This is a genomic window from Enterococcus sp. AZ080 (assembly GCF_051714945.1).
In the GTDB taxonomy this organism is placed as follows: Bacteria; Bacillota; Bacilli; order Lactobacillales; family Enterococcaceae; genus Enterococcus_B; species Enterococcus_B pernyi.
On the sequence record NZ_JBIOSV010000001.1, the window covers coordinates 2,842,843 to 2,945,575 of the forward strand.

Annotated in this window: 78 protein-coding genes, 10 tRNA genes, 3 rRNA genes and 1 other annotated feature (1 of these 92 cut by a window edge); of the genes, 19 read left to right on the forward strand and 72 right to left on the reverse strand. The window is 39.5% G+C overall.

What is annotated here, in order from left to right; genetic code table 11:
* The 6 genes from xylB to xylA all read right to left on the reverse strand — a co-directional run.
* Nucleotides 1-1,373, reverse strand: partial view of a xylulokinase gene (xylB, locus tag IGK01_RS13460; RefSeq protein ID WP_438840821.1) — the 5' portion only. Its footprint begins 163 nt before the window's first position; the window shows 1,373 of its 1,536 coding nt (coding positions 1-1,373); the start codon lies at nucleotides 1,371-1,373; its stop codon lies beyond the left edge, outside the window.
* A gap of 41 nt (nucleotides 1,374-1,414) precedes the next feature.
* Nucleotides 1,415-2,464, reverse strand: coding sequence for a sugar ABC transporter substrate-binding protein (locus tag IGK01_RS13465; RefSeq protein ID WP_224434318.1), 1,050 nt, complete (start codon nucleotides 2,462-2,464; stop codon nucleotides 1,415-1,417).
* A 25-nt stretch (nucleotides 2,465-2,489) separates the two neighbouring features.
* A complete protein-coding gene (locus tag IGK01_RS13470) occupies nucleotides 2,490-3,455 on the reverse strand; it encodes an ABC transporter permease (RefSeq protein ID WP_023520548.1) in 966 nt (321 codons plus the stop codon).
* Between the two features lie 41 nt (nucleotides 3,456-3,496).
* On the reverse strand, nucleotides 3,497-5,008 hold the full coding sequence (locus IGK01_RS13475) for a sugar ABC transporter ATP-binding protein (RefSeq protein WP_023520549.1): 1,512 nt from the start codon (nucleotides 5,006-5,008) through the stop codon (nucleotides 3,497-3,499).
* Between the two features lie 40 nt (nucleotides 5,009-5,048).
* Nucleotides 5,049-6,665: a glycoside hydrolase family 43 protein gene (locus IGK01_RS13480; protein WP_409173664.1), complete on the reverse strand. Its 1,617-nt coding sequence runs from the start codon at nucleotides 6,663-6,665 to the stop codon at nucleotides 5,049-5,051.
* Nucleotides 6,666-6,768: 103 nt separating this feature from the next.
* Nucleotides 6,769-8,076 (reverse strand): xylose isomerase, encoded by a 1,308-nt coding sequence (xylA, locus tag IGK01_RS13485; protein WP_438840822.1) that lies wholly within the window; start codon nucleotides 8,074-8,076, stop codon nucleotides 6,769-6,771.
* A 258-nt stretch (nucleotides 8,077-8,334) separates the two neighbouring features.
* Here xylA and IGK01_RS13490 point away from each other — a divergent pair, with 258 nt between their 5' ends.
* The gene (locus IGK01_RS13490; protein WP_010734020.1) at nucleotides 8,335-9,486 is read left to right on the forward strand and encodes an ROK family transcriptional regulator; all 1,152 of its coding nucleotides are present in this window, start codon (nucleotides 8,335-8,337) and stop codon (nucleotides 9,484-9,486) included.
* A 126-nt stretch (nucleotides 9,487-9,612) separates the two neighbouring features.
* On the opposite strand, the gene tkt is transcribed toward IGK01_RS13490, so the two are convergent.
* The 11 genes from tkt to rplM all read right to left on the reverse strand — a co-directional run bounded on the left by tkt (nucleotide 9,613) and on the right by rplM (nucleotide 19,008).
* A complete protein-coding gene (gene tkt, locus IGK01_RS13495; protein ID WP_023520552.1) occupies nucleotides 9,613-11,607 on the reverse strand; it encodes a transketolase in 1,995 nt (664 codons plus the stop codon).
* 149 nt (nucleotides 11,608-11,756) lie between these two features.
* The gene (alsE, locus tag IGK01_RS13500) at nucleotides 11,757-12,446 is read right to left on the reverse strand and encodes a D-allulose 6-phosphate 3-epimerase (protein ID WP_010734017.1); all 690 of its coding nucleotides are present in this window, start codon (nucleotides 12,444-12,446) and stop codon (nucleotides 11,757-11,759) included.
* The gene (fsa, locus tag IGK01_RS13505) at nucleotides 12,447-13,100 is read right to left on the reverse strand and encodes a fructose-6-phosphate aldolase (protein WP_023520553.1); all 654 of its coding nucleotides are present in this window, start codon (nucleotides 13,098-13,100) and stop codon (nucleotides 12,447-12,449) included.
* 31 nt (nucleotides 13,101-13,131) lie between these two features.
* Nucleotides 13,132-14,232 (reverse strand): PTS fructose transporter subunit IIC, encoded by a 1,101-nt coding sequence (locus IGK01_RS13510; RefSeq protein ID WP_010734015.1) that lies wholly within the window; start codon nucleotides 14,230-14,232, stop codon nucleotides 13,132-13,134.
* 24 nt (nucleotides 14,233-14,256) lie between these two features.
* Nucleotides 14,257-14,571, reverse strand: coding sequence for a PTS fructose transporter subunit IIB (locus IGK01_RS13515; RefSeq protein ID WP_010734014.1), 315 nt, complete (start codon nucleotides 14,569-14,571; stop codon nucleotides 14,257-14,259).
* Between the two features lie 20 nt (nucleotides 14,572-14,591).
* Complete coding sequence (locus IGK01_RS13520; protein WP_010734013.1) at nucleotides 14,592-15,041, reverse strand: fructose PTS transporter subunit IIA; 450 nt, start codon at nucleotides 15,039-15,041, stop codon at nucleotides 14,592-14,594.
* A gap of 15 nt (nucleotides 15,042-15,056) precedes the next feature.
* Entirely contained in the window at nucleotides 15,057-15,368 is a 312-nt protein-coding gene (locus tag IGK01_RS13525) for a PTS fructose transporter subunit IIB (protein ID WP_010734012.1), read from the reverse strand.
* 30 nt (nucleotides 15,369-15,398) lie between these two features.
* Entirely contained in the window at nucleotides 15,399-15,809 is a 411-nt protein-coding gene (locus tag IGK01_RS13530; RefSeq protein WP_010734011.1) for a PTS sugar transporter subunit IIA, read from the reverse strand.
* Nucleotides 15,799-17,283 carry a BglG family transcription antiterminator gene (locus tag IGK01_RS13535; RefSeq protein WP_023520554.1) on the reverse strand — a complete coding sequence of 495 codons (1,485 nt, stop codon included), beginning with the start codon at nucleotides 17,281-17,283 and terminating at the stop codon, nucleotides 15,799-15,801. Before IGK01_RS13535 ends, IGK01_RS13530 begins: the two co-directional genes overlap by 11 nt.
* An 888-nt stretch (nucleotides 17,284-18,171) precedes the next feature.
* Entirely contained in the window at nucleotides 18,172-18,564 is a 393-nt protein-coding gene (gene rpsI / locus IGK01_RS13540; protein ID WP_010733940.1) for a 30S ribosomal protein S9, read from the reverse strand.
* 15 nt (nucleotides 18,565-18,579) lie between these two features.
* On the reverse strand, nucleotides 18,580-19,008 hold the full coding sequence (rplM, locus tag IGK01_RS13545) for a 50S ribosomal protein L13 (protein WP_153830627.1): 429 nt from the start codon (nucleotides 19,006-19,008) through the stop codon (nucleotides 18,580-18,582).
* A 377-nt stretch (nucleotides 19,009-19,385) separates the two neighbouring features.
* On the opposite strand from rplM, the gene IGK01_RS13550 reads away from it, so the two are divergent.
* From IGK01_RS13550 to IGK01_RS13560, 3 genes are all read left to right on the forward strand, one after another.
* The gene (locus tag IGK01_RS13550) at nucleotides 19,386-20,597 is read left to right on the forward strand and encodes an argininosuccinate synthase (protein WP_023520555.1); all 1,212 of its coding nucleotides are present in this window, start codon (nucleotides 19,386-19,388) and stop codon (nucleotides 20,595-20,597) included.
* Nucleotides 20,598-20,698: 101 nt separating this feature from the next.
* Nucleotides 20,699-22,084, forward strand: a complete 1,386-nt coding sequence (argH, locus tag IGK01_RS13555) for an argininosuccinate lyase (protein ID WP_010733937.1) — start codon at nucleotides 20,699-20,701, stop codon at nucleotides 22,082-22,084.
* A gap of 159 nt (nucleotides 22,085-22,243) precedes the next feature.
* The gene (locus tag IGK01_RS13560; RefSeq protein WP_153830612.1) at nucleotides 22,244-23,218 is read left to right on the forward strand and encodes a hypothetical protein; all 975 of its coding nucleotides are present in this window, start codon (nucleotides 22,244-22,246) and stop codon (nucleotides 23,216-23,218) included.
* A gap of 18 nt (nucleotides 23,219-23,236) precedes the next feature.
* Here IGK01_RS13560 and IGK01_RS13565 read toward each other — a convergent pair whose 3' ends face one another.
* From IGK01_RS13565 to IGK01_RS13575, 3 genes are all read right to left on the reverse strand, one after another.
* Nucleotides 23,237-25,273, reverse strand: coding sequence for an EndoU domain-containing protein (locus IGK01_RS13565; RefSeq protein ID WP_438840823.1), 2,037 nt, complete (start codon nucleotides 25,271-25,273; stop codon nucleotides 23,237-23,239).
* A 202-nt stretch (nucleotides 25,274-25,475) separates the two neighbouring features.
* Complete coding sequence (locus IGK01_RS13570) at nucleotides 25,476-25,943, reverse strand: Dps family protein (RefSeq protein WP_224434370.1); 468 nt, start codon at nucleotides 25,941-25,943, stop codon at nucleotides 25,476-25,478.
* Nucleotides 25,944-26,109: 166 nt separating this feature from the next.
* Nucleotides 26,110-27,663: a gluconokinase gene (locus IGK01_RS13575; protein ID WP_438840843.1), complete on the reverse strand. Its 1,554-nt coding sequence runs from the start codon at nucleotides 27,661-27,663 to the stop codon at nucleotides 26,110-26,112.
* Between the two features lie 56 nt (nucleotides 27,664-27,719).
* On the opposite strand from IGK01_RS13575, the gene IGK01_RS13580 reads away from it, so the two are divergent.
* A complete protein-coding gene (locus IGK01_RS13580) occupies nucleotides 27,720-28,394 on the forward strand; it encodes a prepilin peptidase (RefSeq protein WP_153830614.1) in 675 nt (224 codons plus the stop codon).
* A gap of 89 nt (nucleotides 28,395-28,483) precedes the next feature.
* On the opposite strand, the gene msrA is transcribed toward IGK01_RS13580, so the two are convergent.
* The 3 genes from msrA to rpoB all read right to left on the reverse strand — a co-directional run bounded on the left by msrA (nucleotide 28,484) and on the right by rpoB (nucleotide 36,647).
* Nucleotides 28,484-29,008 carry a peptide-methionine (S)-S-oxide reductase MsrA gene (msrA, locus tag IGK01_RS13585; protein ID WP_010733927.1) on the reverse strand — a complete coding sequence of 175 codons (525 nt, stop codon included), beginning with the start codon at nucleotides 29,006-29,008 and terminating at the stop codon, nucleotides 28,484-28,486.
* A gap of 287 nt (nucleotides 29,009-29,295) precedes the next feature.
* Nucleotides 29,296-32,949 (reverse strand): DNA-directed RNA polymerase subunit beta', encoded by a 3,654-nt coding sequence (gene rpoC, locus IGK01_RS13590; protein WP_023520562.1) that lies wholly within the window; start codon nucleotides 32,947-32,949, stop codon nucleotides 29,296-29,298.
* Between the two features lie 80 nt (nucleotides 32,950-33,029).
* Nucleotides 33,030-36,647, reverse strand: coding sequence for a DNA-directed RNA polymerase subunit beta (rpoB, locus tag IGK01_RS13595; protein WP_010733925.1), 3,618 nt, complete (start codon nucleotides 36,645-36,647; stop codon nucleotides 33,030-33,032).
* Between the two features lie 478 nt (nucleotides 36,648-37,125).
* Between rpoB and IGK01_RS13600 the strand changes: the two genes are divergently transcribed.
* Nucleotides 37,126-38,109 carry a biotin--[acetyl-CoA-carboxylase] ligase gene (locus IGK01_RS13600; RefSeq protein WP_062805956.1) on the forward strand — a complete coding sequence of 328 codons (984 nt, stop codon included), beginning with the start codon at nucleotides 37,126-37,128 and terminating at the stop codon, nucleotides 38,107-38,109.
* A 706-nt stretch (nucleotides 38,110-38,815) separates the two neighbouring features.
* Here the strand turns inward: IGK01_RS13600 and IGK01_RS13605 are convergent.
* Complete coding sequence (locus tag IGK01_RS13605) at nucleotides 38,816-39,049, reverse strand: hypothetical protein (protein WP_019722524.1); 234 nt, start codon at nucleotides 39,047-39,049, stop codon at nucleotides 38,816-38,818.
* A gap of 303 nt (nucleotides 39,050-39,352) precedes the next feature.
* On the opposite strand from IGK01_RS13605, the gene IGK01_RS13610 reads away from it, so the two are divergent.
* The 4 genes from IGK01_RS13610 to IGK01_RS13625 all read left to right on the forward strand — a co-directional run bounded on the left by IGK01_RS13610 (nucleotide 39,353) and on the right by IGK01_RS13625 (nucleotide 42,866).
* On the forward strand, nucleotides 39,353-40,036 hold the full coding sequence (locus IGK01_RS13610) for a hypothetical protein (protein WP_409173668.1): 684 nt from the start codon (nucleotides 39,353-39,355) through the stop codon (nucleotides 40,034-40,036).
* A 964-nt stretch (nucleotides 40,037-41,000) separates the two neighbouring features.
* Nucleotides 41,001-41,396: a hypothetical protein gene (locus IGK01_RS13615; RefSeq protein ID WP_438840824.1), complete on the forward strand. Its 396-nt coding sequence runs from the start codon at nucleotides 41,001-41,003 to the stop codon at nucleotides 41,394-41,396.
* A 251-nt stretch (nucleotides 41,397-41,647) separates the two neighbouring features.
* Nucleotides 41,648-41,872: a hypothetical protein gene (locus IGK01_RS13620; protein WP_438840825.1), complete on the forward strand. Its 225-nt coding sequence runs from the start codon at nucleotides 41,648-41,650 to the stop codon at nucleotides 41,870-41,872.
* A 226-nt stretch (nucleotides 41,873-42,098) separates the two neighbouring features.
* Nucleotides 42,099-42,866: a hypothetical protein gene (locus IGK01_RS13625; protein ID WP_438840826.1), complete on the forward strand. Its 768-nt coding sequence runs from the start codon at nucleotides 42,099-42,101 to the stop codon at nucleotides 42,864-42,866.
* A 627-nt stretch (nucleotides 42,867-43,493) separates the two neighbouring features.
* Here IGK01_RS13625 and IGK01_RS13630 read toward each other — a convergent pair.
* The 4 genes from IGK01_RS13630 to IGK01_RS13645 all read right to left on the reverse strand — a co-directional run bounded on the left by IGK01_RS13630 (nucleotide 43,494) and on the right by IGK01_RS13645 (nucleotide 47,669).
* The gene (locus tag IGK01_RS13630; RefSeq protein ID WP_066026509.1) at nucleotides 43,494-44,483 is read right to left on the reverse strand and encodes a polyprenyl synthetase family protein; all 990 of its coding nucleotides are present in this window, start codon (nucleotides 44,481-44,483) and stop codon (nucleotides 43,494-43,496) included.
* 22 nt (nucleotides 44,484-44,505) lie between these two features.
* Nucleotides 44,506-45,072 carry a Gx transporter family protein gene (locus IGK01_RS13635; RefSeq protein ID WP_438748900.1) on the reverse strand — a complete coding sequence of 189 codons (567 nt, stop codon included), beginning with the start codon at nucleotides 45,070-45,072 and terminating at the stop codon, nucleotides 44,506-44,508.
* 12 nt (nucleotides 45,073-45,084) lie between these two features.
* Complete coding sequence (locus IGK01_RS13640; protein WP_409173670.1) at nucleotides 45,085-45,495, reverse strand: NusG domain II-containing protein; 411 nt, start codon at nucleotides 45,493-45,495, stop codon at nucleotides 45,085-45,087.
* 242 nt (nucleotides 45,496-45,737) lie between these two features.
* Nucleotides 45,738-47,669, reverse strand: a complete 1,932-nt coding sequence (locus IGK01_RS13645) for an NAD(P)/FAD-dependent oxidoreductase (protein ID WP_438840827.1) — start codon at nucleotides 47,667-47,669, stop codon at nucleotides 45,738-45,740.
* A 305-nt stretch (nucleotides 47,670-47,974) separates the two neighbouring features.
* Here IGK01_RS13645 and pplA point away from each other — a divergent pair, with 305 nt between their 5' ends.
* The 3 genes from pplA (at nucleotide 47,975) to menA (ending at nucleotide 51,206) form a co-directional block, all read left to right on the forward strand.
* Nucleotides 47,975-48,913: an extracellular electron transfer flavoprotein PplA gene (gene pplA, locus IGK01_RS13650; protein WP_224434376.1), complete on the forward strand. Its 939-nt coding sequence runs from the start codon at nucleotides 47,975-47,977 to the stop codon at nucleotides 48,911-48,913.
* 229 nt (nucleotides 48,914-49,142) lie between these two features.
* On the forward strand, nucleotides 49,143-50,240 hold the full coding sequence (locus tag IGK01_RS13655) for an FAD:protein FMN transferase (protein WP_010733914.1): 1,098 nt from the start codon (nucleotides 49,143-49,145) through the stop codon (nucleotides 50,238-50,240).
* A 12-nt stretch (nucleotides 50,241-50,252) separates the two neighbouring features.
* Nucleotides 50,253-51,206, forward strand: coding sequence for a 1,4-dihydroxy-2-naphthoate polyprenyltransferase (gene menA, locus IGK01_RS13660; protein WP_010733913.1), 954 nt, complete (start codon nucleotides 50,253-50,255; stop codon nucleotides 51,204-51,206).
* A 186-nt stretch (nucleotides 51,207-51,392) separates the two neighbouring features.
* On the opposite strand, the gene IGK01_RS13665 is transcribed toward menA, so the two are convergent.
* The 10 genes from IGK01_RS13665 to IGK01_RS13710 all read right to left on the reverse strand — a co-directional run bounded on the left by IGK01_RS13665 (nucleotide 51,393) and on the right by IGK01_RS13710 (nucleotide 66,825).
* A complete protein-coding gene (locus IGK01_RS13665) occupies nucleotides 51,393-51,998 on the reverse strand; it encodes a hypothetical protein (RefSeq protein WP_023520571.1) in 606 nt (201 codons plus the stop codon).
* Entirely contained in the window at nucleotides 51,999-52,934 is a 936-nt protein-coding gene (locus IGK01_RS13670) for a hypothetical protein (protein ID WP_010733911.1), read from the reverse strand. It abuts the gene before it with no gap.
* A gap of 59 nt (nucleotides 52,935-52,993) precedes the next feature.
* Entirely contained in the window at nucleotides 52,994-56,083 is a 3,090-nt protein-coding gene (locus tag IGK01_RS13675; RefSeq protein WP_438840828.1) for a lysozyme family protein, read from the reverse strand.
* Between the two features lie 33 nt (nucleotides 56,084-56,116).
* Nucleotides 56,117-58,459 (reverse strand): VirB4-like conjugal transfer ATPase, CD1110 family, encoded by a 2,343-nt coding sequence (locus IGK01_RS13680; protein ID WP_023520573.1) that lies wholly within the window; start codon nucleotides 58,457-58,459, stop codon nucleotides 56,117-56,119.
* Nucleotides 58,456-58,806, reverse strand: coding sequence for a PrgI family protein (locus IGK01_RS13685; protein WP_096081861.1), 351 nt, complete (start codon nucleotides 58,804-58,806; stop codon nucleotides 58,456-58,458). Before IGK01_RS13685 ends, IGK01_RS13680 begins: the two co-directional genes overlap by 4 nt.
* A gap of 9 nt (nucleotides 58,807-58,815) precedes the next feature.
* Nucleotides 58,816-59,640: a hypothetical protein gene (locus IGK01_RS13690; RefSeq protein ID WP_023520575.1), complete on the reverse strand. Its 825-nt coding sequence runs from the start codon at nucleotides 59,638-59,640 to the stop codon at nucleotides 58,816-58,818.
* A gap of 34 nt (nucleotides 59,641-59,674) precedes the next feature.
* Nucleotides 59,675-59,902, reverse strand: a complete 228-nt coding sequence (locus tag IGK01_RS13695) for a hypothetical protein (protein WP_023520576.1) — start codon at nucleotides 59,900-59,902, stop codon at nucleotides 59,675-59,677.
* Between the two features lie 412 nt (nucleotides 59,903-60,314).
* On the reverse strand, nucleotides 60,315-62,012 hold the full coding sequence (locus tag IGK01_RS13700) for a VirD4-like conjugal transfer protein, CD1115 family (RefSeq protein ID WP_137073100.1): 1,698 nt from the start codon (nucleotides 62,010-62,012) through the stop codon (nucleotides 60,315-60,317).
* A gap of 53 nt (nucleotides 62,013-62,065) precedes the next feature.
* On the reverse strand, nucleotides 62,066-64,876 hold the full coding sequence (locus IGK01_RS13705; protein WP_438840829.1) for a hypothetical protein: 2,811 nt from the start codon (nucleotides 64,874-64,876) through the stop codon (nucleotides 62,066-62,068).
* Nucleotides 64,877-65,403: 527 nt separating this feature from the next.
* A complete protein-coding gene (locus IGK01_RS13710; protein ID WP_023520580.1) occupies nucleotides 65,404-66,825 on the reverse strand; it encodes a helix-turn-helix domain-containing protein in 1,422 nt (473 codons plus the stop codon).
* 394 nt (nucleotides 66,826-67,219) lie between these two features.
* Between IGK01_RS13710 and IGK01_RS13715 the strand changes: the two genes are divergently transcribed.
* On the forward strand, nucleotides 67,220-68,650 hold the full coding sequence (locus IGK01_RS13715) for a helix-turn-helix domain-containing protein (protein WP_438840830.1): 1,431 nt from the start codon (nucleotides 67,220-67,222) through the stop codon (nucleotides 68,648-68,650).
* Nucleotides 68,651-68,732: 82 nt separating this feature from the next.
* On the opposite strand, the gene gor is transcribed toward IGK01_RS13715, so the two are convergent.
* The 18 genes from gor to IGK01_RS13805 form a co-directional block, all read right to left on the reverse strand.
* Nucleotides 68,733-70,079, reverse strand: a complete 1,347-nt coding sequence (gene gor / locus IGK01_RS13720; RefSeq protein WP_010733905.1) for a glutathione-disulfide reductase — start codon at nucleotides 70,077-70,079, stop codon at nucleotides 68,733-68,735.
* A 145-nt stretch (nucleotides 70,080-70,224) separates the two neighbouring features.
* Nucleotides 70,225-71,466, reverse strand: coding sequence for a peptidase U32 family protein (locus IGK01_RS13725; protein ID WP_023520582.1), 1,242 nt, complete (start codon nucleotides 71,464-71,466; stop codon nucleotides 70,225-70,227).
* Nucleotides 71,467-71,484: 18 nt separating this feature from the next.
* The gene (locus IGK01_RS13730) at nucleotides 71,485-72,408 is read right to left on the reverse strand and encodes a peptidase U32 family protein (RefSeq protein ID WP_023520583.1); all 924 of its coding nucleotides are present in this window, start codon (nucleotides 72,406-72,408) and stop codon (nucleotides 71,485-71,487) included.
* Nucleotides 72,409-72,646: 238 nt separating this feature from the next.
* Entirely contained in the window at nucleotides 72,647-75,121 is a 2,475-nt protein-coding gene (locus IGK01_RS13735; protein WP_438748908.1) for an ATP-dependent Clp protease ATP-binding subunit, read from the reverse strand.
* Nucleotides 75,122-75,128: 7 nt separating this feature from the next.
* Nucleotides 75,129-75,596 carry a CtsR family transcriptional regulator gene (locus IGK01_RS13740; protein ID WP_010733901.1) on the reverse strand — a complete coding sequence of 156 codons (468 nt, stop codon included), beginning with the start codon at nucleotides 75,594-75,596 and terminating at the stop codon, nucleotides 75,129-75,131.
* Nucleotides 75,597-75,762: 166 nt separating this feature from the next.
* Nucleotides 75,763-75,836: transfer RNA gene (locus IGK01_RS13745), tRNA-Arg, on the reverse strand.
* A gap of 63 nt (nucleotides 75,837-75,899) precedes the next feature.
* Nucleotides 75,900-75,973, reverse strand: a tRNA-Pro gene (locus IGK01_RS13750).
* A 17-nt stretch (nucleotides 75,974-75,990) separates the two neighbouring features.
* Nucleotides 75,991-76,064, reverse strand: a tRNA-Arg gene (locus tag IGK01_RS13755).
* Between the two features lie 10 nt (nucleotides 76,065-76,074).
* Nucleotides 76,075-76,160 (reverse strand) — tRNA-Leu (locus tag IGK01_RS13760).
* A 17-nt stretch (nucleotides 76,161-76,177) separates the two neighbouring features.
* Nucleotides 76,178-76,249 (reverse strand) — tRNA-Gly (locus tag IGK01_RS13765).
* A gap of 10 nt (nucleotides 76,250-76,259) precedes the next feature.
* A tRNA-Thr gene (locus tag IGK01_RS13770) sits at nucleotides 76,260-76,332 on the reverse strand.
* 26 nt (nucleotides 76,333-76,358) lie between these two features.
* A tRNA-Leu gene (locus IGK01_RS13775) sits at nucleotides 76,359-76,440 on the reverse strand.
* Nucleotides 76,441-76,447: 7 nt separating this feature from the next.
* Nucleotides 76,448-76,520, reverse strand: a tRNA-Lys gene (locus IGK01_RS13780).
* Between the two features lie 3 nt (nucleotides 76,521-76,523).
* Nucleotides 76,524-76,596, reverse strand: a tRNA-Val gene (locus tag IGK01_RS13785).
* 12 nt (nucleotides 76,597-76,608) lie between these two features.
* A 5S ribosomal RNA gene (gene rrf, locus IGK01_RS13790) occupies nucleotides 76,609-76,724 on the reverse strand.
* 89 nt (nucleotides 76,725-76,813) lie between these two features.
* A 23S ribosomal RNA gene (locus tag IGK01_RS13795) occupies nucleotides 76,814-79,728 on the reverse strand.
* A gap of 181 nt (nucleotides 79,729-79,909) precedes the next feature.
* A tRNA-Ala gene (locus IGK01_RS13800) sits at nucleotides 79,910-79,982 on the reverse strand.
* A 77-nt stretch (nucleotides 79,983-80,059) separates the two neighbouring features.
* Nucleotides 80,060-81,620 (reverse strand): 16S ribosomal RNA (locus tag IGK01_RS13805).
* The 16S, 23S and 5S rRNA genes sit together here with 10 tRNA genes alongside, the layout of an rRNA operon.
* An 883-nt stretch (nucleotides 81,621-82,503) precedes the next feature.
* On the opposite strand from IGK01_RS13805, the gene IGK01_RS13810 reads away from it, so the two are divergent.
* From IGK01_RS13810 to serS, 3 genes are all read left to right on the forward strand, one after another.
* Nucleotides 82,504-83,193 carry a response regulator transcription factor gene (locus IGK01_RS13810; RefSeq protein ID WP_010734587.1) on the forward strand — a complete coding sequence of 230 codons (690 nt, stop codon included), beginning with the start codon at nucleotides 82,504-82,506 and terminating at the stop codon, nucleotides 83,191-83,193.
* Nucleotides 83,180-84,385 carry a sensor histidine kinase gene (locus IGK01_RS13815; RefSeq protein ID WP_023520586.1) on the forward strand — a complete coding sequence of 402 codons (1,206 nt, stop codon included), beginning with the start codon at nucleotides 83,180-83,182 and terminating at the stop codon, nucleotides 84,383-84,385. Before IGK01_RS13810 ends, IGK01_RS13815 begins: the two co-directional genes overlap by 14 nt.
* Nucleotides 84,386-84,417: 32 nt before the next feature.
* Nucleotides 84,418-84,623 (forward strand) — a binding site (T-box leader).
* A 51-nt stretch (nucleotides 84,624-84,674) separates the two neighbouring features.
* The gene (gene serS, locus IGK01_RS13820; RefSeq protein ID WP_010734585.1) at nucleotides 84,675-85,946 is read left to right on the forward strand and encodes a serine--tRNA ligase; all 1,272 of its coding nucleotides are present in this window, start codon (nucleotides 84,675-84,677) and stop codon (nucleotides 85,944-85,946) included.
* Between the two features lie 69 nt (nucleotides 85,947-86,015).
* Here serS and guaB read toward each other — a convergent pair whose 3' ends face one another.
* The 10 genes from guaB to IGK01_RS13870 form a co-directional block, all read right to left on the reverse strand.
* Nucleotides 86,016-87,500: an IMP dehydrogenase gene (gene guaB, locus IGK01_RS13825; protein ID WP_010734584.1), complete on the reverse strand. Its 1,485-nt coding sequence runs from the start codon at nucleotides 87,498-87,500 to the stop codon at nucleotides 86,016-86,018.
* 276 nt (nucleotides 87,501-87,776) lie between these two features.
* Nucleotides 87,777-88,109: a hypothetical protein gene (locus tag IGK01_RS13830; RefSeq protein WP_023520588.1), complete on the reverse strand. Its 333-nt coding sequence runs from the start codon at nucleotides 88,107-88,109 to the stop codon at nucleotides 87,777-87,779.
* A gap of 250 nt (nucleotides 88,110-88,359) precedes the next feature.
* Entirely contained in the window at nucleotides 88,360-89,055 is a 696-nt protein-coding gene (locus tag IGK01_RS13835; RefSeq protein WP_010734582.1) for a DUF1129 domain-containing protein, read from the reverse strand.
* An 80-nt stretch (nucleotides 89,056-89,135) separates the two neighbouring features.
* Nucleotides 89,136-90,236: a redox-regulated ATPase YchF gene (ychF, locus tag IGK01_RS13840; protein ID WP_010734581.1), complete on the reverse strand. Its 1,101-nt coding sequence runs from the start codon at nucleotides 90,234-90,236 to the stop codon at nucleotides 89,136-89,138.
* 8 nt (nucleotides 90,237-90,244) lie between these two features.
* Nucleotides 90,245-90,436, reverse strand: coding sequence for a DUF951 domain-containing protein (locus tag IGK01_RS13845; RefSeq protein ID WP_010734580.1), 192 nt, complete (start codon nucleotides 90,434-90,436; stop codon nucleotides 90,245-90,247).
* Nucleotides 90,437-90,454: 18 nt separating this feature from the next.
* A complete protein-coding gene (locus IGK01_RS13850; RefSeq protein WP_010734579.1) occupies nucleotides 90,455-91,345 on the reverse strand; it encodes a ParB/RepB/Spo0J family partition protein in 891 nt (296 codons plus the stop codon).
* Nucleotides 91,332-92,099, reverse strand: coding sequence for a ParA family protein (locus IGK01_RS13855; RefSeq protein ID WP_438840831.1), 768 nt, complete (start codon nucleotides 92,097-92,099; stop codon nucleotides 91,332-91,334). The genes IGK01_RS13850 and IGK01_RS13855 overlap by 14 nt, the downstream gene beginning before the upstream one ends.
* 11 nt (nucleotides 92,100-92,110) lie before the next feature.
* Nucleotides 92,111-92,824, reverse strand: a complete 714-nt coding sequence (gene rsmG, locus IGK01_RS13860) for a 16S rRNA (guanine(527)-N(7))-methyltransferase RsmG (RefSeq protein ID WP_010734577.1) — start codon at nucleotides 92,822-92,824, stop codon at nucleotides 92,111-92,113.
* Between the two features lie 286 nt (nucleotides 92,825-93,110).
* Nucleotides 93,111-94,454: a triacylglycerol lipase gene (locus tag IGK01_RS13865; protein ID WP_438840832.1), complete on the reverse strand. Its 1,344-nt coding sequence runs from the start codon at nucleotides 94,452-94,454 to the stop codon at nucleotides 93,111-93,113.
* A complete protein-coding gene (locus IGK01_RS13870) occupies nucleotides 94,454-94,972 on the reverse strand; it encodes a hypothetical protein (RefSeq protein ID WP_023520590.1) in 519 nt (172 codons plus the stop codon). Before IGK01_RS13870 ends, IGK01_RS13865 begins: the two co-directional genes overlap by 1 nt.
* Nucleotides 94,973-95,324: 352 nt before the next feature.
* On the opposite strand from IGK01_RS13870, the gene IGK01_RS13875 reads away from it, so the two are divergent.
* On the forward strand, nucleotides 95,325-95,777 hold the full coding sequence (locus IGK01_RS13875; protein WP_226076015.1) for a VanZ family protein: 453 nt from the start codon (nucleotides 95,325-95,327) through the stop codon (nucleotides 95,775-95,777).
* Nucleotides 95,778-95,856: 79 nt separating this feature from the next.
* Here the strand turns inward: IGK01_RS13875 and mnmG are convergent, their stop codons facing one another.
* Nucleotides 95,857-97,758, reverse strand: coding sequence for a tRNA uridine-5-carboxymethylaminomethyl(34) synthesis enzyme MnmG (gene mnmG, locus IGK01_RS13880; RefSeq protein WP_137073068.1), 1,902 nt, complete (start codon nucleotides 97,756-97,758; stop codon nucleotides 95,857-95,859).
* 14 nt (nucleotides 97,759-97,772) lie between these two features.
* Nucleotides 97,773-99,170, reverse strand: coding sequence for a tRNA uridine-5-carboxymethylaminomethyl(34) synthesis GTPase MnmE (gene mnmE, locus IGK01_RS13885; protein WP_010734568.1), 1,398 nt, complete (start codon nucleotides 99,168-99,170; stop codon nucleotides 97,773-97,775).
* A 339-nt stretch (nucleotides 99,171-99,509) separates the two neighbouring features.
* On the opposite strand from mnmE, the gene IGK01_RS13890 reads away from it, so the two are divergent.
* Nucleotides 99,510-99,848 carry a heavy metal-binding domain-containing protein gene (locus tag IGK01_RS13890; protein ID WP_010734567.1) on the forward strand — a complete coding sequence of 113 codons (339 nt, stop codon included), beginning with the start codon at nucleotides 99,510-99,512 and terminating at the stop codon, nucleotides 99,846-99,848.
* A gap of 160 nt (nucleotides 99,849-100,008) precedes the next feature.
* Here the strand turns inward: IGK01_RS13890 and jag are convergent, their stop codons facing one another.
* From jag to rpmH, 4 genes are all read right to left on the reverse strand, one after another.
* Complete coding sequence (gene jag, locus IGK01_RS13895) at nucleotides 100,009-100,752, reverse strand: RNA-binding cell elongation regulator Jag/EloR (RefSeq protein WP_062805932.1); 744 nt, start codon at nucleotides 100,750-100,752, stop codon at nucleotides 100,009-100,011.
* A 14-nt stretch (nucleotides 100,753-100,766) separates the two neighbouring features.
* A complete protein-coding gene (locus tag IGK01_RS13900) occupies nucleotides 100,767-101,588 on the reverse strand; it encodes a YidC/Oxa1 family membrane protein insertase (RefSeq protein WP_010734565.1) in 822 nt (273 codons plus the stop codon).
* The gene (gene rnpA, locus IGK01_RS13905) at nucleotides 101,585-101,941 is read right to left on the reverse strand and encodes a ribonuclease P protein component (RefSeq protein ID WP_010734564.1); all 357 of its coding nucleotides are present in this window, start codon (nucleotides 101,939-101,941) and stop codon (nucleotides 101,585-101,587) included. The genes IGK01_RS13900 and rnpA overlap by 4 nt, the downstream gene beginning before the upstream one ends.
* A 118-nt stretch (nucleotides 101,942-102,059) precedes the next feature.
* Entirely contained in the window at nucleotides 102,060-102,194 is a 135-nt protein-coding gene (gene rpmH, locus IGK01_RS13910; RefSeq protein ID WP_002293121.1) for a 50S ribosomal protein L34, read from the reverse strand.
* Nucleotides 102,195-102,733 lie beyond the last annotated feature (539 nt).

The following is a 102,733-nucleotide window of genomic DNA, read 5'->3' on the forward strand; positions in this document are numbered from 1 at the left end:
CAGCCTACTGCTGCTAACATAGCGGCGCCAAGCCCAGGTCCTTGTTCGGTGGTTAAAGTAACGATCGGTCGATTGAAAATGTCCGCTTGCATTTGGAGCCACGTCTGATTTTTTGCGCCGCCACCGACTGATACGATTGTTTCGATTTTTTGTTGGGTCATCTCTTCCATGATCGCTTGGGAGTCCTTTAGAGAGAAGGTAACCCCTTCTAGCACGCTACGGGTAAAATGTTTCAATTCGTGTTGCGTATCTATCCCAATAAAGCTTCCTCTGATTTGACTATCACTGTAAGGCGTCCGTTCCCCTACGATATAAGGAGTGAACAATAAGCCATTACTGCCTGCATCAACACTTCCGATTTCTGATAGCAACTCGCTGAAGGAACGATTAGGAGCAAAGCGCTGTTTGAACCAACTCAAGCTGTCGCCAGCTGCTAAGGTCACACCCATGGAATACGCGGCACCTGAGGCATGATGGAAGAGATGGAGCTTCCCTTGATAGTCTCTATCCACATTTTTTTCGTAACGAAGGAATACTCCACTTGTGCCGATGGAACATAATCCAAGACCTTCTTCTAAAATACCAGCGCCAACAGCGCCACAGGCATTGTCGGCACCGCCTGCAATCACTTTGACTGGCTTGGTAAAGCCGTATCTTTCTTTTAATTCCTCTTTCAATGTCCCCACCACGTCAGTAGAAGCCACTAAAGGAGGTAAGATGGCTGGATCGATCCCAAATTCTTCTAAGATTTCTTCATCCCACTGCTTCGTTTCTTGATCCAGCAGTAGTGTGCCAGCCGCATCTGACTCGTCCATATGATACGAACCAGTCAACCAGAATCGTAAATAATCTTTCGGTAATTGAATGTGTTTGACCTTTTCCCAACTCGCTGGTTCGTGTTCTTGGACCCATAAGATTTTCGGTAGTGTAAATCCTTCTAACGCTTTGTTTTTCGTGTGCTGTAACAACTTATCCCCCATTATTTCAGTGATTCGTTGACATTGTGGTGTCGTACGAACATCATTCCATAAAATAGCTGGTCTTACAACTTGATCGGCTTCATCCAAAAAAACTAAGCTGTGCATCTGTCCAGAAAAACTGATGCCTGCCAATTCATCTTTAAGATCAGTCACTTTCCCTAATAATTCTTTCAATATTTGATCTGCTGCTTTGAGCCAATCCGCCGGTTGTTGCTCGCTATACCCCATCTGTGGATTGCTCATAGGGTAAGAAGCAACTGCTTCTGCCACTAACTTTCCTTTTCGATCAAACACTAGGCCCTTCAAGGCACTTGTTCCTAGATCTAAACCTAATACATACATGAATCGTTCCCCTTTCCGACAAAAACAAGCGAAAGAAACAGTCCGTTCCATCAAGACACCACCTGTTCCTTTCCACTGATTACATACGCTTTTTATTCTGTTTCTTCTGTACTTTCTACTGAAGAATCTTCTACTGAGTCTGTTTTCACTTTACTTTTTTCTTTTCCATACTCTTCTAACTCTTCAGCTAACACATAGTTGACATCGATCGGAATTGTTGCGTCAATTGTTTCACCGTCGATTGCTTTCACTAAATTCTCGATCACTTGATAGCCGATTTGGTACGCATCTTGGTCAACGATCGCTGTGATTCGTTCGTCCGCTACTCCGCTTAACCAAGTGTCCGTATAATCAAATCCATAATGAAACACCTGTCCTGCTTTTCCTTGAGATTCTAATGCACTCATCACACCGACATTCGGCCCTTCTGAACCTAATGAAAAGACAGTGACTAAGTCTCTATTCGCCGCAATGTAGCCTTCTAATTGTTTTTTAGATTCTGATGGTTGATCATTGTCTTGGATCGTCGCTAAAAACTTAAAGTTCTCAGCATCTTTTCCATAGATCTCTGCAAAACCTTCTTTCAGTCCTTTTTCACGATCGATCATAGTTGGTTGTGCGACGTCCACACAAACGATGGCGATCGAACCACCGGTAATGCCTTTTGCCTTCATTTCTTCAGCCGCACGTAACCCTAATTCTTTTCCAGCTGAGACATTGTCTGTACCGACGTAAGCTGTCCGATCTTCAGGATTTTCTAAATCGGCATCAAAGGTGATGACTGGAATATTTTTATCCATGGCTGCTTTGATTGGATCAACGAACGCTTTTTTCTCAATCGGTGCAATGGCGATTCCTGCTACGTTTTTGGCAACTGCTTCTCTGATAAAGCCGATATGTTTCTCTTTCTTACTTGGTTCAGCAGAAGGAGATGTTTTCGTGACCAATGTATAGCCCAATTCTTGTGCCGCATCCTCTGCTCCTTTTTTCATGGGGTTCCAATAAGCCCCGGTGTCTACGATTGGAATGAAATACAAGGTCTTTTCGCTATCTGCATCTGCAGAATCACTCGTACTACATCCTGTACCAACTAATAATAACGCAACGAACATACTGATGACCCAAAATGATTTTTTTAACATGGTCTTTTCACTCCTTAGATTATAATTATGACTGACGACTTGCTCGACGTTTCAAATAATCAATGATGATTGCTAAAATAATGACTAGACCGGTCACTGTATCTTGTAAAAATGAATTTACCCCCATCAATGTCAAGCCATTTTTAAATACTTGTAAGGTTAAGATACCTGCTACCGCTCCGCCAATCGTGCCGATTCCACCGCTAAATGATGTACCACCCATGATAGCTGCCGCCATTGCGAACAAGTCTAAGCCATTCGCATCTTTGGAAGCGCCACCATTTAAATTCGAAACAATCAACAAACCAGCGATGGCTGCTAACATTCCTTCAATCATAAACATCTTGATAATATGTTTATCCGTATCGATACCGGATAGTCTGGCTGCTTCTTGATTTGACCCTACCACATAGGTATATCTTCCCAAACGCGTATTTTTCATTATAAAAGCAAATACAATGATGATAATTAAAAAAATCAAGGCATTGCTTTTGAACATATCCGTACCAATCGGCGTTTTCGCTAAGCGATTGAACCACTCGTTTTCGGAACCGATAAATTGTTCGTCCGTGAAAAAACCGAGCATCCCTTTGATGACATAACTTGTTCCTAACGTTAAAATAAACGAAGGCAAATCAAATTTCTTGATCAACAAAGCGTTCACCGCGCCTAACATTGCCCCTGTCAATAATGCCAGAAGCACAACGACTGGCGCAGGCATTCCTTGATTTGCCGCATATAAACCGAGCATTCCTGATGCCATTCCGACATAACCAATTGATAGATCCACATAGCCGCAAATCAAAATCATCGCATAAGCAACAGTTAAAATGCCTACCGGTGGAATTTGTTGGAAGAAATTTTCAATATTGAATGTGCTCAAAAAATTCGCATTTGCAATTGAAAAATATAGGACTAAAGCAATTAACACTAAATAAACAGAGTAGTTCATAAAAAGTGACTTGATCGTTAACTTGTTTCGTTTTTCCATCGTTCTCTCCTTTGTTTACATATCCTCTAACTGAAGAATCGTTAATGCTCATTAAGCGTAGCATAGGTCATAATCAATTCTTGCGCCTCATCTTTTCTGTCCTGATACTCAGCGACGACGACTTCTCCTGTAATCTCACCTTCCCGAAAAACATGGATTCGATCGCAGATCCCTAATAATTCAGGGATTTCCGAAGAGACGATCAAAATCGTTTTCCCTTGGCGTGCCAACTCATTGATGATCGTATAGATTTCTGATTTTGCCCCCACATCAATACCTTTTGTCGGTTCATCAAAAATATATACTTGATTTGTTGTATTCAACCATTTTGCTAAAACGACTTTTTGCTGATTCCCACCAGAGAGACTGGCAACTGGACGCGCAATATCGCTGATCTTGATCTTCACGTCTTGTACAAACTGATGAGCCGTTTGATTAAGTGATTCATGTTTTAATACAAATCCACCTAGATTCGTTATCGTGATATTGTCTTGGATCGAAAGACCAAGAAACAAGCCTTGGTGTTTACGGTCTTCCGTTAGTAGTCCAATTCCTTGACGAATCGCATCCACCGGTGACTTGATCACTACCGGCTGGTTCGCCAATTTGATTTCACCAGATTTTGCTCGATCTGCACCGAAAATCAATCGCATCGTTTCGGTTCGACCACTTCCTACTAACCCCGCAAAGCCCAATACTTCCCCTCGTCTTGCCTGGAAGCTAACATTTTTCACCCGCCCAAAAGAATCAGAAAGATTCAAAACTTGTAAGTAAGTTTCTCCTAATTGGGTAGGTTGTTTCGGATACAGATCGTTGATTTCTCGCCCAACTAAGCGAGCGATGATTGCTTCTTCAGACAAGTTTTTCACTTCATCGGTCAAGATATATTCCCCGTCGCGCATGATCGTGATTCGTTCACCTAATTCAAAGATCTCTTTCATCCGATGGGAGATGTAAATACTGGATACACCTTTTTCCTTCAATCTGCGAATGATAATAAACAAAACTTCGACATCTTTTTCAGACAAAGAAGTCGTTGGCTCATCAAAAATGATCACTTTGGCGTTCAAACTAAGCGCTCTGGCAATTTCAACTAATTGTTTATTGGCAGTAGACAACGAAGCAACCAGTGTAGTAGGAGAAATCGCAGATCCTACTAGATTCAGCCATTGTTGCGTGTCTTCATATAATTTTTTGAAGTCAACAATTCCTAACGCCTTATTTTTATAGGGCAAACGACCAATAAAAATATTTTCTGCCACAGACAAATCTTCTGCTAGATTCAACTCTTGATGAACAAAGGCAATCCCTAATTCTTGTGCGAAGTCAGGAGTCATTTTAGGGATTTCTTTCCCTTCAAATATGATTTCTCCTTCGTCCTTATCGATCAATCCAGCAAGAATGTTCATTAAAGTAGACTTACCGGCTCCGTTTTCTCCCATAAAAGCATGGATCTCGCCTTTATTTATCTCAAGTCTTGCTTTTTTCAAGACGTGGACAGGGCCAAAACTTTTTTCAATATTAGACATTGAAAATAAACGTTCTTTTTCCATGAAAGATCTCCCCTCTTACTCCTGAAGCGACCACACTGTCCTATTCACTTTGCTTTTCCCGATAATCAAAATAATCAAAAACAGCTGGTAAATCATATCCTGAGTAATCGATGTTGACCATTCCCACAAATGCACCCGTAAAAAATCCACCATGGGTTTGGTTGACATATTCATCGGATAGTACTTTTGCGTCTAACTGGATCGCTAATTCGATCCATGTTTTTCCGTCAAACGAATAAGCATATGTGTAAGTTTCTCTTCTGACGATCGTTTTGAAATAAACAATTGTTACATCCTCTGGAATTGGAATGACCTGTTCCTGCAAATAACTTTTGAATACGCCTTGATTATTCTCAGTGAGTTCAATGACACGACCTTTTTCTTCGTGCCAAGTAACTTGGATCATCGACCAATGTTGCGAATTGTAATAATTCGTCAGCCCTGCCATTTGCTGGAAGGTCGTTGGCGAATAGCTCAATGCAGTTTCCGCTTCAAACTCAAATGCTTGCCAACGTCTAGCAACTAGGGAGTTTCCATGTGTATTGGCTAAACTTCCGGCACCTCGTAATGTCAGCTTTCCCTCTTTCAAGATGCCGATGTCCTTCGTAAAAGGGACACGTACTGTTTGAAATTGTGGTGGCAGTTCGCTTTGTTCGAAGTTAGTCCTTTCTGGCAGTTTTTCATAAGGGTGAGGTGTCACTCCTTTAGGTGCTTCCACCTCCATGCTCCCTTGCTTTCCACCAACGATTTCTGGCCACAATTCTTTAGACCATGTCACCTTTTGGATCGCTGTTTCTCTGCCTAATGTACACCAGCCACGAGGATCATGGATGGATTCATTTTTGTGATGCCACGGTCGACCAGTCAAATGGGCAAAATACCATTCGCCTTCTGGTGTATCGACTAATGCACCATGCCCGCATTTTTGCAACGGATTTTCTGGAGAATCATAGGCAGTTAAAAAGGTCTCTGCTTGGCTTTCAAAAGCTCCTTCTAAAGTTTTTGACCGTGCCACCACTTCTTGGTGCGTATAGACGGTACCACCTTCTGCACAAAACAAATAATAATAACCAAATAACTTATACAGATGTGGGCCTTCCACTAATTTCACGTCAGTTCCTTTCCAAATGATCTTACCTGTTTCCGGAAGTAGACGTTGCTCTTCTACTGAATATTCGGTGCATTTGATCCCGTTAAATGGATGATGGTATTCGCGATGATCCCATTCCATTTGAACTAGGTATTTGCGGCCATCGTCATCATGGAAAAGAGAAGCATCGAAGCCGACACCGTTCAACCGGATCGGTTGACTCCATGGACCAGTGATCTCTTCTGCAGTAGTCAAATAATTTGTACAATCTTTGAACGCTCCATTGACCACTTTGACATCGGTATAAACTAACCAAAATTTCCCATCCGCATAAGAGAGATCGGGCGCCCAAATCCCTCCTGAATCTTCATTGCCCTTCATATCCAACATCTCGACAGAAGCCAATGGACGTGCCACTAAACGCCAATCCATCAAGTCCTGCGACTCATAGATCTGAACGCCTGGAAACCATTCAAACGTTGAGTTGGCAATGTAATATGTTTCTCCCACACGCACAATAGACGGATCAGCATGAAAACCTGTTAATACTGGATTTTTAATTTTCATCGTACACCTCACTCTATTTTTTTAGGAGAATCCCTTTCAACCATCCAAAGGAGTCAGTGACATCTATCCTTAGCTAACTGAATGAGACTCTCCATAAGTTGGATTAAACTAAATAATCATTCAAACAAGATTTGACATATTCGATATGGCTTGATTCCAGCTCGATATCTTTCAACTTCAATGCATAGTGAGCCAAACTTTCCAAATCTTCCTTGTCGTTGACAATGGATTCCCCAATGCCTTCTTGGAACGTAGCATAGCGTTTCTCTTTTAAGGTATCGAAGAAGCAATCCTCTTTTAATTTCGCAGCTGCCTTCAGCCCTCTAGCAAAGGTATCCATCCCTGCGATATGCGCTAAGAATAGATCTTCCATGGCAAAACTGGAACGACGGACTTTCGAATCAAAATTGATTCCTCCTGGTGCGATACCGCCATTTTCTAAGACACCATACATGGCCAATGTGACATCATAGACGTTCGTTGGAAACTCATCAGTATCCCAGCCAAGCAACACATCCCCTTGATTCGCATCTAGGGAACCTAACGCGTTGTTGATCCGTGCTACTTCGATCTCATGTTCAAACGTATGCCCAGCTAACGTTGCATGATTAGCCTCTAGATTCAGTTTGAATTTCTCTTGTAAACCATATTTTTGAATAAATTGTAAAGCCGTTGCGGCATCAAAATCATATTGATGTTTACTTGGTTCCATTGGTTTTGGTTCAATCAAGAATTGTGGCGTATGACCGATTTTTTCACTATACGCGATCGCCATTTTGAACAAACGTGCAATATTATCTTGTTCAAACGCCATATCCGTATTCAACAACGTTTCATACCCTTCACGACCACCCCAGAATACATAATTTTGACCGTTGAGTTTTTTTGAGATGTCTAAGCCTTTTTTGACTTGAGCAGCAGCATAGGCAAAGACATCCGCATGATTCGTTGAAGCTGCACCATTCACGTAGCGTGGGTGGCTGAACATATTTGCAGTATTCCAAAGTAGTTTGATTCCCGTACGCTCCATCTGTTCCTTGATCAAATCGGTGATTTCATCTAAGTTTGCATAGAATTCTTCTAAACTATCCCCTTCAGGCGCGATATCGACATCATGGAAACAAAAATATTCGACACCTAATTTTTCTAAAATCTCAAAAAAGGCCGCTACTCGATTTTTTGCGGTTTCCATTTCAGACGCACCTAGCCACGTTCTTTGATTGACTGGTGAGCCGAATGGATCACTGCCATCTTGTGTCATGGTATGCCAGTAAGCAACAGCAAATCGTAAATGCTCCTTCATCGTTTGACCGGCAACTACCTCTTCTGGATTAAAATGGCGAAAAGCAAAGGGATTGGTTGTCGTTGTACCTTCATATTGGATTTTTTCTATTTGTGGAAAATAGCTCATAACATATTCCTCCTAATTTATTCATTCTATATTAGTTAGTTTATCTAACAAACTAACTTAACAAGCATATAGTATACGCTTTCATAATTATAGTCAAGTTATTTTTTTATTATTATCAAAGCATTTATATTCGAATGAAGTTAATTTATTTACTTTACAAAACGAAATAGCTATAGATAAATAACTAGAAAAATAATGAGATTACCAGTATACTTTAGAACGTATCCTCATTACATAATGAATAGGAAGTGATTTACTTTGAAAAATCCAACGTATACTCGACGGAGCCCAAATGAGTCTCTCTGTTTAGAATTGATTATGAATCAACCCGCTCTTTCTCGTGCAGAGCTTTCAGCCATAACTGGACTAACCAAAGCAACTGTGTCCTCTATTGTGAAAAAATTGATCGATGATCAACTAGTCATCGAGACCGGCATTGGAGAATCTAGTAATGTCGGTGGACGTAAACCGATCATTCTTCAATATAATGGAAAAGCTGGCCTCTCTATTTCTATTGACATCGGCTATAATTACATCCATGCTCTCCTTACTTATCTAGATGGGGAAGAGATCCAACATATCCAAAAAAAGCCAATCACATTAGATGAGGAAGCCATCCATCTGTATCTTTCAGAAATCTTCACGTTATTTGAACAACATCTTCCGACGACAGAATATGGAATTATTGGGGTAGCAATTGCCGTTCATGGCCCTGTCTACCATGGTGAGCCGATTTTTGGCCCACATTACAATTTCGATCACATTCCTTTTCGCAAAATAGCTGAAAAACTGAGAGACTATCCTGTCTATTTGGAAAATGAAGCAAATCTGGCAGCTTTAGGTGAGTATAGCTTTACCTCAGATTCGGAAAATCTTGTCAGTATCAATATGCACAGCGGCATTGGTGCAGGAATCGTCAAAAATGGGAATTTAGAGGTTGGTGCCCATGGTTTTGCTGGTGAAATCGGTCATCAGATCATCGTGATGGACGGTAAGGAATGTCGCTGTGGCAACCGAGGTTGTTTGGAGATGTACGCTGCCAACAAAGTTTGCTACGATCGGTTTGCTCAGAAAAAAAACCTAGACTATGTCAATGGCATCATCCTTAGAGAATACTACCAAAACCAAGATCGTGATGCGCGACAAGTCGTAGAAGAAAATATCAACTACTTGACGATCGGTATCAACAACTTGATCGCCCATTATGACCCATCGATCATTATTTTGAATAGCTCACTTTATCGCGAAATACCTGATATGATCGAACAATTAAAAGGGAATCTGCACAATCATTTTTCGAATCAATTAGTCGTCCGCAACAGCTCTTTGAACGAAAAAGCGACACTTCTAGGAGGATTGGTCTTAAATCTCCAACACTTTTTAGAAATCAAACACCTGAAATTAAAATAATCATGAATCAATAAAAAAATCTGCCAAACCGGAAAACATTGAATTCCAGTTTGGCAGATTTTATCTAAATAAAGTACGTGTATCTTTAACTTGAAATTTTAAATAGTAAAAGAACAAAAATACCTTCTACAATTGATCAAACACTTCAACAACATGTTCCACTGTAAACTGATAATTTTGGATGATCGTTTCCCCAGGTGCGCTCGCACCGAAACGATCAATCGCAATGATTGCCCCTGCTGTTCCCGTATAGCGCTCCCAGCCAAATGAAGCAGCCATTTCGATAGAAACACGCTTCGTCACTGCTTTTGGCAAGACACTTTCTTGATATTCTGCAGATTGTTGTTCAAACAAATCAAAACTTGGCATAGAAACCACTGAGACATCTTTTCCTTGTTCCGCTAATACTTTTTGCGCTTTGACCGCTAGATTTACTTCTGAACCTGTCGCGATCAAGATTCCTTCTGGTTGTTCCCCTTTAGCTGGAGACAAGACATAGGCACCTTTTTTAACCATATCATCCGCCACTTCTTTTGTTGTTGGAAGAACTGGTAGATTTTGACGACTCAAGACTAAGATCGTTGGTGTATCTGTCGATTCCATCGCAACTTTCCACGCCGCACGAGTTTCGTTCCCGTCCGCCGGACGTAAGACATGGACACCTGGCATACTTCTAACCGAAGCCAATTGTTCCACTGGCTCGTGCGTCGGGCCATCTTCACCAACTGCCACAGAGTCATGGGTCAAGACGAAAATAACTGGCGTGTTTTGGATCGCTGCTAAACGCACAGCTGGTCGCAAGTAATCGACAAAGACAAAGAATGTTCCCCCATAGATCCGAGTACCACCATGCAATTGGATCCCGTTCATCGCTGATGCCATCGCAAACTCACGAACACCAAACCAAATATTGCGGCCTTCATAGTGTTCAGGCGTGAAATCTTTGTCTGCTGTCACCATCGTATTGTTTGATCCAGATAGATCGGCAGAACCACCCCAGAAGCTTGGGATCGCTTTTGATAATTCTTGAATAACTTCTTTACTTGAGACACGACTCGCTTGGCTTTCACCTTCGTCGTACGTTGGAAGTTCGGCATCCCAATTCTCTGGTAACTTCCCAGCAAAAGCATCTTCGAATTGTTGCGCTAATTCTGGATACGCTGCTTTGTATGCTGCGAACATCTCACGCCAAGCATTTTCAGCTTTTTCGCCTTCTTCAACCATCGTTTGACGGAAGCGTTCCGCCACTTCTTCTGGTACGGTAAAGTCAGGGTATTCCCAACCATAGATCTCTTTGGCTTTTTGAATGCCTTCTAAGCCAAGTGGTGCGCCGTGAACCGCAGAAGTTCCTTGGTTTGGTGCACCAAATCCGATGACCGTTTTCACTTCGATCAATGTCGGTTTGTCTGTTTCGGCTTTCGCTTCTTCAATTGCTTTTGAGATAGCTTCCAAATCATTGCCGTCTTTGACCAAGATATGTTGCCAACCATAAGCTTCATAGCGTGCGCCAACATTTTCAGTGAAGGCTTTTGAGGTTGGTCCATCTAAAGAAATATCGTTTGAATCGTATAAAACGATTAATTTTCCTAATTTCATATGTCCAGCCATCGAACTTGCTTCTTGAGACACACCTTCCATCAGGTCGCCATCGCCACATAACGCATAGGTATAATGATCAACGACGTTGAATTGATCTTTGTTGTAGGTCGCTGCTAGATGCGCTTCTGCCATTGCCATCCCCACAGCCATTGCGATCCCTTGTCCTAACGGACCAGTCGTTGCTTCGACGCCGTCCGTATGGTTGACCTCAGGGTGTCCTGGTGTTTTTGACTCCCATTGACGGAATTGTTTCAAGTCATCAATCGTCACTTGGTACCCTGCTAAGTGCAACAAGCTGTACAACATCGCTGAACCATGTCCCGCAGATAAGACAAAACGGTCACGGTCTGCCCAGTTTTTAGAAGTTTTCGGATTCACTTTCAAGTGTTTCGTCCAAAGGGCATAAGCCATTGGCGCGGCACCCATTGGTAACCCCGGATGTCCTGAATTTGCTTTTTGTACTGCATCGACACTCAATGTACGGATCGTATTCACACCAAGCTGATCTACTTTATCAAACAATATAATTCCTCCTTATTCGTTCCTATAAAATAATACCTATTCTTTAATTTTCACTTTGAAAATAAGACAGAAGAATCAAAAATGAATGAGGCATTCTCGATTTTCCTGTCTTATTACTCGATGGTGACCGGCTTTCTTACGACCTTCTCTTACCCGATCGTTTTCCCAGTCATTTCTTCATAATCGGTTTTCATGATTTCCCATGACTTTTCGATTTTTTCATCTAAACCAAACAAGCCACTGCGACCGACGATATAAATATCTGGTCCTGCTGCATCGATTCGTTTGAAGGATTTACGGTTGGAAGAGCCGTCCATTTCAATCACATAGTGATACCCTTTTTCTTCGCGTAGTTCGCGTAAAGCAACGATCTTATCCAGTGTACTTTCAATAAACCGTTGTCCAGCAAATCCTGGATCGATCGTCATGATCGTGATTTTATCGACCAATTCGATGTATGGGAAGATGGCTTCGATCGGTGTTTCTGGGTTCAAAACGACGCCAGCTTTTAACCCTGCGTCATGGATTTGATCGATCAAACGAAAAGCTAAACCATCTAATAATTCGGCGTGCATACAGATCCATTCACACTTTTGCTCGATTAATTGATTCACCCAAAAACTTTGATCTTTAACCATTAAGTGCGCAGACATCGGTAGATTACTGATTTTACGTACCTCATCAATGAACCATGGAGATAATGTGATATTTGGTACATAATGACCATCCATGATATCGATATGGTAAGAATCGACATGATCATTTAAAAATTCGATTTGTTCTTTGAACTTATCCAAGTCCATCGTCATCAATGAAGGTGAAAATTCCACTTTTCCCATTTATTTGTTCCCTCCTTGAAAGCTTTCCCAGTCCGCCATGAATTGCGCAATCCCTTTATCTGTCAATGGATGGCTCCACAACGTTTGGTACAATGATGGCGGTACAGTGGCAATGTGTGCGCCAACTAAACTCGCTTTTTCCACATGTTCCGAATTACGGACACTTGCTGCAATGATTTCTGTAGAAAACCCGTAAGTATCTAGTACTTCACGTAGTTTTGCGACAAGCTCGATCCCGCTCGTTCCGGTATCATCTAATCGACCTAAAAATGGTGAAATAAATGTCGCACCTGCTTTTGCTGCTAGTAACCCTTGCGCCACAGAGAAAATCAATGTGACATTGGTCTTGATCCCCAATTTAGATAATTCGTTCGTCGCTTTCAATCCTTCTTCTGTCATAGGGATCTTGATCACGATGTTTTCCGCCCATTGGACGATCTCTTTCGCTTCTGCGACCATGCCGTCTGCTTCCAAACTAGTCACTTCTGCTGAGACAGGTCCGTCAACGATCGAACAGATTTCTTTGATGACTTTTTCAAACACGCGTCCTTCTTTGGCAATGATCGTCGGATTGGTTGTCACCCCATCGATTAAACCTAGCGCATTGATTGTTTTGATTGCTGTTACATCTGCTGTATCTAGAAAAAATTTCATCGATTTTGCCCCTCTTTTTTACGCACTTATTTTAAAAAATCTGAATATCATCTAAACTGATATCTTCTTCCTCTTTCTCTACTACTAAGTCCATTTCTTCTTCCGGCACGTTCTTTTTGATCACAGCTAAAACGACGGCTGTTACTAAGACGTTCACTAAGATTGCGATCACACCTGCCCATGGTCGAGACATCGTTGGGATCATCAAGACACCACCGAAAGGAACCGTTGCATCCGCACCTAAGATCATCGTTGTTGCACCACCAGCAAATCCACCGATTGCTGTTGCGACTACGCCACGTACGATATCATTCATAACTAAAGGAATCACACCTTCAACAATATTGATGACACCCATTGGTACGGCTGATTTCAATGTCTCTACTTCCACTTTTGTATAGATATTCTTGCGGAACATTTTGGCGATAAAATAAGCTAAACCAAAGCCGATCGGTGTGGCTGTATTGACTAATTGCAGTGCGGTAATCGGGCCATTCAACCCTTCCGCTTGCATCGTCAACACAAAGGCAAATACGGTTTTGTTGATTGGACCACCGTAGTCGATCCCACTTAATAAGCCAATCACACCACCAAAAATCAATAAGGAAGAATTGCCTAATCCATCTAAGAAATTCGTTAATAATAGCGTTAATGCTGCGATTGGCGCGCCAATGATATACACCATGACTAAGCCACCAACAATTGAAGCAATAAATGGAATAATCAATGTTGGCATCAATCCTTTTGCCCATTTTGGTACTTTGACATGTTTTAAAATACCTAAAACAAGATAACCTGCTAAGTAACCACCTAAAATCCCCCCAATAAAACCAGCACCAATTGCATTTGCTGTTAAACCAATAATGAAACCTGGTGCGATCCCTGGTTTAGCTGCAATGGAATAAGAAATCCCAGTAGCGATCACAACTGGTAATAATCCTAAACCAGCGCCACCCATCGTTGCTAACGCATCCCAAATCGAAAACTCACCTTGTACAAGTGTTCCTTGACTTGTTCCGCCAAAGGCCATGCCGATTGCAATCAGGAATCCGGCACCACATACGATTGGAATCAAATATGAAATCGCTGTCAATAAATGTCCTTTTAAATTTAACTTTTTAATTGCCTCCATTTTTTGTCTCCCCCATTCTGGTAATTATTGTTGCACGACTACTTCTTCTACTTTTTCAATCAACTTACTCGGTGATTTTACAGCAACTTCTGTCGGTACTTGGACGATTCGTTTTCCTTCAAAACGTTCACGACCACTGATTTTGACATCTACAGCTAAAATCACGACATCTGCTTGACTGATTTGCTCTGCTGTCAATTCATTTTCGATCCCGATCGTTCCTTGTGTTTCCACATGGATCTCATGCCCGGCCTTTTTTGCGGCATTCTCCAACTTTTCTTGCGCAATGTACGTATGAGCGATCCCCACCGTACATGCTGCTACTCCAACGATTTTCATTTTTTCTTCCTCCTCACTCTCTATCCAAATGCAGCGACTACTTCATCGATTTCTCTTGCAGCAATCAAACGTTCCACCACTTCATCATTTCCTAACTTACGGGCAAATAAGGACAACAATTTCAAATGTTTTTGCGCACCTTCCGTATCGTCTCCGACTGCAAACAAGATGATGCCTTTCACACCCTTACCGTCTAATGTCTCCCAAGGAATTTCATTTTCAGTCACCCCAATCGCCACACCGACCTTCTTCACATACGCACTTTTTCCATGTGGAATAGCGATATAATTACCGATCCCTGTTTGACCTTGCGCTTCTCGCAAATAAATATCTTTCACAAACGCTTCGACATCCGTAATGTATTCTTGTTCATACAAGCGATTGGCTAATTCATATAAGACCGCATCTTTCGTTTTTCCGTTTAAGTTCGTTTTGATGATTGTTGGATCAATGATTTCTTTGATCTCCATTTTCCTCACTCCTCATTAGTTACTGACAACTTCCATTGCTTTTTCGATTAATTTGTTTGGTGATTTTACCGCGATCTCTGTTGGTACTTGGATGATTTTCTTTCCTTCGAAACGTTCCCGTCCACTGATCTTGACATCCACTGCTAGAATCACGATATCCGCTTGGTCGATGGCTTCTTGTGGCAATTCATTTTCAGTCCCGATCGTTCCTTGGGTTTCGACATGGATCTCATGACCCGCTTTTTTTGCTGCATTCTCTAATTTTTCTTGTGCGATATACGTATGGGCGATTCCCACTGTACATGCTGCTACTCCAACGATTTTCATTATTGGTTCCTCCAATTTTTGATAGTATTTTTATCGTTCTGTAAAATTACCAGCTTTCAATTCATCTAGATAGTCAGGATCAGCCAGTTGTCGCATAAAATCAGCAAGCTGTCGTTTGACTGCTAGTGTTTCATTTTCTGCTAGTAAGACAACGATGAGCAATTCCACTTTTGAGATTCGTTCCGACCATTCAGTAATTGGCTGTTGGGGACGAATCACCCAGACCTGTGTTTTGGCTAGTGCTGGATGTTCAAGATGAGGCAAAATTACGCCTTCCTCAATTTGGATATCTCCTGCCTCTTCTCGCTCAAACAATGCCTGTTGGATCGCTTGTGCCTTTTCTTTTGAGGTAGGAAAGACTTGTTGACTGATCCATTCATAAGTCGCTACTTTGGAAGCCAGTGACATCTGATCGAATAGTTCCACGAAATTATCTATCATGATAAATATCCTCGATTTTCTGTTGGATTCTTGACTGGTCATCAGCGGTCAACATCGCACTAACGATCAAAGATTGAACAGGAAATGCTTCTTTCAGGCCAACTGTTGTTAAAATCAACTCGATTCCTGGCGTCTTCTCTAACACTGATTGGTAATTTTTCGTACTGATCACATCTACGATTTCTAATTCCGGAAATTTTTTGGCTAACTTCACCTTCAATAATTCAGAAGTTCCCACGCCAGTTGTACACATGATCAGTGTTTGGATCGGAAATTGGTGCGTCTCAATGATTCGTGCAAAATACAAGGTGATAAACCCAATCTCATCAGACGTGATCGTTGGAAGCTGAAACGTTTGACTCACCTGTTTTGATACTTCAGCAACCGTATTAAAAATCGTTTCATACGTTAATTGGATTTGATCCAACAAACTATTTTTCACTCTGATTTGATGGCGCAACCGATTGACCAAAGGTTTGATATGATTAGCAAGATCTGTAAAAATCATCTCGCTTGCTACATTGAGATTTAGCTTCTCACCAACTTGATGCAAGTAATAAGAAGTAATCTCAATCACTTCTTCTGTGAACGTTTGGGTCTTCGTTTGACTATTATCCGTTCTGGAAGAAAGCAAATATTGATAAAGATAGTAGATCTCACTTACTGGTAATTTCGTTTTCAAATATACTTCCACTTGGCGGATCACTTCGATGGCAATATCACGAATCAAGGATTCATTATCTAAAACCTGTAATTGTTCCATCGTTAATTTTTCTCCAGTGGCTTGATAATTCGTTTTTCTTGCGCGACGTACCGCAATGTATAGATGGGAGAAAATATTGATATTGTATGGGTAAGGAATCGTGCCATTGAGTTTTTTTTCAATCAGCTTGATCTGTTCGATGACAAAATTCGCATCGTAACGATTAAACGAAAATTCGTCCGATAAAGCGATTTCATCAATATCGAAAATATTCAATCGTTGAATCAACTCAGTGATCGCTCGACGGATATTCTCTTCCTTGCCTTCGATGGCTAATGTCCGATTTTTGCGGATCAATTGCAGATCATACGCTGAAATCCGTTCCGCAATGATTTTTTCATCATTCGCAATCGCTGAATCACCAACATAATAGGTTTGATACAAATCAATGACTTTTAGTGCTTTAGGCGAGGATAATAATAATTCTTCCATCACATTATTTTGCCGCTCTGACGGTAGGACTTCCACAGAAGACACAATTGTTTGATTCGTCTGTGCAATATATTTTTCATAATCCAGTTTGTACCCCCGACCCTTTTCAGACAAAATCAGTGGCCCATTTGGAAACTCGTCATTCATTTTTTTAACCAAGCGGTAGACCGTCTTGGTAGAGGTACTCATTAACTCTGCCAACACTTCAGCAGTAACATAATCTCTTTGCTTTGATAAAAGAAGCGTTAATTTATTCCCTCGATCCATTTGACTAGTCATAGCTCTATCCCCCCTGTATCTTTATCATAAGCGATTATTTTTATTCTGCTTCACTACATAATGTCCCTTGCAGCGGACAAAATGTATTCGGTTACACAAGGTTGTGAGAAAGCTGGGCAACTCCGAGTATTAAGAAATAATTTGAGAAAATAGCTTCTCCTATTTTTTCAAATTTTGGCTTAATATCGTAGGAGTTAGCTTTCGAACACCGTTTATCTAGGTTGTGAAAGAAGCGGTCAGCACTGAGTAATAAGACAGAAAAATCGAAAATGGCTTTTTCGTTTTTGATTTTTTTGGCTTATTATTGAAGTATTACCTCTTGAAAACCGCTTATCTAGGTTGTGAGAAAAGCGTTTTGACCTGAGTAGTAAGATGGGAAATCAGAAAATAGCTTTTCATATTTTTTGATTTTTCAGCTTAATGTTGAAGGTCAGCTTTTTTAACAACCAAATAGTTACATTTTTCGAAGCTAAAGATAACTATATGAAAACATAACATTTTAGCCATTATTTTTAAAGCGAACATCAAAAAAATCCTTTTAAAATGTTTTTGACCAAAGAGTTCATTCCATTGATTTACTCGTGATTTCAACATGAATCACTTGAACAACCTAGTAGATTTAAAATAACTAACAACATTAAATAAGATAACTTATCCTATTCATTATTTACAAATAAGTAAAACAAGCGAGCAAACAAATCACGTAATGTCTCTACTATCGGATATTTGAACTCACCAAATTTATTTAAATAAGCGTCAAAAAAAGACGCTTCGCAAACTGAATTGCGAAACGCCCTGATTGTTTCAATTGAATGGTACTCGATTTCTTTAAAAATCTCCGTCCCATACTGTATTCGTAAGCGAATAAATTCGCAACGACTCCAGCAATTAACGTTTTGAGAATTGTGAAGCTTTACGAGCTTTCTTAAGACCTGGTTTTTTACGTTCAACCATACGTGCGTCACGTGTAAGTAACCCAGCGCGTTTAAGAGCTAAACGGAAGTCAGGATCAACTTCTAGCAATGCACGAGCGATTCCGTGACGGATAGCTCCTGATTGTCCAGCGTAGCCTCCACCGTTTACGTTAACAAATACGTCATATGCGCCTTTTGTTTCAGTAACGCCGAAAGGTTGATTGATAACTTCACGCAAGTCAGCATGTGGAATGTATTCTTCAACATCTTTTTTGTTGATAGTAATTTTACCAGTTCCTGGTACTAAGCGTACGCGAGCAACTGCATTTTTACGACGGCCTGTGCCGATATATTGAACTTGTGCCAATGAAATTCCCTCCTATTAGATTAAGTTTGTGATGTCTAAAACTTCTGGTTGTTGTGCTGCATGTGGATGTTCTGCTCCACCGTATACATTCAATTTTGTAAATTGTTTGCGGCCTAAAGTATTTTTAGGTAGCATGCCTTTTACAGAAGTTTCGATCAAACGACGAGAATTTTTAGCACGCAATTCACCAGCTGAGATTGATTTCAATCCTCCTGGGTAGTTGCTGTGACGGTAATAAATTTTATCAGTCGCTTTTTTACCTGTTAATTTCACTTTATCTGCATTGATAACAATGACGAAATCGCCAGTATCCAAATGAGGGGTGAAAGTTGGTTTATTTTTTCCACGTAGTACAGATGCAACAACTGTTGAAAGACGTCCCAATGGAACATCAGTTGCGTCTACTACATACCATTTACGTTCTACTTCGCCTGGTTTGGCCATATATGTTGTACGCACGTTAGTTTCCTCCAATTTAAGTTCTGATGTTTGACATACACTTCGAGTTTCCGGGGCTCTTTGTGGGGCAAACAATACCATTTAACATATTACCTGCAAATACCGATAATGTCAACGTTTTTCTATACTTTTGAAAAATTAAATTTCTTTTTCATTTTTATCTTTTCATCGTTTTAGTTTCTTTTAGACTAAGAAATTCGTTCTGTATAAAAAGTTGTGCATTTACATTATTTTTGAATATTATTTTCATTTTATTTATTTTTATGTATATTTATTTAATTTATTGATTGCTTTTTTATTTTTATGGTGTTATCATTTGAAACATCTATTTTGAAAACACTTAAAAATAAAGGGGCGATTTTATGAAAGAAAAAATTATATTGGCTTACTCAGGTGGATTAGATACCTCTGTGGCAATCAAATGGTTGGCAAAAGATTATGAGGTGATTGCTTGTTGCCTAGATATCGGTGAAGGCAAAGATACAGCTTTTATTAAAGAAAAAGCACTTCAAGTTGGTGCAATTGCGTCTTATGCCATCGATGCCAAAGAGGAATTTGCTCAAGAATTTGCATTGATCGCGCTACAAGGTCATACGTTTTACGAGCAGTCTTACCCACTGGTTTCTGCGCTTTCTCGCCCCTTGATCGCAAAAAAATTAGTGGAATTAGCTCGAAAAACTGGTGCAACGACGATTGCTCATGGCTGTACAGGAAAAGGCAATGACCAAGTTCGTTTTGAAGTAGCAATCAATGCCTTGGCACCTGAAATGAAAATCATTGCACCGGTTCGTCAATGGCAATGGTCTCGGGAAGAAGAAATCGCCTATGCGAAAGAAAATGATGTGCCGATCCCAGCAGATTTGGAGAATCCATATTCTATCGACCAAAACTTGTGGGGACGTGCTTGTGAGTGTGGTGTGTTAGAGGACCCTTGGGCGACTCCGCCAGCAGGTGCTTATGATATTACGACAGCCTTGGAGTATACACCTGATCAGCCGGATATCATTGAACTCACTTTTGAACAAGGCGTTCCAGTTGCTTTGAATCAAGAAAGTTTACCTTTATCCGAATTGATCTTGTCTTTGAATCAATTAGCCGGCAAGCATGGAATCGGACGGATCGATCATGTGGAGAATCGTCTGGTAGGGATCAAATCGCGGGAAGTGTATGAATGCCCTGGAGCGATCACTTTGATGCAGGCACACAAAGAGCTGGAAGATTTGACCTTCGTTCGTGAATTAGCACATTTCAAACCAATGATCGAGCAACAGTTGAGCCAAATGATTTACGATGGTCTCTGGTTCAATCCATTGACCGATGCGTTGATCTCTTTCTTGAAAGCAACACAGACTGCGGTCAATGGGACTGTCCGTGTCAAACTATTCAAAGGAAATGTCATCGTTGAAGGACGTAAATCGGCCAATAGTCTATATAACGAAGAACTAGCAACGTATACTTCAGCGGATACCTTCGATCAACAAGCTGCTGTCGGTTTTATCAAGCTTTGGGGTCTACCATCGAAAGTCTATGCGGAAGTTCAAACGCAACAACAAACAGCCGTAGGATCAGAGTAGCGAGTAAAGCAATCAAAAGAAAAGTAAGGTAAAAGCTGAGTGCGAACTCAAACAGGACCTTTTACCTGCTTTTCTTTCATTCAAAACATAGGAGGAATCACATGGATAAACTTTGGGGTGGACGGTTTCAAGGAAAAAGTGAACAATGGATCGATGCATTCGGTGCTTCGATCTCCTTTGATCAAAAATTAGCTCAACAAGATATTTTAGGTAGTCTCGCCCATGTGAAAATGTTGGCCCATACTGGGATTTTGTCCGAGGAAGAAGCGCAACAGATCATCGCTGGTTTGGAAAAACTGCAAACACGCTTAACGAATGGCACTTTGCATTTTTCGGTGGAAAATGAAGACATCCACTTGAATATTGAAAAATGCCTGCATGAGGAAATCGGACCTGTTGCCGGGAAACTACATACTGCTCGTAGCCGTAATGACCAAGTCGCAACAGACATGCACTTGTATCTAAAAGATACGGTACTTGAACTGATTGAAAAGCTTCATTCGTTACGTCAAACGTTCGTGGAAAAAGCAGCAGAGCATACGGCTACGATCATGCCAGGATATACTCATCTGCAACACGCCCAACCGATTTCCTTTGGCCATCATCTCTTAGCGTACTATCAGATGTTTACTCGTGACCATGAACGCTTCACAGAAAGCCTGAAACGAATCGATATTTCCCCTTTAGGCAGTGCCGCATTGGCAGGTACGACGTTTCCGATTGATCGTTCCTTTGCTGCAAATGAATTAGGCTTTTCTGCTGTTTATGCAAACAGTTTAGACGCCGTTAGTGACCGTGATTTTATTCTGGAGTTTTTAAGTAATGCTTCATTATTGATGATGCACTTGTCCCGTTTTTGTGAAGAAATCATTTTTTGGTGTAGTTACGAATGTCAATACATTGAACTTTCGGATACTTTTTCAACAGGCAGTTCGATCATGCCTCAAAAGAAAAATCCAGATATGGCGGAATTGATACGTGGAAAAACTGGTCGAGTATATGGTAATTTATTTGGTTTACTCACGTTGATGAAAGGTTTGCCTTTAGCTTATAACAAAGATTTCCAAGAAGATAAAGAAGGCATGTTCGATACGAGTGAAACGATTTTAGCTAGTCTCTCGATCATGGAAGGTATGGTCAAAACCATGGAAGTGAACAAAGCCCGAATGTATGCAGCCACGCAAAAAGATTTCTCCAATGCGACTGAGTTAGCCGATTACTTGGCTGCAAAGGGCATCCCCTTCCGTCAAGCACATGAGATTGTCGGTAAACTCGTCTTACATTGTACACAGCAAGGTTGCTCGTTACAAGACCTCCCACTAACAGAATTCCAAGCAATCAGCCCGCTGATCGAATCTGATCTTTACGATACCTTACTTCCAGAAACTGCCGTGAAACGTCGCAATTCATTAGGTGGTACAGGTTTTGACCAAGTAGAAATACAGATTGAGCAAGCACTTCATCAGTTGAAAATAGACAAGAACTAAAAGAACATCTTGAGACAATGTTTCCACACGTTGTCTCAAGACGTTCTTTTTTGTAGTTTACATTTTTCAAAAATATGCAAAAAAAGTTCAATCTTTCAAGAATAAACATGTCATACTTTAGTTTAAAAAACTTTTTAAAACAGAAAGGAAAAAACGATTATGACCTTCTTCCCCTTTGTCGATCCCAATCGTCGACCACAAGCCAAGATTCGAAAAATGACAGAAGAACTCACACAAAAATTTCAAGCAATCGATCCAGATTTGACTTTGATACATAATGATAACTTTATTGATTATGGTCCAGAGGTCTTTCCAAAGCTATCGAAAATTTATTGGGACCCTCGTGTGCCAGATCATCCAATGGAACATTTTGTGTATTCGGAGTATCGGTTGAAATATCAATTTTATACGCTCTATTGTTTTACACCTTATGGCGAACAAATTGATGAACATTACGGAAAAGTAAATCATTCGGATCGAAAAACGCTACAAGCAATTGACGATTTGATATTAACTGTTATTCACACTTATCAAGCAAAAAACTTATCTTACTGGAAGGATTTATTTCCAGAAGAACAATTCCAACAAACAATCGCATCTCATTATCAAAGAACTTCACAGATGATCGGTGAAGGTAAAAAAAGTAGTCGACTAATCACATTCACTGACCCCAAGCATCGACCTTTGGCTGCTGTAGAAAAGAATACGAATTTTCTAGAAACTCAGCTAAATCAATTAGATTCTCGATTAACTGTGACTCATGATGATTCATTTATTGATTTCGGCCCAAAAGATGGACATTTTCTTGCGGAATGTCCATATGATCCTGAAGAAGACGACCCAGACGATGATAGACTGGGTTTATCGGATGAAGAATATGTCATTTGTTATGAAAACACTCCTCTATTTGGGATTTCCCCATATGGATTGAGCTTTGGATATCACGGAGATTTTTTTAATGGGGGGATTCCGATGATAGACTACCTAGGAATAAGAAAGACTCACAATGAAACTATTTTAAAAATTATTTACACGTATAAACTTTATAATATGTATTATTGGCGTGAACAGTATACGCCAGAAGATTTCCAAATAAAATCTAAAAAGTTCAAAAAAGATTGGTCCTTAAGTTAATTCAGGACTAATCTTTTTCTATTCAACTGGATAGGCTGTTACAACAGTGACCTTTCCATTTGCTTTAACATTTACGCTGACATTTATACTAAAAACTCCACCAGTTTCTTTCCCAATGAGGTCTTGTCGTCCAGGTACATCTGTAACTTTCTCCTCAATTATACGTTCGACTTCACTCGTAATTTTCTCTGCATTCCAATTATCAGGAAATACGGTAGTCTTCGCACCCTTAAAATTTGTTCCATAACTCACTTTAGCCTCAAAAGGTTTTCCTTCCACCACTATCCCAGTTGGTTCATAAACTACTCCACTGTCTGGACTATAAAAATCAGGATGGCGCGAATGAGCTCCTGATATAATCAATCTCCCATCTCTCCCCGGTCTTACCTCTCCTGCCACATGACGCAAGGCTTTACGGTTATAGTATTCAGTGGTTGGTAACTTCTCTACTAAAGCTTCATTTGGACAGCCTTTGGTGATTAGAGCCTTTTCCGCTTCCAATACGCGAGCGGCTTCGGCTTCTTCGACTTCAATCGTTGTTAGGATGACTTCATCGGATTTGACGGTCCGTAAGACAGAAATCATTTCTGGCCATGGTAAGCACATGGCGATGAGTAAGACGTCCATTGGTTCGGGCTTCAATTGGGACTGCTTGATGACCCAGTCGGTATTTTCGTAATTTGGTAAGTGCTTCAATACACTGCCACCGACTTCAGAAATCGCTGCAATAGTGGTGTCATCTAAACTCTTTGGCAAAGAATTCGTGCGTTCTTCATCAAACAAGCCATCGGCTAACGCATAGTAGTAGCAATAGACACCGAAAAAGCTTTGCACCTTGCGGATCGTATAGATGACTTCTTGGTTAAAGCCGATGTCGATTTGGTCTAAGGGAACAATTTCTTGCGTTCCCCGATACACAAACTCACCTTCTCGATCAATGACAACTTCTTTGTCATTGGCTTTCGCTGCGATCCGGAATAGATTGATCTGAAACGTATCAGGTAATTGATCAATCAGCGCATCCCGCTCATCGATCATCTGACGTGTGATTTCTTTTCCGATGTCATTGACAGAATCAACATCTGTTGGGGCTACTGCCCCAAATTGGACGGACGAGTATTCTTTGACCACTTCCAGAGCTTGTTCAGGTGTGGCGATTTCTGCTAAAAATGTGTCGAAATCCGTTTCTAAAGGAATCGTGATGCCCCGAATATCATATTGCGTGTATAGTTCTTGGCGATGATCATAGGCGGTATAGCTCATGGTCACATTGACATAGGGTGTTCCTGGACCATTATATGGAGAAAAATTGATTTGTTTCAGGGCGCCGATCCGTGGAGGTAATTTTTCATTTCCCGGTAAGTATTCATTCAGTGAAGTATCTGGATAAACTAATAGACTTTGATCATTCGTGTCTTTAGGAACGAACAATCCGCTCATACCGTCTGTGCCGGTTCGCATCTCATATCCAGATAGTTCTGGTGTTGTTTGTATGTATTCAAGGAACTGGTTTTGGACCGTAATCCAGCTAGCCAACTCGATTTTGGTGGTCGGATAAATCTCAACGGGGTCTTCTGGAGCATCAATGGCATCACCGAGCAAGCTGATCGACTGCCTTAGGATACTTGTCGAAGTCAAACGGTACAATTGGCTGACAGCTGTCTCTTTGGTTGATTCTTTTAAGTAGGGTCGGGTAAATTCAGCAAAGGCGGTAGCTTGGATGATCGGTGCAATTTTTGAACGGGCAAATCGGGTACTGAGGGGTAACGTACTTGGCCCTTCCATCACGTCTAAATAATCCGCTAGAACTAAATTATCAAATACGTTATGTTCGGCAGTCAGGGTATCCGTAAATCCTCGGAGTTTTGCCCATTCGTTCCATGTTTTTTCATCTTTTGCTGGCGAAGTGCCACTTAAATCAATCGCAACAGCCGGACGCGAGGTTGCTTCTTTGAAGGAGCGATCACTCGCAAAGGCTAAGAGTGTCGGTTGGAAAACCGACGACAACAACATTACAACCATCAACAACGAGAACCATTTCTTTTTCACTTTCATTTTTCCACTCCTTTTCTTTTTTATTGACACCGAGAGTATATCGCAAAAAAAGAAAGCGCTTAATTAAAAGTGAAAATTCTCATGAAACGACTTTTTCTAAAATAAGAATAAGAAATTCTAATTGTTATTAAACAAAAAAAGACATCCCCATTCCAGCACATTGTCTGCAAATGGGGTGTCTTTATGGTTGTGATGAAATTGATTATGCGTCGATTCCTGGTGCTTTACCTAGATGTGCTTGTATCATCCAGATGCGTTTTTCTGTTGCTGCTTTAAATTCAATAAACATATCTTGCGTAGGATCGTCGCCTTCTTCACCAGCAGCGTCAATTCCTTTTTGGAAAAGATCTGCTAAGTAGCGGTAACCAGCTACTAGTGTTTCTAAACGTTCTTCCATCGGGCGATCCCAACGACCAACTTCATCAGGGATTTTTGTGTTGTCTGCAAATTCACGTAATGTTGAATAAGGTGAACCATCTAATGTGATCAAACGTTCTGAGATTTCATCTAATTGTTCATTCAAGTCGTCCATGAAGCTGTCCATCATTGGATGCAATGTCAAAAATCCAGGACCTCTCATATACCAATGTGTTTGGTGGACGATCACCGACATTTGGCTTAAATCTGCTACTAATTGATTCAATACTTCTTTTGTTTGTTGAAATTTCATGTAATTCTGCCTCCTCGCATTTGCCTATATTAAAATCATAGTAAACTTTGAGGGAAAAGTACACTAAAATCTTTTAGATGAGAACGATTTTCATCCCCAGAGTAATGCTTTTTTTAAATAGCAAAAAATCCGCCAACCAAATAGAAAATATAACTAATGTCATCATTTACGATTCGCCTTCTTCATCTATCATCTCTATTGATAGAGTCTCTCGTAGTTCCGCAAATAACTGAGAATAGCGGCTTAATTCTTGTTGTGTCGAAACAAATAAAGGATATATTTTGTTGTACATGCGGCTGGCTTTTTTCTGAACAGCCACTTGTTGTGCTAATTCAATATATGCGGAAGCTTCACCTAATGTTTCGATTCTGCCTTGGCTCTGCCAACCTAATATGACTGCCCCTAACGCTGAGGCTTCTTTAACTTTTGGAAAACGGATAGGTTGTCCCAATACATCTGCCATGATCTGCCGAAATAACACTGATTGAGCAAAGCCACCAGTTGCACGTAACTCAATCACTTGATCGGGTGGACAGATACCTCGCAAAATTCGTTTGAGATTAAAACAAACCCCTTCCAGGACCGCTCGCATCATGTCTTTTTCCGTATGCCATCGTTGTAGACCAATAAAACTTCCAAATGCCTCCGCATCCCACAAAGGTGCTCGTTCCCCCAATAAATACGGTTGAAAAATCAGTCCATTAGCGCCAGGCGGGACAAAAGCGATTTCCGAAAGGACTGCTTGATACGGATCTTCTCCTTGTTCCTTAGCTCGTTGAACGACATCTTGCATCAATGTATGGACCGCCCAATCAAAGATCCCTGCGCCATTACTGGTTGCTCCTCCGATGACCCAGTGTGTTTGATCCAAAACATAACAGAAGGTTTCCATTGTTGGATGGAGCTTTGGGCGATTCGAAATAAATCGTAATGCGCCACTGGTACCGACAGTCAGCGCTGCCGTCGTCTCGCCAAATGCACCTAAGCCTAAATTGGATAATGGCCCATCGGCTCCACCTAAAATAAATGGGATTTCTTGATCAAAATGAAATCTCGTACGGGCTTGTTCTGTTAATTTCGTGAACTGGGTAGTCGCAGGTGCTACTCTCGGTAATTGCTCTTCTTGTATCCCTAACTCTTCAAGAATAGGCTCTGACCATTGGAAACGGTGGATATCAAAGTACCCTGTGCCAGAAGCAGTACTATAATCACTGACTAATTCAGCAAACAGCTCATAAAAAAGATAGTCTTTGATCCCTACAAAATAAGCCGCTTGCTCAAATAAATCAGGAAACTCGTTTTTCAACCAATTGATTTTGATCAATGGTGTCATTGGATGGATCGGCGTACCCGTCCGTTCATAGATCACTCGACCTTTTTCAGTTGCTTTTAATTTTTCTGCTTCATTGACGGCACGAGTGTCTGCCCAAGTAAACATACGCGTCAAAGGCTTTTTGTTTTCATCTAATAAAATCAAGCTGTGCATGGCTGTTGAAAATGAGATGAATTGGATTGTCTGTGCGGGTAACTGTTGGATCACTTCATTGATGACCGTATACACTGCATGGACGATCAATTCCTGATCTTGTTCAGCCATGCCTTGAATTTCTTGGATCAGCGGGTAATGAAAGTAGGCTGTAGCTACTTCTTCTGCTTGTTCATTGAATGCAACTGCTTTCGTTTGCGTAGTGCCGATATCGACCCCGACTGCAATCATTATTTTTTCCACCTCTCTTCTCCTTTTTTGCGTATCTTAATCAAAAGGAGGTTGGTCTGATGTTTCTTTATTTTATCATTGGTTGTTGCTTTGGTTCTTTTTTGTGCTTAGTCGCACAACGCGTTCCTCAAGACCTTTCTATTATTTCCCCTCGTTCACATTGTGTCAACTGTCACCAAACATTGCGTTGGTATGAGTTGATTCCATTACTTTCGATTGTCATGCAACGATTTCGTTGCCGCTCTTGTCAGACCAAACTTTCACCCATGTATCCACTGGCAGAGTTGATCAGCGGTACGCTATTTATGTATGCAGGATGCTATTCGCCAGATACAGTTCATTTGATTTGGCTATTCACTGCTTTTTTATTTTCGTTGATGGATATTTTTTACCTTGCGATCGACACTCGCATCCTCTATTTCTCATGGACTTTCTTATGGGCCTACTGGGTGCTGACTGAGCAGTTTCACTTAGAAACCAGCTTAGTGTTCGGCTTGATCAGTTACGGTTTGCTGCGTTATGGGCAAGCTTATTTAGGCGCAGGCGATACGTTACTCTTACTTAGTTGGAGTGGTGGGTTAGCCTCCACACATTTTCTCATGCTTATGTTTATCGCAAGTTGTCTTGGTTTAAGTTATTTTTGTATCACTGCTTTATTCCATAAGAAAAGAAAGCATCTCCCTTTCGTTCCTTTTCTGAGTATTGCCTTATGGTTGGTCCTCTATTTCCGATAGCACAAAAAAGAAGAAGCATCTAGAACAAAATGTCCGACCTTCCTCTTTTCTTATTACTTAAAATTCATATTTTCTAGTAACTTATACTGCTAGTCTTTCCAGTTTTTTCTAAGGAATCCCGCCCGACCAGAGCCTTCACGATACAACTGATAATGGATCTTGTTTTTCTTGTAGTAATCTTGATGATACTCCTCTGCGGGATAAAAGGTCGTACGAGGTTCGATCTTTGTGACGATCGGTTGATCGAAACGGCCACTTGCTTGTAACTGTTGTTTTGAGTTTTCTGCGGCTTCACGTTCTGCTTCATCACTATAATAAATGACCGGACGATAAGAGTCCCCACGATCAGCAAACTGCCCTAAAGCATCTGTCGGATCGGTCTGTTGCCAATAAATCTCGACCAATTGTGCATAGGTGATGATTTCAGGATCATATTCGATTTCTACCGCTTCCGTATGACCTGTTGTTCCAGTCGTCACTTGTTCGTAGGTTGGATTTGGTACATGTCCTCCAGTATAACCGGAAGTAACGGAGAGGATACCTGGTTGTGTTTCAAACGGTTTGACCATACACCAAAAACAGCCACCTGCAAATACAGCTTTTTTCACTGCCATTTCTTATCAGCTCCTTTGATTTTATCATACTCGTTTTCATTGAAATAAATAGTAATATGCTTATTTTACCCCCTACCGGTATTTTTAGCCTATTTTTATTGTTTTTCTTTTAATATTTGAAAACTTGTGGATAAATTTTGGTACACATAATAATTATCCCCTGTGGATATCTATTACCATTTCTTTTATCCACAGTTACCTTTTACTTCCTTGATTCTAGTTTATCCACAAAAAAAAGGTCAAGTCCCTCAAACAGGAACTTGACCTTCTTTATGTGAACTCATGGTTTATCGTGTTTGTTCATTCATTGCATCTTCGGCAGCCATTTGTGCTTCGATGTCAGAAATACTATACACGTTTTCACTTGCAACGCCAACTTCTTTTGGTTCCATGTTGCGGTAACGTGGCATACCAGTACCAGCTGGAATGATCTTACCGATGATAACATTTTCTTTCAAACCAAGAAGTGGATCTTTTTTGCCTCGGATCGCAGCATCAGTCAAGACACGAGTTGTTTCTTGGAAGGATGCAGCTGATAAGAAGCTGTTTGTTTCTAATGATGCTTTTGTGATACCTAGCAAGACTGGACGAGATGTCGCAGGAACGCCACCAGCAACTAACGTATTGTAGTTTTGGTCTTTGAAGTCTGCGATATCTAACAGTGTACCTGGCAAGATTTCTGTATCGCCTGGGTCCATGACGCGCACTTTACGAAGCATTTGGCGAACCATTACTTCGATATGTTTGTCGCCGATTTCTACCCCTTGCATACGGTAAACGCGTTGTACTTCACGTAATAGATAGTTTTCAACAGATAGAACGTCACGTACTTGCAACAATTGTTTCGGATCGATTGATCCTTCTGTCAATGGTGCACCACGATGGATCATATCGCCTTCAGCGACTTTCATACGTGCAGTATAAGGCACTGTATACGTACGTGTATCTGTTTTCCCTTTGATTGTTACTTCTTTGGTACGTGTAGCAGGATCTTCAGAGATATCGATGACATCCCCTGTTACTTCAGTAATCACTGCTTGCCCTTTCGGATTACGTGCTTCAAAGATTTCTTGGACACGAGGAAGACCTTGAGTGATATCATCTCCGGCAACCCCACCCGTATGGAACGTACGCATTGTTAACTGAGTACCTGGTTCACCGATTGATTGAGCGGCGATCGTACCAACTGCTTCTCCGACTTCAACGTCAGAACCAGTTGCCAAGTTACGTCCGTAACAATGTTTGCAGACACCATGTTTTGTGTTACATGTGAAGACAGAACGGATCGTTACAGTTTCAACACCTGCATCAACGATTTGTTTTGCGACATCTTCAGAGATCAATTGATTTCCGGCAATGATCATTTCGTTGGTTTCAGGATGACGAACTTCTTTACGTGTGTAACGTCCAATCAAACGATCTTCAAGAGATTCGATGATTTCATTTCCTTCACGGATTGCTTGGATCTCAAGACCGCGGTCAGTGCCACAATCTTCTTCACGAATGATGACATCTTGGGCAACGTCAACTAAACGACGTGTCAAGTAACCAGAATCGGCTGTCTTCAAGGCTGTATCGGTCATTCCTTTACGAGCCCCGTGAGTTGAGATAAACATTTCCAAGACAGAAAGTCCTTCGCGGAAGTTCGAAATGATCGGCAATTCCATGATACGTCCATTCGGTGCGGCCATCAATCCACGCATACCAGCAAGCTGAGTAAAGTTGGAGATGTTACCACGGGCACCAGAATCTGACATCATGAAGATTGGGTTTTTCGCTTCCAAACCTTCCATCAGTTTTTGTTGGATGCTGTCTTTCGCAGCGTTCCAAACAGCGATTACTCGTTCATAACGCTCGTCATCAGTGATCAATCCACGACGGAATTGCTTCGTGATCGACTCTACTTGTTTATGTGCTTCGTCAATGATCACTTGTTTTTCATTCAAGACACTGATGTCGGCGATCCCTACAGTGATACCTGCATGTGTTGAATGTTTGTATCCTAAGTCTTTCATACGGTCAAGCATCTTAGATGTTTCAGTTACTTTGAAACGTTTGAAGACTTCGGCGATGATGTTTCCTAAGTTTTTCTTCTTGAATGGTAAAACTAGTTCTTGTTCTTTGATGTGAGCAGGAATATCTGTTCCAGCTTCAACAAAGTATTTGTCCGGTGTTTGGACAGTCAAGTTGAAGTCAGTTGGCTCATTCAAGTAAGGGAATTCTGGTGGCATGATCTCGTTAAAGATGATCTTACCGACAGTCGTGATCATCGTGCGTTCTTTTTGCCATTCTGTAAATGGTTTGTCCCCTAATGTCGTTGGGTTCACACCAATACGTGAATGTAAATGAACGTAGCCATTACGCCATGCGATGACTGCTTCGTTTTGGTCTCTAAAGACCATTCCTTCGCCTTCACGACCTTCTTCTTCCATTGTTAGGTAGTAGTTTCCTAAAACCATATCCTGAGAAGGTGTAACAACTGGTTTACCATCTTTTGGATTCAAGATGTTTTGAGCAGCTAACATCAGCATACGTGCTTCTGCTTGTGCTTCTTCGTTCAACGGTACGTGAACGGCCATTTGGTCTCCATCGAAATCGGCATTATAAGCTTCACATACCAATGGATGCAAACGGATCGCACGACCTTGGACAAGAACTGGTTCAAATGCTTGGATACCTAATCTGTGAAGCGTAGGTGCCCGGTTCAATAGAACTGGATGTTCTTTGATGACGTCTTCTAAGACATCCCAAACTTCATCTTCTTGACGTTCGATTTTGCGTTTCGCATTTTTGATGTTTGAAGCAAGTTCACGTTGAACTAATTCGCGCATCACGAATGGTTTGAACAATTCGATCGCCATTTCTTTTGGTAATCCACATTGGTACATTTTCAAGAAAGGACCTACGACGATAACTGAACGACCAGAGTAGTCGACACGTTTACCAAGTAAGTTTTGACGGAAACGACCTTGTTTCCCTTTCAACATATGAGAAAGAGATTTCAATGGGCGGTTACCTGGTCCTGTGACAGGACGGCCACGACGACCGTTATCGATCAACGCATCTACCGCTTCTTGTAACATCCGTTTTTCATTTTGAACGATGATTCCTGGTGCATTCAAGTCTAACAAACGTTTCAAACGATTGTTACGGTTGATCACACGACGATATAGATCGTTCAAGTCACTTGTTGCAAAACGTCCACCTTCTAATTGGACCATTGGTCGTAGATCTGGTGGGATGACAGGGATAACGTCCATGACCATCCAGCTTGGTTCATTGCCAGAAGCACGGAATGCTTCTAAAATGTCCAAACGACGGATCGCGCGTGTACGTTTTTGTCCTTGTGCAGATTTCAACTCTTCTTTCAATTCAGCCGCTTCGCCATCCAAATCAACGTTATCAAGTAATTGTTTGATTGCTTCCGCGCCCATTGCTGCTTGGAATTCTTGGCCATATTGTTCACGTTTTTCGCGGTATTCGCGTTCAGTCAACAATTGTTTTTTCTCTAAGCTTGTGTTTCCTGGTTCAATAACAACATATGAGGCAAAGTAAATGATTTCTTCTAATGCGCGTGGGCTCATGTCTAATACAAGACCCATACGAGAAGGAATACCTTTGAAATACCAGATATGTGAAACAGGTGCTGCTAATTCGATATGACCCATACGTTCACGACGAACTTTTGAACGAGTCACTTCCACACCACAGCGATCACAAACGATTCCTTTATAACGGATACGTTTGTATTTTCCGCAGGCACATTCCCAGTCTTTTGTAGGACCAAAAATCCGCTCACAGAACAACCCTTCGCGCTCAGGTTTTAAGGTACGATAGTTAATCGTCTCAGGTTTTTTTACTTCACCGTAAGACCAGCTTCTGATTTTTTCGGGAGAAGCCAAACCTATTTGCATACTTTCGAATTTATTTACATCGATCAAAAGGGGTTCCCTCCATTTCGTTTAATGGCAAAACCGTAAGGCGGCTGATCTTCGACCGCCTCACAGTATCTCAGACCGGATTAGTCTAAATTATCTTCTGCGGTTTCAAAGTTTTGGATGATATCTTGTCTTTCATCTTCGACTTGTTCAGCAGCTTGTTTTTCTAGTTCTTTTGCTGTTTGTTGTTCAGCGAATTTTGTCAAAGCATCCACTGTGATCAAATCATCGTCTTCGTCATCCATGTCGCGAAGTTCGATCTCGCTGTCTTGGATATCTAGGACACGCATGTCTAATCCTAGTGATTGTAATTCTTTGACTAATACGCGGAAGGATTCAGGTACACCTGGTTTTGGAATTGGTTCACCTTTGACGATTGCTTCGTATGTTTTCACACGTCCGACTACGTCATCTGATTTGTATGTCAAGATTTCTTGTAAGGTATAAGCCGCACCGTATGCTTCCAGTGCCCAAACTTCCATTTCCCCAAAACGTTGTCCACCAAATTGCGCTTTACCACCTAATGGTTGTTGCGTAACTAGTGAGTAAGGTCCAATTGAACGTGCATGTAACTTATCGTCAACCATGTGAGCAAGTTTGATCATGTACATCACACCGACAGACACACGTCCGTCAAATGGTTCACCTGTACGTCCGTCATAAAGAACAGTTTTCGCATCGCTAGCCATACCAGCTTCACGAACTGTTTCCCATACGTCTTCATCACTTGCACCATCAAATACTGGTGTTGCTACGTGGATGCCTAATTGACGCGCAGCCATCCCTAAATGCAATTCCAATACTTGTCCGATGTTCATACGTGATGGTACCCCTAGTGGGTTCAACATGATGTCGATCGGTGTTCCATCAGGTAAGAATGGCATATCTTCTTCCGGCATAATACGGGAAACAACCCCTTTATTACCGTGACGTCCGGCCATTTTATCCCCTTCATGAATTTTACGTTTTTGAACGATATACACACGAACTAACATGTTGACACCTGGTGATAATTCATCGCCAGCTTCACGAGTAAAGATCTTCACATCGTGAACGATCCCGCCTCCACCATGCGGTACACGTAGAGAAGTATCACGTACTTCACGTGCTTTTTCACCGAAGATCGCATGCAATAAACGTTCTTCTGCTGAAAGTTCAGTTACCCCTTTTGGTGTTACTTTACCGACTAATAGGTCACCGTCTTGGACTTCCGCCCCAATACGAATGATCCCCATTTCGTCTAAGTCTTTCAATGCGTCTTCACCGACGTTCGGGATTTCGCGAGTGATTTCTTCAGGTCCTAATTTTGTATCACGAGCTTCTGATTCATATTCTTCAATATGGATCGATGTGTACACATCGTCTTTGACAAGACGACGACTCATGATGATCGCATCTTCGTAGTTGTATCCTTCCCAAGTCATGAAACCGACTAAGACGTTTTGTCCTAGAGCCATTTCACCTTGTTCCATTGATGGGCCGTCTGCCAAGGTATCCCCTTTTTCGACTTTCTCACCTAAATGAACGATTGGGCGTTGGTTGTAACTTGTTCCAGAGTTTGAACGACGGAATTTTGTTACTGAATATTTGTCTAATGCGCCATTGTCACGACGTACGCGGATCTCAGAAGCATCAACAAATTCAACTACACCATCGTGTTTACATAGTAACGCAGCTCCTGAGTCATGAGCTGATTTATATTCCATACCAGTACCAACCCAAGGTGCTTGTGGATTGATCAATGGCACTGCTTGACGCTGCATGTTGGCACCCATCAAGGCACGGTTGGAGTCATCGTTTTCCAAGAAAGGAATACATGCTGTCGCTACCGCAACTACTTGTTTCGGTGAAACGTCCATATAATCGACTTTATCGATCGATACTTCTAAGTTTTCACTTTGGGCACGAGCCATGACGATTTCTTCAGCAAATGTACCGTCATCATTCAACTTACTGTTTGCTTGGGCAACGATATAATGGTCCTCGATGTCTGCTGTCAAGTAATCGATTTGTTCTGTCACACGGCCAGTTTCACGATCAACACGACGATACGGCGTTTCGATAAAACCAAATTTGTTTACTTTCGCGTAACTAGATAAACTATTGATCAACCCGATATTTGGTCCCTCAGGCGTTTCGATCGGACACATACGGCCATAGTGGGAGTAGTGAACGTCACGTACTTCATAGCCGGCACGGTCACGAGTCAAACCACCAGGTCCTAAGGCAGAAAGACGACGTTTGTGTGTCAATTCGCCCAATGGATTTGTTTGGTCCATGAACTGAGACAATTGTGAAGAACCAAAGAATTCTTTGATACTTGCGACAACTGGACGGATGTTGATCAATTGTTGTGGTGTCAATGTTTCTGTATCTTGGATCGACATTCTTTCACGTACAACACGTTCCATACGTGCTAATCCGATACGGAATTGATTTTGTAAAAGTTCTCCGACAGAACGGATACGACGATTTCCTAAGTGGTCGATATCGTCCACGTTGCCGATGCCTTCCATCAAGTTCAAGAAGTAGCTCATTGAAGCAACGATATCCGCTGGACGAACAGTTTTCACTGTTGTGTCTGGGTAGCCGTTACCGATCACGTTGACTTCACGTTCTGGGTCTTTTGGTGAAAAGACTTTGATAACTTGGACAGTCATTGGATCAGTGACTACGCCATCTTCTGTTGGGTAGTAAGTCACTGAGTTCAAACCATTGTCGATGAACGGTGCTAATGTTTCCATCACTTGATGGGTCAAAGCTGTTCCTTTTTCAACAATGATCTCGCCTGTTTCAGGATCAACCAACGTTTCAGCTAACGTTAAGTTCAATAGACGTGTTTTCAAGTCTAATTTTTTGTTTACTTTGTAACGACCAACATTTGCTAAGTCGTAACGTTTTGGATCAAAGAAGCGGGCATTCAGCAAGTTACGTGAACTATCTGCTGTTTTTGGTTCGCCTGGGCGAAGACGCTCGTAGATATCTTTTAATCCTTCTTCTGTTCTAGAATCACTTGCATTTTTGTGTAAATCTTTTTCAATCGTGTTACGTAATGTTTCACTATCCCCAAAGATTTCAAAAATCGTGTCATCTGAACCGAAACCTAATGCACGAACTAACACAGTCAATGGAATCTTACGTGTGCGGTCGATACGTACATAAGAGATGTCTTTTGCATCAGTTTCCATTTCTAACCATGCACCACGGTTAGGGATCACAGTGGAACCGAATCCTTCTTTACCGTTTTTGTCTACTTTCCCATGGAAGTAAACACCTGGTGAACGGACTAATTGGGAAACGATAACACGTTCCGCACCGTTGATGATGAATGTACCTTGCTCTGTCATCAATGGGAAATCACCGAAGAATACTTCTTGAGCTTTGATTTCGCCTGTTTCACGGTTTGTTAAACGTAAAGTCACATGTAATGGTGCAGAGTAATTTGCGTCATGTGCGCGTGCTTCTGCTACTGTGTACTTTGGTTCTTTCAATTCATAATCTACAAATTCCAAAGAAAGATTGCCATTGAAGTCATCGATTGGCAAAATATCTTCAAACATTTCTCTTAGTCCTTCATCCAAGAACCATTGGTACGAGTCTGTTTGAATTTCGATCAAATTTGGTAATTCCAACACTTCACTGATTCGTGCGAAACTTCTACGTTCGCGATGTTTTCCGTATTTTACTACGTGTCCAGCCAAGCTCTTCACCCCTCTAAAATGTCATTCAAAAAGACTACCCGATCAATTGTTACAATAATATTAAAAATATTATATTTAGGTAACAACAGACATTTTTTGCGGCTTTTAGGCAAAAAAAAACCAAAAATAGAACGTTCTCTTGAGTACTTGCCTACGTGAGCTTCTACTTTTGTTTCCTTATATTAAAGCCGAAACGGACAATATTTCGTTTCTGCCTTCGCTTCATCAGATAGTTTTTGCAACTTCATATAATACACTGTTTAAACGTAAAAGTCAACACTTCCTGGCGTTTCCTGTAAATTTTCGTAATTGTTTCTTAATCTTTCTTTTTTGTTCCAATTTCGTCCATTCCTAATTGAGTGACTCTTCCTCACAAAATCTTTTCGTCTTTATAGCGACTCAAACAAAAAGTATGACGCGCTGTCCTCATTCGATCGTAAATCTGCTAATATATAAATAGTAGAAAGGAGCTTGATCGATGACGACAAAAGCCAAGGTACTACACCTTTTAAAAAATACTCCGACATTTCTATCCGGTGAAAAAATCGCCCAACAACTGAATGTCTCCCGAACGAGTATTTGGAAAGCCATCAAAGAATTAGAAAAAGAAGGTTTTCGCTTTGAACATCAAGCGAAAGGGTATCGTTATCTCCCCTCCGATGTATTGGATCCTGTAGAGATTTCCCAAGCATTATCTTCTTTTGACGTTCAAGTGAACGTTTTATCACAATCGGAATCGACGATGAAAGATGCTAAATCGGCATCTAATATGGATACTACGAAACCTAGTTTATTTATCGCGGATACACAAGAACAAGCCCATGGACGTTTTGGACGTTCCTTTTTCGCTCAACCAAGTCAAGGAATCTACATGAGCTTATTATTGCATCCACAAAAGCATTTTGAGGAATTGCCACAATATACGTTGATTGCTGCCAGTGCATGTGTCAAAGCGATTCAAGAAACGACAGGAAAACATGCCATGATCAAATGGGTCAACGATATCTACCTTGAAGGGAAAAAGGTATGTGGAATTTTATCTGAAGCGGTAAGCGATATGGAAAGTGGTGAAATTCGTTCGGTGATTATTGGTGTGGGCTTGAATTTTTCGATCCCTCACACGCAATTTCCTGATGAGATCCAGCAAAAAGCGACCTCCTTGTTTCCTGATGGTGAAGCATCGATGACTAGAAATCAATTGATCTGCGCGATTTGGAAACATTTCTTTAGGTATTTAGCCGACCATTCGCACACCTATTTTGATCTTTACACAGAACGGTCATTTGTCCTAGGTAAGTCTGTCAGCTTTACCCGACAAGGAAAATCTTATCAAGGAATTGCCCAGGCAATCGGTCCAAAAGGAGAACTGATCGTAGATACGCCAAACCAGCGCTTCCAACTACTCTCTGGTGAAGTCAGCTTAACAGAAATCGATGGGCTACCATCAGCAAAAAGAGGCTAGTTCGTTTCCTAGCCTCTTTTTTATCAATGGTGGGTTTGTCATGCTCGCTTTATTTTTCATAAGCTTGATGTCACGAGAAAACATGCAAGCTTCTTTACGATGTACTATATTTTTCTACTATGTGCTTGATTCTATGTTTGAGGTACTACATTATGTGTTTTATTTTACTTTTGAGTCTACATCTAATTTCTATGTTTGTTCTATGTTTGTTCTATGTTTTAGTTCTATGTTCGATATCCTTTTTTAATAGGATAGTACTATGTGCTATTGTCAGTAGCAGTAGAACAATCAAACTACTGCCTGTCAATACTAACGGACACCTGATAACATTTGCCTACGCTTTTATCTAGATGCGCTGTCGCAATCTGTGATGCACGTCGTCAAGCAACTGAGACCGAGCAACTATTTTTCCCCGAAATAGTTTTCGGCAATCAAGTGATGTTCTATGTGTGTTGTTTCCTCTATTTACTACTTCTAAGTCATTTATAAGCTTATCTATTGAAGACCAACGATTGCTTTCTCCACTTCTTCCTATACAGAACCCTCTTCCATTTAACGCCCCCTTTTTTGTTTTGCTGTCGTTCTGTTTGTATCATAACGCATAAAAAAATGATTGAATTCTTTTGTATTGAATTACAACATTTTTTATTTCCACATTAGATTCAGCGATCTCTTACTGGGTCATCCCAGCCTCAATGGACTATTTTCAAATTTTGCAAAATTGTAATTGATTCGCTTTAGAAGAAGAAAAATATTCGATCTTCAAGTTGAATTTTTTTACAATCAAACAGCGGATCAAAAATTTATCTGCCGCAGACAAAGGTTGCTGATACTCTTCTTCAATATCACGAAATGAAAAATTTCTTTTCTTCTCACTTAGTTTTGTTACGATCTCAATCACCGTTAATTGCGTTAATTCTGATGTATATTGTTTTCTCACAGCTGCTCTCCTTTATTCATAGCGTTCTTTAATCCAGAATATAGCATGGAATTTTTCTTGCTGGGAACAATTTTTTTCCAAAAACAAAAAAAGATTGTTTTAAATAAACAAAACAATCCATTTGAGTGATTTAATCCATAACATGAACGAAAGTCACCTCTGCTCTGCAAATCAATCCAAAATAACACCTTTTAGAAAAGATCAATACTAAAAATTTACACATTATAGAAATAATCGGTACATACCACGAGTTGAAAAATGATATTTTTTTTATATATTAATAAAGATAATTAAGGAGAAACAATGGAGAAACCTAAAAAAAATATAGAGGTGACAAGATTTTTAAATACAGCCATCAGAGATGGTGTTCTAAATCCACAAGCAATCGGTCAAGAAAGCTTATCTCGCTTGAGATTACACATATTGATCAAAGAACAATCGTTAACTATAAATTTAAAAGCACCGAATCTTTCTGACAACGTTTTTCAGAGAATCAGTAGACAATTAGATGTTGTAAAAAAATTCTCACAACAAACAGCATCGATCACAGCTGAAAATATCCAGTTATCTGCTAAACAAATTGACCAGAAAATTGAGCGTTTAACCGAAAAAGACAGAGAGTTAAATGAACAAATCAGGGAAATTAAAAGTGAAGTAAAAAAACTTTCTAGCAGAACAGCCAATCCGGATGAATATAACAAGGCAACAACCAAACTCAATAACGCAAATAAAGAACTAAGTAATAATCGAAATAACATCTACAGTCATCGCGCAATGAAGCTTGTCCTAAAAGAACAAGAACGCCAGCAAACGAAAAGTGTTCGCCGAGAATCTGTCGATCAGTCGCCGAGACGACAATCCGTTTCTCAAGTAACATCTGAACCTCGTCAGTCTGTCGCACAAAAGCTTTCTACGCCTCGGCAATCACTCGTACAGCAACAGGAAAAACGAACAGAAAAAATCGATAACCTAACAGAAAGATCATAAATACAGAGAAAACAATACAGGCGCTTGCAAAAGAAAGAGATGGTCTCGTTAGCAACCCTAACGTAAAAGAAGAATTCGCTATATATACTGAAGGCATCCAACTTCATCGAAAACAAGCAGACAATCTTTACCGTCAACTGGAGACGATTGATTCAAAGACTGCAACGAAGTTAGAAACAAAATTTGCTGATTCCCCTTATGGCAAAGTCGCGTGTCCATTAACACCTAAAGAAATCTCTGCAATCAAAGTAGCAAAGGCCAATGAAAAGTTCAATCAATCTTACCGCAACTTATCTCCTGAACCTAAAATGAACAAAAAGCTAAGAATAGACACAGGTAAAACCCTCTCATAGAAAGAGAGAACAGCCGAACATAAGAAGTTTATTCAAGAAACTAAAAAAATGTGCAGAAAATTGAGGCCAAATTGCAAAAGTACCACAAACGCAAAAAATATTTTCGGTCTGATTGCGAATGCTTTCAGAGAAAAAAATCCAAAGTTTAAAGGAAAAAAAACTGATTTGATAAACAAATTCGAACAACCGCAAAAAAAAACCACAAAAAGGTATCCTAAAACCAACATTTAAAGAACAAGTAACTGACGCTCATAATAAAAAAGAACCATAAATGAAAAATCAAAAACTGCGTGGAGATCGAACACAATCACCGAGTTTTAGCAGATCATGATCATCGCCCACACAGATAAAGATTTTCTAGCTAAAGTGGTTCAACAAATCCATATATTTAGTTATTTTATATACTTTATTTCATTACAAAAAGAGACATAAAATTATAATGAAAAAGCTCTGCCATTCGATCAGTCCACCTGCTTCAATTTCAATTTTACAACGTTTTATTATCTCATCATTTATATCAAAAATTTTCCTTAATAGAAATTATTGACACTAATTAGCAATAAAAAGATGTTATGTTTATTTATATATAACAATAAGAGAAGGAGATAGATATGGCTAAGAACAAGCAATATAAACCCAAATTAAACAATGAGGGGAAAACAACGATCACTCACCTCTCGAATCAAATTATCGACTCTGAGAATATGATCGAAAAATTCAAGGCACAACGAAAGGAGCTTGGAGATTCTTCAAAATCTTCAAAAAAATATCAGGAACTGACAGATGCTATCAAAAATCATAGGAAAAGAATTCATGTTTTATATAGAAGAATCGAAAATATTTCACCCGCACATGCGGATAGATTGGAAAAATACATAGATAACCATTTCACTCAAGACAAAAGCGTCACGAAGAGCAATGAAAAAATCATGAATGAACCAATCTATGAAACCATTCCTGAAGTTAGGAAAAAAGGAAGGAAGAGATCGATGTCCCAATCACATTAAAAAGGGCTCGATCAAAAGAAGAAATTCAGTCGGCTGTTAAATCTGCTAATGTTAGATTCAACGAATCTCATAAAAATATATCTTCAAAGTCATATGATAAAAGAGAGAAAACAATCGAAATCAAAAAAAAACCAATTAAGGATACTAGGAGTCAAAAACTTACGCTAGATAAAGCTGAGAAAAAGTTGCATCAAACGGAAAAAAAACTAGCTACTTTCCAAAAAAGAAAGAAGAGGTTAGTTGGCAGAATCATGAATTTATTTGGTCGGAAAAATAACGAAAAATTAATGAACCAAAAAAAATTATTGATTGATCAAATTAAAATTATAAACGGAGAGCCTGTTAAAGGAATTCTGAAACCGTCATTGACCGAGAAGTTAGCTAACGCACAGGAACAGGTCAAAGTGAACGCCCAAGAAAAAGCAAATCCAACACTGAACAATCGACCAAAAACTAATCCTGCTCTTTCAAAGTAAAACAACTTCACACTAAAAAAAATAATCTAGGATATTGATCAAAAAATGATCAATATCCTTTTTCTGCTATCAAACAAGCTTTCCTCCTCGTTGCTTTCTCGCTCGTATTTCAAGAGCAACAAATGCTTACACTAATTTTCCTTACTTAGAAATTATCGATATCAAACACGAAGATTAAAATGCTATTTTTGTTTATGTAACAAAGATGAGAGATGAGGAACTAATTATGGATAATCGTAAAGAAAATATTATGTCAGTAGAAAAGATGAAACAGCGTTCTAGGAAATTAAGTAAGCATCTACCAAAAAGTCCTGCTACAGAAATCAAACAACTGACAAAAAGCCTGATGAATACAGTAGCTAGAATCCAAGAGCTAAAGGAAAAAAGAGAACAGCTTAGTGATCATTCCACATCTTCAAAAAAATATAGGGAACTAACAGCTGGCATCAAAAATAATGAAAAAAGAGCGCAAGAATTACTTGATAAAATCGACAAGTTGTCGCCAAAACAAGTAGATAAACTTGTCGAACGATACACAGACTCTGCTGAACCGATCTACGAAACAATTCCTAGTGATACTAAAAGGAATGAAAAAGATGCGCCACTCCCTGAAATACGTGACCGAACAAAAAAAGAAGTGGTAAATGCTGTTAAGGAAGCGAATCGTAAGTTCAATGAAACACATAAAGATATCTCTAAAGAACCTTATGCAAATCGACAGCCAAAAATAAAGTTTGATGCAAAAACATTGGTAAATGGAATGGATAAAGAGGAGCCTTCCCAAAAACGCGATCACACAGACAAAGAAGTTGGGAAGGCTAATCATAAGGTGCAGACCCAATCATTACAAAAAAAGATTTCACCTGAGACTCAGAAATTTACATTGAAAGATAGGATCAATCATGCACATCGCCAAACAGAAAACAATCATCTAAAACAAGATAGCCACTCGCGAAACAATCGACCACAAACTAGCCCGAGCCTTGGAAGATAAAAAATAAAAAAACCAGTGATTTCCTTATCAGTCAGGACTGCATAAGGCTTTCACTGGTTTTTATTGACTCATTTATTCTTGTCATTCAGCGACATTTCCCCCAAAATGTTAACGATACTGATTGTCAGAATAAACAAAAAAATGAATGTTTTAACTACTTGTTTTGTCCATGGTTCACTCAATATTATGTATTATTTCTTATGTGCTTTGATTTCCCTCCTTTATTCTTCCTCCGTCACTTTATGTACTTACGTCCATAAATAAAACGATGTAAGCCCCTGTTCGATAAACGACCCATGTCCATTCTATTGATGGTTCATGTTTTTAAGAGCAACAAACTACTGATACGTATGGAACTACTAAATGGAAATCAGTCACCATGCGATACCTATTATTTAGCATACCTCTTTCTTTCAGAAGGTGCAAAACCACTTTTTCTGTGCAAAGAAAAAAATGAGCCTGGGACATTAGTGACCTTGCATCTCCTAGAACCGAATAAACGGTGTTCCAGAAGCAACCCCTTCAGAAATAAGCGTGAAACCCCAAAAATTTGAAGAACAATTTTCTGGGTTTCACGCTTATTTCTCGGAGCTGAACACTTCTGTCACAACCACATTTTTATATAACTTAGTCTGCCCGTCTTAGGATCAATGACGTCAAAGTCTCTAATGTTTCTTTTGTTTGTACCGAGGTATTTGGCAATTTTTTGATTTCTTTTAATGCTTGTTTCGTATAGGATTCTGCCAACTTCTGGGCGCTTTCGACCCCTTGTGCCTCAATAACTAATTGTTGAACCTTCTCAGCTTCTGCTTGTGTCATTTGTTTTTCTTTGGACAAATATTCAAGTAATTCTGCTTTTTTGTCTGTTTGTAACGCATAGATCAAAGGTAAAGAATACACCCCTTGACGAATGTCTTCCAATACAGGCTTGCCGATGTCTTCGCTCTGTTTTGTATAATCTAAAATGTCATCAATGATTTGAAACGCCATACCGATCGCTAACCCGATATCCCCAGCTTTTTTTGCAAAACGTTCGCTTGTGCCACTTTCGTATGCACCTACAAAACAACTCAGTTGAAAAAGTTCAGCGGTTTTACCAGAAATATTCTGTAAGTATTCTTCAACCGTCAACTGGGTATTGTATCTATCATCCATTTGCCCGAGCTCGCCATTCAATACTTTTTCCATACTTCTTGCATTTAATTGCATACTCTTTAAGGAAGAAGTATATTCGGACAAGAGTTTAAAACAACAAACAAATAAATAATCTCCGGCATAAACAGCGACACTATTGCCAAAACGGCTACGTAAGTTTGGCTGTCCTCTGCGTAAGTCAGCTTCATCAACGATATCATCATGGATCAACGTCGCAATGTGTAGCATCTCAATAGATGCTGCCAACGAAATGGCTTTATCGCGATCTTGCTCCGGGCCAAATTGAGCAAATAATAGTTGATACGCCGGACGCAGTAACTTCCCACCTGCATGAATCGTTTCTTTTATCGCTTCTTCTACTGGTTTGTTTTTCAGCCGAACAACACTTTCCATTTTTTTTAGTGTTTGGTTCAATTCCACTTGGATCGTTGGATAGTCCACCCACATTTGATGTAACTTCATAAAAAAACTCCTTGTATAACGCTTATTTTTTCAGAAATACCGATTGCCATTGACTATTGGTCTGTCGATCATAGTCTGCTTGGAAACGCTGAAGTGTTCTCACATGTTTCAGCAGATAATTAGCAGCTATCCCTATGGCCAATCCTGATAGAATACCTAGGAATGACAAAATCGGTAAGTAGAGCATGACTGTCCATGATTGAGCGATAAATGACGCGGTCAATAACTGACCGACATTATGCATAAATCCACCTGTCGCGCTGATGCCAATAATGCTAACCCTTTTAGGACCCAGTTTTTTGACTATCAACATCCCTACATAACTCAACAACGCACCACTCATACTATAAAGAAACGTCGAAATCGTGCCGCCTAATAACGTGGTCAAAAATAAACGCAACCAAAGTAATAAGAAGCTATCTCGTTTTTTCATTGTAAAAATTGCCACAATCGTAATCAAATTAGCCAATCCTAGTTTTGCACCTGGCGCAAAAGCGAAAGGATAAGGAATCATATTTTCCAATAAACCGATGATCACACCTTGGGCAACTAATAAAGATATATAGATCATTTTTTGTAATTTACTCATGACGTGAACCGTCTAATAAATCAGACTGTCTTCCCCACTCCCGTCTGTTGATCGCACTTCGATCACTAATTTGTGAGGCAAACAAACGATTGTTTCACCATTATTCGTTGCCCATCCTCGGCGAACGCAAATCTGGTCGTCGCAGTCTGCTTCTTTGATCCGAATTCGTTCCCCATCGATCTCGATCACGTTTTTTTCGCCATGATCATCTTCGTATAAATAGGTATAAGCTTTGGTTTCAGTTACCAACGGAAACGTTTTGATTTCTGTTCCATCGACTCGTAGCACTGCTTCTTTATTTGGTGTTGCATCCACTTGTTGATAACTAAAGATGACAACCGGCAAGAATGAGAGCATGACTAACAAAAGAATAATGATGATATCCCAAGGTTTTAATAAACTTTTTTGAATAAATTCTTTCAAGTACTCACTCCCTTTTTCTCCTCGTTTGATTGCTCCAATTTTACCATGAATAACGAAGGTTGTGAATGAGAGGCACAACACAGCTAATTCAAGGATTTGAGCGATTCATCATCTTTATACGAACCTATTTAAGAAAAAGATGAGCTTGGAATGTTTGCACACCCCAAGCTCCTCCTTATTTCTTCTCATATCATGATTTTAGTTGCTAAAATCATTTGGATTATTTGAATTGTTAACTTTCTCTATTCGCCGTAACGTGCCTTTGGTTTCCCGTACCACCAATTACCGAGTGTTTTCTGTAACCAAGGAATCACCCAACGATCCAAACCGATCGCACGACCTGAACCATTCATCAAGGCAAACGCCACAAAGATGAACCAGATGTTTACCCAGTAGAACATACCAGAAATACAGAATGTGATAACTAAAACAATCGTTGTTGCACTACATAACCAAGTGAATAAACCGGCAATCAATGCTAACGCTAACGCGATTTCAAAGAAGACCATGAATTTTTGGAAGAACATCGCTACATCGTTATTTGGCATGATGACTTGCATGATGCTGTTGAACCAGTCTGGTGATTTATCGATCACTGCCATTGGTTCTTCACCATATGCGTAGCTCAAGCCAAAATGTGCCGCTTGTGTTGCTGCTTCTCCAGTTGTTACACCTGCACCGCTCGCAGCTGTTGTTGCATCACCTGCTGCTGAAGCACCACTTGCTACATCTGCTACATTGTATTCCCAAGTCCAAGGGAACACACTGTTACCAGTAAACCATGAACCTTCACCAAACCAAGTACTTGGTTTTAATACTTCACCGTTACCAATCATTTTCTTAGAAGCTTCAACTAACCAAACAAGACCGTAGAAGATTCGTAATGGGACGCTCCATAAAACATTGCCGTAACGAGAAGAATGTCCACGAGTCACATTGCGATCATCTTTGATATGGAAGAATTCGTGCATCATATATTGGAACATATAATAACCTGAACGGATATCAAAGAAATATTTCAAGTTGACGATATGCTTCATGATAATTGCTAAAAAGCCACTTAAATGGATCTTGTCAAATAAGTTCGCTACACCCCATTTGGCGCCGACAGAAACCATAAATCCTTGGTAGTTCCCTTTAAATTTATGTTTCTCGCCACCTTTGATCGAAGCCACGATATTCGCTGCAGCTGTATGACCGGTTTGTTCTGCGGCTTGAACGATTTGTGGTGTTGGTGTATTAGGGAATTCTTCGTAATACACTAAATCACCAATGATGTAGATATTTTGTTCTTCATAGCCTTTTGCTTGCATATATTCGTTTGCTACTAAACGTTGGCCACGTGCAGTCTCTAATCCGAAATCAGCCGCATCGGTTGTTCCTTTAACACCTGCTGTCCAAATCAAGGTATGCGTAGGCACTTCACGACCGTCTTTTAATTTGATATGGTCAGGAGCGACTTCAACGATTGGCGCATTCAACAATAGCTCAACATTCTTTTTGTTTAAATAACGTTCTGCTTTGGCTGCATCATTACGATCCAACATATTCAAAATCGTTGGCATTGCTTCAACAACCATTAGTGTAATCTCATTTGCATCTAGTTTGTAGTCTTTGGCTAAACGATCTTTCCAATCCACTAACTCACCGATCATTTCGATTCCCGTAAATCCAGAACCACATACAACAAACGTTAACATTGCCTTACGCAATTTTTCGTCTGGTTCTAATGCTGCTTTTTCGACTGTTTTCTCAATGTGCTTACGGATCTTAACGGAATCTTCAAATGACCAAAGAGTAAAGCCATTTTCTTTAACACCCGGTGTACCAAAATCATTTGGTTCACCACCTATACCTAAAATCAATTGATCGAATGGATAAGCGCCTAATTTGGTTTTGACGATTTTTTTCTCTTTGTCGATACCAATTACTGTATCAGTCACTAGATCTACATTTTTTTGTCTTGCAAATAATCGTTGTAAATCGTACTGGATCGCCTCTGGTTCCACACGTCCGCCTGCAACTTCGTGAAGTTCTGTCATCATCGTGTGGTACGAATGACGATCAATCAATGTGATTGTTACGTCTTCTTTTTTCAGTTTCTTCGCTAAGTGTTTTGTAGCTGAAACACCCGCATAACCAGCACCCACAACGACAATATTTTGCTTTGTCATTGAATATCCGCTCCTTATTTTTCATCTATATAAATTATTAATAGTTGATCGTTTTTTCAATTTGATAATGATTACACAATCTTTATACATTATATAGATGTTTTGTATATTTGTCTAACACCTTTTTATGTTTTTTTTATTACAATAAAAACGCCTGTTTTTCACGAAATTTCCAGAAAGAAAACGCTCAATTAAATCACTGTCGTTATTTTTGTAAAACGGTTGACTTATTGATGATATCCATTAGAATGTATAATGAATCACAAGGAATTTGTGGACAAAAAATGAAATGGCGGGGTTAAAAAATGAAGAAAAATCGGTTTGTTACGGGGGTTGCTGTATTAGCATTCTCAACATTGATGCTAGGAGCTTGTGGATCAGATAACAATGATAGTTCAAGTAGTACATCTTCTTCTACTTCTACTGCACAATCTTCTACAACAGAAACTAGTACAACAGAATCAACTAAAGAAATCGTTGCTGGTGGAGAATTACAAGACGGTACATACAAGTTAGAAGAAAAAAACTACTCTAATGGTTACCGTTCAGTTTTTGAAATGGTCGTAAAAGACGGCAAGATCACTGAGTCTAATTATGACAATGTGAACGAAGATGGCAAATCTAAAATGGATGATGCTGAATACAACGAAAACATGAAAGCAAAAGCTGGTACAAATCCAGAAACATTCATTCCTGAATTAAATGAACAGTTGCTAAGCGCACAAAGCGCAAGTGGTGTAGAAGTTGTGACTGGTGCGACACATTCATCAGAAAGTTTCCAAAACTACGCACAACAATTGATCCAAGCGGCTCAAGCGGGTAACACTGAAACGATCGAAATCGATAATGGTGCAGAACTTAAAGACGGCACATACAAGTTAGAAGAGAAAAACTATTCAAATGGCTATCGTGTGCAATTTGAATTGACAGTTGCAGATGGCAAAGTCACTGAATCAAACTTTGATTACATCGATGCAGATGGCAAATCAAAACAAGATGATACAGAGTACAACGAAAAGATGAAAGAAAAATCTGGTACTGACCCTCAAACTTACATCCCAGAATTAAACGATGAACTTGTTTCAGCAATGGGCGAAGAAGATGGTTCTCCAGCAGATGTAGAAGTAGTAACTGGCGCAACTCACAGTGCACATTCATTCATCATGTATGCACAACAATTAGTCAATGCTGCTGAAAAAGGCGATACACAAACAATTGAAGTCGATAACATTGTGACAAAATAAACTTTGTCTAACAGAAGGCTCATCTGCCTTTACGATAATCCTTTTGGAGATGTGGCAACTGTCACATCTCTTTTTCTGTGCTATCCCTGCAAACGCCATATCCCCCGAAAAAAAGATGTTCATTCCTGCCAGATTATATTAGAATACAAAGCATGAACTTACTTTTGATTTCGCTTAGAGATTTCTCTTTATGCGGAACATGAAATAGATAAAAAGAAATGAGGAATAGATGTTGAAGAAACGATTACTTCCTTTTGTCTTGCTCTTGTGCCTACTGACCATTGCGGGTTGCAGCACAGACCAAACAACTGAAGGAAAACAAGAGAACAACACTTCACTGCTTTCTGACCCTTACACAGACGAACAATTTTTGCTTGGTACTTACGTTCGTATCCGTATCTACGATGAAGGGAAAGAAGACGTATTAAAACCTGCTTTTGACCGAGTCAAAGAGTTAGGCGATAAAATCACGATCAATCAAAGCGGCTCCGAAGTTGATGAAATCAATCAACAAGCAGGAATCAAACCAGTCAAAGTATCTGACGATGTGTACCGTTTATTAAAACGTGCGTATGAGTACAGCGAGGACTCTCATGGAGGCTTTGATATGGCAATCGGTCCAATCACACAATTATGGCGTATCGGCTTTGACGATGCACGTAAACCATCACAAGCAGAAATCGATGAAGCATTGAAGTTAGTGGATTATCATAAAGTCCAATTCAATGATGAAGAAAAGACTGTTTACTTGCAAGAAAAAGGCATGATCCTTGACCTAGGTGCCATTGCGAAAGGATTCATCACTGATGAAGTCGTCAAAGTCTTGAAAGACCATGATGTAACGACGGCGATCGTCGATCTAGGTGGGAATGTCTATGTTCTTGGACACAGTCCTAGAGGAGAAGATCAAGATTGGACAGTCGGTATCCAAGATCCGAATCTTGCCCGTGGAACGATCCTCGGCTCGATCAAAGAACGAAATAAAACATTGGTCACATCTGGAATCTATGAGCGCTACTTGGAAGTTGATGGCGTGAAATATCATCACTTGTTCGACCCTAAAACCGGCTATCCTTTTGACAACGACATCGCTGGTGTCACGATCATCACCGATCAATCCATTGATGGAGACGGACTATCTACTGCGGTCTTCGCCATGGGTGTCAAAGATGGCTTGGCGTACATCGAGGATAAACTGAATGATGGAACTGAGGCGATTTTTGTGACAAAAGATGATAAGGTCTATGTGACAGATCCAATCAAAGACACTTTCAAACTCGCTGAAGATTCAAAATATACTATGGGCGATCGTTCTGAATTAAACTAAGGAGTAACTGATATGACACTAAAAATCTTTTTAGAAGTAGTTGAACTACGTACGAAGGTCGCTAGTGTATTTCCTTTTGCGATAGGGGTTTTATTCTCTATCGCTTTTTTTCACGAAATACAGTGGCTGAACACTTTACTGTTTTTTATTGGTATGCTTGTCTTTGACTTAGCAACTACCGCAATCAATAACTATATGGATTATGAAAAAGCACATTCGGAAATTTATAAATACGAAGAGAACGTCATTGGACGGACTGGTATTTCACCAAAACTCGTACGAAACATGATTTTAGGGATGATTGCTTTTGTCTTAGTCATCGGTATATTACTGACATTGCGGACTGGTTGGTTATTGTTGCTGATGGGGATGATTTGTTGTTTTATTGGGATTTTTTATACTTTTGGTCCTATCCCTTTATCACGTATGCCATTAGGAGAGATTTTCAGCGGTTTTACCATGGGTTTAGGGATCTTTACGATGGTCATCTATATCAACACTCATCGCAGCGATCTATTTGATTTAACCCTGTCTTTAGCAACTGGCACCTTCAATTTATCTGGCAATATCTGGGCTGTAGCCGCCATCTTTCTGGCAGCACTCCCACTTGTTTTTACGATAGCCAATATTATGTTAGCGAATAATTTACGCGATTTGGAGCGAGATATTGAAAATCATCGGTACACGTTAGTTTTCTACATTGGTCGTCCCATCGGTATCATGCTTTTTCAACTTTTGATGTATGCGTGCTATCTGATTCTTTTAATAGGTCTGATCAGTGGTATTTTTCAATGGCCGATCCTTCTGGCTTTCTTGACTTTACCAAAAATATATCTTAATCTTCAGCTATTCAAAGAGAGTCTGCCGCAGCCTATCAGTTTTAGCTATTCAATCAAAAATATGATTTTGTTCAACAGTAGTTATGCACTTGGTTTATTCGCAACGATTCTTCTCAATCAACTATAGACATAAAAGTGTCTGGGACATTAGTCCTCTTGTACCACCTAAAACCGAATAAACGGCGAGAACAGAAGTAACCTCATCGGAAATAAGGCGCCATCCACAAAAATTTGAAAAACAATTTTCGTGGATGGCGCCTTATTTCTCGAGACTGAACACTTCTTTCCCGACCTCTTTCTCTAGATCTACAGACTATCTCGTTGGTAATGGTGTACCTTTTGCTAGTGGATTTCTTGTCAATCCCTGAGTTCTTAATGCATCATTGTGTAGTTTTGCTTGTCTATTCGCTCTATTCGTCATTGCGGATAGTCTTGGCTTTCCATCTGGAGTGCCGCCTTTTTCAGCTGAATTACTTCTAGATAGTAAGGGCTTTTCAGCTGAACTTCGTCCATGGGACATTGAGGCAGTCCCCTGTTCTCTGGTCAGATGGTCTCTACTGATAACAAGTTTCCGCTTAATAGAGTTCCAGGCTTTAGATAAAGTTCCCATATCTTTTGACTCTTTATCTATTAACTTTTCTCTTCTATCTGCACGATTTTGCTGATACGTTCTGTATTTTTGTCTCAAGAAATGCCAAGCTCTGGCTAGAATCCCTTTTTCTTTTAGATCTTTACTTTTTGGATTTTCTCGTGCTTCTTTACGTTTTTGTCGAAATACCTGAACTTTTCGATATACTTTCATTCCTAATTGAACAACTTTTTTTATGAATCTATAGAGCCAAATTGGTCCTCTTTGAAAGATTCTTTTAAAAATATTTTCGAGCTTATCGATTTCTGGATCTTTATCTACGTTATTCATTTAGGTCACATCTCTTTCTGTTATAATAACTGTATTGCCCTCTTCATCTGTGGTTTCTTGTGTTCTTGAGGTGTCTGAACGACTCGTCCCATCTTGTGTCATTTGTACAGATTCATACGGCTTTTCAAATAGAGTGTTCCATTGGAAGCTTCCTTCATTTCCAAGCAGCCTGTATTGATTCGCTTCTTCAGTGATTCTAAAAGTGATTGTTTTTTGTAGATTCCCACTGTCTGTTCGATTGACGACAAAGTTGGCACCTTCATGATCGGTATCAAATGAAACAATTCGATACTCAAATGTTACTTCTTCATCTGATCTTCCTTCTTCAATTTTTTTCTGAGTAAATTTGTCTTCTCCAAACTCTAATGTAAAGGAACGACTATTGTTCGTATTTTCCCATGTTCCTTGCATCAAGATATCCATCCACATTTGTGAAACCGCTCGTTGTGCGGCTTCAACCTGCTCAGAAATTTCTGCTTCTAACTGGGCTTTTACTTCTTCTGTAGGATAAAGATACACATCTTCCCCATCATCTTCTCGATATAAGATCGTGTTTCCCATCTTAGTTTGTAAGGCAAATTCTTTGGTTTGCTTCTTATCGTTTTCTAAAACTACCTGACCACTTGTATTTAAATAATAGGTCCCTGACTCAAACCAATCACTGGAGACTTTATAGGTTCCATCAGTTGCTAATACGATTTCTGTATCATCTGGTAGATTAGAATACCAGGTGCCACTGTAGATCGTTGCGTTAAAACGATCTCTTGACTCTGTTGTTGCTTGTTCTTCTGTCGTTGAGTCTGTTGATTTACCTGTATTTTCTTGTGCAGTATTCATTAATGAATACCCTACGAGTCCAGCAACCACAGCAACAAACAATCCAAGTCCGATAATTATTTTTTTACCTGACTCTGTTTCTAAAAAATTTTTTAACATACTTCCTCCTTTCAAGATATCCTCTAAACCATCTGTCAATTATTTTCAGTGTTATCTTCTTATGGCAGGCCATATCCTGAAATAACATTACTTCCAATGGCGTAAGTTCTTCTTCTTACTAGATTGTCAGAGTTACCTTCGATGACCTGAATAATATTTCCGCCAGAATATTCAACGATTCCTACATGATCTTTTCCTGTTCTTCCACCAGTCCAGTCAAAAAATACAAGATCACCAGATTGAGGAACATAATTTTCATCATATGTTTTGAACTTATCATTCGCCTCAAACCATTCTTTCATATCAAGAACATTGGCTGTATTCAATACTCGTCCTTGTTCCAAGTATCCCGCTTCATTCGCTATCCACGAAACAAATACAGCTGACCACTCCATTCGATTGTTGAATCCAGCCCATCGCCAATACTTCTCACCATTCGGGTTACCAAGTTCTCTTCTAGCAAGCTCAGCTAATCTGCCTGTATCTGCCATGATATTTCTTGTGACCATGGCGGTATAAAACATATTGCCAAAGATGTATCGCCAGTTATAGCCCAATCCTTGCGCGACGATATGATTGAACGGAATGGTTTGATTATTACTTTTCATTTGCGCATACAAGCGCGCATCTTCAAAGGAATAAGGCGCATTTCGTTTGATCAGATCATCAAGATACGCTTCGCCATAATTATAGGCTTGAACCGCTGCCAGACCATTCAGATTATTGCTTTGTGCTTTTTTGAGCAGATAAGCAAAATATTCGACGCCTTTTTCAATCGATTCCTCTGGCGTAGTGATTCGGTCTGGAGATGATAGTGCCAGTTGCGCATTCATGATATCTGGCTGAATGGCTTCATTTCCACCAGATTCTACCCATATCATGGATAAAATGGCATTAGTAAATGCTTCAATGCCATGTTTGCTCGTTTGTTCCGCAACTCTGTTTTGCCATTTAGTAACTGCTAATGGGGGATTGATCAGATTCCCATGTAACCCGCCACCATTACGCATATAGGCTAAGTTGGTATCCGTACTAAAGACTAAATTATTGATGTAGATCGCTGGATAAACATCAGGATCTTTATGCCAGAAGCGATATTCTTTCATTGCAACTAATAAATTCCCATCAAACTGATTTCTTGTATAGCCAATCAAATCACCTGCTTCTAAGGTTCTGCCTGGCCTCACTACTGGATCAATATTGACATAATACGCATAATATAGACCTGTATCCGTTTCTATTGCTGTCGTTACAGGCGCTGAACCATCTGTATGACCAGCCTGATAACTATAGTTGATACTTTCCACTGTTTCAAAGGTGGTGGCATAAACAGGTGTTCCAGGTTCTGCTTCCAAAGCGATTTCGTAATGTTGGGTATTGGGATTACGTCGACGATAGCCAAAATTATCCACCACGTTTGCGTAGTTCATCTTACCAAATGGATTAGCCATGAAAATTTTATCTTCAAAGCGATCTTTCTCCATGATTGGGTAATATTTATCTACTTCATCTTCATCAAAAGCAATGACTCGTCCATAGTAATCATCATCCCTTGAATAACGCCTAGCCACATAGACTCCTACTTCAGGATCCGAGTCAAACATTTCACCAATTGTTTGGACATTGATTTTGACGGTAGCAACATTTTTTTTCTCACGTTTTACTTCTGTATGCTCTTCACCTGTTTCTTTATCCACCGTTATCACAACAGTTTCAACTTCTTTGTCTTTTTCAATGACGGTCGTGTAGTTGTAGACCATGTCATGTAATGCATGGATTTCATCTTTTACAGTGAATACTTTGATAGGTTCAGGTGATAATGGGTGTGGTGCGTCATGAAAAACAGCATATGTGTTATCCCTCGATGACCATGGAATCCAGACACCTGTTTTTTCAGCCACTCTTTTTCGATAGGTAACAATGGCAGTATTATCGATATCATAATCTTCAAACTTTGCATTTAAGTAGTAGATATAGTTATCTCCATTGGATACATACATAAATTGCTCTGGATCAGATTCTATCCCGTTTACTTCAAAATAGACCTCATCATGCTCTGGATCATCAACTAGTCGATTGTACGTATCATATACCTCTTTGTTTTTATAAGTATCTAACCACGTGACATAGTTGTATGCTTCGGTAATCATCATCGACTCTGTTTTTACGACAAATAAACTTAAAATCGTTGTCCAAAAAGAAACGAAGATCGAAATGATCGCAATGACCACTGCAACAATCAAGATGATTACGATCAATTTCAATAAGATAGGTAACTTTAGAATAATAAGCATGGTGATAAGCATACCAACTAAATTCAAATTACCCTCTTCATCTCGCCCAACCTTATCGATAATTAAGTCTTTGATTTTATTTTTAAAAGGATTTTTAGGCGAAATTTGATCTTTCAACATATTATCTAATTTGGCCCGCATATTCCTTTTAGCTGCTACCTTCTTTTTTCCTTCTTTTCGCTTATTGTTTCTTTTCTTTTTTTCAAGCTGTTCATTTTTAGAAAGATGCAAAGCTCTTTTTTGATTTTTATGACGTAAATTTGTTGTGTTAGTGCTAATTTTTTCTTGTTGTCCTTGTTGCTTTTCTAGTTTTACTTTACTGATATATCCTTTGTAAGTGTTACTTTTTTTTCGTTGGTTACGAATTTTTTCCTGACGGTTTTTTCTATTCAAAAATACTTGAGTATTCGTTTTTTCGTTTTTTTGTTCTGTGTCGTTATTAGTCACAGGAGCAGAAGCGATGGTTGTATCGACTTTATTAGGGCGCATCATTAAATCATGTTGCTGTTGCTTTAGTTCATCTCTTCGACTTTCTCGAATTCTTTGTCGTCGACTAATGCTCTGAGTGTTGACCGGTTGGCTTTTATTCGTGCTATCTAAAAGTTCCTGATTCACATTATTTTTATCGTTTTTGCTTTGTTTTCTCTGAAAAATTATTTGCTGGGATTTTCTTTTGATACGAGGATTGTTCCCCTTCAATAACTTCAACAGTTTTTTTCTTCGAGAAGTACTGATAGAATTATCTTTTTTTAAAGATAGTTTGCTACTTCTTACTACCATTTTTTTATTATTTGTACTAGTAGTTGTAGCATTCTTACCTGCCCTGTTCTTGTCTAAAATTTTTGAATCAGCCACTTTCCTGTTTCCTTTCCCGTATCCGTATACCTATCAAGTTTCTCCAGGTTTTGTTGACATCATCTTATAGAGCTGTGTATCTTTAGGGAAATGATCATAAAAGGGCAACGTTGTATCCCCAAACACCATAAGACCATACCCTTCTGGAGAGTTCACTACGTATTTTTCTTGTTCTTCTGAAATATCAAACAGTCTAACTAACTGTGTACGGTCTGATTTTGCTTGATTCAACATCATGATAAAATCGCTATTTGATAACATCCGTCGAGCTAAATCCGACAATAGTAAGGTTTCAACGTTCTGGGTAATGCCAGTCGGGATCGCTCCCCATTTTCGTGCACGACTCCACAGCTCAAAGAAGTAATTCTCAGAATATTCATTCGTAAACAAAAGCTGCATTTCATCAATATACAACCACGTGCGAACACCTCGTTCACGGTTAGTCGTGATGCGATTCCATACTTGGTCTAAAACAATTAGCATCCCCATCGTTTTCAATTGTTTTCCTAGATCCTTAATATCATAAATCACTAAACGTTTGGTAATGTCGACATTCGTCTCTGCAGAGAAGACCGACAAACTTCCTTCGATATAGATTTCTAGATCCATTACCAATTGCTTGGCTTCTTCTTCTTCTTGTTCTTTTAAAATATTATAAAAGTCAATGAATGTTGGTGTACGGTCATTCAACACTTCATACGTTCGACGACAAACACGGTCAATCAACGTTTTTTGTGCCGAACTTAGCCCCAATGCCCCACCAATAATCAGATCAAATAACGAAATCAAAAACTCTGATTTTAACACGACCGGATCAGTATCATCTCCGTAGTTCTCATTGATATCCATTGGATTGATCGTTGTCGGTGAATCACTAGAGATTTTGATGATCTCACCATTGAAATTTTGTCCAATGACAGAATATTCACGCTCAGGATCAATAATGATGACTTCATCATCTGCATCGCGTAGCAGTACATTAACGATTTCGCGTTTGACTGAGAAACTTTTACCAGAACCTGGTGTTCCTAGAACAAATCCATTTGGTGCTTTTAATAATTTTCGATCGAGAGAAAGAATATTTTTTGAGATCGCATTGACACCATAATACTTCCCATTTTCTTGAATCAAATCCGAAATCGTGAATGGGATAAAAATGGCGGTACTGGCTGTTGAAAGTGTTCGATCTAATGGAATCGCATTGATTCCTAACGGTAATGTCGCATTTAAGCCATTTTCTTGCATGAACTCCAATTCAATGAGTTTAAATCCAAAGCGACGAGACACTGAGTTTATTTCATCATGGACTTCAGCCAATTTTTCTTTCGTTGGTGAATGGAAATAGACAGATCCTGTTATCGCGTATAATTTTTGTCCCCTATTTTGGAGATCATCCACCAAACCTTTAGCCTCTGTTAGTGAGTAAGAGAGTTCATAAGAGAGCATCTCAAAGTCATACCCACTTTGTAACGCCTTCTTCTGCTCATCCACTTTTTGTTGTTCCATAAAAGCCAATTTTGTCTTCACTAAATCAAAGGCTTCATCTTGATCCATTGGTTCAATATGTAAAGATACAACAATTTCACGAGGGATTTCTAACATTTCAAAAAGAAACGTATCTGATAATTCAGAAGGGTATTCTTGTAAATATAATGTTTTTGCATAGTGATCATCGATTTTTACGTAGTTTTTGTTTTCTTTAAATTCCATGACTTCAGGTAGTACCTCATCGACTTCTGTTTTAACCGTCTTGTCATTCGTTAATAAGATTTCGGAAATCATATGTAATAATTTTATTTTTTCTACCTTTTTTGCTTGACTGCCTAAGCGACTAGCAAACATTTCAAAACGATCTGCTACCATCTCTAATTCTTTTTGCGCGATCTCCAACGTAGGATGTTTCTGCACAAAAGTAAATAAGATCGTTTTTTTGAAACCATTTTTTTCTTCATCTAATTTCCTTGAAATGACTTGATTCATTTCCTCACGATATGAATCGAGGAAATCATTTTTTGCCTTGTAATAAAGAACCGATTGCAAATCAGCAAGCGGTCGTTTCTTTTTATAAACAGTGAGTTGCAACTTTGTTTTACTACTCAATGAATTTAAAAAGTCGCAGTATTGAGAGAAAATTTCAATTTGATGATCGTCAGAAGATAATTGATAATTGATATCTTGTAACTCAAGCGTCAATGAATAGGTAAATTCATCGATTTTACAAATACCACTTTCATAAATCTCTTCAAATCTAAACGTATCTCTGAAAGGATCAATCTCCTCTTTCTTCTTCGATTTAGGTTTGCTAATAAATTCTTTTTCCTCATCTTTTGGTTTTTTAGTTGGTTTTAACGCTTTGAGCGCTTTTAACTTCATCATGTTTCTTGCCCGCCTACATCTTCAATTTCTTTATTCATTTCTTCCTTAGGCTTCTTTTTTCGTGTCCCTGGTGCCACGTGGTATTTGAAAAATTGTTTAAGATAGATATCAAATGTCAAGCCATTTCTTTTAAACCAGCCAAATGAAACGATTGGAATGGATGAAAGAATCATCAACCAACTTGTGATTTCCATAGGAATATTTAATCCTGCAATGAAAATCAAACTGATCAAGACATTTACTCCAGCTGCAATAGCTAAACAAAGCAGCTGCTTTAAATTCATTCCCGCAATTACCTTTTCTTTATATTCTTTAATATCCTTTGGTATCTTTACCTCAACTGCCATAGTTCCTCCTTACGATGCTGACATCAATGTTTTTGCCCATCCTTTAGTTTTATTTACAGAAAGTAATAAAGCAATCATGTAAACTGTCAAACCTAAAATAATTCCAAAAATACCTGAACCAACTTCTTCCATAATACGATGGAAGATCGTCGGATAAATCACCAGTACTAACGCGATGAATGTGCCCTGCAGACCGAGGGCAGCGAAATTCTTGAAGAACCCCTTGCTCATCACTGAAAACTCTTGGCTTGGTAAGGCACTCATCGGAATTGGTGCCATTGCACAAAATATATACATCTCCAAAAAACGAAGATAAATAGTTACTTGAACCAATACGCGAACAACAAGGGATGCTAAAAACAGGATACACATCACGAGTAGTACAACTAATTGTGACCACCAACTTAGTTGAGAGACCGCCTGTCTCACTGCATCAGCTGTATCTCTTACAGCTGATGCATTTCCAACCGTTAAAATCCTAGTGGTTAAATTGCCAGCAATGATAACCATACCATCTAAAATGTCTTGAATTCTTAAAATAACTATGTAACAAATGACGAATTTGATCAATGCTTTGATAATCATCTCAAATCCTAACATGGGAGCTCCACCTGCACCTTCAACTTTCGTTGAGATTTTTTGAAACTCTAATAGAATAAAAATTGCTAGAATGGATAAAGCAAGTGGCCCAACTACGTGTTGCTGTAGTCGTTCCACTAAACTGTAGGCATCATATATGTAACTTCGTAAATCCATTCCTAAAATATTTTTTAGATCGTCCCCATTAAGAAATGTCATGATTTGATCAAAGATGGTCATAATTGCAGATTCCATATACTATACTCCTACTCTTCTTTTTGCGTAACGATTATGGTAAAAACGAACCAATATCAAATGAAGTAGCAAACCAACCTGCAGCGACTAGAATCAATCCACCACCAACAATCTGCCAAATCCCTTGTTGTAATTGAGGGCCATTTTTATCTTTTAACGCACCAGCTAGGATAATTGTTCCCCAAATCAACCATAGTCCACCACCAATTAATGTAAACTGTGAAACTAATCCAAATACTTGTTCTAATAATTGTGCATTCATAATTTTGCTAATCTCCTTTTTTATAATAATAATTTTTTATCTTATTTCATAAATTTAGTATATGCGAAATTCTGTGTTTACTTGTATCAGTTATTTCTTCCATTAGAAATTTTAGAATAATTACGACCATTACTTTAGGAGATAAACTGGATAATCGCCTATTATCAAATGAATCTTATTTTTAGGACTAGAACCATCATTTACAATTAACCTTCGATAATAAACCGATTATATGTTATTCTTACTGGCTATTTTTATATTGCTTCAACCTACGATGAATGAAATGGCCAAATTTCACTGTTCTTTTCAGTGAACCAGCCTTTTTTAGCTAATAAAAAGCACCACATTCTCAGTCTATCATTCGAATGAAGGTGCTTTCTATTTATTATGAGTGATTCATTGATCGAACTAGTTAAGCAGATAGATTTCGTTGATACATATAGGAATCCGTCACATCGCCTAACTTCTTATAGTTTTTATGTTTCACAATATCATATTTCTTTGATAAAAATGGATGGACTCCGCGAATTTTTAAGATACATTCCTGTCCTTTGAGACTTGCTACTTCATCGGGGTCCATCAAGTTCCTTCCTAATTTCTGGAAGTTCTCACTAAAAGAACCATTGCTTCCTTTGGTGACGCTTGTATTTCTTTGTTCAATCGTTTGTTTCCCTAGCAATTTTGAGATATATTCGTGCGTACTTTGTTCCATTCCGCCTAAATATAAAAAGACATCACTGGTCCCAATAATCGTTTCCCACGTATCTTTATACAAAGTTTTTAACTGACTGATATTTTGTAAAATGACATTTGTGGAGATTTCACGGCTTCGAATAACCGAAATCACTTTTTCAAAATCAGGAATTTGTCCAATATTGGCAAACTCATCTAGGATACAACGGACATGACAAGGTAATCGTCCCTTATAAACGTTATCTGCTTTATAAACTAACATGTCAAACAATTGCTGATACATCATACTCGCTAAAAAGTTGAAACTGGTATCTGTATCAGGCAATAAAATATAGAGAATCGTTTTGACATCACCAACTGTATCTAACTCAAGTGTATCTTGCGAAACGAGTTCCTTGATACTTGGAATATCAAATGGTGACAACCGCACGCCTAGACTGACTAAAATACTTTTTGTCGTTTTATCACCAGAAAGTTTAAAAATCTTGTACTGTGATACCGCAAAGTTTGTCGGATCTTTTTGTTCTAACTCATTGAATAAAATATCTAGTGGGCTGACATAGCCAGGCACATCTTCTTCAATATCTGCTAAACGGACTAATTCAATCACGTTTCCTAACGTCCGATCTTCTGCGGTTACTTCTTGAATCAAATAGCTAAAAATAGCCATCAATAGGGCTGTTTCAGCTTTTTCCCAAAAATCGTCTCCGCCTTTTTTATCCGGGTTCGTCGTATTTTTGATGAGATTGTTCACGATTTTCAAGATATCATCCTCAGTTTGAATATATTGAAACGGGTTGTACTGATGCGTATCTCTTCGGTTGATCAAGTCAAAAATCTTGATTTGATAACCCGCTTCTTCAAACATTTTGCCTGTTTCAGCTAATAATAAGCCTTTAGAATCACTGACGACATAAGAGGAATGCATTTGCATCAAGTTAGGTTTTACATAAAATCGCGTCTTACCACTACCGGCTCCTCCCACCACAACGACATTTTTATTTCGGTTGAAATTATCGTTTCGTGTAATCTTCATACGTCCTGATAATGATAAGCTTTCGCTCTTCGTCAACAAGATATTGAAATCTTTTTTCTTATCAAGAAATGCACGGATGTCGCTGTACTTTCCCCATCGTGCACTTCCATATTCTTCATTAGGGCGGGTATTCTTCTCATCAAACGTCTTATATAAGATAAAAAGTACATAGGAAATAGCAACAACCGCTGCTATCCCTAATGATATCGGTTCATAAGAAAATTGCGGAGCAAATCTAGAAAGTTCTTCAAATGTTCGGTTGAATGTCGTTAGTAAATTATCTGCAAATGATAAATTCCCCGTATTCTCTGCTAAAAATAAATAACCAATACGATTACTCACATAAAGCAGAATACCAATTACTAACACATGCACTACCATAAGCTGCCGGGAATTTTTCAAATTTTTTATTTCCTTTCAGTCAAAGTTATTTTTTATAATTGTGTCGTTATAGTTTTCTTATTATTTTGAATTTGAACCTGCGTTTGCTGACTACGTGCTCGGTTATTTCGCTCATTTGATAATTGCAATGAGTTTCTTCTTAATGACTCAAAGCTTGCTTGTCGTCCGATGTCAGGACCCGTACCGGAAAAACTTGCGCGACGTTCGATTAGCTGATTTCCTCTGTTTGTCAATGCGACTGGTTCTTTCGAGCCAGAGGGTGTTGGTTCTACCTTCGTTTGCGATGTACTTAGCTGAGGTTGTGTACTATCTCTTAGTTTCATCTCAATGACTTTCGATTCTTTCGCCGTCTCAGTGGTTCGTTCAGATCTTTCTGTCGTTTTTTGTTGCTCATTGGTCAGGGCTTGCTCAGGTGCTTTCGCTTTTTCATCAAGACCAGCGATCGCAGATACTTTCTCTCTAAATTCTTTTGAATCTAAAGATTGACACTTCCCTAACTCTTGGCCTTCTAAAATTTTTTCGTTAACTTTTTTTTCAAATGCCAAATCCTCTCTTTTGGCTACACGACTTTCAATTCGTTTGAACACAAACTTGTCTAATAATTGGATACCGATTCCAATACTGACACCAATCAAAGCCACGGCACCTAACTGCATCAAGAATGGCGCAGCCATAGAGGTTGCAAGCATCGGCACTAGCGCAGATAGGGCAAACATTCCACCTATCCCTAGAGCCAGTGGTACAGCCAACATGATAAATAAGGATAATTTATTTTTCATCACATAATCAAACATCCGCTTCGGCGCATGACGGACTGTTTCCCACGCACGTTTGGCTCTTGACTGTTTTTCTTCTATTTCAGCTATGTTTGCACCTTCTTTGGTTGGTGCTTCCATCGCTACAACTTTGCCTTTGAGATCCTTAGAAGCTAATCTTTCTTTTGTTACTTCAGATTTCTCTATTCCTTCTACCAATTTCTCATTTACTGGAGTTGCATCTTTCATTTGTTCCGCTGGCTGTTTTTGTTTTCCAAAAGTCAATTTTTCGCGTACTTTCGACAATCCACGAGCAATTGGACCAAATACTCTTGGGAACTTCTGTACTAACTTATTGAATGCTTGCGGAATTTTCTTTTTCGCATAAATAATTGCTTTTGAACCAAAAAAACTGGCAGTGACAAAACCAACTGCAGCATTCACAAACTGTTGCCCAAAAATAGTCATAGCTGTAGATGGTAATATGGAACCCACCCATGACATACCTAATGGTAACATGGCAATCGGCCATAGATTCAACAACCATCTAGCTGCACGGATTTTTCGGGAATTTCTGAAAAATGATTGTTTTAATTTTGAATGATCTAATTCACTCAACTTTTTCGTTTGTTCTTTTATTCCACGAGTTTCTTCTTGTAAGCCTTTGATATCTTTATCCATCTGTTTTACACTTTCAGTAGATAAATCTTTGGTCAATTTTTGCAGTTTTTCAGGATCAGCCAAAACCGCTTTAAGTTCCTTTAAAAACTGCACATCCTCGGTCGTATTGCTCTGTTTGATCCGCTTTAATAAGTCATCAGTATTCTTGTTTTTAGCTTCGATCAACTCTACTTTTGCTTGAAGATTTTCGACATACGCTTTGATAAGCTCTGCTTTTTTACTTTCAAGATTTTCGCTTACAACAGATTCTTTTTTAGGTTCTTCCACTATTGGTTTCTGTAGCTTCGTTTTTTCTGGCGCCTCGTTCACGATCACATTGACCTCTATCGGAGGCGGGTTTTTTTCAACAGTAGCACTATCGACTTCATCTTTTTTTGGTTCTTCCGCAATCACTGGAGTTGGCTCGCGTTCAATCGTAGGTGTAACAACAGTCGCCTCACGATCAGCCTTACTTAGGACAACTGCTTCCTTTGCTTGCTCCGCTTTCACTTCTACCGAACGAACGATTTCTATTTCAACCTTATCGGTATAATCAATCAAGCCTTTTGTTTCAGCAATTTCATTTTGATATCCTTCTTTTATTGCACTAATTGCTTGAAATTTTGACATTAACACTTCGTCTGAATCATTTTTATTTACTGTAAATTCAGAAAAAGAATTGGAACGTCGCAAAGGTTCTAGTTGATCTGTGTCTACCGCAACTTTCTCTATCTTATCCTTTAATTCTTTTTGGACGATCTCAATTTTTTTAACTTTCTCTTCCGCTAATTGGACCTTTTGTTCAAGGACTGTCTTTTTACTTTTCTTTATTTTTCCAATTTCAGCCCTTAACTTATTGACCTCATCTTCTTTTGCTACTAGTCCTACTCTATGGGCGGTCAATTCTTTTTTAAATTCGTCTTTTTTGATCAATGCGAGAACGATTGCTGAATCAACTTGCTGGTCTTTTGTATTTATTTTTAAAACACTTTGACCACTTCCATATTTGTCTAATTCTTTTTGATGACTTTCCAGAGTCGTTTGAACTTTTTTTAACCTCGCGTGTTTTCCGGCATACTCATCGTCGATAGCCTGTTGCTCAGAAAAGCTGATGGCTCCAATCCCCTTGATGGTCGCTATGTCTCGTTGTAGACGAATAATTTCTAATTGGTAATCAAGGATTTTAAGCTCTTTGGTAATATTTTCTTTCTTATCACGGATTAACTCATTATGCGTCGTATCAAAATTTATGTCTTTGCTTTCATTTCTGATTTTTTCATCAATTGGAGATCCAATGATTCTGTTGATGATTGCTTCATTTTTATATGAAAATATAGATAGAAATGATTCATTGATATTACTTTTATTATTTTCTTTAAGCTTGTCTTCTCTAAGCATCTTTTCTTTAGATATATCTTCTATAGACATCCATCACTCACTCCTCTCTCTTTTCCTTTGTATTATCTCGAGTGTCCTGTCGTTAGAGATTGGCCAGAATAGGTACGCAGCCGAGTCGTTTGTTGTTGGGCTTGTGATACTCGCGTATTCAATCGACTCTCTTGCGATATGCTTGAACGGATAGACGTACGATCTAAGTTATTTCCTCTTTGCTGTGAAGCTACTTCACGTGAACGTGTAAGCGCCTTTTTTTGTGCCCTTTTTTCCCATCCCTTTCTAACCATTTTTCCAATGAACTTTCCAAGTGCTTTGGTGACTACCCAAAGTATTTTAAATATCAAAGATAATGCCTTGAATGCTATACTGTATACCCCAATCAGTAAAAATATTGCTAACTTATTCAACGAATTTTCCAGCTCACTTTCTCATAAAATGCCTATCCTATCCAACACCAACTAGCGGTTGCTTTAAGCGTACCTGAATTTCGACTACCACTACTATCTATTTTTTCAAAATTGATAAAAAGATGAAAAAAACGTTCAACAAAACGATTTCTGTTAAGAAGAATAGAGACACTGCTCAAAATTATTCCAAAAAATCGAAGTAGGAACTTTAGAGATTTTCAAAATTTCGGACGTGATCCGATCAAAATTTAAGGATAGATCAGTCAAGATCAAATCGTATTGATTGATTAATTGGTAATCAATAGAAAAAACGTCCTTCTCATAGATATCAATATTTTTTAAAAATGGATGCTTATGTAAAATCAAATTTTTATATAAAAGAGATAAGCCAATTTCTTGAGAACTTAATAATAAAATCGACTTCTCTTGTATTTTGGGTTCAATCATCCGTAACAAATCATTGGAAAAAATGATTAATTCGAGTAATAATTCTTTATGCAATAGTTCGCTTTGCTCAACAAAATTTAATTGCGCAATTTGCAAAGATTTTTGATAGGCTTGCCAGATCTTAGGGTTGTTCTCCATCATTTTTTTATAGAATATATCTGCATAGCTTACTTTAAAAATGGCTAATTCTTTATAAAAATTGATAAAATCAAAAAAATATTCGATTTCCGTAGTGTTGATCGACATGTCAATCGCTAATAGACTGTAAAAGCTTTGAAGAAACTTTTCAATATTCTGCTCTAATCTCTGATCACGATGTTGGACCTCTGTAAACATTAGACCAAAATAGGAAGTGAGAATATTAGAAACATTTTTTTGTGTGACGTTGAATTTATATTTTTGACTCATTAACGTACAAAAAACTGTATCACTTTGGATAATCTCCAAGATGGTACCCACGATTTGCTCATTGTGGATCAATTCTTTCTCAGGAATAAGATGTTTATTACCAATTCGAATAATCGAAGAATAAATATAATACACCGAATACATCACTTTTGGTGTACTAACCGTCCTTTTTTGTGCCTTCAAACAACGTCTGAGCATCTGATAAATCGTATCGAAATAAGGAAATTCTTTTACTTTATAAATTTCCTTGAACATACTAGCAAATAAACGTCGAATCTCGATTTCATTTCCAGTGATCGTTAGTTTGTTCTCTAAATTAATTTGGACATTGATTTTTTCTTTCAAGAAATATGTATTGATTTTGGCGACGATCCTGCGGATACTCGTTTTACTTAAAAATAATTTTGTCGCAATCTCAGAAAGAGAAGGTTCTGTAATGAATATGTACTTTAAAATTTTCACATTTGTTGAATTATTAAGTATCCTGACAAATATATCATCTAAATTCAATTTCTTTGGTATCGAAAGCGATACCTCTTTGTACTGATTAGTTTCAATACGAGCGGGAAAACAAGCTGTATTGAAACTATCGATATCTGCTACAATCGTTTTATCTGTAATACTCAATTCTTTGGCTAGATTACTAATATTCGATGACTCAATATTTAGCAAATAAAGCAATGAGATTTGTCTCTCTAATTGTTTCTCAAGTACACCCATAGTCAACAAGCTCCTTTCTTTTAAAAAACCTATAATGTATAGTACAGCTTTTTCGATAATTTCTTAATATTAGTTTTTCTGTTTTATAAAAAACATGTTCAATGCTCACATTGCTCGGATGTTATAGTTAAGAATTTGTAAGTGAAACAAACATGTATCAGAAAATTTTACTTTTGCGTGTGTCAATTGACTACTTCTAGTTATTCAGATTATTATATGTTGTTTTTTTAAATAATACTTATTAAATAAAGAAGGCAATTTCACTTTTAAATAACCACTGATTATAATAAAAAGAAAAATTCGAATAATTAGAAAAGTATGATAAAATAATGTTTATAACATGGATAAAGGATGTGAAAAAACAGATTTTCTATTTTTAGAAGATCTGAAAAGTATGATAAAACGAACAAATATGCTTGAAAAGACTTCTGAAAGGCAGATCAAACTAGCTTTACTCTTAGGCATGGCCGCTATTGACTGTTCGACTTTAGCAGAACAACTTGGGGTAACAAAAAAAACATTATTGACCGATATTGCGTTTTTTAACCATACATATGCACCAGTTTGCATCAACACCGATAAATATCAAGTGGCTTCTTTACTATTACCACCAGAAATCAATTTGGAAGATTTAATCAAACAAATACTCAATCAATCAACGAATGTACAAATGCTACAGATGATTTTTGAAGTAGAGCCAACGTTATCTAAATTAGCAAATAAATTATATTTAAGTGAAACAAGTATTCGCCGGGTCATTGCAAATATCAATACTTACTTCTGCGAGATCAATGCGCCATTATCCATACATATCTCCTCAAAACTCAAAATCATTGGGGATGAAAGTTACATTAGGCAATTCTTCTGTAGTATGTTTCGTGAGCAATATACGCCACAGCAATTGCCCCATTTTTATCACATATTCGATGTGTTACAACGTTACTATAAAAAGCAAGCAACACATCAAACAATTAGTACATATAAAGTGATTATAAATAGTTTTTATCTTTACACAGCAATCATTCGGATCGGACAAGGCCATTTGATCTCAGAAAATAAAGGAAATCCAATCAATGATCCTTCTTTTTTTGAAATAATAAAAAATAATACAGTGTTTTGTTCAATCATTGAAAAAGAATACGGTTTTAATGTGACAACCACAACTGTCTCAAATCTATTAGACAAAAAAATCTATTTCCCTTGTGTTCAGTCAGCACCTAGTAGTCAGGGGGAATATCAACGGATTCGACAATTTTCAGAGTACTTTTATCGTTCATTATCTCAAGACTTCTCTTTGAATCAAGAAGGTATTCAGAAATTGAGTGAGTTGATCAATTACAATAAAAACCGACAATTCTTTAAAACAACATATCTACAGATTTTATCTGAAATCCTATTTACGCATTCGCCTCAGATACTAAAAGCATATAATCAAGCCATTGACCATGCTGGATTAATGATGATCAAACGGAATCAATTACTCTATGAAGAGTTACTATTAGAATTGATTTCATTATCACCTGCTTTACTGACGACTGTTTTTCCTTACAAGAAGAAGGTGTCTATCTTGATTGTTTCTTATCAGGAAGAAAGAACACTTGCACTGTATAAGCAACTGTTATTCAAAAAAATCCCTGCGATTCATAGGATCCATACATATACTGATAACATTTTTCAAGTAAACTACGACACAGTCAATCAATATGATTTAGTTTTAACAGACATCGAACTGAACCAAGCTAAAACGAAAGCTAAAATGATCAAAATTTCTAAAATACCAACAACCTCATTTTGGAATAACATTGAAACAGTTCTTTATACATAGTTTTATCTGCATAAATCAGAAAAAGCAGACGTATATTCCGTCTGCTTTTTAGATATAGGTATTTCCTCAACTTACTAACGACTTAACGCATTGTAACAAATTCTTCTGCACCTGTTGGATGGATGGCTACTGTATTGTCAAAATCTGCTTTGGTTGCTCCCATTTTGATCGCTACTGCAAAACCTTGTAACATTTCATCGACACCTACACCGATGGCATGCAGCCCAACAATTTTTTCTTCTTCACCCACACAGATCAATTTCATTTCACATTTTTGTCGATAATCGTTTAAAGCAAAATACATTGGCGTGAATCGTGAACGATAGATTTTCAATTGTCCTTCACCGTATGTCGTCAACGCTTGCTCTTCGGTCAATCCGATGGTCGCAATCGGTGGATGAGTAAAGACGACTGTTGGAACTAAATCATAGTCTAAATAAGAATTTTCTTTGCCATTGAACAGTCGCTCAGACAAACGACGACCTGCAGCAATCGCTACTGGCGTCAAGTCGATTTTACCAATGACATCACCAATAGCATAAATATGTGAATCGGTTGTATTTTGGAATTTATCCACTTTGATAAATCCTTTTTCATCTAATTCAACGTTCGTTTTTTCGATGCCTAATGCATCTGTATTCGGTACACGTCCGCCAGCAAATAACACACACTCTGCCATTAGTGTTTCCCCATTTTCAAAGGTAACGGTGTAGACATCCCCGTTCTTTGTTATTTCGCTAGCCGTAAAGTTTGCATAAGTGTGGATTCCTGCTTCTTGATACATCTCAATCAAGTTATCAGATAACATTTTATCAAACGTACGTAATGGACGTTCTTTACGATACGCCCACATCACTTCACTTCCCAAGCCATTTAACACACCTGAAAGTTCAGCTGCAATATAACCAGCACCTAATACGATCGTCGATTTTGGTAATTCTGCCAATGCAAAAAAGCCGTTTGAATCAATGGCATATTCCCCACCAGGAATCGTCATTTTGCTTGGCTTACCACCAGTTGCAATCAAAATATGATTCGCTTGATAGCTTTCACCGTTTACTTCGACGGTTTGACTATCGACAAAGCGAGCATATCCTTTGATTGCTTCAACGTTATTACTATCTAAGCCTCTTTGATAAGCGCCATGAAGGAAATCAATGTATTTCTCACGCTTCTCTACCAGTTCTTTAAAGTCAACATGTTTGACGTCTGCTTGGATACCATAGCTTGAAGCATCACGTTCGATCGTTTCTAAAATCGTACTTGCTTGCCACATGACTTTTTTTGGAACACATCCGACATTGACGCACGTGCCACCTAGTTCATTGCCTTCAATCAATAATACTTTCGCTCCATGCATACCGGCACGATTCGCTGAAGCAATGCCTCCAGATCCTCCGCCAATGACAATATAATCATATGTTTTCATCTTGTTCCTCCTTTTAGCAGCTGATGCCACATCCTACCGCTTATTTTTCTATAAACTTTTTTATCATCTCTTACAAAAAATAAGTGTAGCACGTTTCTAGTCATTCTGTTGACGAGATGCTCATTTCGCTTGATTGCTTAAAAAATTATTTTCTTTTTCTAATCATATCTCCAGGTTTAACTGGTTGTGTGACTGGCATGGTCAAAATCATCATAGGATTTGGTGCGCGATCAATGGATTCTCCTTCTTCATTGCGCATCACCTCAACCATTTGACTAAAGTGAGTAAATCCAGGCCCATAAAATTCGATTTCATCCCCTACAGAAAAGAGGTTTCTCTGACGGATTGTCGCTTGTTTCGTCTCCTCGTCATAAGATAAGACTTCTCCGACAAATTTATACACAGGGATCTTACGACGTTCACCAAATAATTGTTCATTTTCGCTAGGTGTATCGTAATAAAATCCTGTTGCTAGTTCTCGTTGAGCCACTTTCCATAACTCATCGATCCATTCTTGTTTGCAAACATAGTTTTCAGGATCTTCCATATAACTATCTACAGCTGCTTTATAAACATTTGCGACAGTTGATACATAATGGATCGACTTCATTCGACCTTCGATCTTAAAACTATCTACGCCATTTTCAATCAAGTCAGGAATATGTTCGATCATCGACATATCTACCGCACTCATCGAAAACTCTTCTTCAATCTCGCCAGCATCTGTCAAAGAGTTTCTCTCTTGTCCAAATGGCAAATCATACAATTCATATTTCCAACGACAAGATTGTGAACAGCCTCCACGATTGGCATCACGCATCGACATATGATTCGACAATGTACAACGTCCTGAATAAGAGATACACATTGCTCCATGAATAAATGCTTCAATCTCTACATCCGTATGTCGACGTATCTCAGCGACTTCTTCCATCGAAACTTCCCGAGCTAAAACTACACGTTCCAAGCCTTCTTCTTTCCAGAATTCCAATGTTTCATAGTTGGTAGCAGAAGCTTGAGTCGATAGATGGATAGGTAAGCCAGGGGCTTCTGTAGCACAGATCTCAATAAGTGCTGGATCAGAGACGATCACTGCGGAAATCCCCACATCGCGCAGGTTACGGAAAAATTCACCGGCTCCTTCATCATTTCCTTCATGTGTGACCATATTTGCTGCTACATACACTTTCGCTTGATGTTCTTTTGCGAATGCAACGCCTTCTGCCATTTCTTCATAGGTAAAGTTTCCTGCGCGACTACGTAACCCATAAGCATTACCACCAATATACACAGCATCTGCACCATAATGAATAGCTGTTTTTAGTTTTTCAAGCGTACCGGCTGGTGCTAAAACTTCCGGACGTTTTAATTTTCTTTTTGTTGTCATTTTATTTCACCATACTCCTTACTTGATAGATTCAGGATCAATATAAAAGAAACCTGTATCAAGTCCTCGATTCGTTGGATGTAATCCGTTGATCTTATTCGTCATTTCTTGTGCTAACGTTTCTGTCCATGTGTCTGCTAATAATGCTTTTTTTGCCTCAACAAATAATTTAGTGATCTCAACAAATGCTTCACCAGGCGTAAAAACGCCATCTAATTTCCAGGTACGGAAATGATGGGCATAAAGCTGTGGGAGTTCATTACTTAAATTGATGTCATTATTCGCAAAAATATGCGTACCATGTGAATCTTCATAAATCGAATAATGTGTATCTTCTTTTTTAGGTTCAGCGAGAAAGAGTCCTCTTTCACGATCTTTTTTTTCGTCCTGTTGCGTGTAGTTATAGTAATTTTGTAACAGTGGACGTTTCGATTGATGGATGCATGTAGCTCCATACACAAGTGTTTCTACAGGAATCTGTAACTTATTTTCCATTTCTTTCATCTCATCAAATGGCACTTCACGTGCTAAAACAGCAGAAATCGCCCCTTTTTTTGCCCAAAAATTGATTTGACGTGCACTCGTCACTAATGTTTCTGCATCAAAAACATAAGGGATACTCAACTCTGGATTTTTTCTCATTGTATAGATAATCCCAGTATCACCAACTGTGATCATGTCCACATTGATTTCTTTTAAAAATTGCAGATACTCTGGGACTTTTTTCATTTTTTCAGGATGAATGATCCCATTGACAGCTATATTTACTTTTTTACCGTAACGATGTGCCAGCGCAACTAATTCGCGTTGTTCTTCTCTTGTAAAAGAAGCTGGTAAGCGTAGACCGAAGCGTTCTTCCCCAAAATATAAGGTATCCACTCCTGCTTCAAGCAATTCTTCTGCTTGTTTCATTGATTCTATAGTAGTTATGATTTCGATCATCATTTCCTCCTCCTACAACTCCATAATAGTAGCACAGCTCTGAAAACTTTCCAATACTTCTTACATTTATTATTGATTGTAACGATACTGTAAAATAATTTCTGGCTTATCTATTGTTTCACCATTGATTTAGAAATAACTCCTTTAGAAAACCAAAAAACCCAAAAATTCAAATGATTTTTGGGTTTCTGGCTTGTCTATCAGAGCTAGCTATTTCTGTTGCGATCTCACTCTGTCATTATACTTTAACAGTTATTTTCTTAGGTTCACGCACATTCACTGTGATTTTGCCCTTCGAAGCGCCAACAGTGATTTGATCGCCTAAATGGATTTCTCCTCCAAGCAAAGCTTCGCTCAAACGATCTTCTACTTCTTTTTGTAATGCCCGTCTTAGTGGTCGTGCACCATACTCTGGATCAAAACCGACTTTCCCAATCACATCAACTGCTGCTGGCGTGATTTTCACTAAGATATCTTGTTCTTTCAACCGTTTGACGATCGATTGGCTCATGATTTGAACAATCGCATGGACTTCATCTTTTGTTAATGAATGGAAAACGACTGTCTCATCAATACGGTTCAAGAATTCAGGGCGGAAAGCTTTCTTCAGCTCTTCAAGTATCCGTTTTTGCATCGCTTGATGATCTTTAGTAATATCTTGGACGTTGAATCCAACATTTTTTTCCTCACGGATTTGAGTAGCGCCAATATTAGAAGTCATGATCATGATCGTATTTCTAAAGTCTACTTTTCTTCCTTTAGCATCTGTTAAATGACCGTCATCTAACACTTGTAATAATAAATTGAAGACATCTGGATGAGCTTTTTCCACTTCATCTAGCAAGATAACTGAGTAAGGTTTTTGACGAATTTTTTCCGTCAATTGTCCACCTTCATCATAACCCACATAGCCTGGAGGCGAACCGATCAAACGACTCGTACTATACTTCTCCATGAATTCAGACATGTCGACACGAATCAATGCGTCCTCTTCCCCAAACATTACTTCTGATAATGCTTTCGCCAATTCTGTTTTTCCGACTCCTGTTGGGCCTAAAAACATAAAGGAACCAATCGGGCGATTTGGATCTTTTAAGCCACTACGCGCCCGTCTGATCGCACGAGAAACAGCTTTGACCGCTTCATCTTGTCCAACAACACGTTCGTGAAGCAATGCTTCTAGTTCCAGTAATCGTTGACTTTCTTTCTTTTCTAACTGTTGCAATGGTACACCTGTCCACTCCGAAACAACTGTAGCTACATCTTCTTCAGTCACCCGATCCGCAAAACCATTTTTATGTTTTGCTTCAATCGCTAAACGTTTTTCTAGTTTTTTCATTAAGCTTTTTTCTTGTCTACGTAAATGCGCAGCTGTTTCAAAATCTTGTTTTTGAATCGCCTGTTCTTTTTCTTTATTCACTTGATCGATCTCTTGTTTCAGTATCGTCGTTTCTGACAAATCGTCCGCTTGTTCCAATCGAACTTTCGCTGCCGATTCATCAATCAAGTCGATCGCTTTATCTGGTAACTGTCTGGAAGTGATATATCGAACAGAAAGATTGACTGCCGCTCGTACTGCTTCATCGGTGATCTCCACATGATGATGTTCCTCATAGCGTGAACGTAAACCACGTAAGATTTCTTCCGCTTCATCTGCTGTCGGTTCATCTACTTGGATACGTGCAAAGCGTCGCTCCAATGCCGAGTCTTTTTCAATGTATTTTTGGTATTCGTCTAATGTTGTCGCACCAATCGTCTGTAATTCTCCACGTGCTAACGCTGGTTTCAAAATATTCGATGCATCGATGGCACCTTCTGCGCCACCAGCACCAATCAATGTGTGTAATTCATCAATAAAGAGAATAACTTGACCATCATGATAAATTTCATCAATGACTTTTTTCATTCGATCTTCAAATTCTCCCCGATACTTCGTCCCAGCGACTAACGCCCCCATGTCTAACATCATCAGACGTTTTGCTTTCATCTCTTCAGGTACTTCACCTAAAATGATTTTTTGAGCCAATCCTTCTGCAATCGCAGTTTTACCGACCCCGGGTTCTCCAACTAAAACAGGGTTGTTTTTTGTTCGGCGACTAAGTATCTGGATCAACCGTTTGACTTCTCTTGAACGCCCTACGACTGGATCTAATCTGTTTTCTTTGGCTAACTTAGTTAAGTCTCTAGCTAATGAATCCAACGTAGGAGTACCTTGTGTCATTGCTCGCTTTTCTTGTGGATTTCGACGGCGAATACCACCGGTACTCGTGTCCGTACCCATCGTACGTTTCAATGACTGACGAACTTTGCTCAAACTGATTCCTAAGTTGATCATGATACGAGTAGCCATGATACTCTCATCTTTTAGTAGACTAAGTAAAATATGCTCAGTCCCCACTTTTTGTACACCCATTTTATTTACTTCGCTATTTGCCAAAGCAAAAATTTGTTTCATTCGAGGAGAATAAGGGAGAAATACACCTTTTGCATAAGTTTTCACTGTACCATAACCGACTAAATGCTCGATTTCTTCATAAATATCTTTTTCATTCAATTTCATATCTCGTAATACTTTCCCAGCAATCCCGTTGGGTTCGATCACTAAAGCCAATAATATATGTTCTGAACTTACCGCTTGATGTTTGAAGCGTTTTGCTTCTTCTTGGGCAATTTCTAACACACGTTGTGCTCTTTCTGTAAATATTTCTGCCATTTAAATTTCACTCCCCATCTTCATAGCTTAATCGTTCTAAAAAGGCTCGTAGAATTCGAGCACGCGTATAATCTTCTGTCTCGTTGATGTTCAATGTATTTTTAGCAATCGCACTCAACATCAAGTTTCCCTCTTTTTTGGTAATGATTTGGTCTTCATATAGTTTCTGAATAATGGCGTAGGCATTTTTTTCATTGATTGTTTCGCCAAATAGCAAGTTGATTCGTTCAAGCATTTGTTTTTTATCCGACATTCTCACTTTAGCAATGCGGATATACCCACCACCACCACGTTTACTCTCAACCAAATAGCCACGTTGAATCGTAAAGCGTGTATTGATCACATAATTGATTTGTGAAGGAACGCAGTTAAATAGATCTGCCAATTCAATCCTTCGAAGCTCGATCATCTCGTTTTTTTCCAGGATCTTTTTTATATATGATTCAATTAGATCCGAAGTATTTTGTTGTGCCATCCCACTCATTCCTTTGACTAATATTGACCTTAATTATAGCGAATTTACAGGTAGAATGAAAGGAGAACGCTTGTTAGATATTTGATTCGAAGAATAACGATAAGCGACAATTTTTTTATGTAAATAAAAAAAAACTAGGAATTCAATGAAGTCCCAGTTTTTCCAACGCGCCCAAGAGGAGTCGAACCCCTAACCTTTTGATCCGTAGTCAAACACTCTATCCAATTGAGCTATGGGCGCATATTCAATTAATTAAAAATAATCATACAATAAAACGTATAACTTTGCAACAAATAAAAAAAATCGGGAAGACAGGATTCGAACCTGCGACCCCTTGGTCCCAAACCAAGTGCTCTACCAAGCTGAGCTACTTCCCGAAAAAATAAAAAGACTACGCGCCCAAGAGGAGTCGAACCCCTAACCTTTTGATCCGTAGTCAAACACTCTATCCAATTGAGCTATGGGCGCATATTTGTAATGCCGAGGACCGGAATCGAACCGGTACGGTGATCACTCACCGCAGGATTTTAAGTCCTGTGCGTCTGCCAGTTCCGCCACCCCGGCGCGTAGTACATTGGCAAAGCGGAAAACGGGGTTCGAACCCGCGACCCCCACCTTGGCAAGGTGGTGCTCTACCACTGAGCTATTTCCGCGTATTTACGATGCCGGCTAAAGGACTTGAACCCTCGACCCTCTGATTACAAATCAGATGCTCTACCAACTGAGCTAAGCCGGCGTAAAAAAATAGAAACAATCATATTATGCGGGTGAAGGGACTTGAACCCCCACGCCGTAAGGCGCTAGATCCTAAATCTAGTGCGTCTGCCAATTCCGCCACACCCGCAAAAATATGAGCCGTACAGGGCTCGAACCTGTGACCCTCTGATTAAAAGTCAGATGCTCTACCAACTGAGCTAACGGCTCATATGGAGGTTAACGGGATCGAACCGCTGACCCTCTGCTTGTAAGGCAGATGCTCTCCCAGCTGAGCTAAACCTCCAAAGATAACAAAGCGTGGCGGCGTCCTACTCTCACAAGGGGCAACCCCTCACTACAATCGGCGCTAAGAAGCTTAACTTCTGTGTTCGGCATGGTTACAGGTGTATCCTTCTCGCCATCGCCACCACACTTGGTGTTATCTATATTGAGTAAATCTTGTTCACTCAAAACTGGATTTGAAGTATCAGTAAGAAACTCTCCGAGTTTTTCATTTTATTTTGGTTAAGTCCTCGATCGATTAGTATCAGTCCGCTCCATACATCACTGTACTTCCACTCCTGACCTATCTACCTGATCATCTCTCAGGGATCTTACTTTCTTAAAGAAATGGGAAATCTCATCTTGAGGTGGGCTTCACACTTAGATGCTTTCAGCGTTTATCCCTTCCCTACATAGCTACCCAGCAATGCCCTTGGCAGAACAACTGGTACACCAGCGGTAAGTCCATCCCGGTCCTCTCGTACTAAGGACAGCTCCTCTCAAATTTCCAACGCCCGCGACGGATAGGGACCGAACTGTCTCACGACGTTCTGAACCCAGCTCGCGTGCCGCTTTAATGGGCGAACAGCCCAACCCTTGGGACCGACTACAGCCCCAGGATGCGACGAGCCGACATCGAGGTGCCAAACCTCCCCGTCGATGTGGACTCTTGGGGGAGATAAGCCTGTTATCCCCAGGGTAGCTTTTATCCGTTGAGCGATGGCCCTTCCATGCGGAACCACCGGATCACTAAGCCCGACTTTCGTCCCTGCTCGACTTGTAGGTCTCGCAGTCAAGCTCCCTTCTGCCTTTACACTCTTCGAATGATTTCCAACCATTCTGAGGGAACCTTTGGGCGCCTCCGTTACTCTTTAGGAGGCGACCGCCCCAGTCAAACTGCCCATCTGACACTGTCTCCCACCACGATTAGTGGTGCGGGTTAGAGTGGCCATAACGCAGGGGTAGTATCCCACCAGCGCCTCCATCGAAACTAGCGTTCCGATTTCTACGGCTCCTACCTATCCTGTACATGCGGTACAGACACTCAATATCAAACTACAGTAAAGCTCCATGGGGTCTTTCCGTCCTGTCGCGGGTAACCTGCATCTTCACAGGTACTAAAATTTCACCGAGTCTCTCGTTGAGACAGTGCCCAAATCGTTACGCCTTTCGTGCGGGTCGGAACTTACCCGACAAGGAATTTCGCTACCTTAGGACCGTTATAGTTACGGCCGCCGTTTACTGGGGCTTCAATTCGTACCTTCGCTTACGCTAAGCACTCCTCTTAACCTTCCAGCACCGGGCAGGCGTCAGCCCCTATACTTCATCTTACGATTTTGCAGAGACCTGTGTTTTTGATAAACAGTCGCTTGGGCCTATTCACTGCGGCTGATCTGACGATCAGCACCCCTTCTCCCGAAGTTACGGGGTCATTTTGCCGAGTTCCTTAACGAGAGTTCTCTCGCTCACCTTAGGATTCTCTCCTCGACTACCTGTGTCGGTTTGCGGTACGGGTCGTTGTTTTCTCACTAGAAGCTTTTCTCGGCAGTGTGACGTCAGGAACTTCGGTACTATTATTTCCCTCCCCATCACAGCTTGTCCTTAAAGTTAGAAGCATTTGACTCCTATCAAGACTTACTGCTTGGACAGACATTTCCGATCGTCTGCATTCCTTAGCCTCCTGCGTCCCTCCATTGCTCAAACAAAAACAACGAGTACAGGAATATCAACCTGTTGTCCATCGCCTACGCCTGTCGGCCTCGGCTTAGGTCCCGACTAACCCTGGGCGGACGAGCCTTCCCCAGGAAACCTTAGTCATTCGGTGGACAGGATTCTCACCTGTCTTTCGCTACTCATACCGGCATTCTCACTTCTAAGCGCTCCAGCAGTCCTCACGATCTACCTTCAACGCCCTTAGAACGCTCTCCTACCAATACACCTAAAGGTGTACTCCACAGCTTCGGTAATATGTTTAGCCCCGGTACATTTTCGGCGCAGGGTCACTCGACTAGTGAGCTATTACGCACTCTTTAAATGGTGGCTGCTTCTAAGCCAACATCCTAGTTGTCTGTGCAACCCCACATCCTTTTCCACTTAACATATATTTTGGGACCTTAGCTGGTGGTCTGGGCTGTTTCCCTTTCGACTATGGATCTTATCACTCACAGTCTGACTCCCGGATATGAATGAATGGCATTCGGAGTTTATCTGAATTCGGTAACCCGAGATGGGCCCCTAGTCCAAACAGTGCTCTACCTCCATCATTCTCAATTCCGAGGCTAGCCCTAAAGCTATTTCGGAGAGAACCAGCTATCTCCAAGTTCGTTTGGAATTTCTCCGCTACCCACACCTCATCCCCGCACTTTTCAACGTACGTGGGTTCGGTCCTCCAGTGCGTTTTACCGCACCTTCAACCTGGACATGGGTAGATCACATGGTTTCGGGTCTAAGACTACATACTCAAACGCCCTATTCAGACTCGCTTTCGCTGCGGCTCCGTCTCTTCAACTTAACCTCGCATGCAATCGTAACTCGCCGGTTCATTCTACAAAAGGCACGCCATCACCCATGAACGGGCTTTGACTTGTTGTAGGCACACGGTTTCAGGTTCTATTTCACTCCCCTTCCGGGGTGCTTTTCACCTTTCCCTCACGGTACTGGTTCACTATCGGTCACTAGGGAGTATTTAGCCTTGGGAGATGGTCCTCCCGGATTCCGACGGAATTCCTCGTGTTCCGCCGTACTCAGGATCCTCCTAGGTGCCTTCCAAATTTCATCTACGGGGCTTTCACCCTCTCTGACTGACTTTTCCAAGTCATTCGACTATCTGAAAGAACTACCATATTGGAGTCCTACAACCCCAATGAGCAAGCTCATTGGTTTGGGCTTTTCCCGTTTCGCTCGCCGCTACTCAGGGAATCGAATTTTCTTTCTCTTCCTGCAGGTACTTAGATGTTTCAGTTCTCTGCGTCTACCTCGTATACGCTATGTATTCACGTATACGTAACATCCTATAAAAGATGCTGGGTTCCCCCATTCGGAAATCTCTGGATCATAGCTTACGTACAGCTCCCCAAAGCATATCGGTGTTAGTCCCGTCCTTCATCGGCTCCTAGTGCCAAGGCATCCACCGTGCGCCCTTATTCACTTAACCTTATCAACCTTACGGTTGGGTTTTGATCTTTCTTCTAGCGATAGAAGTCCAATCAAGAAAAATAAGCAATTGAACTTATTAAAAAACTCATTCAACGCGGTGTTCTCGGTTTGTATTACTTACATTTTTACTTCAATATCCAGTTTTCAATGAACAAGTATATAACAACATACGTTGTTAATGGAGCCTAGCGGGATCGAACCGCTGACCTCCTGCGTGCAAAGCAGGCGCTCTCCCAGCTGAGCTAAGGCCCCGGGTTAAATTTTGAGTAGACCTCTCAAAACTGAACAAAGTATCGACAAACGTGTGTAGTCTCCGTAATATTCCTTAGAAAGGAGGTGATCCAGCCGCACCTTCCGATACGGCTACCTTGTTACGACTTCACCCCAATCATCTATCCCACCTTAGGCGGCTGGCTCCAAAAAGGTTACCTCACCGACTTCGGGTGTTACAAACTCTCGTGGTGTGACGGGCGGTGTGTACAAGGCCCGGGAACGTATTCACCGCGGCGTGCTGATCCGCGATTACTAGCGATTCCGGCTTCATGTAGGCGAGTTGCAGCCTACAATCCGAACTGAGAGAAGCTTTAAGAGATTAGCTTAGCCTCGCGACTTCGCGACTCGTTGTACTTCCCATTGTAGCACGTGTGTAGCCCAGGTCATAAGGGGCATGATGATTTGACGTCATCCCCACCTTCCTCCGGTTTGTCACCGGCAGTCTTGCTAGAGTGCCCAACTAAATGATGGCAACTAACAATAAGGGTTGCGCTCGTTGCGGGACTTAACCCAACATCTCACGACACGAGCTGACGACAACCATGCACCACCTGTCACTTTGCCCCCGAAGGGGAAGCTCTATCTCTAGAGTGGTCAAAGGATGTCAAGACCTGGTAAGGTTCTTCGCGTTGCTTCGAATTAAACCACATGCTCCACCGCTTGTGCGGGCCCCCGTCAATTCCTTTGAGTTTCAACCTTGCGGTCGTACTCCCCAGGCGGAGTGCTTAATGCGTTAGCTGCAGCACTGAAGGGCGGAAACCCTCCAACACTTAGCACTCATCGTTTACGGCGTGGACTACCAGGGTATCTAATCCTGTTTGCTCCCCACGCTTTCGAGCCTCAGCGTCAGTTACAGACCAGAGAGCCGCCTTCGCCACTGGTGTTCCTCCATATATCTACGCATTTCACCGCTACACATGGAATTCCACTCTCCTCTTCTGCACTCAAGTCTCCCAGTTTCCAATGACCCTCCCCGGTTGAGCCGGGGGCTTTCACATCAGACTTAAGAAACCGCCTGCGCTCGCTTTACGCCCAATAAATCCGGACAACGCTTGCCACCTACGTATTACCGCGGCTGCTGGCACGTAGTTAGCCGTGGCTTTCTGGTTAGATACCGTCAAGGGGTGAACAGTTACTCTCACCCTTATTCTTCTCTAACAACAGAGTTTTACGATCCGAAAACCTTCTTCACTCACGCGGCGTTGCTCGGTCAGACTTTCGTCCATTGCCGAAGATTCCCTACTGCTGCCTCCCGTAGGAGTTTGGGCCGTGTCTCAGTCCCAATGTGGCCGATCACCCTCTCAGGTCGGCTATGCATCGTGGCCTTGGTGAGCCGTTACCTCACCAACTAGCTAATGCACCGCGGGTCCATCCATCAGCGGCACCGTAAAGCGCCTTTCAAAACGAAACCATGCGGTTTCGATTGTTATACGGTATTAGCACCTGTTTCCAAGTGTTATCCCCTTCTGATGGGCAGGTTACCCACGTGTTACTCACCCGTTCGCCACTCCTCTTTTCCCGATGGAGCAAGCTCCGGTGGGAAAAGAGGCGTTCGACTTGCATGTATTAGGCACGCCGCCAGCGTTCGTCCTGAGCCAGGATCAAACTCTCATAATAAAAGTTAGAACAATCTTTCGATTGTTAAGCTCAATTGTTTGCTAGCATATTGCTTGCTTGTTAAAAATGTTTGTTGTCTTGAATTGAATCAAGACGCCCTACACATTTGGTTTGTCTTACTTTGTTCAGTTTTCAAAGGTCTACGTGATAATTGAAACACAACTGCCTCAACTTATCGTTTGTGATTGCCGTAGCAACTTTTATATCTTAGCAAACTCTCGGATGATTGTCAACTATTTTTTTAAAAGTTTTTTCAACTCGTTTTTCACGAGGTCGTTTTAGCAACTCACTTATAATAACTTGTTGTTTGTTATTTGTCAATCACTTTTTTTGTTTTTTTCTTTGCGAAACTAACTTCAATCAGTGAATCACTCCAAAGCAACTTCGTTATCTTATCATGTGTTAACAAACATGTCAATCACTAATTTTAAGAATCGATTTGTTTGTTTTCCGTTCTTTCGAACAAATAATAATATACCAACATCAATTTTGAAAGTCAACTAAAAAAAGGCTGATTTATCAACATTTTTAAGAGAGTCGATCATTAAAAACAGGAAGCACAAAATCATTCGTTTTTACGTGTTTTTTCTCCTGTTTAAACTAGTTCCACCGAGATAATGTTCATCTTTTAGTTTGTTTGATCAAATTTATTTTTTCTTACTATTGCTGTATAAGTGTTCTCAATTTATTACTTCGTTTAAATGATGTTTCTCCTTGATTTAAATCACTTTCTATTTTTGTTTCCTCCTTTATCTTAGGTTTCCACCCCTTCTACCCCCTCTTCTTCTAAAATTTTCCTTAACAAAGCGCTGCTTTTATCTATTTATCTTTTTTTTTGCTAAAATATTAAGAGTAAACACATTAATCGATGGAGGATCTATTTATGAAAATATTAATCGCAGATGACGACAAGGAAATTGTTGAATTACTTAGTATCTACGTACACAATGAAGGCTACGAAGCAGTAAAAGCCTATGATGGAAAAGAAGCATTATCAAAAGTACGAACAATCCCTGATATTGAATTACTTATTCTAGATATCATGATGCCTGAAATGGATGGCATGCAAGTAGTAAAAGAATTAAGAAAAGAATCACAAATCCCGATCATCATGTTAACAGCGAAAACGACTGATATGGATAAAATCAAAGGATTAGTAGCTGGAGCGGATGATTACGTAACAAAACCATTTAATCCTCTTGAAGTAATGGCTCGTGTGAAATCTTTGTTACGTCGCACAAAAATGCAAGTGACACCAGATCAACCGGATGTCCTAGAAGTAAATGCCTTGATCATCAATAAAGATTCCCATGAAGTCAAAACAATCGATGGAAAAGAAATCCAACTGACTGCCTTAGAATTTGGTATTCTATATCTCCTTGCAAGTCATCCTAACCATGTATTCAGTGCAGATGAGATCTTTGAACGTGTCTGGAAACAAGAAAGTATCGTTTCTGCTAAAACAGTAATGGTTCATGTTAGTCATCTAAGAGATAAAATTGAAGAAGCAACTGGTGGAGAAAAAGTCATTCAAACCGTTTGGGGAGTGGGCTATAAAATTGATGCAAGATAAAAAAGTGATCGAAAAACGACGCCGGATCAATCTGACATCTAAAGAAATCAGTGAATTATTAGCAGAAGGAATCATTACGATCATCCTTCTGCTTCTATTGAATGTAGCGATGTTGGTTATTATCAGTTCGATCATCAGTAGTTCACCTTCTTTGACAAACGCTATTTGGGATTCTAAAAATATCTTTGCCCAGCGTTTAGATAGTGATTTGTTTTGGAATGGCCGAAATTTTATTTTTCCTGTGTTCTTTCTATTAGATGTTGGTGTATTATACTGGCGATTGATTCGTCGCTACCGACAAATGCAATTACGACACATTATTAGTGAATTGCATTATATCGCTAATGGCAATTATGACCATCGTATCCCTTTCGAATTAAGTGGCGATCTTAGTCGTGTAGTCAAAAGTATCAATGGCTTAGTGGACAGTACGGTAGCGGCGATTGAAGACGAACGTAAAATCGAAAAATCAAAAGACGAACTGATTACAAACGTCAGTCATGATATTCGCACACCTTTAACATCAATTATTGGCTATTTAGGTCTTATTGAAGATGGTCAATATCAAACAGAAGAAGATCTGTTGAAATATACTCACACTGCTTATGTCAAAGCGAAACAAATGAAATCATTGGTAGAAGATCTGTTCGAGTATACCAAGGTACGTCAGCCGGCGGTTCCTGTGAATTTTTCTGCATTTGATTTGATCCAATTGATTGAACAATTGGCAGCTGATTTTGAACTAGAAGCTTCTAAAAAGGATATTCAAATTTTTGTTGAATCTCCAATCAATTCACTGATCATGGATGGTGATACCGAAAAGTTGGTTCGCGTATTCAATAATTTATTAACCAATGCCCTAAAATATGGCAAAGGAGCTACTAAAATCATCATTGAAATTGAACAACTTGGTTCAGAAGTCATCGTTGTTGTCAAAAACAATGGTGCCATGATTCCTCAACAAGCCATTGACAATCTATTTGATCGATTTTACCGTGTGGAAGAATCCCGTTCACAAGAAACTGGCGGGACAGGGCTTGGTCTAGCCATTGCACAAAGTATCGTAGCATTGCACGGTGGCTATATCTATGCGAAGTCAGATCAAGATTGGACGTCTTTTATCATGCATTTCCCGCTTAAAAAAAATGAAAAGTTAGTCGGCAATCTGACAGAACATATTGACGGAAACTAAATTTTTCGCTATTCTTAGAATACAAATAGAAGAAAACAGTGAACCCAGTACATTTTATTTTTTTCAAGAGAGCTGATGGTTGGTGCAAATCAGTAAAAAATAATTTCGAAGTTCCAGTTCACCCAATGTGCCTTTCGAAATAAGAAAGGTCGGTAACAGCCGTTATCTGTTTACAAGTGCAGTCTCGATAGACTGAACTTGGGTGGTACCGCGAAACTCAAACCAGTTCGTCCCAAGATATTTCTTTGGATGAGCTGGTTTTTTTTATACAAAAAAAGGAGGAAAAGAAATGTTAGATATTAAAATGATCCGTCAAAATGTTGACTATGTACAAGAAAAATTAACGTCACGTGGCGTTAAAAAAGAAGTCTTAGCGGAGTTTGTGGAGTTAGATGAATCTCGCAGAAAATTGTTGGTTGAAAGTGAAGAATTGAAAAAATACCGTAATGATGTATCTGCTGAAATCGCCCAATTAAAGCGTAATAAAGAAGATGCAACTGCGAAGATCGCTGAAATGAAAAAAGTCGGTGGGAAAATCAAAGCACTAGACGAAGAAGTTGCACAAGTGGATGAAAAATTACAACAAATCGCTACAACTCTTCCTAATTTACCTCATGATTCCGTGCCAGTAGGTAAAGATGAAGAGGATAACGTGGAAGCTCGTCGCTGGAGTGAACCTCGTCAATTTGCTTTTGAACCAAAACCTCACTGGGAAATTGCTGAAAATCTAGGTATTCTTGATTTTGAACGTGGGGCAAAAGTATCAGGAAGCCGCTTTGTTTACTATAAAGGATTAGGTGCTCGCTTAGAACGTGCCCTTTATAATTTTATGTTAGATCAACACGTCTATGAACATGGCTATACTGAAATGATGACGCCTTACGCTGTAAATAGCCAAGCCATGTTTGGTACTGGTCAATTCCCTAAATTTAAAGAAGATGTTTTCCAATTAGCTGATACAGATTTAACTTTGATCCCAACAGCTGAAGTTCCTTTAACAAACTACTACAGCAATGAAATCTTAGCAAAAGAAGATTTACCTGTTTACTTCACTGCACTTAGCCCAGCATTCCGTTCAGAAGCAGGTAGTGCCGGTCGTGATACTCGTGGATTGATTCGTCTTCATCAGTTCAATAAAGTAGAAATGGTGAAATTCGCTGATGCAGAACATTCATATGAAGAACTTGAAAAAATGACCGCTGACGCAGAGGACATTTTGAAAAAATTACACTTACCTTACCGTGTTATGACATTATCAACTGGAGATATGGGCTTTTCAGCAGCGAAAACGTACGATTTAGAAGTATGGATCCCTGCACAAGATACGTATCGTGAAATCAGTTCTTGCTCAAACTGTGAAGATTTCCAAGCGCGCCGTGCGATGATCCGTTACCGAGATGCAGATGGAAAAATCCATTATGCACATACATTGAATGGTTCTGGTTTAGCAGTTGGCCGTACGGTTGCTGCCATCCTTGAAAACTATCAAAATGAAGATGGTTCAGTCACAGTTCCAGAAGTACTCGTGCCTTACATGGGGAACCTAAAAGTAATCAAATAAACAATAAAGCAGCTAAGTGATTCGTTGGCACGAATTGCTTAGCTGCTTTTTTATGTTCAAGAAGTTTGATTATGATTCTACAGAATAGTTTGGTGCTTCTTTCGTAATTTGTACATCATGTGGGTGAGATTCTTTCAAACCACTGCCACTCATTTGAATGAACTGTGCATCATCTCTTAATTGTTTTAGGTTTGCAGAGCCAACATAACCCATCCCTGATTTTAAGCCACCGATCATTTGGAAGAGAATGTCTGCTACGCTTCCTTTGTACGCTACACGGCCTTCAATACCTTCTGGCACTAACTTATTGGCTTCATTCGTGCCACCTTGGAAGTAACGGTCTTTTGATCCTTTTTCCATGGCGCCTAATGAACCCATTCCACGATATGTCTTGAAGCGACGACCTTGATAGATTTCAAATTCACCTGGAGATTCATCGGTTCCTGCCAACATACTACCTAACATAACCGCATGACCACCCGCTGCTAAAGCTTTGACGATATCACCAGAATATTTGATCCCACCATCTGCAATAATGGTTTTTCCATATTGGCGCGCAACTGAAGCTGCATCGTAAATGGCTGTTAATTGGGGAACACCCACACCAGCAACCACACGTGTCGTACAAATCGAACCTGGTCCGATACCTACTTTCACCACGTCAACACCTACATCGTATAACGCTTTTGTTGCTTCTGCTGTTGCTACATTACCAGCAATCAATGTTGCATCTTTAAATGTTGTGCGAATTTCTTGGATTTTACGGATTACACCTGCGCTATGTCCATGCGCCGTATCAATGACAATGGCATCTGCGCCAGCATCAAGTAAAGCTTGTGCACGTTCAAAGGTGTCGCTAGTGACACCAACTGCGGCAGCTACCAACAAACGACCATGTTCATCTTTTGCTGCATTTGGAAACTCGATTACTTTTTCGATATCTTTGATCGTGATCAAACCACTTAATCGACCTGCATCATCAACGATCGGTAGTTTTTCGATTTTATGTTGTTGTAAGATTTTTTCTGCATCTTTTAGAGAAGTGCCTACTGGGGCTGTTACTAAGTTTTCTTTTGTCATGACTTCGCTGATTTCGATATGGAAGTCTGTAACAAAACGCATATCACGGTTTGTAATGATTCCTACTAATTTGCGATTTTCCAATGTTTCGACGATTGGAACTCCACTGATACGGTATCTGCTCATTAATTCTTCAGCATCTGCGACCAAGTGTTGTGGTGTCAAGAAGAATGGGTCGATGATTACACCACTTTCAGAACGTTTCACTTTACGTACTTCGTCTGCTTGTTCGCTGATTGTCATGTTTTTATGGATGACACCTAGACCACCCTGTCTTGCCATAGCAATCGCCATTTTGCTGTCAGTAACTGTATCCATACTTGCACTGATGATAGGAATATTCAATTTGATATTTTTTGCTAATTGTACACTCATATCCACTTCGTTTGGTAACACGTGACTTTCTGCTGGTATCAATAAGACATCATCAAAAGTAAATCCTTTTTTCGTGAACTTTGTTTCCCAGTTGGACATTTTTAGTACCACTCCTCTTGTTTAGTTTATCTACTAAAATAATCGATTTTCTTTTGTAAGTCAACAACTTCTACTAATCCCTTGTTTTTTCTAAGGAACTACTCAGTGAATCCTAAAAAAAAACGTACCAGCATAATGAAGCGTCTCCTAATGTTTGATCAAAATCAAATGTTAGTTAGCGCTTTCGTCTTACACTGCACGTTCTTTTTTCTTACTCAATATTTTTACTAAACTGAAACGAGTACACTTCAAGAAAGAAAAGATGCAATTCACTTTTTAAACATTTGCTTCGATCGATTCTTTGATCTTTTCAATTTCATTCAAATAATATAGTTTATAGGGAATGCTTAAGCCTTTTTTCTTCGTCTCTTCGTCAAGATACTTTTCATCGACATCTGTATACACAAATAAATCAGCAGTTAGTGTCTCTGGGTTTCTTGTATTATAGCTAATGAAATCCAGCTCGATTTCTGGCCCTAAAACAGACCGCATTTCTTTTTGAAACTTTTTTCCATGCCCAAGAATAAATTGTCCAGTTTTGATTCCGGCATAACCAAACAGAGGCACTCCGTCAGCATTGATAGAAAATATCCATTTGACTTTTTTCATATTCATTCACCCCTTATCGTTTAACTATCTCGCTCAACATATTTTATAACATCAGTGATCATCTCTATTATTTGATAATAACACTCTTTTATTATTTTTTATAATAATAAAAAAAACGTTTTGAGATCATGGTCGTCACTGTCAAATCAATAGAAATAAACAATAAAAAAGAGCACGTGCAGCGTAATGCTAACACATTCTCTTTTTTTTTGTTCGTCTCGTAAGTCACATAATTTCTAAGTCCAATAAATTATCTTCTTGGAACAGAAAGACTGCCAACGATGCCATATTTTTTCTTTAAATAGTAACGCAACGCAAGAGCTGCTGCACCGATGATGATGATCACCACTGGATCTAATAACGGGTTAACGATTGGTGGCAACAAGGTTGTTGCTGAAAAAGCAATGACCCAGATCAATGTCGTTCCACCCAAAATCAACAAGGTTTTACCCATTCCAGGTTTTTTACTACGATCAGCACCTGGATACTCATACTGGTAAATATACTTGTACATCAAGTAAAAGACCCATCCACCAATAGCTGAACCTAGTACAAGTGTGGTGATTCCATAAGCAGGTGTTGTTTCACGTGAAAACAATCCAGTGATTGCGATCATGACACTCAATAATCCGAGTAAGAGTAAGGTATTGTCCAACCACATCAACGTTGGTGTCGAAGAAGTTCTCACTTCAACCGGTTTATTGATGATTGCTTCTGTTCTTTCAGATACCGTTCCAAATAATTGGCGGGCTGTTTTCCCACCTTTTTGTTCGGATACTAAAACGGGTAACATCTCATGCAAAGCCGTTACTTTTTCTTCTTCTGATAAATTCGCTGCTTCTAGCGACTTTTTTAAGTCAAAAATATATTGTTGATTACGTTTTGTTAGTTGTTCTTCTAACTGCGCATTTTCTTTTACGATTTCGCGTAACTGTTCTGCTTCCATTATTTTACAGTCCTCCTTAGACGCTGACGGTTGTCACAAAAGACATTTTAACATATCACATACACCGTATGATAGCCTTTTTATACATTAAAACGGAATAACATAACGTCGCCATCTTGAACGACATAGTCTTTCCCTTCTAATCGTACACGTCCGGCTTCTTTCGCTGCGTGCATCGTTCCGTATTGGTCTAAATCTTCAAATGAGACTGTTTCTGCACGGATAAAGCCACGTTCAAAATCGGTATGGATGATTCCTGCAGCTTGTGGCGCTTTGATTCCTTTTTTGAACGTCCACGCACGAACTTCTTGTTCACCTGCTGTAAAGTATGTTGCTAATCCTAATAGGTCATACGCCGCACGAATCAATTGATCCAACCCTGACTCTTCAATGCCTAATGCTTCAAGAAACTCTGCTTTATCTTCGTCGTCAAGCTCAGCAATTTCTTCTTCTGCTCTGGCGCTAACGACAATCACTTCTGCATTTTCTTCTGCAGCAAAATTGCGGACTGCTTGAACATATTCATTCGCATCTGCATTTGCTACTTCATCTTCTGCCACATTCGCAACATACAAGATCGGTTTTGTTGTTAACAAGAATAAAGATTTAACGATTTTTTGTTCTTCTTCTGTAAATTCGATCGAACGTGCTGAACGTCCATCTTCTAATACTGGTTTGATTTTCTCTAACACCGCTAATTCAGCGACTGCATCTTTATCTTTTGTTTTTGCAATTTTTGCCACACGTGTATAGCGCTTCGTCACTGACTCTAAATCTGCTAAGACAAGCTCTAGATTGATCGTATCGATATCTGCTAAAGGATCGACACGTCCTTCTACGTGTGTGATGTTGTCATCGTCAAAACAACGAACGACATGACAGATTGCATCTACTTGGCGAATATGACTTAAAAATTGGTTTCCTAATCCTTCACCTTTACTTGCACCCTTAACGATTCCAGCAATATCTGTAAACTCAAAGGTTGTTGGTACAGTTTTCTTTGGTTTTACTAATTCTGTTAAACGTTGTAAACGCCAATCAGGTACTTCAACCATTCCAATATTTGGATCAATAGTCGCAAAAGGATAGTTGGCAGCCTCTGCTCCCGCCTTTGTAATTGCATTGAACAAAGTTGATTTTCCTACGTTGGGTAAACCCACAATTCCAGCAGTTAATGCCATAAATTCATTCACTCTTTCTCTACATTTTTTTCAAGTACTTTTTTCATTTTTTTCTCAAATTCTCGACGGGTCATCATCACGATATGACCGCAATTCATACATTTGATTTTGATATCAGCGCCCATTCGGATGATCTCCCAACGGTTCGTTTGACAAGCATGAGGTTTTTTCATTTCTACGATATCATGTAAGTCGTACATAACATAGCCTCCCTCTGTTTATTCTTCATCAAATTGAATATTTAGAATATCAAGAATTCTAGTTAAATCATTTTGTGAAAGATATTCGATTTCGATTTTACCTTTCCCATTCTTTTCTTGGATGGCGACACTTGTTCCAAATTTATCCATCAAGCGATCTTCACTCTCACGGATATAATACGGTTTTTCCTTTGCTAAACGTGGGATTTTTTTCTTTTCTTGCCCATCATTTTGATTCAGCTCGGAAACGATCTGCTCTAATTGTCGAACCGTTAGATTTTCTGTTACGACACGATTGGCTAATTTTAATATCAATTGTTTATTTTTTAATCCAAGTAACGTACGAGCTTGTCCCATAGATAATCTTTGATCTTGGACCATTTCTTTCACCAAATCAGGCAATGTCAATAAACGCAAATAGTTTGCGATATAAGGACGACTTTTCCCTAAACGACTTGCGACTTCAGCTTGTGTCAACTTTAAGTTCTTCATCAACATCTCGTAAGCTTCTGCTTCTTCTAAAGGATTCAAGTCTTCACGTTGTAAGTTTTCTAAAACTGCAACTTGCATCATCGCTTCTTCGTCGAAATCTCTGACAATTGCAGGAATCGTTTCTTTGCCAGCTAACTTAGACGCCCGGAAACGACGTTCACCTGCGATGATCTCATAACCTTTCACCGACGAACGACGAACAATGATCGGTTGAAAGACACCGGAGTACTCGATCGAGTTCGCTAATTCTTGCAATGATACTTCTTCAAATGTTTTACGTGGTTGATACGGATTAGGACGCAATTCGTTTAGTGGCAACTGAATGACAGTTTCATCTTTCACGTTGACTGTTTCTAAATTTTCCAAATCTTGAAACAGCGCGTCGATTCCCCGGCCTAGTCCTTTACTTTTCTTCACGATCGACCACTTCCTTTGCTAATGCTTGATACACTTCAGCGCCTCTGGAACGCGGATCATAATCAATGATAGGTTTTCCATGACTTGGTGCTTCTGACAAACGAATGTTTCGAGGAATCACTGTGTCATACACTTTTTCACGGAAATACTTCCGTACTTCTTCCACCACTTCATTCCCTAGATTCGTTCGAGCGTCATACATCGTCAATAATACCCCTTCGATTTCCAATTCAGGGTTGAAGTGTTTTTGTACCAAGCGAACAGTATTCAGCAATTGACTTAACCCTTCTAACGCATAGTATTCACACTGCACAGGGATCAAAATCGAATCACTTGCAGTAAATGAGTTGATGGTTAGATGACCTAAAGATGGCGGGCAATCAATTAAAATGTAGTCATACTGATCGTTGACTTCAGCCAGTGAACTTTTTAAACGTGATTCTCTTGCCATCATTGAGGTCAATTCAATTTCCGCTCCCGCTAATTGAAGAGTGGCAGGCACAATACTCAAGTTTTCATGTTCAGTAGCAATTGTCGCTTCAGCAATTGGTAACTCATTGACTAATACATCATAAATATCTTTTGTCACATCAGGTTTACGAATGCCTACTCCGCTAGTGGCATTTCCTTGTGCATCCATATCTACAAGCAACACTTGTTTACCTAAACTTGCTAAACAAGCACCTAGATTTACAGTTGTCGTTGTTTTACCAACGCCGCCTTTTTGATTTGTAACGGATATAATTTGTGCCATCTCTTCTCCTCCTACTTGATTGGTTGCTTATTCGGCAACCCAGGTTTTCTTGGATACTTCTTCGGTGTTGGTTTCTTCTTCTGTATAATCAGAATGTGGCGTTTGTCCGAGATTTTAGGTAGTTCAATTGCTTGCTCTCCGATAAATTTACCACCTAATTGCGCAATCGCTGGTTTCGCTTCTGCCAATTCTTCTTCGCTTTTCGCAGCTTTCAGTGCATAGAAATAGCCCTCTTGTTTCACTAATGGTAAACACAGTTCCGTCAATACATTCAAACGTGCCACTGCACGAGCAGTCACAAAATCAAATGATGCACGGAATTGCGGATTTTGCCCAAATGTTTCTGCACGATCATGATAAAGAGATGCATCGATTTCTAATTGATTCGTTAACTCAGTTAAAAAAGTGATTCGCTTATTCAAGGAATCAACAATCGTTATTTGTAACTCAGGAAAAGCAATTTTTAAAGGAATACTTGGGAACCCAGCTCCTGAGCCGACGTCACATAAAGTCAGGCCAGTTGAAAAATCAACATCAAATGCCAACGTCAATGAATCATAAAAGTGTTTTAAATAAACTTCTTCTCGATCAGTGATCGCCGTCAAATTCATTTTTTCATTCCACTCCACTAATAAATGAAAATAACGGTCAAACTGCGCCATTTGCTTATCCGATAAATGAATGTCTTTTTCTGCCAAGACTTGGCGAAATTCTTCTGGTGTCATAATTTTTCCTTTCATTGTGAAACAGCTAATTGTTTCACAGAATCTCTTCCTACTTTAACGCAAAATGAGTCGAGTTGCAATCTTTCTATATATAAATTTAAAGGAGGTTATGCCAAATTCGGAAGTAGGTAAATTCTTGTTCTACAATAAAAAAATAATCCGCCCTCGGACAACACAAAAAGAGTGTGCTGCCCATTGCTCACATTCCTTTATTTTCTATTATTTATTTAGACAACAATCACTTCTCAATAGTGCTTTTATCGATCGTTCACTTTTGTAGCAAGGGTTAGAACAATTGATTCGCTAATTCTTTGTCACGTGCCACCATTTCATTGATTTTTTGGGTGATTTCATCGGCGAGTGTTTGAAACTGTTCTGACATCTGATCGATCTGCCGGATTTTATCTCTAAATTCCTGTGTTGGCTCATCGACAATCTCCCATTTTGTACAATTAACTTCGGCTAATGTTTCAATTACCTCGTTGTACGTCAAATGTGGGGTATAATTGCGTACTCTTCCCAACCAGTCATTCCATAACTCTTCCAACTCCGTGATCCCGTTTTGGTAAATCACGCGAACATTGCTCATCGCCTCATCAAATTTACTTGCTGCGGTCCGTACTACAGCTAATGCTTGGCTATCCTCTAAATAAATTTTTTCTGATTGAGAAAGTCCGCCGCCACTTGCAGTCAGCTTCTGTTGTAACTCTTTTAAGGTCAAGAATTCTTTGATTTGAACCTTGAGCCACTCATTTTCTTCTTTCACACGCTTGATTTCATCTAGCGTATGCTCGCCACTGACTGCTAGTAGTTTGATCATTGCTTCGTTTTCCAAAAGTGTTTGTTGCCACAAAGTTGGGGCTAACAAGATCCCCCCATTGCCATCGACGTATACGATGATCTGTCCATGCTTATCGATATAATTTCCCTCTTCATCTGTTCTGAATTGATCCAGCGAATGTCCAAATGTTTCCCAGCCCGAATTATCGATTCCAAAACTATTGATTGGAAGCATCCCTTTCCCACCAGTGAAAAGCCCACTCGTGACGACATCCGAAGTGTCGTAGATATTGATCAGGGTACCGTTGTGATTATCGAATAAGGCTTGTGCAAGCCCTGGTCCTGCCGCGCCGTACGTCACACTGTCATAACCATTGATCGCTGCGACAAAAAGTGCTTTAGCGCCACCTAACGAGTGCGTTGAGATCGTATAGCCATCTGATTTGGGATACTGCTTTTCAATTTCATGGGCATAGTTCAAGGCAGAAGCAAATGCACCATTTGAGTGTTTATTACTTCGACCAATTTCCTCAAGGTTAGTATACCAATCTTTGAGCGAAGTCGTGCCAGCGTAAGCAATCGTAAGGTTTTTGGTGATGACGGAGTCAGGGAAGCCAGGTACTTTTTTTAATTGCTCTTCATTGTACCCAAGATATTCCTCTTTTATTTTAGCAACTACCATTGCTTGCATACTATTTTTCTTTGGCTTAGATTCATTACCGATTTTTTCTTTATTTGTATCTACTGTTTTTATGACTATATAAGGGATTTCTTTTACTAGATGATTTACTTTTATCAATCCATCTTCAACTTTATACACAGAATCAGATAGCCACCTATTTTGATCCATCAATCTATCCCTCCTTCGTAATAGATAATTTGTTCATCTGCCATAATCGAATTAATTTTTTCTTTTCTTTTTGTAATATAATAAGGACCAGTTCCAGTGCTATCAGAAATCATGTATATAGGTTTATTTGTTTCTGCGGAAATAGTACTTAAACTTACTTCCTCCTCATATACTCCATTAACAGTGAAATAAATGGTCAAAAAATTCATCGGACTCACTGAATATCCAGTAAATTCAATTTTAGTTATCTCCTTATATTCTCTGACCTCTAACAATGCTTTCAAATATTCTTCCGTGGTCATTTCACCTTGTCCGCAGTCATACTTTCTGAAAATTTCTTCTTCTTTCTCCCGATTGTTTACATAGAGACGATAATTGTTATACACATAATTTGCCAGATCCTTCTGTATTTCTAGCAATTCTTGAAGATCTTCTTCTCTTTTATCCATGTAGATCTTTCCTCCGATTCCTCCTAAGATAATGATCACTAATACACCTAACCAAAGCCGTTTGTTCATAGATCCTCCTTTCAGTTAGCTACTATTTTTGTCAATGCTTCACAATAAGATACGTATATTTCATTTTATTCTGCGATCACATTTCAATATTAAGTTATTTTATGTATACTTATAGAGAGAAAGACAAGTGTTGTGACGTATATTTTTTATAAAGTTAATCTCAATTGATTATAACAAAAATAAGGAGGTTTTTTAGATCGAAAATAAAATTAAAATGTTATTTTTAAAAATTTTTAATGCTACTTTCTTGCCTGCTTTTTTCTCGATGGTTTTTCATGCGTTATCTCTATTATTATTCTATTACGCTTTTTCCACCATCTGGCCTGTCGATTTTTGGGTTCCTTTCTTCTTAATGATAATCATTACGTTATTCCTTTATGTCAGTCTTCACTGTGCTTTCACCAGAAACATCTATCGAGAATGGCTGGTCTTTTTTTCTTTGCTGTACATCACCTTTCTTATTTATTTACTTTTCTTAAAAAATATCGGGATACGAGGCGTAGAATTTCAGCTATTTTCGTGGGTGAAGGATTTGATTTATGGTGATCCAATGATTGTTCTGTTTAATATTTTACTGTTTCTACCTTTAGACTGGATTTTACCAGTAAGTTGGAAGAATACTAATACTATCTTAGTCCTTTCAGCTGTCTTAGGCGTTGAATGGATCCAATATTTCTTTTACCTAGGTATTTTTGATTTAGGGGATGTTTTTGTAAATACTTGTGGGTTTCTTATTGGTGCATGTATAAATAGGTGGCTGATCAGTCGATGGGATATTCAGGTTTCTTCTTTTTTACATAAGTAATTTACTCTATGTTCTTGCTAACAAAAAAAGAGCCGACGAATCAATCATTCGTCGGCTCTTTTTTTGTTTAGTGCTTTATTTAAGCAGATGTTTCCACTTTCGCAATCTTCCCTTGTTCGATGTAGACCATCAAGATGCTTAGGTCCGCTGGATTGACACCGCTGATGCGGCTTGCTTGTGCGATGGTTTCTGGACGGATTTTTTGAAGCTTTTGTTTTGCTTCCGTTGCTAATCCGTTGATCGCAGCGTAGTCAATGTTTTCTGGGATGCGTTTGGCTTCCATCCGTTTTAGTTTTTCTACTTTTTCTAATGCTTTTTTGATGTATCCTTCGTATTTTAGTTGAATTTCAACTTGCTCGATTTCTTTACGTGTTAACTCCGCATTTTCTGGAATAAATCGTAATAGATCGGCATAGGTGATTTCTGGGCGACGCAAGAAATCACTTGCTAGCACACCATCTTTTAATGGTGCAGCATTTAATTCTGCTAAAAAGGCTTGGACTTCTGCTGTCGGTTTGATACGAACGTTCATCAAACGTTTGATTTCTTGTTCAACTGCTGCTTTCTTTTTCAAGTAAGCAGCATATTGATCTTCTTTTACTAAACCGATCTGGTGACCCATTTCCGTTAGGCGTAGATCAGCATTATCATGACGAAGAAGTAAACGATATTCTGCTCGGGACGTCAGTAAGCGATAAGGTTCATTCGTTCCTTTTGTGACTAAATCATCGATCATGACACCGATATAGCCGTCACTACGTTTGATGACTAATGGCTCTTTTCCTTGAACCTTCAATGCTGCATTGATTCCTGCAATCAGCCCTTGTCCCGCTGCTTCTTCATATCCACTTGTCCCATTGGTTTGACCGGCCGTATAAAGATTTTCTACGACTTTCGTTTCTAATGTTGGACGTAACTGGTGTGGTTCGACCACATCGTACTCAATGGCATAGCCCGTACGCATCATTTCTGCTTTTTCTAATCCAGCAATCGAATGCAACATATCCACTTGGACGTCTTCTGGAAGTGAAGTTGAAAGCCCTTGAACATACACTTCTTCTGTATTCAATCCTTCTGGTTCTAAAAAGAGTTGATGACGTGGTTTGTCTGCAAAACGGACGATTTTGTCTTCGATCGATGGGCAGTAACGTGCGCCGACGCCTTCAACGATTCCTGTAAACATTGGTGCGCGGTGAAGATTGTCACGAATGATTTGATGGGTCGTTTCACCTGTATAAGTCAACCAACAAGGTTCTTGTTCTAAGTTATAGGCACTGTCCGGTGTGGCAAAGCTAAAATGATTTGGCTCCTTGTCTCCCGGTTGTTCTTCTGTAACAGAGTAATCGATCGTACTTGATTTCACACGTGGAGGCGTTCCGGTTTTAAAACGATCAATGGCAAAACCTAATTCTTTTAAGTGATTGGCTAAACCAATTGATGGTTGTGAGTTATTCGGACCAGATGAATATTTTAATTCACCGATAATAATCTCACCACGTAATGCGGTACCTGCAGTGATAACGACTGCTTTTGAACGATAGCTTGCACCGGTTGAAGTGACTACACCATGACAAACCCCATCTTCAACGATCAATTCTTCAACGATTCCTTGTCTTAGTGTCAAATTCTCTTCTTTTTCAATTGTATGTTTCATTTCACTGGCATAGGCATGCTTGTCTGCTTGTGCACGTAATGCTCGGACAGCAGGTCCTTTCCCAGTGTTCAACATTCTCATTTGAATGTATGTCTTATCAATATTCTTACCCATTTCGCCGCCTAGTGCATCAATCTCGCGTACGACAACGCCTTTGGCTGGACCGCCGACGGAAGGGTTACATGGCATAAATGCCACCATATCTAAATTGATCGTTAATAGTAACGTTTTTGACCCCATACGTGCAGCAGCCAAAGCGGCTTCTGAACCAGCATGTCCTGCACCGACAACGATCACATCATATTCTTCTGCTTGATAATGATTCAAGAACTGTTCCTCCTTTATTTTCCAAGACAAAATTGACTAAACAATTGTGTGATCAGTTCATCTTGGACACTATCTCCTACGACTTCACCAAGGTAATCCCAACAGCGAGTCATATCCATTTGAACTAGGTCAACAGGCATACCCGCATCGATTCCTGCGATCACTTCTTGTAAAGAGATGGCCGCTTTTTCGAGCAAGGCAATATGACGGGTATTGGATACATAAGTTGCATCTCTTTCGCCAGTTTGCCCGCCAAAGAACAACTCAGAGATGGCCGTTTCTAATCGGTCTAATCCTTCATTATTGGCAACCGAAACAGCGAATACTGGTTCATCCTCGATCAATGATAAAAGCTTGTCTTCCTCTAATTGTTTCGGTAAATCAGTTTTATTCAATAGAATGATCCGTTTCAATCCTTTTGTTGCTTCCAACAACTGTTCATCTTCAATCGTCAACGGCTCGCTTTGATTCAAGACAAGTAAGATCAATTCAGATTCTGCCAAAGCTTTACGACTACGAGCAACACCGATTTGTTCCACGATATCTTCTGTTTCCCGAATACCTGCTGTGTCGATCAGTTTCAACGGTACGCCACGAACATTGACGTATTCTTCAATCACATCTCTTGTCGTTCCCGCAATATCTGTCACGATGGCTTTTTCTTCTCGTAATAAATGGTTCAGTAAGCTTGACTTACCAACGTTTGGACGACCGATGATGGCCGTACTTAATCCTTCTCGTAAGACCTTGCCTTGTTGTGATGTTGCTAAAAGAACTTCGATACGTTGTTGGATCATCTGCGCTTTTTCTAATAGAAGTTTTGTCGTCAATTCTTCGACATCATCATATTCAGGGTAATCGATATTCACTTCGACTTGTGCTAATGTCTCTAAAATTTCTTGTCGAAGGGAACGGATCAATGCAGACAGATTTCCATCTAATTGGTTCAACGCGACACCCATCGCCTTGTCTGTTTTCGCACGGATCAGGTCCATGACTGCTTCAGCTTGGGATAAATCAACTCGTCCATTTAAAAAGGCACGCTTTGTAAATTCTCCTGGCTCTGCTAAACGTGCGCCTTCTCTTAATAGAAGCTGTAAAATTTGATTGACGACAACGATGCCCCCATGGCAATTGATTTCTACAACATCTTCTCGGGTAAATGTTCGTGGTGCGCGCATGACGGATACCATGACTTCATCGACTAATTGTTCACTTTTGGGATCGACGATATGCCCATAATGAATCGTATGACTAGGAACATCCAACAACTGTTTATTGCCACTTTGATAGACTTTATTGGCAATGGTCAACGCTTGATCACCGCTTAAACGCACAATACTTATCGCCCCTTCACCTGGTGGCGTAGAGATTGCTGCAATCGTATCAAATTCTAAGGTTATTTCAGCCATTTTTTCACTTCCTTTTTCATTTTACGCACAAAAAAAGTGCCCACTTCACCCTTTGCAATAAATGGTGAACTTCGCACTTTGACTGCTTGTTCTGTTTAAATTCTGGTCATAGACTATCATATCTAATTCTAGTAATCAAGCTTTTTTATTTATTTTTATGAGAGTCACTAATCAATCTTAAACTTTTTCTGCACAGGGTTCTTTTGACTGAAACTATCATTAGATCACTCTCTATAGAAGTAAATCTACTCTTATATCTTTATCTTTGTTCCAAAAAACGTTACACTTAAATGGTAACGGTATCTACATACTTTTTCTTTACCGAAAGGAGCAAAAATTATGGCCCAATTTAAGCCTAGTGCAGTAGACGGAGTAGATGATCCACGAATCAATGAAGTGGTGTTATCGACAGGGAATATCAATCAAAAATATATCGTCAGAGATATCGTATTTGTCGCAGAATGTATTGAAGGAGACTTATTCGACCCTACATTCAATAGTGATGACATGTTCTTGACAACAAAACAAAAATTAAAAAAGAAAGTGTTAGATTATGGCGCAAATGCAGTCATCAATTGTCACTTTGAATATCAACAAAAACCCCGAGATGGCAAACAGATCATCGAACTTTTTGCTTACGGTACCGTGATCCAATTTGTCCAAACAACGATTGGCTGATCACAAAAAAACGTGCAGAGCTTTCGCTCTGCACGTTTTTTCTACCAAAGTAAAGACTACCATCGTATACTCCGATAAGAATGATTTCTAATAAAATATACTTTGTTTGGAAAAGTTTGTCAATCTGATCGCAAGATTTTGGTTCTTCTCTTCGTAATCGCTAGCTAGCTGGTTCGACAACTAAGTAACGATATGGTTCATCACCTTCTGAGTGGGTTTGTACTCCCTCATGTTTACTTAATGCCGCGTGGATTTGTTTGCGTTCAAACGCAGGCATCGGTTCTAAAAATACAGGATGTCCCGTACGCAAGACTTTTTCTGCGGTGCGCTCAGCTAAACGTTGGATGATCTCTTGTCGTTTTTCACGATAGTTGCCCACGTTTACCACGACAGAGAGTTTATTACCGGCTACTCGATGAATGAACACTTGCGCCAAATATTGCAAAGCATTTAACGTTTTTCCATGTTTGCCGATCAACAGACCTTGTTTATCCGTTTCTAAATGGAAGACGATCAAGTTCGCTTCTCGTGTCATTTTTACTACAGCTGGTGCATTTAGTTGCTGGGAGATCTCAGTGAGATAGGTTGCTAATTCCGATAAAGCTGCTTCGTCACCTAATTCACTTTTTTCTTCAATCAAGTCCTCAGGTTCGATTTCACCCGTATCTTCTGTTTGAACAGATGTTTCTTCCAACACTTCTTCTACGGTTTCTTCGATCGTTTCAGAGACAACTTCGCTGATATTCGGTTCGATTGAAAGTTTGGCATTTCTTTTTCCCATTCCGAGAAATCCTTTTTTTCCTTCATCAAGTATCTCAATAGCGACTTGCTCTTTTGCTAGTCCTAACTCATTCAATCCAATTTCAACAGCTTCATCTACGGTTGCAGCTTCATAAATCGGCATTTGCATTCCCTCCCTTATTTTTTACGTTTTTTCTTAGGACTTTGTGCCTTACGCAAAGCACGTTCTTTTTCACGGATACGTTGTGCTTCTTCTTCACGCTCACGTTTGATTTTAAATGGATTATTGATCAATAGTGTTTGGAACACTTGGAAAGCATTTGATACTACCCAGTATAATGAAAGTCCACTGGCTAAATTGACCCCCATAACTAAGATCATCACTGGCATCGCAAAATTCATGACTTTCAATGAAGCGTTCGATTCCACTTGGCTCATGCTTGATAAATACGTACTTGCAAATGTAAAGATGGCAGCCAACACTGGTAAAATAAAGGTTGGGTCAGCGTTCCCTAAGTTCAACCATAAGAAGTGACCTTGACTCAACGCAGGAACACGAGAAATTGATTGCCATAAAGCCATTAAGATTGGCATTTGTACTAATAAAGGCAAACAACCTGCATATGGATTTACACCATTTTCAGCATATAACCGTTGTTGTGCTTCTCTTAACTTACTTTGTGTTTCAGGATCTTTTGAACTATATTCTTGTTGGATCGCTTTTAGTTTTGGTTGAAGTTCTTGGGTCTTACGCATACTTTTTGTTTGGAAATGCATTAATGGTAATAAAATTACGCGAATGATGATCGTGAATAAAATGATCCCGATCCCAACATTTCCAAATGACAATGCTTTAATCGCTTCTGCAAAATAATAAACAATGTAGCGATCCCAAATTCCTGTACTTTGTGCGCTGACTTCTCCAGTTCCACAACCGGATAAGACGATGATCAGACCGACAAGTCCGGCCATCAAAAGTAAACGTTTGTATTTCTTCACTTACTCTTTTCCTCTCTGTCGATTATTTTTGCAAGCTTTAAGACATGGACTAAGTTGGAGCGAATCTCATCGTAAGTCAGTCCTTTGATGCTTGGTCTAGCAATCACAATAAAATCTAATTCCGGCTCGATCTCTTCTTTCAATGAATAGATCGCCGCACGGATTTTTCGTTTTACTTCATTGCGACATACAGCGTTTCCGACTTTCTTACCTACAGATAAGCCAACACGAAAATGCGGTTGTTCCTTCTTTTCTAAACGGTACACGACAAACTTACGGTTAGCAAAGGAAGCGCCGGTTTGAAACACCGCTTGGAACTCTCGTTCTTTTTTCACTCGATACGCTTTTTTCATTCGTTTTCTTTCCTTTTCTATCTCTCACTTACGCTCCCAATCATACCATATTTCCTATAAGTCTTTCACCTTTTCCTCTAAAAAAGGGCATAAAAAAAACCACTGTAACCCCAGTGGTCTAAGCTGAAAGAACTTTTCTTCCTTTACGACGACGGCTAGCTAAAACACGACGTCCATTTTTAGTACTCATACGTTTACGGAATCCGTGAACTTTTTGACGTTTACGTTTATTTGGTTGGTATGTTCTTTTCATCTTGTTCCACCTCCAGAAATTCTTATCTACATGTACATGAATTAAACACAGACATACTTTGATAGTATAACGAGTACTTAGGTGATTTGTCAATATAAAAAAAAGCTTTTATTCGAAAATAATTCTCTCATTTTATCCACAACGGTATTTTTCGCGCTGTGTTTTCAATGTGGATAAAGTTATACACAGAAGTTTTCCACAGTAATTTACCCTTGGTTTTTACACAGAATAAACAGCTGAAAATAAGTAATCCACAATTTCATAATTTCCTGTGCATTAATTTCTGTAAGTACTGTCATTATTACTTTTTTTATCCACATCCCACTGGGTAAATCTCTAGTTTTACACCACTTATCCACCTGTTGATTACTCTTGTGGATATCTTTTTTTCCTCCCTGTGTTTTTCTTCTTTTTTTTTCTTCTGGATAATGTGGATAATTGTTATAAAAAATTTTTTTCTTTTCTTTCTGTGGAAAACTTTTGTAAAAAATGATAAATTAGTACTAGCTATTTACTTTTAATGAAGGAGGAGGCCTTGT

What these genes read in the sequence shown, in the direction of transcription:
- IGK01_RS13465 (WP_224434318.1), bottom strand. Translation starts at nt 2,464, where the DNA reads ATGTTAAAAAAATCATTTTGGGTCATCAGTATGTTCGTTGCGTTATTA.
- IGK01_RS13470 (WP_023520548.1), bottom strand. Translation starts at nt 3,455, where the DNA reads ATGGAAAAACGAAACAAGTTAACGATCAAGTCACTTTTTATGAACTAC.
- IGK01_RS13475 (WP_023520549.1), bottom strand. Translation starts at nt 5,008, where the DNA reads ATGGAAAAAGAACGTTTATTTTCAATGTCTAATATTGAAAAAAGTTTT.
- IGK01_RS13480 (WP_409173664.1), bottom strand. Translation starts at nt 6,665, where the DNA reads ATGAAAATTAAAAATCCAGTATTAACAGGTTTTCATGCTGATCCGTCT.
- xylA (WP_438840822.1), bottom strand. Translation starts at nt 8,076, where the DNA reads ATGAGCTATTTTCCACAAATAGAAAAAATCCAATATGAAGGTACAACG.
- alsE (WP_010734017.1), bottom strand. Translation starts at nt 12,446, where the DNA reads ATGGGAAAAGTGGAATTTTCACCTTCATTGATGACGATGGACTTGGAT.
- fsa (WP_023520553.1), bottom strand. Translation starts at nt 13,100, where the DNA reads ATGAAATTTTTTCTAGATACAGCAGATGTAACAGCAATCAAAACAATC.
- IGK01_RS13510 (WP_010734015.1), bottom strand. Translation starts at nt 14,232, where the DNA reads ATGGAGGCAATTAAAAAGTTAAATTTAAAAGGACATTTATTGACAGCG.
- IGK01_RS13515 (WP_010734014.1), bottom strand. Translation starts at nt 14,571, where the DNA reads ATGAAAATCGTTGGAGTAGCAGCATGTACGGTGGGGATCGCTCATACG.
- IGK01_RS13520 (WP_010734013.1), bottom strand. Translation starts at nt 15,041, where the DNA reads ATGGAGATCAAAGAAATCATTGATCCAACAATCATCAAAACGAACTTA.
- IGK01_RS13525 (WP_010734012.1), bottom strand. Translation starts at nt 15,368, where the DNA reads ATGAAAATCGTTGGAGTAGCAGCATGTACAGTGGGAATCGCCCATACG.
- IGK01_RS13530 (WP_010734011.1), bottom strand. Translation starts at nt 15,809, where the DNA reads ATGATAGATAATTTCGTGGAACTATTCGATCAGATGTCACTGGCTTCC.
- IGK01_RS13535 (WP_023520554.1), bottom strand. Translation starts at nt 17,283, where the DNA reads ATGACTAGTCAAATGGATCGAGGGAATAAATTAACGCTTCTTTTATCA.
- rplM (WP_153830627.1), bottom strand. Translation starts at nt 19,008, where the DNA reads ATGGCCAAACCAGGCGAAGTAGAACGTAAATGGTATGTAGTAGACGCA.
- IGK01_RS13550 (WP_023520555.1), top strand. Translation starts at nt 19,386, where the DNA reads ATGAAAGAAAAAATTATATTGGCTTACTCAGGTGGATTAGATACCTCT.
- argH (WP_010733937.1), top strand. Translation starts at nt 20,699, where the DNA reads ATGGATAAACTTTGGGGTGGACGGTTTCAAGGAAAAAGTGAACAATGG.
- IGK01_RS13560 (WP_153830612.1), top strand. Translation starts at nt 22,244, where the DNA reads ATGACCTTCTTCCCCTTTGTCGATCCCAATCGTCGACCACAAGCCAAG.
- IGK01_RS13565 (WP_438840823.1), bottom strand. Translation starts at nt 25,273, where the DNA reads ATGAAAGTGAAAAAGAAATGGTTCTCGTTGTTGATGGTTGTAATGTTG.
- IGK01_RS13570 (WP_224434370.1), bottom strand. Translation starts at nt 25,943, where the DNA reads ATGAAATTTCAACAAACAAAAGAAGTATTGAATCAATTAGTAGCAGAT.
- IGK01_RS13580 (WP_153830614.1), top strand. Translation starts at nt 27,720, where the DNA reads ATGTTTCTTTATTTTATCATTGGTTGTTGCTTTGGTTCTTTTTTGTGC.
- msrA (WP_010733927.1), bottom strand. Translation starts at nt 29,008, where the DNA reads ATGGCAGTGAAAAAAGCTGTATTTGCAGGTGGCTGTTTTTGGTGTATG.
- IGK01_RS13600 (WP_062805956.1), top strand. Translation starts at nt 37,126, where the DNA reads ATGACGACAAAAGCCAAGGTACTACACCTTTTAAAAAATACTCCGACA.
- IGK01_RS13610 (WP_409173668.1), top strand. Translation starts at nt 39,353, where the DNA reads ATGGAGAAACCTAAAAAAAATATAGAGGTGACAAGATTTTTAAATACA.
- IGK01_RS13615 (WP_438840824.1), top strand. Translation starts at nt 41,001, where the DNA reads ATGGCTAAGAACAAGCAATATAAACCCAAATTAAACAATGAGGGGAAA.
- IGK01_RS13620 (WP_438840825.1), top strand. Translation starts at nt 41,648, where the DNA reads ATGAATTTATTTGGTCGGAAAAATAACGAAAAATTAATGAACCAAAAA.
- IGK01_RS13625 (WP_438840826.1), top strand. Translation starts at nt 42,099, where the DNA reads ATGGATAATCGTAAAGAAAATATTATGTCAGTAGAAAAGATGAAACAG.
- IGK01_RS13630 (WP_066026509.1), bottom strand. Translation starts at nt 44,483, where the DNA reads ATGAAGTTACATCAAATGTGGGTGGACTATCCAACGATCCAAGTGGAA.
- IGK01_RS13635 (WP_438748900.1), bottom strand. Translation starts at nt 45,072, where the DNA reads ATGAGTAAATTACAAAAAATGATCTATATATCTTTATTAGTTGCCCAA.
- IGK01_RS13645 (WP_438840827.1), bottom strand. Translation starts at nt 47,669, where the DNA reads ATGACAAAGCAAAATATTGTCGTTGTGGGTGCTGGTTATGCGGGTGTT.
- pplA (WP_224434376.1), top strand. Translation starts at nt 47,975, where the DNA reads ATGAAGAAAAATCGGTTTGTTACGGGGGTTGCTGTATTAGCATTCTCA.
- IGK01_RS13655 (WP_010733914.1), top strand. Translation starts at nt 49,143, where the DNA reads ATGTTGAAGAAACGATTACTTCCTTTTGTCTTGCTCTTGTGCCTACTG.
- menA (WP_010733913.1), top strand. Translation starts at nt 50,253, where the DNA reads ATGACACTAAAAATCTTTTTAGAAGTAGTTGAACTACGTACGAAGGTC.
- IGK01_RS13665 (WP_023520571.1), bottom strand. Translation starts at nt 51,998, where the DNA reads ATGAATAACGTAGATAAAGATCCAGAAATCGATAAGCTCGAAAATATT.
- IGK01_RS13670 (WP_010733911.1), bottom strand. Translation starts at nt 52,934, where the DNA reads ATGTTAAAAAATTTTTTAGAAACAGAGTCAGGTAAAAAAATAATTATC.
- IGK01_RS13680 (WP_023520573.1), bottom strand. Translation starts at nt 58,459, where the DNA reads ATGATGAAGTTAAAAGCGCTCAAAGCGTTAAAACCAACTAAAAAACCA.
- IGK01_RS13685 (WP_096081861.1), bottom strand. Translation starts at nt 58,806, where the DNA reads ATGGCAGTTGAGGTAAAGATACCAAAGGATATTAAAGAATATAAAGAA.
- IGK01_RS13690 (WP_023520575.1), bottom strand. Translation starts at nt 59,640, where the DNA reads ATGGAATCTGCAATTATGACCATCTTTGATCAAATCATGACATTTCTT.
- IGK01_RS13695 (WP_023520576.1), bottom strand. Translation starts at nt 59,902, where the DNA reads ATGAATGCACAATTATTAGAACAAGTATTTGGATTAGTTTCACAGTTT.
- IGK01_RS13700 (WP_137073100.1), bottom strand. Translation starts at nt 62,012, where the DNA reads ATGGTAGTGCATGTGTTAGTAATTGGTATTCTGCTTTATGTGAGTAAT.
- IGK01_RS13705 (WP_438840829.1), bottom strand. Translation starts at nt 64,876, where the DNA reads ATGTCTATAGAAGATATATCTAAAGAAAAGATGCTTAGAGAAGACAAG.
- IGK01_RS13710 (WP_023520580.1), bottom strand. Translation starts at nt 66,825, where the DNA reads ATGGGTGTACTTGAGAAACAATTAGAGAGACAAATCTCATTGCTTTAT.
- IGK01_RS13715 (WP_438840830.1), top strand. Translation starts at nt 67,220, where the DNA reads ATGATAAAACGAACAAATATGCTTGAAAAGACTTCTGAAAGGCAGATC.
- gor (WP_010733905.1), bottom strand. Translation starts at nt 70,079, where the DNA reads ATGAAAACATATGATTATATTGTCATTGGCGGAGGATCTGGAGGCATT.
- IGK01_RS13725 (WP_023520582.1), bottom strand. Translation starts at nt 71,466, where the DNA reads ATGACAACAAAAAGAAAATTAAAACGTCCGGAAGTTTTAGCACCAGCC.
- IGK01_RS13730 (WP_023520583.1), bottom strand. Translation starts at nt 72,408, where the DNA reads ATGATCGAAATCATAACTACTATAGAATCAATGAAACAAGCAGAAGAA.
- IGK01_RS13735 (WP_438748908.1), bottom strand. Translation starts at nt 75,121, where the DNA reads ATGGCAGAAATATTTACAGAAAGAGCACAACGTGTGTTAGAAATTGCC.
- IGK01_RS13740 (WP_010733901.1), bottom strand. Translation starts at nt 75,596, where the DNA reads ATGGCACAACAAAATACTTCGGATCTAATTGAATCATATATAAAAAAG.
- IGK01_RS13810 (WP_010734587.1), top strand. Translation starts at nt 82,504, where the DNA reads ATGAAAATATTAATCGCAGATGACGACAAGGAAATTGTTGAATTACTT.
- serS (WP_010734585.1), top strand. Translation starts at nt 84,675, where the DNA reads ATGTTAGATATTAAAATGATCCGTCAAAATGTTGACTATGTACAAGAA.
- guaB (WP_010734584.1), bottom strand. Translation starts at nt 87,500, where the DNA reads ATGTCCAACTGGGAAACAAAGTTCACGAAAAAAGGATTTACTTTTGAT.
- IGK01_RS13830 (WP_023520588.1), bottom strand. Translation starts at nt 88,109, where the DNA reads ATGAAAAAAGTCAAATGGATATTTTCTATCAATGCTGACGGAGTGCCT.
- IGK01_RS13835 (WP_010734582.1), bottom strand. Translation starts at nt 89,055, where the DNA reads ATGGAAGCAGAACAGTTACGCGAAATCGTAAAAGAAAATGCGCAGTTA.
- ychF (WP_010734581.1), bottom strand. Translation starts at nt 90,236, where the DNA reads ATGGCATTAACTGCTGGAATTGTGGGTTTACCCAACGTAGGAAAATCA.
- IGK01_RS13845 (WP_010734580.1), bottom strand. Translation starts at nt 90,436, where the DNA reads ATGTACGACTTACATGATATCGTAGAAATGAAAAAACCTCATGCTTGT.
- IGK01_RS13855 (WP_438840831.1), bottom strand. Translation starts at nt 92,099, where the DNA reads ATGGCACAAATTATATCCGTTACAAATCAAAAAGGCGGCGTTGGTAAA.
- rsmG (WP_010734577.1), bottom strand. Translation starts at nt 92,824, where the DNA reads ATGACACCAGAAGAATTTCGCCAAGTCTTGGCAGAAAAAGACATTCAT.
- IGK01_RS13865 (WP_438840832.1), bottom strand. Translation starts at nt 94,454, where the DNA reads ATGGATCAAAATAGGTGGCTATCTGATTCTGTGTATAAAGTTGAAGAT.
- IGK01_RS13870 (WP_023520590.1), bottom strand. Translation starts at nt 94,972, where the DNA reads ATGAACAAACGGCTTTGGTTAGGTGTATTAGTGATCATTATCTTAGGA.
- IGK01_RS13875 (WP_226076015.1), top strand. Translation starts at nt 95,325, where the DNA reads ATGATAATCATTACGTTATTCCTTTATGTCAGTCTTCACTGTGCTTTC.
- mnmE (WP_010734568.1), bottom strand. Translation starts at nt 99,170, where the DNA reads ATGGCTGAAATAACCTTAGAATTTGATACGATTGCAGCAATCTCTACG.
- IGK01_RS13890 (WP_010734567.1), top strand. Translation starts at nt 99,510, where the DNA reads ATGGCCCAATTTAAGCCTAGTGCAGTAGACGGAGTAGATGATCCACGA.
- jag (WP_062805932.1), bottom strand. Translation starts at nt 100,752, where the DNA reads ATGCCGATTTATGAAGCTGCAACCGTAGATGAAGCTGTTGAAATTGGA.
- rnpA (WP_010734564.1), bottom strand. Translation starts at nt 101,941, where the DNA reads ATGAAAAAAGCGTATCGAGTGAAAAAAGAACGAGAGTTCCAAGCGGTG.
- rpmH (WP_002293121.1), bottom strand. Translation starts at nt 102,194, where the DNA reads ATGAAAAGAACATACCAACCAAATAAACGTAAACGTCAAAAAGTTCAC.